115 protein-coding genes and 1 pseudogene (2 of these 116 only partly in view) are annotated in these 115343 nt (G+C 31.3%); 59 read left to right on the top strand and 57 right to left on the bottom strand.

Annotation, left to right across the window (positions count from 1 at the left end; genetic code table 11):
- From NHF47_RS11160 to NHF47_RS11085, 17 genes and pseudogenes are all read right to left on the bottom strand, one after another.
- Positions 1-419, bottom strand: the 5' end (the start) of a protein-coding gene (locus NHF47_RS11160; RefSeq protein WP_252764997.1) for a type III polyketide synthase. It extends 634 nt beyond the left edge of the window; the window shows 419 of its 1053 coding nt (coding positions 1-419); its start codon is at positions 417-419; its stop codon lies beyond the left edge, outside the window.
- Positions 420-465: 46 nt separating this feature from the next.
- Entirely contained in the window at positions 466-1131 is a 666-nt protein-coding gene (locus NHF47_RS11155; RefSeq protein WP_252766091.1) for a methyltransferase domain-containing protein, read from the bottom strand.
- 59 nt (positions 1132-1190) lie between these two features.
- Entirely contained in the window at positions 1191-2321 is a 1131-nt protein-coding gene (locus NHF47_RS11150) for an NAD(P)/FAD-dependent oxidoreductase (RefSeq protein WP_252764996.1), read from the bottom strand.
- Between the two features lie 100 nt (positions 2322-2421).
- On the bottom strand, positions 2422-2859 hold the full coding sequence (locus tag NHF47_RS11145) for a GNAT family N-acetyltransferase (protein WP_252764995.1): 438 nt from the start codon (positions 2857-2859) through the stop codon (positions 2422-2424).
- Positions 2859-3008, bottom strand: a pseudogene (locus NHF47_RS17310) (DUF2867 domain-containing protein); the annotation flags it as partial. The pseudogene NHF47_RS17310 and the gene NHF47_RS11145, both read right to left, overlap by 1 nt.
- A 29-nt stretch (positions 3009-3037) precedes the next feature.
- Positions 3038-3412 carry a DUF2867 domain-containing protein gene (locus tag NHF47_RS11140; RefSeq protein ID WP_252764994.1) on the bottom strand — a complete coding sequence of 125 codons (375 nt, stop codon included), beginning with the start codon at positions 3410-3412 and terminating at the stop codon, positions 3038-3040.
- A 116-nt stretch (positions 3413-3528) separates the two neighbouring features.
- Positions 3529-5436 (bottom strand): acetate--CoA ligase, encoded by a 1908-nt coding sequence (acs, locus tag NHF47_RS11135; RefSeq protein ID WP_252764993.1) that lies wholly within the window; start codon positions 5434-5436, stop codon positions 3529-3531.
- Between the two features lie 93 nt (positions 5437-5529).
- Positions 5530-5892: a response regulator transcription factor gene (locus NHF47_RS11130; protein ID WP_252764992.1), complete on the bottom strand. Its 363-nt coding sequence runs from the start codon at positions 5890-5892 to the stop codon at positions 5530-5532.
- Between the two features lie 22 nt (positions 5893-5914).
- Positions 5915-8596: an ATP-binding protein gene (locus NHF47_RS11125; RefSeq protein ID WP_252764991.1), complete on the bottom strand. Its 2682-nt coding sequence runs from the start codon at positions 8594-8596 to the stop codon at positions 5915-5917.
- Positions 8589-8783 (bottom strand): hypothetical protein, encoded by a 195-nt coding sequence (locus NHF47_RS11120; RefSeq protein ID WP_252764990.1) that lies wholly within the window; start codon positions 8781-8783, stop codon positions 8589-8591. The genes NHF47_RS11125 and NHF47_RS11120 overlap by 8 nt, the downstream gene beginning before the upstream one ends.
- Positions 8784-8878: 95 nt before the next feature.
- Positions 8879-10636 carry a sodium:solute symporter family protein gene (locus tag NHF47_RS11115; RefSeq protein ID WP_252764989.1) on the bottom strand — a complete coding sequence of 586 codons (1758 nt, stop codon included), beginning with the start codon at positions 10634-10636 and terminating at the stop codon, positions 8879-8881.
- 27 nt (positions 10637-10663) lie between these two features.
- Positions 10664-10924, bottom strand: coding sequence for a DUF4212 domain-containing protein (locus tag NHF47_RS11110; RefSeq protein WP_140996644.1), 261 nt, complete (start codon positions 10922-10924; stop codon positions 10664-10666).
- Between the two features lie 21 nt (positions 10925-10945).
- Positions 10946-12178 (bottom strand): hypothetical protein, encoded by a 1233-nt coding sequence (locus NHF47_RS11105; RefSeq protein WP_252764988.1) that lies wholly within the window; start codon positions 12176-12178, stop codon positions 10946-10948.
- A 96-nt stretch (positions 12179-12274) separates the two neighbouring features.
- A complete protein-coding gene (locus NHF47_RS11100; protein WP_252764987.1) occupies positions 12275-12694 on the bottom strand; it encodes a hypothetical protein in 420 nt (139 codons plus the stop codon).
- Positions 12695-12898: 204 nt separating this feature from the next.
- A complete protein-coding gene (locus NHF47_RS11095) occupies positions 12899-14809 on the bottom strand; it encodes a T9SS type A sorting domain-containing protein (protein ID WP_252764986.1) in 1911 nt (636 codons plus the stop codon).
- 172 nt (positions 14810-14981) lie between these two features.
- The gene (locus NHF47_RS11090; RefSeq protein WP_252764985.1) at positions 14982-17741 is read right to left on the bottom strand and encodes a CHAT domain-containing protein; all 2760 of its coding nucleotides are present in this window, start codon (positions 17739-17741) and stop codon (positions 14982-14984) included.
- A 90-nt stretch (positions 17742-17831) separates the two neighbouring features.
- Positions 17832-19145, bottom strand: coding sequence for a S8 family serine peptidase (locus tag NHF47_RS11085; protein WP_252764984.1), 1314 nt, complete (start codon positions 19143-19145; stop codon positions 17832-17834).
- A gap of 245 nt (positions 19146-19390) precedes the next feature.
- Between NHF47_RS11085 and NHF47_RS11080 the strand changes: the two genes are divergently transcribed.
- A complete protein-coding gene (locus NHF47_RS11080) occupies positions 19391-19948 on the top strand; it encodes an RNA polymerase sigma factor (RefSeq protein ID WP_252764983.1) in 558 nt (185 codons plus the stop codon).
- A gap of 1 nt (position 19949) precedes the next feature.
- Positions 19950-20750 (top strand): tol-pal system YbgF family protein, encoded by an 801-nt coding sequence (locus NHF47_RS11075; protein WP_252764982.1) that lies wholly within the window; start codon positions 19950-19952, stop codon positions 20748-20750.
- Between the two features lie 36 nt (positions 20751-20786).
- On the opposite strand, the gene NHF47_RS11070 is transcribed toward NHF47_RS11075, so the two are convergent.
- Entirely contained in the window at positions 20787-21758 is a 972-nt protein-coding gene (locus NHF47_RS11070) for a S9 family peptidase (protein WP_252764981.1), read from the bottom strand.
- A gap of 258 nt (positions 21759-22016) precedes the next feature.
- Here NHF47_RS11070 and NHF47_RS11065 point away from each other — a divergent pair, with 258 nt between their 5' ends.
- From NHF47_RS11065 to NHF47_RS11045, 5 genes are all read left to right on the top strand, one after another.
- Positions 22017-23597, top strand: coding sequence for an FMN-binding glutamate synthase family protein (locus NHF47_RS11065; protein WP_252764980.1), 1581 nt, complete (start codon positions 22017-22019; stop codon positions 23595-23597).
- 135 nt (positions 23598-23732) lie between these two features.
- The gene (locus NHF47_RS11060) at positions 23733-24632 is read left to right on the top strand and encodes a DnaJ C-terminal domain-containing protein (RefSeq protein WP_252764979.1); all 900 of its coding nucleotides are present in this window, start codon (positions 23733-23735) and stop codon (positions 24630-24632) included.
- A gap of 5 nt (positions 24633-24637) precedes the next feature.
- Complete coding sequence (locus NHF47_RS11055) at positions 24638-24928, top strand: chaperone modulator CbpM (protein ID WP_252764978.1); 291 nt, start codon at positions 24638-24640, stop codon at positions 24926-24928.
- Between the two features lie 144 nt (positions 24929-25072).
- Positions 25073-25399 (top strand): helix-turn-helix transcriptional regulator, encoded by a 327-nt coding sequence (locus tag NHF47_RS11050; protein ID WP_140996632.1) that lies wholly within the window; start codon positions 25073-25075, stop codon positions 25397-25399.
- Between the two features lie 5 nt (positions 25400-25404).
- On the top strand, positions 25405-25920 hold the full coding sequence (locus NHF47_RS11045) for an SRPBCC domain-containing protein (RefSeq protein WP_252764977.1): 516 nt from the start codon (positions 25405-25407) through the stop codon (positions 25918-25920).
- A gap of 75 nt (positions 25921-25995) precedes the next feature.
- Here the strand turns inward: NHF47_RS11045 and NHF47_RS11040 are convergent, their stop codons facing one another.
- The 4 genes from NHF47_RS11040 to NHF47_RS11025 form a co-directional block, all read right to left on the bottom strand.
- The gene (locus NHF47_RS11040; RefSeq protein WP_252764976.1) at positions 25996-26244 is read right to left on the bottom strand and encodes a helix-turn-helix domain-containing protein; all 249 of its coding nucleotides are present in this window, start codon (positions 26242-26244) and stop codon (positions 25996-25998) included.
- A gap of 197 nt (positions 26245-26441) precedes the next feature.
- Entirely contained in the window at positions 26442-26888 is a 447-nt protein-coding gene (locus tag NHF47_RS11035; RefSeq protein WP_308219274.1) for a DUF6266 family protein, read from the bottom strand.
- Positions 26889-26906: 18 nt separating this feature from the next.
- A complete protein-coding gene (locus NHF47_RS11030) occupies positions 26907-27083 on the bottom strand; it encodes a hypothetical protein (RefSeq protein WP_252764974.1) in 177 nt (58 codons plus the stop codon).
- 437 nt (positions 27084-27520) lie between these two features.
- Positions 27521-28393 (bottom strand): SDR family oxidoreductase, encoded by an 873-nt coding sequence (locus NHF47_RS11025; RefSeq protein WP_252764973.1) that lies wholly within the window; start codon positions 28391-28393, stop codon positions 27521-27523.
- A gap of 111 nt (positions 28394-28504) precedes the next feature.
- Here NHF47_RS11025 and NHF47_RS11020 point away from each other — a divergent pair, with 111 nt between their 5' ends.
- The 6 genes from NHF47_RS11020 to NHF47_RS10995 all read left to right on the top strand — a co-directional run bounded on the left by NHF47_RS11020 (position 28505) and on the right by NHF47_RS10995 (position 32280).
- Positions 28505-28843, top strand: coding sequence for a helix-turn-helix domain-containing protein (locus tag NHF47_RS11020; RefSeq protein ID WP_252764972.1), 339 nt, complete (start codon positions 28505-28507; stop codon positions 28841-28843).
- Positions 28844-29124: 281 nt separating this feature from the next.
- The gene (locus NHF47_RS11015) at positions 29125-29577 is read left to right on the top strand and encodes a hypothetical protein (protein ID WP_252764971.1); all 453 of its coding nucleotides are present in this window, start codon (positions 29125-29127) and stop codon (positions 29575-29577) included.
- A gap of 133 nt (positions 29578-29710) precedes the next feature.
- Positions 29711-30307 (top strand): hypothetical protein, encoded by a 597-nt coding sequence (locus NHF47_RS11010; RefSeq protein ID WP_252764970.1) that lies wholly within the window; start codon positions 29711-29713, stop codon positions 30305-30307.
- Between the two features lie 95 nt (positions 30308-30402).
- Positions 30403-30888 carry a phosphoribosylaminoimidazolesuccinocarboxamide synthase gene (locus NHF47_RS11005; RefSeq protein WP_252764969.1) on the top strand — a complete coding sequence of 162 codons (486 nt, stop codon included), beginning with the start codon at positions 30403-30405 and terminating at the stop codon, positions 30886-30888.
- A 16-nt stretch (positions 30889-30904) separates the two neighbouring features.
- Positions 30905-31822 (top strand): alpha/beta hydrolase, encoded by a 918-nt coding sequence (locus NHF47_RS11000; protein WP_252764968.1) that lies wholly within the window; start codon positions 30905-30907, stop codon positions 31820-31822.
- Positions 31823-31902: 80 nt separating this feature from the next.
- Positions 31903-32280: a VOC family protein gene (locus tag NHF47_RS10995; RefSeq protein WP_252764967.1), complete on the top strand. Its 378-nt coding sequence runs from the start codon at positions 31903-31905 to the stop codon at positions 32278-32280.
- Between the two features lie 171 nt (positions 32281-32451).
- Here NHF47_RS10995 and NHF47_RS10990 read toward each other — a convergent pair whose 3' ends face one another.
- On the bottom strand, positions 32452-32745 hold the full coding sequence (locus NHF47_RS10990) for a putative quinol monooxygenase (RefSeq protein WP_252764966.1): 294 nt from the start codon (positions 32743-32745) through the stop codon (positions 32452-32454).
- Between the two features lie 2 nt (positions 32746-32747).
- Positions 32748-33341, bottom strand: coding sequence for an NAD(P)H-dependent oxidoreductase (locus NHF47_RS10985; protein ID WP_252764965.1), 594 nt, complete (start codon positions 33339-33341; stop codon positions 32748-32750).
- 100 nt (positions 33342-33441) lie between these two features.
- On the opposite strand from NHF47_RS10985, the gene NHF47_RS10980 reads away from it, so the two are divergent.
- Positions 33442-34335 carry a LysR family transcriptional regulator gene (locus NHF47_RS10980; protein ID WP_252764964.1) on the top strand — a complete coding sequence of 298 codons (894 nt, stop codon included), beginning with the start codon at positions 33442-33444 and terminating at the stop codon, positions 34333-34335.
- Positions 34336-34342: 7 nt separating this feature from the next.
- On the opposite strand, the gene NHF47_RS10975 is transcribed toward NHF47_RS10980, so the two are convergent.
- Positions 34343-34744, bottom strand: a complete 402-nt coding sequence (locus NHF47_RS10975; protein WP_252764963.1) for a DM13 domain-containing protein — start codon at positions 34742-34744, stop codon at positions 34343-34345.
- 138 nt (positions 34745-34882) lie between these two features.
- Complete coding sequence (locus NHF47_RS10970) at positions 34883-35302, bottom strand: hypothetical protein (RefSeq protein WP_252764962.1); 420 nt, start codon at positions 35300-35302, stop codon at positions 34883-34885.
- 257 nt (positions 35303-35559) lie between these two features.
- On the opposite strand from NHF47_RS10970, the gene NHF47_RS10965 reads away from it, so the two are divergent.
- From NHF47_RS10965 to NHF47_RS10910, 12 genes are all read left to right on the top strand, one after another.
- Positions 35560-36165 (top strand): flavin reductase family protein, encoded by a 606-nt coding sequence (locus NHF47_RS10965; RefSeq protein WP_252764961.1) that lies wholly within the window; start codon positions 35560-35562, stop codon positions 36163-36165.
- Positions 36166-36219: 54 nt separating this feature from the next.
- Complete coding sequence (locus NHF47_RS10960) at positions 36220-38535, top strand: FAD-dependent monooxygenase (protein WP_252764960.1); 2316 nt, start codon at positions 36220-36222, stop codon at positions 38533-38535.
- On the top strand, positions 38532-39434 hold the full coding sequence (locus tag NHF47_RS10955; protein ID WP_252764959.1) for an alpha/beta fold hydrolase: 903 nt from the start codon (positions 38532-38534) through the stop codon (positions 39432-39434). Before NHF47_RS10960 ends, NHF47_RS10955 begins: the two co-directional genes overlap by 4 nt.
- A gap of 1 nt (position 39435) precedes the next feature.
- Positions 39436-41025 (top strand): AMP-binding protein, encoded by a 1590-nt coding sequence (locus tag NHF47_RS10950; protein WP_252764958.1) that lies wholly within the window; start codon positions 39436-39438, stop codon positions 41023-41025.
- A gap of 126 nt (positions 41026-41151) precedes the next feature.
- Positions 41152-41598, top strand: coding sequence for a hypothetical protein (locus NHF47_RS10945; protein WP_252764957.1), 447 nt, complete (start codon positions 41152-41154; stop codon positions 41596-41598).
- Positions 41591-42013 carry a thioesterase family protein gene (locus tag NHF47_RS10940; protein ID WP_252764956.1) on the top strand — a complete coding sequence of 141 codons (423 nt, stop codon included), beginning with the start codon at positions 41591-41593 and terminating at the stop codon, positions 42011-42013. Before NHF47_RS10945 ends, NHF47_RS10940 begins: the two co-directional genes overlap by 8 nt.
- The gene (locus NHF47_RS10935; RefSeq protein ID WP_252764955.1) at positions 42010-42660 is read left to right on the top strand and encodes a hypothetical protein; all 651 of its coding nucleotides are present in this window, start codon (positions 42010-42012) and stop codon (positions 42658-42660) included. Before NHF47_RS10940 ends, NHF47_RS10935 begins: the two co-directional genes overlap by 4 nt.
- Positions 42653-43630, top strand: coding sequence for a carbon-nitrogen hydrolase family protein (locus tag NHF47_RS10930; protein WP_252764954.1), 978 nt, complete (start codon positions 42653-42655; stop codon positions 43628-43630). Before NHF47_RS10935 ends, NHF47_RS10930 begins: the two co-directional genes overlap by 8 nt.
- Positions 43631-43674: 44 nt before the next feature.
- Positions 43675-44781: a cupin domain-containing protein gene (locus NHF47_RS10925; protein WP_252764953.1), complete on the top strand. Its 1107-nt coding sequence runs from the start codon at positions 43675-43677 to the stop codon at positions 44779-44781.
- Between the two features lie 66 nt (positions 44782-44847).
- Entirely contained in the window at positions 44848-45756 is a 909-nt protein-coding gene (locus NHF47_RS10920) for a fumarylacetoacetate hydrolase family protein (protein ID WP_252764952.1), read from the top strand.
- A 91-nt stretch (positions 45757-45847) separates the two neighbouring features.
- Positions 45848-46159: a GIY-YIG nuclease family protein gene (locus NHF47_RS10915; RefSeq protein WP_252764951.1), complete on the top strand. Its 312-nt coding sequence runs from the start codon at positions 45848-45850 to the stop codon at positions 46157-46159.
- A gap of 143 nt (positions 46160-46302) precedes the next feature.
- Positions 46303-47055 carry an Asp/Glu racemase gene (locus NHF47_RS10910; protein ID WP_308219266.1) on the top strand — a complete coding sequence of 251 codons (753 nt, stop codon included), beginning with the start codon at positions 46303-46305 and terminating at the stop codon, positions 47053-47055.
- Positions 47056-47081: 26 nt separating this feature from the next.
- On the opposite strand, the gene NHF47_RS10905 is transcribed toward NHF47_RS10910, so the two are convergent.
- Together NHF47_RS10905 and NHF47_RS10900 are read right to left on the bottom strand one after the other, a co-directional pair.
- A complete protein-coding gene (locus NHF47_RS10905; protein WP_252764950.1) occupies positions 47082-47708 on the bottom strand; it encodes a matrixin family metalloprotease in 627 nt (208 codons plus the stop codon).
- 3 nt (positions 47709-47711) lie between these two features.
- On the bottom strand, positions 47712-48680 hold the full coding sequence (locus tag NHF47_RS10900) for a GlxA family transcriptional regulator (RefSeq protein WP_252764949.1): 969 nt from the start codon (positions 48678-48680) through the stop codon (positions 47712-47714).
- Between the two features lie 125 nt (positions 48681-48805).
- On the opposite strand from NHF47_RS10900, the gene NHF47_RS10895 reads away from it, so the two are divergent.
- From NHF47_RS10895 to NHF47_RS10875, 5 genes are all read left to right on the top strand, one after another.
- On the top strand, positions 48806-49123 hold the full coding sequence (locus tag NHF47_RS10895; RefSeq protein WP_252764948.1) for a hypothetical protein: 318 nt from the start codon (positions 48806-48808) through the stop codon (positions 49121-49123).
- Positions 49124-49148: 25 nt separating this feature from the next.
- Positions 49149-49514, top strand: coding sequence for a DoxX family protein (locus NHF47_RS10890; protein WP_252764947.1), 366 nt, complete (start codon positions 49149-49151; stop codon positions 49512-49514).
- Positions 49511-50362, top strand: coding sequence for a VOC family protein (locus NHF47_RS10885; protein ID WP_252764946.1), 852 nt, complete (start codon positions 49511-49513; stop codon positions 50360-50362). Before NHF47_RS10890 ends, NHF47_RS10885 begins: the two co-directional genes overlap by 4 nt.
- 12 nt (positions 50363-50374) lie before the next feature.
- On the top strand, positions 50375-51217 hold the full coding sequence (locus NHF47_RS17285; protein ID WP_308219265.1) for an SRPBCC domain-containing protein: 843 nt from the start codon (positions 50375-50377) through the stop codon (positions 51215-51217).
- A 75-nt stretch (positions 51218-51292) separates the two neighbouring features.
- Positions 51293-51703 (top strand): VOC family protein, encoded by a 411-nt coding sequence (locus NHF47_RS10875; protein WP_252764945.1) that lies wholly within the window; start codon positions 51293-51295, stop codon positions 51701-51703.
- Between the two features lie 199 nt (positions 51704-51902).
- Here the strand turns inward: NHF47_RS10875 and NHF47_RS10870 are convergent, their stop codons facing one another.
- The 3 genes from NHF47_RS10870 to NHF47_RS10860 all read right to left on the bottom strand — a co-directional run bounded on the left by NHF47_RS10870 (position 51903) and on the right by NHF47_RS10860 (position 54679).
- Positions 51903-52628, bottom strand: a complete 726-nt coding sequence (locus tag NHF47_RS10870) for a hypothetical protein (RefSeq protein ID WP_252764944.1) — start codon at positions 52626-52628, stop codon at positions 51903-51905.
- A gap of 267 nt (positions 52629-52895) precedes the next feature.
- Positions 52896-53951 (bottom strand): hypothetical protein, encoded by a 1056-nt coding sequence (locus NHF47_RS10865; RefSeq protein WP_252764943.1) that lies wholly within the window; start codon positions 53949-53951, stop codon positions 52896-52898.
- A 155-nt stretch (positions 53952-54106) separates the two neighbouring features.
- Complete coding sequence (locus NHF47_RS10860; protein WP_252764942.1) at positions 54107-54679, bottom strand: hypothetical protein; 573 nt, start codon at positions 54677-54679, stop codon at positions 54107-54109.
- 451 nt (positions 54680-55130) lie between these two features.
- Here NHF47_RS10860 and NHF47_RS10855 point away from each other — a divergent pair, with 451 nt between their 5' ends.
- Both NHF47_RS10855 and NHF47_RS10850 read left to right on the top strand, forming a co-directional pair.
- Entirely contained in the window at positions 55131-58877 is a 3747-nt protein-coding gene (locus tag NHF47_RS10855; RefSeq protein ID WP_252764941.1) for a PAS domain S-box protein, read from the top strand.
- A 113-nt stretch (positions 58878-58990) separates the two neighbouring features.
- Positions 58991-60868, top strand: coding sequence for a U32 family peptidase (locus NHF47_RS10850; RefSeq protein ID WP_252764940.1), 1878 nt, complete (start codon positions 58991-58993; stop codon positions 60866-60868).
- A 78-nt stretch (positions 60869-60946) separates the two neighbouring features.
- Here NHF47_RS10850 and NHF47_RS10845 read toward each other — a convergent pair whose 3' ends face one another.
- From NHF47_RS10845 to NHF47_RS10830, 4 genes are all read right to left on the bottom strand, one after another.
- Entirely contained in the window at positions 60947-61939 is a 993-nt protein-coding gene (locus NHF47_RS10845) for a glycosyltransferase family protein (protein ID WP_252764939.1), read from the bottom strand.
- A 237-nt stretch (positions 61940-62176) separates the two neighbouring features.
- Complete coding sequence (locus NHF47_RS10840; protein ID WP_252764938.1) at positions 62177-62473, bottom strand: hypothetical protein; 297 nt, start codon at positions 62471-62473, stop codon at positions 62177-62179.
- Positions 62474-62599: 126 nt separating this feature from the next.
- Positions 62600-63856: a hypothetical protein gene (locus NHF47_RS10835; RefSeq protein WP_252764937.1), complete on the bottom strand. Its 1257-nt coding sequence runs from the start codon at positions 63854-63856 to the stop codon at positions 62600-62602.
- A gap of 16 nt (positions 63857-63872) precedes the next feature.
- Positions 63873-65144, bottom strand: coding sequence for a hypothetical protein (locus NHF47_RS10830; RefSeq protein ID WP_252764936.1), 1272 nt, complete (start codon positions 65142-65144; stop codon positions 63873-63875).
- Positions 65145-65367: 223 nt separating this feature from the next.
- Here NHF47_RS10830 and NHF47_RS10825 point away from each other — a divergent pair, with 223 nt between their 5' ends.
- From NHF47_RS10825 to NHF47_RS10815, 3 genes are all read left to right on the top strand, one after another.
- A complete protein-coding gene (locus NHF47_RS10825; protein WP_252764935.1) occupies positions 65368-65997 on the top strand; it encodes a response regulator transcription factor in 630 nt (209 codons plus the stop codon).
- Between the two features lie 4 nt (positions 65998-66001).
- Complete coding sequence (locus NHF47_RS10820) at positions 66002-66763, top strand: hypothetical protein (protein WP_252764934.1); 762 nt, start codon at positions 66002-66004, stop codon at positions 66761-66763.
- 589 nt (positions 66764-67352) lie between these two features.
- Complete coding sequence (locus NHF47_RS10815) at positions 67353-68147, top strand: sensor histidine kinase (RefSeq protein WP_252764933.1); 795 nt, start codon at positions 67353-67355, stop codon at positions 68145-68147.
- A gap of 15 nt (positions 68148-68162) precedes the next feature.
- Here the strand turns inward: NHF47_RS10815 and NHF47_RS10810 are convergent, their stop codons facing one another.
- From NHF47_RS10810 to NHF47_RS10800, 3 genes are read right to left on the bottom strand one after another with little or no spacing between them, the layout of a single operon-like run.
- On the bottom strand, positions 68163-68966 hold the full coding sequence (locus NHF47_RS10810) for a TatD family hydrolase (RefSeq protein WP_252764932.1): 804 nt from the start codon (positions 68964-68966) through the stop codon (positions 68163-68165).
- Positions 68967-68975: 9 nt separating this feature from the next.
- Entirely contained in the window at positions 68976-69605 is a 630-nt protein-coding gene (locus NHF47_RS10805; RefSeq protein ID WP_252764931.1) for a hypothetical protein, read from the bottom strand.
- A gap of 56 nt (positions 69606-69661) precedes the next feature.
- The gene (locus NHF47_RS10800; protein WP_252764930.1) at positions 69662-70345 is read right to left on the bottom strand and encodes a uracil-DNA glycosylase family protein; all 684 of its coding nucleotides are present in this window, start codon (positions 70343-70345) and stop codon (positions 69662-69664) included.
- A 253-nt stretch (positions 70346-70598) separates the two neighbouring features.
- On the opposite strand from NHF47_RS10800, the gene NHF47_RS10795 reads away from it, so the two are divergent.
- From NHF47_RS10795 to NHF47_RS10785, 3 genes are all read left to right on the top strand, one after another.
- A complete protein-coding gene (locus NHF47_RS10795; RefSeq protein WP_252764929.1) occupies positions 70599-71090 on the top strand; it encodes a hypothetical protein in 492 nt (163 codons plus the stop codon).
- A 417-nt stretch (positions 71091-71507) separates the two neighbouring features.
- Complete coding sequence (locus NHF47_RS10790; protein WP_252764928.1) at positions 71508-72119, top strand: hypothetical protein; 612 nt, start codon at positions 71508-71510, stop codon at positions 72117-72119.
- A gap of 76 nt (positions 72120-72195) precedes the next feature.
- On the top strand, positions 72196-73221 hold the full coding sequence (locus NHF47_RS10785) for a YafY family protein (protein ID WP_252764927.1): 1026 nt from the start codon (positions 72196-72198) through the stop codon (positions 73219-73221).
- Positions 73222-73276: 55 nt separating this feature from the next.
- Here the strand turns inward: NHF47_RS10785 and NHF47_RS10780 are convergent, their stop codons facing one another.
- On the bottom strand, positions 73277-74164 hold the full coding sequence (locus tag NHF47_RS10780) for a hypothetical protein (protein WP_252764926.1): 888 nt from the start codon (positions 74162-74164) through the stop codon (positions 73277-73279).
- A 136-nt stretch (positions 74165-74300) separates the two neighbouring features.
- Here NHF47_RS10780 and NHF47_RS10775 point away from each other — a divergent pair, with 136 nt between their 5' ends.
- A complete protein-coding gene (locus NHF47_RS10775; protein WP_252764925.1) occupies positions 74301-75332 on the top strand; it encodes a formimidoylglutamase in 1032 nt (343 codons plus the stop codon).
- An 85-nt stretch (positions 75333-75417) separates the two neighbouring features.
- On the top strand, positions 75418-76680 hold the full coding sequence (locus tag NHF47_RS10770) for a DEAD/DEAH box helicase (protein ID WP_252764924.1): 1263 nt from the start codon (positions 75418-75420) through the stop codon (positions 76678-76680).
- 12 nt (positions 76681-76692) lie between these two features.
- Here the strand turns inward: NHF47_RS10770 and NHF47_RS10765 are convergent, their stop codons facing one another.
- From NHF47_RS10765 to NHF47_RS10750, 4 genes are all read right to left on the bottom strand, one after another.
- Positions 76693-78909: an ATP-binding protein gene (locus tag NHF47_RS10765; RefSeq protein ID WP_252764923.1), complete on the bottom strand. Its 2217-nt coding sequence runs from the start codon at positions 78907-78909 to the stop codon at positions 76693-76695.
- Between the two features lie 234 nt (positions 78910-79143).
- Positions 79144-79347 (bottom strand): hypothetical protein, encoded by a 204-nt coding sequence (locus NHF47_RS10760; protein ID WP_252764922.1) that lies wholly within the window; start codon positions 79345-79347, stop codon positions 79144-79146.
- A 125-nt stretch (positions 79348-79472) separates the two neighbouring features.
- Positions 79473-81167 (bottom strand): energy-dependent translational throttle protein EttA, encoded by a 1695-nt coding sequence (gene ettA, locus NHF47_RS10755; protein WP_252764921.1) that lies wholly within the window; start codon positions 81165-81167, stop codon positions 79473-79475.
- A gap of 45 nt (positions 81168-81212) precedes the next feature.
- Positions 81213-81395, bottom strand: a complete 183-nt coding sequence (locus NHF47_RS10750; protein ID WP_008258152.1) for a CAL67264 family membrane protein — start codon at positions 81393-81395, stop codon at positions 81213-81215.
- Between the two features lie 600 nt (positions 81396-81995).
- Here NHF47_RS10750 and NHF47_RS10745 point away from each other — a divergent pair.
- Positions 81996-82652 (top strand): hypothetical protein, encoded by a 657-nt coding sequence (locus NHF47_RS10745; RefSeq protein ID WP_252764920.1) that lies wholly within the window; start codon positions 81996-81998, stop codon positions 82650-82652.
- Here NHF47_RS10745 and holA read toward each other — a convergent pair whose 3' ends face one another.
- Entirely contained in the window at positions 82653-83657 is a 1005-nt protein-coding gene (holA, locus tag NHF47_RS10740) for a DNA polymerase III subunit delta (protein WP_252764919.1), read from the bottom strand. It lies immediately after the preceding gene.
- Positions 83658-83714: 57 nt separating this feature from the next.
- Here holA and NHF47_RS10735 point away from each other — a divergent pair, with 57 nt between their 5' ends.
- The 5 genes from NHF47_RS10735 to NHF47_RS10715 all read left to right on the top strand — a co-directional run bounded on the left by NHF47_RS10735 (position 83715) and on the right by NHF47_RS10715 (position 87242).
- Positions 83715-84161, top strand: coding sequence for a type I restriction enzyme HsdR N-terminal domain-containing protein (locus tag NHF47_RS10735; RefSeq protein ID WP_252764918.1), 447 nt, complete (start codon positions 83715-83717; stop codon positions 84159-84161).
- Positions 84158-84574 (top strand): hypothetical protein, encoded by a 417-nt coding sequence (locus NHF47_RS10730; RefSeq protein WP_252764917.1) that lies wholly within the window; start codon positions 84158-84160, stop codon positions 84572-84574. The genes NHF47_RS10735 and NHF47_RS10730 overlap by 4 nt, the downstream gene beginning before the upstream one ends.
- A 9-nt stretch (positions 84575-84583) precedes the next feature.
- Complete coding sequence (locus NHF47_RS10725; protein ID WP_252764916.1) at positions 84584-85579, top strand: glycosyltransferase family 2 protein; 996 nt, start codon at positions 84584-84586, stop codon at positions 85577-85579.
- Between the two features lie 72 nt (positions 85580-85651).
- Positions 85652-86491: an OmpA family protein gene (locus tag NHF47_RS10720; protein WP_252764915.1), complete on the top strand. Its 840-nt coding sequence runs from the start codon at positions 85652-85654 to the stop codon at positions 86489-86491.
- Positions 86492-86666: 175 nt separating this feature from the next.
- A complete protein-coding gene (locus NHF47_RS10715) occupies positions 86667-87242 on the top strand; it encodes a chalcone isomerase family protein (protein WP_252764914.1) in 576 nt (191 codons plus the stop codon).
- Positions 87243-87281: 39 nt separating this feature from the next.
- Here the strand turns inward: NHF47_RS10715 and NHF47_RS10710 are convergent, their stop codons facing one another.
- The 4 genes from NHF47_RS10710 to NHF47_RS10695 form a co-directional block, all read right to left on the bottom strand.
- Positions 87282-88244 (bottom strand): carboxypeptidase-like regulatory domain-containing protein, encoded by a 963-nt coding sequence (locus tag NHF47_RS10710; protein WP_252764913.1) that lies wholly within the window; start codon positions 88242-88244, stop codon positions 87282-87284.
- A 62-nt stretch (positions 88245-88306) separates the two neighbouring features.
- Entirely contained in the window at positions 88307-88927 is a 621-nt protein-coding gene (locus NHF47_RS10705) for an L-threonylcarbamoyladenylate synthase (protein ID WP_252764912.1), read from the bottom strand.
- A gap of 9 nt (positions 88928-88936) precedes the next feature.
- Positions 88937-89284 (bottom strand): TfoX/Sxy family protein, encoded by a 348-nt coding sequence (locus NHF47_RS10700; protein WP_252764911.1) that lies wholly within the window; start codon positions 89282-89284, stop codon positions 88937-88939.
- A gap of 3 nt (positions 89285-89287) precedes the next feature.
- Positions 89288-91621, bottom strand: a complete 2334-nt coding sequence (locus NHF47_RS10695; RefSeq protein ID WP_252766088.1) for an ATP-dependent helicase — start codon at positions 91619-91621, stop codon at positions 89288-89290.
- 432 nt (positions 91622-92053) lie between these two features.
- Here NHF47_RS10695 and NHF47_RS10690 point away from each other — a divergent pair, with 432 nt between their 5' ends.
- Positions 92054-92575: a hypothetical protein gene (locus NHF47_RS10690; RefSeq protein WP_252764910.1), complete on the top strand. Its 522-nt coding sequence runs from the start codon at positions 92054-92056 to the stop codon at positions 92573-92575.
- Between the two features lie 59 nt (positions 92576-92634).
- Here NHF47_RS10690 and NHF47_RS10685 read toward each other — a convergent pair whose 3' ends face one another.
- The 8 genes from NHF47_RS10685 to NHF47_RS10650 form a co-directional block, all read right to left on the bottom strand.
- Positions 92635-94383, bottom strand: coding sequence for a hypothetical protein (locus NHF47_RS10685; protein ID WP_252764909.1), 1749 nt, complete (start codon positions 94381-94383; stop codon positions 92635-92637).
- A 75-nt stretch (positions 94384-94458) separates the two neighbouring features.
- On the bottom strand, positions 94459-95091 hold the full coding sequence (locus tag NHF47_RS10680) for a response regulator transcription factor (RefSeq protein ID WP_252764908.1): 633 nt from the start codon (positions 95089-95091) through the stop codon (positions 94459-94461).
- Entirely contained in the window at positions 95066-96424 is a 1359-nt protein-coding gene (locus NHF47_RS10675) for a sensor histidine kinase (RefSeq protein WP_252764907.1), read from the bottom strand. Before NHF47_RS10675 ends, NHF47_RS10680 begins: the two co-directional genes overlap by 26 nt.
- Before the next feature lie 73 nt (positions 96425-96497).
- A complete protein-coding gene (locus NHF47_RS10670; RefSeq protein ID WP_252764906.1) occupies positions 96498-97721 on the bottom strand; it encodes a hypothetical protein in 1224 nt (407 codons plus the stop codon).
- Between the two features lie 27 nt (positions 97722-97748).
- On the bottom strand, positions 97749-98531 hold the full coding sequence (locus NHF47_RS10665; RefSeq protein WP_252764905.1) for a hypothetical protein: 783 nt from the start codon (positions 98529-98531) through the stop codon (positions 97749-97751).
- 22 nt (positions 98532-98553) lie between these two features.
- A complete protein-coding gene (locus NHF47_RS10660) occupies positions 98554-100050 on the bottom strand; it encodes a GDSL-type esterase/lipase family protein (protein WP_252764904.1) in 1497 nt (498 codons plus the stop codon).
- Positions 100051-100172: 122 nt separating this feature from the next.
- Entirely contained in the window at positions 100173-101081 is a 909-nt protein-coding gene (locus tag NHF47_RS10655) for a patatin family protein (RefSeq protein ID WP_252764903.1), read from the bottom strand.
- A complete protein-coding gene (locus NHF47_RS10650) occupies positions 101082-103163 on the bottom strand; it encodes a M1 family metallopeptidase (RefSeq protein ID WP_252764902.1) in 2082 nt (693 codons plus the stop codon).
- A gap of 85 nt (positions 103164-103248) precedes the next feature.
- On the opposite strand from NHF47_RS10650, the gene NHF47_RS10645 reads away from it, so the two are divergent.
- The 4 genes from NHF47_RS10645 to NHF47_RS10630 all read left to right on the top strand — a co-directional run bounded on the left by NHF47_RS10645 (position 103249) and on the right by NHF47_RS10630 (position 105875).
- A complete protein-coding gene (locus NHF47_RS10645) occupies positions 103249-103971 on the top strand; it encodes a diphthine--ammonia ligase (protein WP_252764901.1) in 723 nt (240 codons plus the stop codon).
- Between the two features lie 6 nt (positions 103972-103977).
- Positions 103978-104472: a hypothetical protein gene (locus NHF47_RS10640; protein ID WP_252764900.1), complete on the top strand. Its 495-nt coding sequence runs from the start codon at positions 103978-103980 to the stop codon at positions 104470-104472.
- A 2-nt stretch (positions 104473-104474) separates the two neighbouring features.
- On the top strand, positions 104475-105176 hold the full coding sequence (locus NHF47_RS10635; protein WP_252764899.1) for an aspartyl/asparaginyl beta-hydroxylase domain-containing protein: 702 nt from the start codon (positions 104475-104477) through the stop codon (positions 105174-105176).
- A gap of 102 nt (positions 105177-105278) precedes the next feature.
- On the top strand, positions 105279-105875 hold the full coding sequence (locus NHF47_RS10630; protein WP_252764898.1) for a hypothetical protein: 597 nt from the start codon (positions 105279-105281) through the stop codon (positions 105873-105875).
- A 102-nt stretch (positions 105876-105977) separates the two neighbouring features.
- Here the strand turns inward: NHF47_RS10630 and NHF47_RS10625 are convergent, their stop codons facing one another.
- Positions 105978-106451, bottom strand: a complete 474-nt coding sequence (locus tag NHF47_RS10625; protein WP_252764897.1) for a hypothetical protein — start codon at positions 106449-106451, stop codon at positions 105978-105980.
- 239 nt (positions 106452-106690) lie between these two features.
- On the opposite strand from NHF47_RS10625, the gene NHF47_RS10620 reads away from it, so the two are divergent.
- From NHF47_RS10620 to NHF47_RS10590, 7 genes are all read left to right on the top strand, one after another.
- On the top strand, positions 106691-109228 hold the full coding sequence (locus tag NHF47_RS10620; protein WP_252764896.1) for a DUF559 domain-containing protein: 2538 nt from the start codon (positions 106691-106693) through the stop codon (positions 109226-109228).
- Positions 109229-109924: 696 nt separating this feature from the next.
- Positions 109925-110551: a toxin-antitoxin system YwqK family antitoxin gene (locus NHF47_RS10615; protein WP_252764895.1), complete on the top strand. Its 627-nt coding sequence runs from the start codon at positions 109925-109927 to the stop codon at positions 110549-110551.
- A 180-nt stretch (positions 110552-110731) separates the two neighbouring features.
- Positions 110732-111295: a hypothetical protein gene (locus NHF47_RS10610; protein WP_252764894.1), complete on the top strand. Its 564-nt coding sequence runs from the start codon at positions 110732-110734 to the stop codon at positions 111293-111295.
- Between the two features lie 271 nt (positions 111296-111566).
- Complete coding sequence (locus NHF47_RS10605; RefSeq protein WP_252764893.1) at positions 111567-113075, top strand: right-handed parallel beta-helix repeat-containing protein; 1509 nt, start codon at positions 111567-111569, stop codon at positions 113073-113075.
- A 439-nt stretch (positions 113076-113514) separates the two neighbouring features.
- Entirely contained in the window at positions 113515-114198 is a 684-nt protein-coding gene (locus tag NHF47_RS10600; RefSeq protein ID WP_140996542.1) for a hypothetical protein, read from the top strand.
- A 148-nt stretch (positions 114199-114346) separates the two neighbouring features.
- The gene (locus NHF47_RS10595; protein WP_252764892.1) at positions 114347-114736 is read left to right on the top strand and encodes a DUF1801 domain-containing protein; all 390 of its coding nucleotides are present in this window, start codon (positions 114347-114349) and stop codon (positions 114734-114736) included.
- A gap of 140 nt (positions 114737-114876) precedes the next feature.
- Positions 114877-115343 carry the 5' portion of a superoxide dismutase family protein gene (locus tag NHF47_RS10590; RefSeq protein ID WP_252764891.1) on the top strand. Its footprint extends 109 nt past the window's final position, so only the first 467 of its 576 coding nucleotides appear in the window; the start codon lies at positions 114877-114879; its stop codon lies off the right edge, out of view.

Raw genomic sequence — 115343 nt, 5'->3', positions numbered from 1 at the left:
CCCATTTCAGTTACTGGTAATCGAACAATATCTTGTTTGAGTCCTAATTTATTAATTAAATAAGCATCTAAAGAGGGAATCATGATACCGGTACAACTTACTGTAATAATAAAATCAAGACTTTCGGTTGACCAATTTGCTTTTTGTAAGGCTTTTTGAAGCACTTTTTCCCCTAAAACAATCATTTCTCTGGCATAGATAGCATTTCGTTGCTCAAACGATTGAAGCGAAAATACTTCTTCAGGACTCATAATAGAGTATCGTTTATCAACTTGAGCCCCTTCAAAAATTTTCTTCACTTTTCGTTTGAAACGATCCTCTTGGTTGGCAAGCCATATGTCCAAAAAAGGAAAAATTTCTGCTGTTTCCCTTGAAAATTGTGGGACTTGTGTTGTTACTGTTATTATTTTTACCGACATATTTTTACATGTATATAGAGAGTCGAAGTGGAATCTCTTTTCTATTTTATTTTTGAATAATCCATTGGTAACGAAAGGCCCATTTCCAATGAACGGAATAGTTTTTTAAATTATTTTTTTCAGAAAACTGAACTAATTCTTTCTTTTTAAAACCTCTCAAAATGGAAATTAACCCGTCTTCGCGAGACATTTTGTTGAGTTGGAAAACAAAACAAAGCAATTGAAATAAGCGATAAGCAATTCTATTTCTATGCAAATCATTTATCACAATTCCCAATTTTGCATTATTATTAAACAACTGCAATAAATAATCGATCTGATTGTTTTTAAAATGATGCAACGTCAAAGTGCATAATACGATGTCATATTTTAATTTGCGAAATGCTTCCTCAAAAATATCCCAGCATTCATATTGAATCATAGGATAACTAGATGACAATTGTTTTGCATATTCAATTGTAAAAGCATTGGCATCTATCCCTATAAGATGAAAGGTATACTTCTTTTTTTTACCAAAATCGGCTAATGCACGTAACATATCGCCATTTCCGCATCCGACATCTACTATTGTTATGTGTTTGTCCTTTGTAGCTGTTAGTAATTTTTGAATACCTTCTAAAGTCAATTTATTGCCACCTAACAATCGATTTATAACTGCAATTTTATCCAAAGCTTCTCGTAATTCTTCTCCTTTCAGAGAAAAATCATCCATAATCTCTTCTTCTTCCGTTCGATGTTTTGTGTTTATTTTTTTCAAATTTTGTTATTTTTTCAAATGTTATCTAGAACTTCTTTTCCATGTGTTTTTTTGATAATAAAAGGCAAAATGGATGGAAAAAAAGCAATCATTTTCATTACTATATTTGAGGCGAAATTATTCAACAGAATTGTAGATAATACCTTTCCAAATTGTATTCTTTTTTTAAAGTTTTGATCCCAAATAGTACTGTAGGAACGTTCTAGTTGGTCTCTATTTATCTCTTTTTTAAGAAATGAGATAACCAATTCGCTTGCTAATTTAGCACTATGAATAGCCATTGCCATGCCATTTCCGCAAAGTGGATGAATTAAACCCGCTGTATCACCAATCATTACTATATGATTTTCTATTTTAGGCTTATTTTCAAATGAAACCTGACTTATGGTTAATGGTTTTTCAAATAAAGGAGTTGCTTGTGAAAAAATTTTTTTTAGTTTTTGATTTTGATATAGAACGTTTTCTTGAAAAGCTTCAATATTTTTATATTTTTTAAAAACTTTATATTGTACTAAATAGCAAATATTGACCACTTTATTTTCTACTTGTGAAACGCCACAATAACCACCTTTAAAATTATACAAACCTACTAAAGTATTGGGATAATTTACAGAATAGTGCATTTTTACTGCCAACCAGGGAGATTTACGTTGAATAAATTTTCGCTTTAAAATAACATCCAAATTTGAACGTTTTCCATAAGCTCCTAAAACTTGAATAAAAGAAAAAGTTTTATTATTTTCTGTAGTAATTAAAAAGGCATCGTTAATGAAATCTACTTTGGAAACGGTATCTTTTATAATTCTTCCACTTAACGCCACTACTTTTTCAGCTAAATATGAATCAAATATATAACGACTTACACCAAAACCTCCCATTTCTAAAGAAGCAGAAATACTTTTCCCATCTCGATTAGAAATCATTGTTGTATTAATTTTTGAAGGATGTAAAGAGGTTATATCAATTCCTAATGAATTTAAATAGGAATATACTTCATTTGAAACAAACTCACCACAAACTTTATGTTTAGGATATGCATTTTTCTCAAAAATAGTTACAGAAAAACCTTGGTTAAGAAGATGTAATGCCGCTGTTAAGCCCGCTAAACCACCACCTATTATTCCAATTTCTGTTTGTTTGTTCATATAGCTAAGATAAGCTAAAAAGTGTGAAAAATCGTACTATTTAACCCTTGTTTAGCTTATATTATTTGTTTTAAAACGTTTTTTATAGTGCGTAATAGGGTTATTTGTTTAATTTTTTTTGAAAATGAAATCCCAAAATGTTATAGTTTTTTAAAAAATAAAACTTATGTGACCTTGAATTTTGAACATAGGTATTCAATTCAATGGTTTCACATTGATTTTCTTTTGCCCAATTTTCGATAAAATCTAATAAAATATTACCATATCCTTTTGATTGATGTTTATCATCTAAAATAACGTTATCTATTTCTATTTGTTTTCCACAATAAATACGGGTCATAATCCATGCGCAAGTTATTCCAATGAGTTTATGGTCTATATATAATCCAAAACAGATATAATTTGGATATTGAAACATTTCTGCTTGACGTTTTTTTATTATTTCAACTGCTATTGATGGATTGAGTTGTTGTAACAATTGGGTTACATTTTCAGATAGTGTATCTTCAACTATTTTAACGTGAACATTTGGATTCATTATGATAATTGTGTGCTATTTGATTTTAATTCTTTAATAATTCCTTTTAAAATGCTAGGTACAATTTGATGATGAAAAGGCTTTACAGGTAAAAAATATAATTTCCCAAAAATATTATTAAATTGTACTGTGGTTGTAATGATAATGTTTTTTAATTCATGATGTGATGAAGAGGAGTCTAAAAAAAGGGAACCCTAAAATTAAGATGTTTATCATCTTCACCCATTACAATTTCATTGGGTGAACTTTCGAAAATTTTAAATAGTCCAATTTGTTCATTTGGAACTCCCTTTAAGTTTGCGATTAGCTCTTCTTTATTTTTACTATTTTGGCTGGTTTTTAAACCGAGAACTTTCACGATTCTATTTCTTAATGAAAGCAAAGCACTTACCCATTTGGGACTGGTTTGAAAAAAAGCTTTCAATACTGCTAAGGGTGTTATGGTATTATTTGTATCGATGATACTTCCTTGAAAACTATCCACATAATGATACTTGTTAGCCTTCCCAAAAAGCAATGAATCTGAGGGAGAAGCTACTTTTATGATTTGCATTATTAAAGAAATTTAGGAGTATAAATGTACTATTTTTTAGGCAATAATGCCATTTTAAAAAAGAAAAAAGGCTGTCCAAATAGAACAACCTTTTTTAGTATTATTTATGATTTATTTTACAATTTACCATTTTTTATTTCCTCAACAATTTCGGGATTTAATAAAGTAGTGATATCGCCAAAATTACCTTCTTCACCTTCAGCAATTTTACGTAAAATTCGACGCATAATTTTTCCAGAACGTGTTTTTGGTAAGCCATTCACAAATTGAATTTTATCTAACTTAGATATGGGGCCAATTTTATCGGCAATTAGGTTGTTAATTTCGTTTCTTAAATTATCTTGGTTTCTACTTTCACCTGATTCTTTTAAAATTACAAAACCGTATAAAGCATTTCCTTTTACATCATGAGGGAAACCAACGATAGCACTTTCTGCAACAGCTGGATGCTCGTTAATAGTATCTTCAATAGGAGCCGTTCCTAAATTATGACCAGAAACGATAATGACATCGTCTACTCTACCCGTAATTCTATAATACCCTACTTCATCGCGAAGCGCACCATCACCAGTAAAATATTTTCCTGGATAAGCAGAAAAATAGGTTTGTTTATAACGTTCATGATCACCCCAAATTGTTCTTGCCATAGATGGCCATGGGAATTTAATACACAAGCTACCTGTTACTTGATTACCTTCAATTTCATTTCGCAATTCATCCATTAAGACGGGTTGAATTCCTGGTAAAGGTAAAGAAGCGTACGTAGGTTTTGTAGGCGTTACAAAGGGTATTGGAGAAATCATGATACCACCCGTTTCCGTTTGCCACCATGTATCCACTAACGGACATCTTTTACCACCTACATGATCGTTATACCAATGCCATGCTTCCTCATTAATAGGCTCACCTACTGAACCAATTACTTTTAGGCTACTTAAAGGAAACCCTTTTACATAATCAACGCTTTCTTTTGCTAAAGCACGAATAGCGGTTGGTGCCGTATAAAATTGAGTGACTTTATGTTTTTCAATTACTTGCCAAAAACGACTGAAATCAGGATAAGATGGTACACCTTCAAACATAACGGTAGTTGCCCCATTTAATAAGGGTCCATAAACAATATAAGAGTGGCCCGTTATCCAACCAATATCTGCAGTACACCAGTACACATCATTTTCTTCGTAATTGAAAACATTTTTAAAGGTATAAGCGGTGTAAACCATATATCCAGCAGTAGTATGAACCATTCCTTTTGGTTTGCCTGTAGAACCTGAAGTATATAAAATAAATAATGGATCTTCGGCGTCCATAATTTCTGCCACATGATTATCAATAGCTTCGTCTAAAAGAGGTTGTAACCATAAGTCTCTACCTTCTTTTATCGCTACATTTTCATTGGTTCTTTTAGCTACTAATACTTTTTCTACACTTGGGCAATCTTTTAAAGCTTCATCTACTATTGCTTTTAAATTAATAGTTTTATTACCTCTAAAACCACCATCAGATGTGATGACCATTTTACAAAGGCTATCATTAATTCGGCTTGATAATGCATTTGAAGAAAAACCAGCAAAAACTACAGAATGTATGGCTCCTATTCGAGCACATGCTAAAACTGCTACGGCTAATTCGGGAATCATTGGTAGATAAATACAAACTCGATCTCCTTTTTTAATACCTTGTGATTTAAGCACATTTGCCATTTTAGCCACTTTCACATATAATTCGTTATAAGTAATGTGTTGGGCTTCTTCCTCAGGATTATTGGGTTCAAAAATAATAGCAGTTTTATCTCCTCTTTTATTTAAGTGACGGTCAATACAATTTTTTACGATGTTTACTTTTGCATTGGTAAACCATTTAAATTGAGCTTCTTCTAAATCAAATTCGAAAACCTTGTCCCATCTTTGGTACCAACTAAAATTTTCGTCAGCAATTTTATCCCAAAATTTTCTAGGTTCACGAACCGATTTTTTGTACATTTTAAAATAATTCTCTAAGTCATTTATTTTATAATAGCTCATTTGTTTAAATTTTTTATTCGTTAGGTAAATATAATAATTCTATTAAGAAGATGTAAAGATAATTTTGCTAAATTGATATAGTTAAAATTTATACTATTCTAGTAATTCTTTTACTTGATCCACTAATTTTTTTAAAGAAAAAGGTTTCGTTAAATAAGCACTAGCGCCTAATTCTAATCCTTTTTGAATATCTGATTCTTTATTCTTTGCTGATAAAAAAATGACTTTACAATCTTGCAAAGCATGATTTTTTTTAATTTGTTCCAAGGTAGCATAGCCGTCTACATTTGGCATCATAATATCTAGAATGATAGCATCTGGAATTTGTGTTTTTAAAATTTCTAACGCTTCTTGACCATCACGAGCTATAAAAACTTCATAATTATTTTTTTTAAACGTATATTCTAAAGACATGATTATATTGGGTTCGTCATCAACTAGCAGTATTTTCTTCATTGAATTGTGTCTTTTATTTCTATTATTTTAAAAGTGTAAAAGTAAAACATGCGCCTGTATTATCATTGTTTTTTGCCCAAATTTTTCCTTTATGCAATTCGATAATTTGTTTGCAGATGGCAAGTCCTAAACCACTACCGTGTGGCTTTTTAATATTTTGATTGTCAGACTGATAAAATTTATCAAAAATCATATCCGCATCTTTTTCATCGATTCCTTTACCATTATCTATTACATTTATTTCATAAAATTGCTCTTTTTCAAGAATTTGAATGCCTATAACTCCATTTTCATCAGGACAAAATTTAATAGCATTTGATAGTAAATTAGTTACTACTTGAATGATTCGATCTTCGTCATACATAAGATGTATTGGCAAATCATTTTTAATTTGAACTGCAATATTTTTATTCTTAATTAATTGTTGTAAGGGTTCTATTGTTTTGAGCAAGGTTTGATGAAAATCATTTAGAGTTAGATTTAATTTTTGTTTACCCGTTTCTAATTTTTCTAAATCTAATATCTTATCGATTAGACGATTTAAACGATCAGATTCAGAAATAATATTGGTTAAAAATTGTTTTCTTATTGTTTCGGGAATATCATCATCATCTATTAAAATTTCACTGGCTGCACGAATAGCTGTTATAGGGGTTCGCAATTCATGGGTAACCGTATCTAAAAAATCATCTTTTTGCTTGTCTTTAACAACTAAATTTTCATTTGCTAGTTGTAATTGATTGGTAATTTTTTTCAGCTCATTTGAAGTTTCTGTCAATTTTTTATTGATTAAGATTGTTTCATTGGATTCTTCCAAAATTTTTAAAACTTCGGGTAACGTTATCTTTTCTTCTTTTACAACACTTGAGATTAAAATTTTTGCTGAAGCTGTTCCAATATGTCCTGTCAAGAGATTCTCTGCAAATTTAACCAAACGAGCATCGGCCATTTCTTGATTTTTATCTACATTGTATTTCGTATTAAAAATTGCCATCGCTCTTTGGGTACGATCTTCACCAAGAAATTTTAATAACACTTTTTCAATATCTCTTGTGTAAGCAGTTCCTCTCCAAACAAAAGCATTTTCATGATTGGTACTGTATTTATCAATATCAATATACATTTCTGCATAATTTCGTTCTCGATAGTTTCCCTTAAAACTGACAGAAACAGCAAAATACGTCATTGAATTAAATAAAAGACTCCAAAAAAAGGCGTGAGCAATTGGCGACAAATAATCTAGTCCAAATAAGGCTAATGGTTTTAGTAAATCTGTACCAAACAAACCCGAAGTAATAAAGGTATTTGTTGAGCTAGTTAATCCATAAGCATATGGAATCAATAAGGTGTATAAACAAACTAAAAAACCAATAATAATACCGCTTTTAGCCCCTAAACTAGATCCTCTTCTCCAAAATAATGCTCCAAAAAAGGAGGGTGCCAATTGGCCAATAATGACAAAAGAAACTAATCCAATCGAACCCAAACTATAATCTAAGGCAAAAAAACGGTAAATGAGATAGGCAATTATGATTAACAAAAAAATACCCACTTTTCTGATGTTTACAATTTTTTTATTATTAATCTCTTGTGTTTCATTCTTTAACTTTCCTAAAAAAGTATAAGGTATTAAAAGATTGTTACTTAGCATCGTAGATAAACTAATACTAGAGACTATTATCATTGATATAGCTGCTGAAAAACCACCTAAAAATACAAGTACTGTTAAAAAAGTATTATTATAAAATTGAGGAATTAACAATGAAAATGTATCCGCATTTTTCACTTCTCCAGAAAAAAGTACATTTCCACCCCAAGCAATAGGAAAAACAAAAAGATTAAAAATGAAAAGATATAATGGAAATAGCCATAAAGCGGTTTTAATGTGTCTTTCTCTATTATTTTCTACAACTGAAACATGAAATTGTCTTGGTAATAAAAATATTGCAAATAAGGATAACATACATAAAAAGAACCAATTCATTCCATTTTCTATACTTCCAATGGTATTTTTTTCATGAAAGTGTTCTAATAATGAGGCTTTTTGATAAATATCACCATACCCATCATAAACAACATACGTAACATACAAACCAATGAGTACGAAAAAAATTAATTTTAAAGTGCTTTCCATTGCCACAGCAGTTATAATTCCTTTTCTTTTTTCAGATGCATCTACATATTTTGTTCCATAATAGGAAGCAAATAGCGCTAAAGCGACCGCAACATAAGTGGTAGTATCTAATATGATTAAAGAATTCTCTGGAGTTTTAGTAACTACATGAAAGGTTTCTGAAATAGCTTTCAATTGTAAGGCTATATAAGGAAGAATAGCTGCTAAACAAATTAAAGTTACTAAAGCACCTAAGAACCGACTATTACCATATCGTAGCGAAATAAAATCGGCAATACTGGATACATTATTTAATCTGGAAATACGAATAATTTTCCTTAAAATGATAATCCATGCAGGAATGATTATTATGGGGCCAATGTAAATGGTTAAATAATTCAACCCAGAATTAGCAGCCACACCAATACTTCCATAATAGGTCCATGCCGTACAGTACACGGCTAATGAAAGGGAATAAACGTAGGGATTATTTGCCCACCTTAAATTTTCTTTCTTTTCAGCCCAATGCGCAATAAAAAAAAGAAAAGTTAAGTACAACAATAGAACTAAAATTAAAGCTATACTATTCATAATATCGATTCACTATAAAGAGAGAAACCAAAATAGAACAAGCCCAAATGGAAAAAATATAAATATAGAATATAGGAATACCAATAAAGGCTTCACTACTATCAAATAATAAAAGTAAAGGGATGTTTAAGGTTAGAAAAAGAAAAACTGTTAAAACGACTAGTTTTTGTTGATGTCTTTTTTTCATTTGTTTTTTTAATCTGTTTAAAAATACGATTTTATCTTTTAAACTAAAAAAAACGCTGTAATACTTTACAGCGTTTTTTAAATCCTTTACTTTTTTTAATGGCCAGTTGCCTCTCCTGCTCCAGATGGAATTCGTATATGCTCTACAATTTCTTGAACATCATGAGGAGGTTCTTTAGTAAAACTATTTACTACAAAAGCAACAATGAAATTTACAATCATTGCAATTGTACCAAAACCTTCTGGAGAAATTCCAAACCACCAACTATCTTTTAGTCCAGCCACAGCATCTTTACCGCCATCAAACAAACCAAATTTAAATTTAAGCATGTAGAAAAGCATTAGCAATAATCCTACAATCATCCCAGCAATTGCTCCTTCTTTATTCATTTTTTTATGGAAGATACCTAAAATAATTGCTGGAAAAAAGGAAGCAGCTGCCAAACCAAAAGCTAGAGCCACAACAGCTGCTACAAACCCTGGAGGATTAATTCCAAAATATCCTGCAATTACAACTGCTACAGTTGCAGCACCACGAGCGGCCCATAATTCTCCTTTTTCAGAAATATTAGGATTAACCATTTTTTTAATTAAATCATGAGAAACAGAAGAAGAAATAACTAATAAAAGTCCGGCTGCAGTGGATAATGCAGCTGCTAAAGCACCAGCAGCTACTAAAGCGATCACCCAATTTGGTAATTGTGCGATTTCTGGATTTGCTAGCACCATAATATCATTATCAATAGTTAATTCACTTCCTTTTAATCCTTTTGCTTCTTGAGCTGCTAGAAATGTCTCGTCTTTTGATTTATCATTATAGTATTGAATTTTTCCATCTCCATTTTTATCTTCATACTTTAATAAACCTGTTTTTTCCCAATTGGTAAACCATTTCGGCATATCTGCATAATTTTTATCACTAACCGTTTCAATCAAATTCGTTTTTGCAAATACGGCAACCGCTGGGGCTGTTGTGTATAAAATCGCAATTAATAACAAGGCCCATCCAGCAGATTTACGAGCATCTTTTACTTTTTTAACGGTAAAGAAACGAACAATTACATGAGGAAGACCGGCTGTACCTACCATTAAGGCTAAAGTTATGGCAAAAACGTCAATTAATGATTTAGAACCATTGGTATATTCTGCAAAGCCTAATTCTGTTGATAATCCATTTAATTTATCCAATAGATACATATTGTCTCCACCTGTTACAGTGCCACCCATACCTAATTGCGGAATTGGATTTCCTGTCATTTGAATGGAAATAAAGATGGCTGGAACCATAAAAGCAAAAATTAAGACACAATACTGTGCTACTTGAGTGTAAGTTATTCCTTTCATTCCTCCTAAAACCGCATAAAAAAGAACAATTACCATACCTATAATAACACCTGTTTCAATTTCAACTTCCAAAAATCTTGAAAAAACGACTCCAACGCCTCTCATTTGACCTGCAACATAGGTAAAAGAAACAATTAATGCACAAACTACAGCAACAGTACGAGCCGTGTTTGAATAATAGCGTTCCCCAATAAAATCAGGAACTGTAAACTTTCCAAATTTTCTCAAATAAGGTGCTAACAATAATGCTAATAACACATAACCTCCTGTCCACCCCATCAGATATACGGCACCATCATATCCTGCAAAGGAAATGATTCCAGCCATGGAAATAAATGAAGCTGCAGACATCCAATCGGCAGCAGTTGCCATCCCATTTGCTAAGGGAGAAACACCTCCACCAGCAACATAAAATTCTTTAGTTGATCCAGCTCTAGACCAAATTGCTATTCCTATATATAAAGCAAATGTAATCCCTACAATAATGTAAGTCCAAACTTGTACATTCATGATATTTTATTTTTAGATTACTAATTATTATTCGTCAAAACCGAATTTTTTATCGAGTTTGTTCATTAATCGAACGTATACAAAAATCAATATCACAAACACATAAATTGATCCTTGTTGGGCAAACCAAAATCCTAAAGGAAACCCACCAATTTTAACTTCATTTAAAGCATCTTTAAAGAGTATCCCCGCTCCATAAGAAACAGCGAACCAAATACTTAATAAAATAAGAAGGTATTTTAAGTTTTCCTTCCAATACGCAGTAGCGTGTTTTTGTTTTTCGCTCATAATATTTATTTTTTGGTTTATTTATAAGTAAATCATTGCCTGTAAAGTGATTGTATTGATGGCATCATTATCAGCATATTTTAAGGTTTGGTATTCCAAAGTAAGTTTGGAATTGTGACCACTTAAATAGAAATTAGTACCAATACCTAATTGCGAAGCATTATCATCAATTGCATCAATTTTTCTAGAATCATAAGATAAATAAGGTTGGATTTTTGCCTTCGTTTGAATGGGTAAAACATAGCCTAAATGTCCGTGTACTAGTGAACCTGTTTCATAGGTTGTTCCTAATCTGAAATCCTTACCATAATCAGCATTTTGGTACAAAGCATAAGCCGTAATCGCACCTCCTTTGCTACCAAGTGGTGCGTCATAGAAGGCATCTACTGCAAAAATACTAACATCTTCTCCACTTAAATTTCCAGTAGCATCAGCAACCACTGCGCCACTAGGATGTAAAAAGAAACCAGCGCCAATATTGAATACTTTTTTAGTACCTACATAAGATCCTACTTTATAGGGTAAAAAATTACTTTCTGAGTCAAAAAAGGCATAATCAAAATAACCAGCATATACTTTTCCTGCTTCTTTAGATCCTAATAAACGTCTTCCAGTATAAGAAGCAGGTCCGTCATTTACCGGTGTTGAAACATCTAGATTATTGGTTTCGGCTTCATTAATAGATACTCGGTATTGCAATTTTCCAAACGACCCTTTCATATATACTCCTAAATGTCTAGCGAATTGATCCGACAACCCTAAAGTTGCCCATGCTTGTCTTTGGTTATCCAATGTCATAATGTTTAACGTGCTTTGATTGTTCAAACGAGAAATACCATTCCAATAATGTAAACCACCACCAATTGCATGATTTTTTCCTAGACTATATTGTGCCCAAACATCATGAAAAAACAATTGTGAAGCATCACGAGTACCTGTCGGGCTCATATTTTCTGCATTTAAGCTATTCAATCCAAAATGCGTTAAGATTAAGAAATCTGGACTAATTTGAGCATACATTAAGATACGAGCTCTACGAATGCTAAAATTTAAGTCAGATTGCTCATTACCATTAGCGTCTAGAGGACGATCTGAATTATGTTGCGCCCAGAATTGTGCCCAAGATATGATTCTAAAGTATTTTGTACCTTCTTCATTAATTTTGACTTTAAGTCCGCCTTCATAATCAGGAGAACCTTGAGAAAATGTTAAAGCTGAAAAAAGTAATCCAATAATAAATAGTATTTTTTTCATAATTTAAAATTTGATTTTAGTTAATTTGTTCAATCAAATTTTGAAATTATTTTCTGTAGAATAAAAAAATATATATATAAGCGTAAAGTAGTATAGTTAATCTTTAAAGCGCTCCCATTTTATGAGCATGAACTTGTCTCCCAGCTCGGTAATAATCATGCCTGCTCCTGATAATTGTTCTTTTGTTTTTAAATATTCTACTAATTCATTATGCTTAAATATTTTATAACTAGGATGATAATTAGGATGTGGTGGCTTTTTTATTTTATATTCTTTCACCCAATTACTAATAGATACATGAGAAACTCCAATAATTCTTTCTATTTCTCTAAAACTTAAACCTTCTAAATACAACTGTAAGGCTTTGGTAACATAATAATCATCTATCTTTTTTCCTAACTTATTTACCGTGAAATAATAGGTACATGACTTGCATAAATAGCGCTGTCTGTCTTTAATTATACCACTTTTTACAAGAGTTGAACCGTTGCATTTAGGACACGTAATTACATCCATATATATAAATTTTGCATAAATATATTAAATTAGCAGAATTTATTTTATTGTATTCCTATTTTTTTTGCTAAAAAAATATTTAATATGAATTTAAAGAAGTTAATTTTTGTCAATATTAAAAAAATAAGAGTGTTGAAAATTTTAATAAGAAGGTTCGGTTGCTATATAATACAAACAACCGAACCTTTACTAATTTTATAAATATTATTCCTTAATTAATTTCTCTTTGTAAACTTGTTTATTGGTTTCAACTGTAATTAGATAAAAACCTTTTCTTACATCACTTAACGGAATTGACTTTTCATTAAAATCACCCGTAATTTTTTCAGTTTTTACAATCATTCCAGTGTTATCATAGATAGTGTAAGAAAGTATTTTTTCAGATTTATCAACTTGAATTACAGTATTTTCTGTGGTTGGATTTGGATATAAAATTAGTTGACTAGAAACTCCTGTTTTACCAAAAGATAAATCTCGAGGATCTTGTTCAGCATATAATTCTTTAACCTCAAAGTTAGTTAAACTTGATGTAGTTGCACTTCCATTTTCACAATTTGCCTTTACTTTAAAACTATAATTACCAGGAGCTAAATTAACTGTAACTGGTGGTGAACTAGTAGTTATAGTATGAATTAATACACCCGAAGCATTATAAATGTAAAGAACATAATTAGATACATTCATTTGACCATTCCAAGTAAAAATAGCAGGTCTAGTATTACTATTTATATTTAATCCGTTTGCTCTCACTGACATTCCGGTAATAGGATCAAGACCACAAACAATACATTCTTTTGAATTGTTACCATAACCTATAGAAGTATTGATGTCAATATTTCCGTCTCCATTATTATCAAATAAATTATTCCATGGTGACCAAAGCGTAACATGACTTGAAATTCCATTTCTTAAACCCGTATTCCCATAAGCTTGCACGCCATATCCTCCAGAAGAGGCACTAACCCATTTTGCATATTTTTCCATACAACACTCTGGATTAGAATCATTAAATGGTAATACCGCTGAAATATAGAAGTCACTCGTACGATTTACATGAGAACGATATTTTTTATTTCCTTTTGCAAAAACTCTGGTACTAGAAACCATTTGTACAGTTACAATATGATTAGGACTTAAAGTTATTCCACCATCGTAATTTACTGCAAAATTACCTTCAGCTGTTCCATTAGTATCATTTGAACCTAATTGAATTATGGTTGGTGTGTTTGCAGCAGCTGCTATTTGATCTGCTATATTTCCTAAAGGAGGTAATGGAGCTCCTCCAACGACCGACACAACTACACCTGTAACACTTGCTGCTAAATTAAGATAATTGGACCATGCTTGTGGATTCCATTGTTCATGTTGCCATCTTGAAACCAACATCGAACCCGCTTTTAAAACAGCTAAATCTGTGGTAGATTGATATTGATCTATTTTAACTAAAACAGACGCGTCATCAACTGAACCTCTAGAAAAACGATTGTTTAAGATTCCTCCTACTTCTGTATATACTGATCCATAACCATAATAACCCGATTTTACATATATGGTTTTGTCACAACCACAATCTTCAGGTAAAAGACTACCATTGGTACACAGATAGTTAAAAGACATTCTAGCATGAGCTGTAGTCGAACCCGATTGATTGTTAATAATATTCGAATATTCATAGTCGGTATTACCATCCATAGAATTAAGATACAATCTTTGCACTGAAGACGCTCCATTTATATTTGTTCTTGCCCAAGTGGTTAAACCTCCTTGATCTTCATAAGGGTAATAAACTCCACCAGAAGCGGGAGCCATTTCATACGAACTATTTACATTTAAAGTAATACATCCACAAGAAGTTTTTTTGGATCGACTACTTTCTCGTAGTTTATTTACAATAACTGATACGGTATCATTTGTAACGTAATAATTTTGTAAATATTGATCTAAAGGAACTCTTTGGTTTCTTCCTGCTTCTTGCCAAAGTTTTATTCTATCAAACATTTCTTTTGAAATTTCAATTGATTCGCTTTCCTCTCTGTTTTGAGAAAACACATTCATATTGATTAAAAAAAGACTACACAGTAGCAATAATAATTTTAGTTTTTTTCTAGATTCCATTTTGAATTTTTATAAGTTGGTCCCTACTCTATTTTATAGGTTTTTCGGGTTACACCTTTTGATCGATCTACTCATAAGTGTTCCCTATAAAAAAACATTACCCAAAAAAAATATAAAAAAAACCCAGTCTTTAAAAAGCTGGGGTTCAATTGTAGTAGTTATGGTGTTGAGACTACCTATTTTTTCTTTTTTTAAACCAAATAAATAGTCCAACAAGTAAAATAGCTATAAATAAACAAGCATAAACAACATAATTGGTTGTAACTAAATGAATTGGGTTTGTACTTCCAGTAAGTGTGAAAGATGCCCAATAATAAGGTAACGATTCATACGATTGATGTTTCTTTAAATACTTTATTTTAGCCAATTGTAATGCTTTTGATTTAGACTGACCTAATGCTAATTCGTTGTAAAAGTTTTCAATAATTTCATTCCCTGATTTTTCATTTACATTCCATAAGGATGCCAATACACTTTGGGAACCGTTATTAAAAAAAGCTCTCGATAAATTCATAATCCCTTCACCAGAAGCAAACAAGCCTTCATTAGTTTTACAAGCATCCAGTAGCACTAATTCTGCTTGATTTTCAATTCCATACAGTTCATATAAAGATACTTTTTCATTTTGAAAAGAAATCCAAGGTGTATGTGATAAAGAATCAACTCCAGCATGCGTGCTTAAATGTATTATTTCATAAGTCCCACTATTATTATAAAAATTTATCTTGGAAGCATTATTTTCAGTATAAATTGTTGTTGAATTATATCCCTTTAATTTTGCAATCATTTCATTTGAAAGTTGCAATGGTGCTAAACTCGCTTCCTTAAACTGTGAGGGAGCCATAAATAATATTTTTTTAGAAGGACTATTCTTTTTAACCTTTATTCTTTCAAAAACAGAAAAAGATTGTAAATAAGAAATTGCTGTTTTTTGAATTAAATAACTTTCTGATAATTTATCGTTAGCACTTACTACTAATGCTTCAAAAGGAAAGTTCAATAAAGTATCATCTGGAACAATAATAAGATTCTTAGTATTAATTTTTTCTACAGCATTTTTAAAAGGAAATAAAGCGTTAAACACTTCAAATGCAACTTTTCTATAATCTGCAATTACAGCTTTATTTAAAAGAGACTGTTTTTGGTAATCTTTTAAAGACTGTATTTTTTTTTGCAAATTAGAAACCTTATTTATTTTAAAAAAATATGTTTCTTGTTCGGAATAAAAAATGCCATACCCATCTTTATCATTTAAAATGTAAGTAATAAAAGAGGTATTAGAATGATTGTGTAAAGCTTTTATTTTTTCTAAAGATATCGTTTCCGTTTCTTTTTTTAATTGCACGTATTTTGGATAATTTCGTTGCATTTTATCCATAAATAGTTTGAATTCATTTGCTTTTGAAGTCAATTGTTTTTGAAGAGATATATCTGTTGTGTTTTGTTGAAACAGTTTATCTAAAACCATCCATTCATAATGCAATTTGTATTCTTTTTCTAATAGTTCTTTTGGAATTTCAAAAGCTAACTTGGCTTGTAAATTTTTGATATTTTCTTGAAGTAATAATGCTTTATTTTTCTCCATAAAATAAAATGCGTCATCGGGTTGGTTTAATAAGTAGCAAACTTCAACTGCTAACAAATAAGTATTGACTCCTTTTTCAATCCAAAATAATTTAGATTGTTCCGAATTGCTTTCATATCGTAAAAGAGAAACCAATTCATCAATTCGATACAGTGTTGCCTTTGCCAAATCCAAATATTCTGTTTTTTTACTCTCTTTAAAGGTAGCTACATAATGAAACGCTAAATCCACTAAAAAAATTAATGCTTCTTGCTCATAGTTAGAGTCTCTAATGGTTTGTAAGTTAGGAATTTGAAAATCCGATTCAGGTTTATCTAGTAGTACTTGTATTGCTTTTTGAAAGTAGGTCAATTTTTCTGATGCACTATTATTTTGTAAAAAATACCCCATATTATCATAGGCAGTAGCTTTTTGGACTTTATCAACTGATTGAGACAAAACTTTTTTATAACAGGTAGTTGCTTCCTTATGTTTTCCTTGTTTAGCATACAAATACCCCATGTTATTTAGAGCGCTTACTTGTTCCGAAAGTGCTTCTTCTTTTGCATAAAAAAGGGCCACTTTTTGGTACAACTCTAATGCTTCGCTATCATTATCAAAGGCTTCGTATACGTTTGCAATATTATTGTATGCTGCATATAAAAAAGAATAAGGCAAATTGCTACTTTCAAATTCTTTTTCAATTCGTTCCTGATGCTTTTTAATAATTTCTAAATCTGAAGATTTTTTGGAAAGAAAGGCATTTTCATACATTTTTCCATAGATACCCACAATTACCATTCGCAATTGCAACTCTTTATCGATATCATAGCCATTAAATTTTGTTAGTAATAGGTTTAACCTACTCAAACCTGAATAAAAATCACCTGTATTTGCTTCAATAACAGCACTATCAATTCCTGCATTAAAGGTGTATTTATCATTTCCTTTATCGGAAAGGATCTCCTGAAGCACCTCATAACGTTTTTTTTCAAGACCTTCGTAAGAATAAATCCATGCTAAATTATTTCTAGTTTTATTTAAAACTTCTAAAGAATGCTTTTTGTATTTTTTTTGGATATCTATTGCTTTCTTTAAGTATAAAATGGCTTTATTATTGGAATTTGTTTTATAATAATATTTTCCAATAGCTGCATAAAGTTGCCCCATTTCAGCTGTGACACTTCTTTTTTCTTGATGGGATAATAGTTCTAAAAGCTGTTCTAAAACGACTCCATTATTCATTTGCTTCACATTTTTATCTTGCTGTAGAATGGCATCAATTTGAAGCGCTAAATGTTCTTGAGAAAAAGCAGCTGAAACAGTAAACAATAGAATGCAACAAAAGCATTTTACAAAAAGAGACATGACATTTTTTGCCATGAAAATATAAAAAAACAAGCAAAAATTAGGATTCTACTTCATATTTTTTGCTTGTTTTTTTAAATGAGTTTAAATCTAAGGAAGAATAATTTTATTAAATTTCACTTTCTTAGCGGTATCAAAACTTGTCGGACAAACAATCCCTGAATTAATTACCTGAAATAATAATTCAGCTGTACTCAATCCTGGATGTTCATATTTATTTCTTGCAATTACTCCTGTTACAAATGGTGCCGCAAAGGATGTTCCGCTCATTCCATAACCTAGAAATGGAATATTTTCTCCTCTTGAAAAAACATCTACACTTTCTAATCCATAATTAGAAAAATTGGCAATATTAGATGTGCCAAAATAAATAGTTTCATTGGCATACTTATTCGCTGCTGCAACGGCAATAATATTATCATGGGTATAACCCGAAGGATAATGAGGTAAAATATCATTGTTATTTTGCTGATTTCCGGCTGAAGTAACAATTATTACTTCTGGATTTTCATTAATTAAAGATGAAATTATAGTATTTAAAAAATCACCAAATCCATCATCATACCAACCTAAACTCATTTGTAAAATGTCGGCATGCTCAAGACCAAAATTTGTAGCACATAGAAAATCAAAATAACTCGCTTTTCCATATTGATCACAAACTTTCAAAGGCATAATTTGATGTGGAATAGCAGAAGCGCTTTCATTTAAAATACTTGTAATTATAGAAGAAACTACAGTTCCATGACGCCCATTATTATCATCAAAAGTGTTGTGATCATGATTGACAAAATCCCATCCAGAAAGAATCGAAGGATTGCCATCTCCATCTGCATTATAAAGAAATGGTGTCGTAAAAACTGCATTATCAGCTCCACCAATTGTAGGTGCAATACCCGTATCTAAAACAGCAATAGTAACACCGTCGTTTACTGATTTAATATACGAATGATAATTATAATCATTAGCAGTGCCTAAATCAGGATTATTTAAATCGATACCAAAGGTAAACTCATAATCAACATCTACAATGGCTTCAACTCCACCACCGCTTCCTTGTTCAATAGCCGATTTTTTTGGTTCAATATTAATGCCATTCCCAAACATCCAAAGTTCAATCGTATCATCACTACAATGTTCACAGAGTTTAAAGTTGGTTACACCGTGAATGTCTCTTAAATCGGCTTTAATACTGTCTGCCACACCTGGCGCAAACCTTACAATAAGTTTATCATTAGAATACCTAGGTAAAGCAGTTCTTGACATCAGTCTATTTACATTATTTGTCTCATTACTCTTTAAATTTTCGTTAGAAAAATTTTGATCATAAGTAGCTTCATTGGTACAAGAAAATAAAACAAGGAGAAGCAGACATAAATAACTGGTCTTTTTAAATTTTTTCATGGTTTATTTTTTTAATTTTTAATATAGTATGTATTCTTACATTTTATTACCCAAATTTGTAAATTAAAAATAAGCATTTCAAAAATACTATGGATAGCTAATTTAGAAACAGAAACTACAATGTAAAAAAATATGTATTTTTACTCCCATTATTGAAATATCTATTTTAAAGTGCCCAATCCTTAAAATTACATATCATTTCAAAAGATTTTTACAAAAGATAACTCGTTTTAGACCAATCATAGATGGAAAACACTGAACGTTATATTCAGGCACTCATTCAAGGTGAAGACCAAATTATAAATGAGATTTATAAGAAAATATATCCTAAGGTCTTGGCTTTTATTTTATTTAATAAAGGTAATGAAGATGATGCATTAGATGTTTTTCACGATGCACTAATGTATATTATTGTAACTCAAAAAGAAAAAAGAAGTGTGATACTTTCTTTTGAAGCATACCTTTTTGTGATTTGCAAAAATATTTGGAAAAAAAACTTAAAAAACAAGGTAATACAAACAGATGTTTTGACACTAGAAGAAAAAGAAACGAATTTAAGTGCTTTTATTTTAGAACAACAATGTTTTGAATTTTACATTGCTAAATTTAGTCTTTTATCAGAAAATTGTAAAGACATCTTAAGCAGTTATTTTAATGGATTAAGCTATGAAGAAATTACGCTAGCAAATGCATATGCAACGGTGAACACGGTAAGACAAAGGGTTTTTAAATGTCGTTCTAAATTAATGGAATTGATAAAAAATGACAAAGAGTTTCAAAAAATAATCAAATGGGGAGCTTAATATGGATATAGATACACTAGATTTAATTGATCAATACCTTAGAGGTACTTTAAGTGAAACAGAAAAAAAAGCTTTTGAGAAAAGGATTGCTACCGAAGAAAACCTTCAAGAAGAAATCGTTATACATCAGCAACTCTTAGCAATACACGAACAAAAACAAGTTTCTTTAGCTAATTCTTCGTATCCAAAGGAATTGGCTCTAATGAAAAAGAAATTGCGTGAGGAAAATTATGTCAAATTATCTCAAAAAATAAGAGCTATTGGTAAAAATCAACAACCCCTTACAACTGTTCGTTTCAAAAGAAAGAAAACTGTAAATTGGCTCTATTCTGTAGCTGCTTCGCTTGTAGTGTTAATAGGCTTGTTTTTTATCTTTAATAAACCAAAAGACCTACCTAATTATTATGAAAATTATGTGAATTGGGAAGAATTGCCTTCTTTTACTGTAAAAGGGGATCCTGAAGAGCTATTTGAGAAAGGAGAAATCTTTTTTAAAAATAAAGAATATAAAAATGCAGTTGCTACGCTAGCTATAATTGAGCCTGAAGATAAATGGTATCCTTTTGCGCTACTCTATTTAGGGGCTTCTTATGACCAATTAAATGAAAATGAAAAAGCCATTGCAACCTTTCAAAAATTAGCCTCTTTAACAACTTCTGAGGAATATTCTAAAGGGTACTGGTACCAATTATTATTGTATTTAAAGACCAATCAAAAAGAGAAGGCTTTAGATATGAAAACAAAAATTTTAGCAAATCCGAATCATTATAAATATAAAGAAGCAACTGAATTAGACTTCTAAATAAAAAGGCTTTGAGTGAATCAAAGCCTTTTTATATTAATCTCCATGATAGTCCATGTTAGGTAAACTAGCATTGCCTTTTAAATATTTATCAAACCAATCTAAAACGGCATCGTTCACTTCTTCTCTAAACTCATTAATTCCATGATCTGCTCCTTCAAAGATAATGAGTCGATAAGGAATACGATATTCTGTAAAAGCTAATGCCATTCGTAAGGTTTGTTCCGGTTTTACACGCCAATCCGAATTTCCATGCAGCAATAAAATAGGCACTTTTTTTGAAAATTGATCGACCCATTGTATAGCCGAACGTTTTTTTATTTCTTCAGCTTCATTTCCTTTATAATTTGGAACTAATTCGGCAAGTAATTGGCTTTCCATTTCGGGTCTATCTTTAATAGCCTCTTCCATATCCGCTAAGGCACCACCTACAACAGCTGCTTTAATTTTATTGGTTTTGGTTAAAGCTATATATGTCATCATACCGCCTCTACTCCAACCATACATTCCTATTTTAGAAGTATCTGCAACCTTTTCTTCTGCCAAAACAGGAATTAATTGTAACACATCGTTTACATCTTTTCCTCCAAATTCTTCTTTTCCTTCTCCTCCTGCATTGCCTCGATACTGACTCGCAATAACCGCATATCCTTCATTGGCTATCTTTCCCAAATGCAAAGCTGCCATCATATTTAAGGCTCCATAATCTTGATTTCCTCCTCTATTAAAAATAATACACGGTACTTTGGATGTTGTTTTTGGAGTAATCAATAAACCGTTGACCTTCAATCCATCACTTAGGTATTGAATCGTATAAATTGTAATACTATCCAGATATTGATACTTCTTTTTCCAAACTGTTTTTCCATTTTCTTTTTCGGTTAATCTAGAATAAACAGGCAATTTTGAAAAATCTGTAAAGGCTTCTTTTTTAAGTAAAACTTGTTTGTCTTGCGCATAGCAACTTACAAATGCAAAGACTATCGCTATTATTTTAAAATACTTCATGATGTTTGATTTTTTGATTGATAATTGCTAGTTATAGGACATTAAAAAATTGATAATGTTACATTTTTCATTAACAATCAATAGTTTCTTATGATTTAGATGTCAAAAATAATCTCTTTCAATACATTAAAAATCACCATTTATAAGTATTTTAAAGTGAATTGTTTAACTCATTTTTAGTAAAAAAAATAACCTTTACATCTGCTAAAACAATCAAAAAAACTTACTTTTGAACCACTACTATAAAAGACCATACACATGAGAAAAGCTTTCCTTGTTATCAGTTTTACGGTTATAGCTATTACGGCTATCTTAATCTATATAGATTGGAAATTCAGTTTATTACTAGCAATTTTTATCCCTTTAATTCTTATGGGATTGTACGATATGTATCAGTCTAAGCATACCATAAAACGTAATTTTCCTTTGTTAGGTAGAATGCGTTATTTATTGGAAGATTTAGGTCCAGAAATGCGTCAATATTTTATTGAAACCGATACCGAAGGAAAACCTTTTAACCGTTTGCAACGCAGTATGGTGTATTCTAGAAGTAAAAAAGAAACAGATGCTAAACCTTTTGGAACCCAATTAAACACCTATTCTGAAGGGTATGAATGGATTAATCATAGTATCAATGCCATTCCTTTTGAACAGTTGAATCATAATCCGAGAGTAAAAATTGGTTCTTCACAGTGTAGCCAACCTTATTTTGCGAGTATTTTTAATATTAGTGCTATGAGTTATGGCAGTTTAAGTAAAAATGCCATAGTAGCTTTAAATCAGGGTGCTAAAGAAGGTGGTTTTTACCATAATACAGGTGAAGGAGGCCTTTCTCCTTATCATCTAGAAGGGGGTGATGTTGTTTGGAATATTGGTACCGGTTATTTTAGTTGTAGGAATAATGACGGTACTTTTAACGTGGATCAATTTGAAAAGAGAGCCACTTTGGAACAAGTAAAAATGATAGAAATAAAATTTTCACAAGGAGCCAAACCAGGTCATGGTGGTATTTTACCAAAGGAAAAAGTAACTGATGAAATTGCCTCCATTCGCTTGGTTGATAAGGGGCATGATATTATTTCACCACCTTCGCATTCGGCTTTTAAAACACCACTTCAATTAATGGATTTTGTGCAATTATTGAGAGAAAAATCAGGTGGAAAACCCATAGGAATGAAAATTTGTATTGGAAATAAATCGGAATTTATAGCGATTTGTAAAGCTATGGTGAGTACCAAAACCTATTTTGATTTCATTACCGTAGATGGTGGTGAAGGTGGTACTGGTGCTGCTCCTCCTGAATATTCGGATCATGTAGGAATGCCTCTTCGAGATGCATTAGCTTTTGTTTACGATTGCTTAAATGGTTTCGGTTTGAAACACGAAATTAAAATTATTGCGAGTGGTAAGGTTATTTCGGGATTTGATATTATTCGTAATTTGTCAATTGGTGCCGATTTATGCAATTCTGCTCGCGGAATGATGTTTGCTCTAGGGTGTATTCAGGCTTTAGAATGTCATGCAAATACGTGTCCCACAGGTGTAGCCACTCAAGATCCTAGATTGACCAAAGGTTTGGTTCCTGAAGAAAAGAGTGTTCGTGTAGCGCGCTATCAAAAAGAAACGGTAAAAAGTGCAGTAGATTTAATGGCTTCTGCAGGAATTGCGCATCCAGATGATGTAACTCGAGATTGTGTTACCACTCGAATAGATAGTAATAAAGTGGCTACTTTTTCTCAACTATATCCTGAAATTGTAAAAGGACGTCTTTTGGATGAAAATAATATTCCTGAGGAATTTGACTATTTTTGGAAAAAGGCAACGGTAGAGCATTTTTAATACGATTGTTAAAAAAATAGCTTCATGTTATAATTCTATAAAAATCCTGATAGATATCATAAAATCAATATTCCAATTATTTGTAAATTTACGTATCAAATAACATACATAAACTAACAAATTATATAGCATTTTATGGAATTTATCGATTACTACAAAATTCTAGAAATAGATAAAAATGCTTCTCTTGAAGATATTAAAAAAGCCTACCGCAAACTCGCTCGTAAATGGCATCCCGATGTAAATCCTAACGATGCCAATGCTAAAATTAAATTTCAACAAATTAATGAGGCCAATGAAGTGTTGAGTAATCCTGAAAAACGTAAAAAATACGACAAATACGGCAAGGATTGGGAACATGGAGAAGAATATGAAAAGTACCAGCAGCAGCAAAGACAACAACAACACTATTCCAATGACTCGGGTCATCGCACTACTGCAGATTTTGGAGGTGAAGATTTTTCAGATTTTTTTTCTTCTATGTTTGGAAGACAATCCAGTGGCTCAGGAAGAAGTAGCGCTCAATTTAGAGGACAAGATTTTAATGCTTCACTTCAACTCGATATAAAACAAGCCGCTACCACTCACAAACAAACTTTTAATGTAAATGGGAATAGTATTCGAATTACCATTCCTGCTGGTATTGAAGACGGTCAAACCATAAAAATAAAAGGCTATGGTGGCGAAGGCATAAATAAGGGGCCGAAAGGAGATTTGTATATTACTTTTTCCATTACCAATGATACACCGTTTAAAAGAGATGGAGCTGATTTGTATCTGAATCACAATCTCGATTTATACACGGCCGTTTTAGGTGGTGAAACTACCCTTACCGATTTCAATGGCACACAATTGAAATTAAAGGTTATACCAGGCACGCAAAACGGAACTAAAGTACGTTTAAAAGGAAAAGGGTTTCCAATTTACAAACAAGAAGGCAGTTTTGGTGATTTATATGTGACCTACGCTATTGCCATTCCTACTAGACTTTCGGATAAAGAAAGAGAATTATTTGAACAATTAGCAAAACAATAAACCTCATGGATACACAAGACTTAATTATTATAGACCTATTTTGTGAAGAATGCCAAATTGAAACTCATTTCATAGAGGAATTAGAAGATTTTGGATTGATACATACGGTTGTTTACAACGATACAAAATACTTTCATCGAGAAGAATTGGTACGCGTAGAAAAAATTATTCGTATGCATAATGATTTAAATATCAATAAAGAAGGTATAGCAGTTATTTTAGATTTATTGCATAAGATGAACCAACTCACCTCTGAAGTAAAACTATTAAAGACACGCTTAAATCTTTATGAATAAAATTTGTTTTTTATAGAACCTTTTTAGTATTGGGGCATCCCAACTCCTTTTTAAAAATTAAAAAAAATAGTAAAAAACTTGTGAAACCAATTAGTTGCACTTATATTTGCAACTAATTAGTTTCACTATTAAACAATGCCTTTTATGAGACGTGATGTTTTTCAAGCGATTGCCGATCCCACGCGTAGAGCTATTATATCCTTAATTGCGGTGAATGCCATGACTCCTAATGCTATTGCCGATCATTTTGAAGCTACGCGTCAAGCGGTTTCAAAGCATTTGCGTATTTTGAGCGAATGTGATTTGGTTACCCAAGAACAAAAAGGGAGAGAAATCTATTATTCTTTACAAATTGAAAAAATGAAAGAAATTGACCAATGGTTAGCCCAATATCGAAAAATTTGGGAAACACGTTTTAACCAATTGGATCAGGTTTTAGAGCAATTAAAAAAGACCAATCCACAAAAATAACAATTATGAAAACGCATTTAGTATTTGATTTTACAATCAACAAAGAAAATCATACGGTACTAGTAAAAAGAGAGTTTAATGCCAGTCTTTCTCATACTTGGAATGCTTGGACAAAACCTGAAATTTTAGACCAATGGTGGGCACCAAAACCGTATCAAACCATCACAAAATCGATGGATTTTAGAGAAGGTGGTACTTGGTTGTATGCTATGAAAAGCCCTGAAAATGAATATCATTGGTGTAAAAATGACTATTTGAAAATTGAACCTTTACATAGTTATACTGGTTTAGATGCTTTTTGTGACGAAGAAGGCACTACTTCTGCCGAAATGCCTCGCACCAAATGGACCAATACTTTTACAGAAAACACCGATAATAATACCACTCTAGTAAGTGTCGTAGCGCAATATGAAAGTTTGGAAGATTTAGAAAAAATAATCGCAATGGGCTTTAAAGAAGGCTTTACAATGGCACTTTCTAATTTAGATGACTATTTTGAAAATCTAGAAATGCATCAATAATAGACTTCTTGAGTTTATAAATAAAAATGATAAAAGGGATTGCAAAATTTTAGTTTTGTAATCCCTTTTTAAAATTTAGGCTTCTATTTTCTTCATTAAATACTGATTGAAAAAGCTCTTAGGATAATGGTACCTGCCTCCTATTTTAGTGTGTGGAATGGCATTGTTTTTTCGCAATCGGTATAATTTACTTTCGCTAAAATTAAACCGTTGCTTAATATCTGCGCTGTCTAACCATTCTTCTTCTTTTGTGGGTAAGAGCTCTAAAATTAAAGTTTTAAGATAAGAAACTTCTTTCTTTAAGTGATCAATTTGTTTTTTCATTTTTGTTTGTTTATTGAACTAGAATTACATCCAAAATCATTCCATAATTCAGTAAAAACATGTTAAAAATATGATAATTTACAGCTTTTACTAATTTAAAATTGAAATTAATTTTGTATAAGTCCTACTGTTATGAAAAAAGTGCAATACCTTGATATTGCACTTTTAAACTATTCTTTTTTTAGTTTATAAATAAATTAACTTACAAGTACGTTTCCTAAATAGGTACTTGTGGCGTACTTTTTTTCATCTACCGAAGCAAACAAAACCCACACTTCTACTGTCGTACCGCTGAATGTGGGTGGCAATACTAAAGTACCTGTAGTGGTATTTCTATTCGCTATGGATAAAGAATACACCCATTGTTTGCTTAAAGGTTCATAAACCGCTACGACTAATGCATCAGTAGCTTGAGCTTCCCCTTGACCTGAATTGTCAGTCCAACTAAAAGTAAGTGTATTGGCAATAGACGAAGCAACCGAACCGCCTTCTATGCCTGGCAAATAGCCTTTAGATACTTGTACCTTATTGTAAGCAAAAGTATACTCTGGATCAGCATACTGCACTACTTCTTTCATATGATAAGACATGGCCCGATTAATCCTTGATTTTTCTCCTTGATTATTGCCATAATAACGACTAATAATAGGATGAATTGGGTTTTAAAAAGAGATAACAGCCGTAAATTTCATACGGTGCAACGCTTGTTCTGGTGTTGCTATTCTGTTACTCTTTTTAGGTAAACTACGTAAAATTTCTTTACCTCTACAGCTTGCGCCTACCACTGGACCTACTTTTCCTGAGAAGGCACCAATAATGCCTTTGTTGTATGTTCCCATAATTTTAATTTTTTAAATTTTTCTAATTGTTTTTTTGTTTCTAAAGTGGACTACAATCAGCAACTTAATGGTATGATTCTAATCGTAGTACGCTTTATATTTTCCTTAGCTAAGTATAAGAATAGGTTCAACAACTTTGCCAAAAGCATTAAAAAATGAGGCTATGACTGGTTTTGATTTGTTTTGACGGGTTTTGACCTATTTTGATGTATACTGACGTGTTTAAAGGGCCTTTTTAAGGGTTTTGTTCGGATGTTGTTCGGAAAAGCTTCGGTAAAGTAGCATAAAACCTATACTTTTTCGCTACAAACACCTTACAAAACGCGTTTGAAACCTATAAAAAACAATATTTTGGAAGTAAGGTTTTTATAAAAAAAAAACCAAGCATGGGTACCCCCATACTTAGTTCAAATAGTATAAAAAGGATTAAATTAAAATTAAGAAACGTATGTTTTTTCTAGAAAGCTTCGAACCGATACAGGTTTTCTTTGTAGTATATTTTCTAAATCGGTACTTACTTTTTCAAGTTCTCCTTCTGCCTGACCTACCGCAAAGCTTGTGAATACTCCAACGGCTTCATCAGGTAGACCCAATCCTTTTAAAGTGGTTTGATATTCTGCTGCAGATGGTGAAACATAAGCAATACTTTTACCCGAAGTTTCAGAAATAATTTTTGCGATTTCGTTATAGGACAATGCTTCAGTATTGGTAAAATCATATTCTTTATTTTCATGTCCTTTCGTAGTCAAAATAATGGCTACTGCTTCCGCCATTTCACTGCGTAACACTGCACTAATGGTACCATTTTCAGCGGGAACATAAATGGTCTTGTTTTCTAAAACGTGTTCGCCAATAAATCCGGGCAAGAAATCCATATACAAATTGTTTTTTAATATGGTGTACGTAAGACCACTTTCTTTTAATGCCTTTTCTGTTTCTAGGTGCGAATGCGCTACCATCCAAAGCGGTGAAGAGGGCGTTTCATTTTTACGTTGAAAACTAGTATACACTATATGTTTTACACCCACTTCTTTTGCTGCATTAATTACATTTACATGTTGTTGCAGACGGTTTTCAATATCATTACCCGATACAAGCAAGAGTTGGTCTACACCTCTAAATGCTTTCATAAGTGAGGTATAATCATCATAACTACCTATTGCAATACCGATACCTCTTTCTAGTAAGGCAGTAGCCGATGCTTCATTACGTACTAAGGCTTTAATTTTATTGGGTTGAATCCCTTTCTCTACTAAAAAATTAAGGGTTGCGCTTCCAAAATTACCCGTTGCTCCTGTTATTAAAATCATTTTTTTTGTATTTATAAATTATTACTTTACTTTTGTTACACAAAGTAACTAATAAAAGTTTTAAAAAGTAACCAGTTACCTCTTGGTAACTGTAAAAATAGTGGTAACGTAATGGTAACTAAAGAAGAAAAAGCAACCCAAAATCAATGTCCGGTAAGTGCGATGGTAGCCTTAATTGGCGGAAAATGGAAACCCATTATATTATATTGTTTGCGTTCGGATACGAGACGATTTGGTGAAATTGCAACCCGAATACCTACTATTTCCAGAAAAGTTCTTACAGATCAGCTTAAAGAGTTGGAACAAGATCAATTAATTATTAGAGAACAATTTAATGAGACTCCACCACGCGTTGAATATTCGCTATCTGAATTAGGGAAAAGTATGGCACCTGTGCTTGCCGCTATGGAAAAATGGGGCACAGAAAATATTTTAAATAAGCAACTATAAAAGCTAGACCTTAAGTTTCTGTTTTTTAAACTCTAATTAAAAAAAACAGTTAAAAGGTGTTAAATATCAGTTCAAAAGAGCTATAAAGGTAAAATCTCTTTTTATTTGCCTATTTTTAATTGTTTATTCCATTTTTTTGTGAAAAATCAGTATATAAATGTTAAAATTTTAACATTTGTTGCGTAATACAATTTTTGAAATTAAATTAATATCTAAATTCATGCAAAAATGTACCTATGTTAATTTTGTATGAAAGATAATTTTCAAAAAAAAGAAGTATTATGACAAAAAAAATCATTTTATCTCTCTCTGCCTTTTTTTTGGGAATAGTGGCGGCTTTTCTTGTAGAGCGTTATTTAAGAAATAGTATTCAAACCATATTTGTTTGGTCTACGGCTCATAAAATTCATTTTGTGGGTAAAGATTTTTATTTTTATTTGAATGAGTTGTATTATATCTCTTTCGGGTTTGTATTTGTGGTTCTCGTTCTTGAAAACTACTCCATCAAATTGAAACAAGCCTTTCTAAATATTAGTGTTACTCTCCTACTCTTTGGACTTCTTCTCATTGCTGTTTCGGCATTAGATGCGCATTTAAAAATTGCAGAATGTACTGCCTGCAAGCACGGTATTCGAAATTTGCATTGGAACGATATCAATTATGGCATCATTATAAGCACTTGTCTTTTAATCGCTATAATTCCTAACGGTGTGGTGTTAGTAAGAAAAAATTAATTTTTAAAAGTATATTGTTTCATTTTACTAAATATGTTTTATTTTGGTACTATAATTCCAAATTTAAAACGCTACTCTACGCAACCTTTCTTCATTAACCTTAATCTCTAAATAAACTTTTTGTATTCTAATCATGAAAAATTATTTTTTACTCCTTTTCTTAGTGCTAACTTTTTCTTCAGTAAAAGCACAAAATGTAACTGCAAATACATATTATGCCTCATCTGAAGTAAATCTTGGAAACTATTTTGGACTCGATTGGACGTTAAATTATGTTATCCAAAATACATATTCCTTAAAAGTGGGTTATACTAGAAATATAAGAGATCCAAAATCCAAACCAGACGATTACAGTAAAGGATTAGGTTTTTTATCGTTTTCTTATCCTTTTGATTATCTTTCCACTTACAGAGTAGAATTGGGTAAAATTTATAATTTAAATCAAAAAGGAACGATTAGAGCTAACGTAGCTTTAGGAATAGGATATACTGTAATTGAGGAACCCGAAAACTGGCAGTACATACCCAATAATGCTACAGTTAATTTAGATGAAAATTACACCTATGATTATTATAAATATAATACAATAAGTCTAATAATAAGCCCAAAAATTGAGTTCCCTGTTTCTAAATATTTTGGTCTTTCGGTTTCACCTATGGCACAAATTAACAAAGACAGAAGCTATTATGGCGTTGGTTTAGGAATTATGTTAGGTAAAATAAGAGAATAAGAAAAAAATAAAATCTTTTTTAATTCTTTGGTATTACTTTTACATAAATATATATTGATAGTAAAATTGTAACAATCATACCTACTATTTAAAGAATGGAACAAGGAAAAAAATTCAAAACTAAGACTGGTTTTTGCTATATTTTATCAGATAGAATTGTACTTACTAAAGACGCTCGTATTAGCAATTTGCAAACAAGTCCTGGGAACCATATAGGGAAAATATTATTTATTTATACAATTATTGCTTTTGCAAATTTTTATCTTGCATACAAAGGATACAAACTAGATAACACCTTACAAATGGTGGTTTCAGCTCTATTAGGAATTATACTTATTTATGGTATTGTGACGAGTATAAACAATTCTACAACTTCTGTCATTGAAAGAGATAAAATTAAAGAAGTTCGTTTAAAAAAAGCGGTTAATGGAATAACACGTTCTCGATTTGAAGTATTTTTTGAAGATGAAAAAGGCAATATTAAAAAAAGATTAATTATGCTTCCAGGATCTTTTAAAAATGGTCCTATTGAAACTGATTATGCCATAAAAATAATGACTGAAGAAAAATTATTATCTTAAACTACTTTATTCATACATGAAGAAAAAGAGAAAAATATTTCGTTTAAGTCTAATTTCAGTAGTGCTTATAGGGCTTCTTTTTTTGCATTTTTACGTTCCAAGGTTTATTACAGAAATTAAAAATCCACTCATTGAAAGTTTTAAAAGCAAACAACCTCCGCAAACTACAGAAAGTTTTAAAGATAGTTCTTTAAATGGAACTGCATTGCAAATAACTTCTTTTGATGGTATTGCTTTATCGTGTTATATTACCTATTCCAATACTACTGTTACCAAAGGAACTGTAATTTTACTACACGGTATACGTTCAAGAAAAGAACATTTTGTAGCATTATGTGAACGCTTGGCGAATGCTGGTTATCATGCTGTTGCAGTGGATCTAAGGGCACACGGCAAAAGTGGTGGCACGCATTGTACTTTTGGTGTAAAAGAAAAAAAAGACATTTCAAAAATAATTGATTATCTCATAACTGAAGAAAAAATTACAACTCCTATAGGCGTTTGGGGACAATCATTAGGTGGTGCCATTGGTTTACAAGCTATGGGTACCGATAAAAGAATAGCTTTTGGAATTATTGAAAGTACGTTCACCGATTTTGAAACCATTACCCATGATTATTTCCAATTTCATTTGGGCTTTAATTGGAAACCACTCACCCATTATTTAGTACATCGTGCTGGAAAAATAGCAGACTTTAACCCTGAAGAGGCAAAACCGATTGCCTATTGCGAAAAAATAACGCAACCTATTCTATTGGTTCACGGGAACCAAGACCAAAGAATTTCTATTACTTATGCTAAAGAAAATTATGCTGCCATTTCTAGTTTACAAAAAGAATTCTTAGAAATAGATCAGGCCAACCACTTAAATGTTTGGAAAGTGGGTGGCGTTGCTTATTTTGAAAAGGTTATTGGTTTTATGGATAGGAATTAAAATTATGAAATAATAAGGTAAAATGTTGTAATACGTTGGCCTTTAAATTTTAACTATCTTAGTACAAATTTAGAATTAACATGAAAAACAACATTCTAGGACTTCGCACAGTCATCTATAAAATAAGTCCCGCTAGACTACAAGAAGCCAAAGAGTGGTATAGCAAAGTATTTCAAACCCAACCCTATTTTGACGAACCGTATTATATTGGTTTCAATATTGGAGGTTACGAATTAGGTTTACAACCGGAAGAGCTTATGTCTTCAAAAGTTCCCAATGTAAGCTGTTTTTGGGGTGTTGAAAATATAGAAGAATCCTATCATTTCTTTATTACAAATGGTGCTACTGCCGATGAAGCTCCACAAAATGTAGGTGGTGATATTATGGTGGCCACTGTAAAAGATCCATGGGATAATCTTATCGGACTGATTTATAATCCAGAATTTCGTTTACCTTAATACAATAAATATGAAAAAATTAATCGCCTTTTTTGTAGCGCTTTTTGCTGCTAAGAAAACTAAATTAGGATGCTTTGGAAGTATTATCGTCTTTATTATAGTGTATTATTTAGTAAAAAAAGTACTTTAAATTAAAAAGGAGCTCAACGATATTTTGAGCTCCTTTTTAATTTATACTATAGGTTGCGTAAATATAATTTCCGCTTCTTTTTCTAGTAAACTTGGAGCTAATGCAAAAAAAGCTTTTACATATTCCTGATTGTTGTGCTTTTCAAAAATAGCTTCATTTTCCCATATTTCGTGCAATACAAATACGTTTGATTTTTCAGTACTTTGATGCAAATCATATTGCAAGCAACCTGTTTCTTTTCTTGAAGGTGCCACTAAGTTTAATAACTGATTTTTCAATTCTTCAGTTGTGCTTTCTTTTGCCGTTAGAATAACAGTAATATTAATTTTTTTCATACTTAATTTAAAAATAATTTAGTTAAATGCGCTTTATATAACGCGATATCTCTTGGAACGTTAGCATTTTTTTCCACATCATGAAAATGCATACTTTCAAGCGATGTCATACCAGTAAAAGCATTCATTTTATGGAAACCAAACAATGGACCATCATCTACACTGGTTTCATTAAAAAACTCTCCTGGTAAAGTAAATGCTTCTTTAGGAGCATTCCATGAAGTAGTAAGCATATATTTTTTACCGTGTAACATACCTCCAGTTCCGTAATTTCTTGTTGGATTAGCAGAAGAACGGCCATCGCTTAAATAAATTCCTTTGGCATGACCTTCTGTAAAAACTTCATCAATATATTTTTTAAAACCAAAAGGAAGCTGAAACCACCAAATAGGTGTATGATAAATAACAACATCTGCCCAAACGTATTTAGCGACTTCTTCAGCTAGATTATAACTCTCGTTAATATCGGTAGTTTGTACTTCAAAATTAGCGTTGTTTTGAAAAAAGGCAACTGTCTCATGAGCAATAGTTGCATTGAATTTACCTCCAGAATGACCAAACTTTTGGCCTCCATTAATAATAAATATTTTTGTCATTTTGTGTTCCTTTAATATTACAGTACAAATTTACTTCAGCTTTTACTATTATAAAAATAAGATAATTAATACCTTTGTATTATAATTATAATAGTTAAAAATGATAAATTTAGAATGGTATCGCACTTTTAAAGCCGTTTACAAAACGGGAACATTAACAGGAGCAGCGGAGGTTTTATTTATTTCCCAACCTGGTGTAAGTTTGCATTTAAGTTCTCTAGAAAACTATGTGGGTTATAAGCTTTTTGATCGAACAGGTCGAAAAATGGTACCCACAGAAAAAGGGAAAGTGTTGTATAATTTTATTTTGGATGCCTTATCAAAATTAGAAGAAGCAGAGCAAATTTTTCAAAGGAGTACAGAAAAGCATACCCCTACCATTAGTATAGGTATGTGTTTTGAAACTTTTCAAACTACTTTAGAACCGTATATTTCTAGTTTACCTTTTAACGTAATCATTCAATTTGGTGAATACCCAGAAATGATAGAAAATCTAGAAAAGGGCATATTAGATTTGATTATTACACCACAAATGGTAGCAAAAAACACACTTGATTACGAAGCTTTTTCTTCTGAAACCATAATACTTGTTGGCGGAAATGAGATAGATACGAATGATTTTAAAGCTATTTTAGCAAAAAAGGATATGTTATTAACTGAAAATTGGTTAAAACAACAAAAATGGTATGGTACAACTGGCGACATGGAACATTTGAGACGTTTTTGGCAATTAAATTTTGGAAAGACAGCCGATTTTCGTCCCAATTATATTGTACCTAATTTAAATTCTATTGTCCGATGTCTTAATAGCGGAAAAGGATTAGCAGTAGTTCCTGATTTCTTGTGCAAAAAAGAAATAGATAAGCAACAAATTCAACTTGTTTGGCAAGGAAAAACACCTTTAGAAAATATTTTACATTTTGCTACAAGAAAGAAAACGATGTATGTTGATGAAATTAATTTAATTAAAAAAATCTTTAAAGAAATTATGTGATTTTATATTACTCTTCTAATAATGCAATAGCATATAAATGATTATAGGTTTCACAATGTATTAAAACATAAGTATATACATTTAAATCTATGTTTTCTGGTATAGTATAAATGGTAGCTGATGTTAAATCTCCTAGATTAATAAAGGTTTCAGGAGTATTTGAAGTAGAAAGATATACTTTTAAATCAGGACCCTCTGAAATACTAAAATCATCAAGAGAAACATATCTTTGTGCCATATTTTTATAAATAGAAGCATTTCCTGAAACTTCAATAGCAGGGGTTGGTTCAAAAATACCTTTGTATAAAAGGATTGGATTCTCTATTTTAGAATCATGGGTCATTTCGTCTTTTTGGCATGAAAATAAAAAGCTCAAAAGAAATACTAAAATTATTTTTTGAAATTGCATCTTTTTTTATTCGAAAGTACTTCTAAATTCCAATACAGCAAGTTAGCTAGCTAACATATATAGCATTTGATAAAAAAAAGGAAACTAATTAATATTAGTTTCCTTTTCGCATTGTATGAATTAAAATTGGTAATTCAATTATTCAGACCAGTAGTGTAGAGTTGCATAAATCCATCCTTCTGGTTCTTCATTTTCTGGAGTAACCTCTACAATAGCTGATGAAGCACCATCCCAATAACCATCACGAGCAATAAAACGATACGTTCCTATTGGTAAACTTTCAAATAAACCTGGCTCATAAGGTGAATCATAATAAAAATCACCTGTCTCTAAATTTGTTGCTCCATAACCTGGTAAGGTACTAGCAGGAATTTCTTGCCCTGATTGTGTCACTAATTTAATGTAAACATCAAAACGTACTTCCGTTGTTCTTGCTGTAGCATCTTTTGTCTCTACTCGTTTTGAATCAACCGTATTGGTATCCTTTATTTCTTCTTTATCACAGGAAACAAATACCACTAAAGCTAATGCTAAAACAGCTTTTTTTAAATTTTTCATGTTATTAATATGTTTGTTTGTATTGTTTCAAATTTACAAAAATATCCGAGTAACCTAAAAAGAATAATATTAATAAATGGTTATTTAAAATTGAAAACGGTTCTTTAAAGTCATTTTCAAAACTTACTTTTAAAAGGATTACTTTATTAAGCAATGCTGTTGAGTAGCTAACATTTGTACTATTTTTTAGTAATTATTTGTTTATTCTTAAAAAAAATAGCATAAATTTTATTTAATTTGTAAAAACAACAACACGAATGCAATACAATACCCAAGAAACAGATCCTTCGGTTCTTTATAAACTTTTAACGGGTACGATTATACCTAGACCTATCGGATGGATTTCAACTATTGATGCTAATGGTATTAATAATTTGGCTCCTTTTTCTTATTTTAATATGGTAAGCAGTGATCCCCCTTGTCTTTTATTTTCTACCCGAAGAGAAAATGATACTAATAAAGATACACTTAATAATGTGCTCCAAAACGGACAATTTGTAGTCAATATGGTTACTGAAAATGTAGTAGAACAAATGAATCTTACTTCAGAAAGTGTAAGCGCTGAAATTGATGAATTTCAATTGGCAAACCTCACTCCTATTGATTCTGTATCTGTCTTACCCAAAAGAGTGAAAGAAAGTTTAGTACATTTTGAATGCGAAATGATACACCATTATTTTATTGATAATGCTACTAAAGGCGGTGCTTGTGTGGTTATTGGTAAAATCATTACAATGCATATCGATGATTCGATTCTTATGGAGAATAATAGAATCAATTTAGAAACCTATACGCCTATTGCTAGATTAGCAGGTTCTAATTATGGAAAACTAGGAGAAATTTTTTCTATAAAAAGAAAATAACAAATACACATATTTATAAATCATATCATTTTAGAAGCAACTTTTACTCAATAAATGGCTAAAAAATTAAAAATAACAGTTGTAGGTGGTGGTCCTGGAGGCTTATATTTTTCCATATTAACCAAAAAGGCAATGCCAGATTGTGAAATTGATGTTTATGAACGAAATAAACCCGATGACAGTTTTGGCTTTGGAGTTGTTTTTTCAGATGAAACCTTAGGTGAATTTTTAAAAAGAGATATGCCTTCCTATGAGTTAATCCGAAGTAAATTTGCATATTGGGATGATATTATCATTGCAAGAGACGGACAACAAGTGAGCAGTGCAGGTAACGGGTTTTGTGGTTGTTCCAGAAAGACTTTATTGCAATTATTACACTTACGCTGTGAACAAGAAGGCGTTCGTTTGCATTTCGAAACCACTGTTGATACCCTTGAAGCATTTAAAGATGCTGATGTTATTGTAGCATGTGATGGAATTAGTAGCACTATTAGAAACCAGTTTGAGGATTCATTTGGTACCCAAATTCAATTAAAGAAAAACAAATTTGTTTGGATGGGATCTACCAAACCTTTAGATGCTTTTACTTATTTTTTCAAAAAAACTCCTATGGGTACAGTTGCAGCCCATACCTATCAGTACGAAGAAGGAAAAAGTACTTGGATTTTTGAATGTGCTCCTGAAACTTGGGAAAAATTAGGGTTTGACACGTATGATGAAAAAGATACAACTGAGAAACTGGAAAACTTATTCAAAGAGGAATTAGAGGGTCATGCTTTGATTACCAATAAATCGCATTGGAGACAATTTCCACATGTTACCAATGCGCGTTGGTACAAAGATAATGTAGTGCTTTTAGGTGATGCCAAAGCTACAGCGCACTATTCTATTGGCTCAGGAACCAAATTGGCTATGGAATGTGCGATTGCATTATCGGATGCTATTGTAGCGCATCCCGAAGCGATTACTACAGCTTTTGAAACCTATGAAAAAACAAGAAGGAATACAGTTGAAATGATTCAATATGCAGCTACTATTTCCCTAGATTGGTTTGAAAATATGGACCGTCATATGCAACACCCTTTTTATCAATTTGCTTTTGGATGCATGACGCGTTCCAAAAAAGTGACATATGAAAACCTTCGTATTCGTGATAAAACATTTACAAATAAAGTCTTACAAGAATTCAATATCAAAAATCAAACTGTCGCATCAAACGGAGTCGAAATACCTGCTGCCTTTACACCTTTTAAATTGCGCGATGTAGTTTTACAAAACCGTATTGCTATGAGTGCCATGGGACAATATTCCGCTCAGGATGGTGTAGTTAACGATTGGCATTTCCAACATTACACGTCTCGGGCGTTAGGTGGTTTAGGGTTAATTCTTACCGAAATGACAGCTATTTCAGAAACTGGAAGAATTACTTTAGGTTGTGCAGGTATTTATACTAAAAATCAAGTACTTGAATGGAAGAGGATAACTAGTTTTATTCATCAATATACAGCTTGTAAGATAGGTATTCAATTAGGACACTCTGGAAGGAAAGGGGCTACTAAAAAGCCTTGGGAAACTGAAGAATTAAAAGAAAAATGGAATTTGATATCCGCTTCGGCTATTCCGTTTAACGAAACCGCACCTATACCAAAAGAAATGGATAGTAATGATATGGAAGCAATAACTCATCAATTTATTCAAGCGACTAAAAATGCTAATGAGGCTGGTTTTGACATGATAGAGTTACAAGCACATCATGGTTTCTTATTGGCTTCTTTTTTATCACCTTTAACCAATAAAAGAAACGATGCATATGGAGGTAGTATTGTAAATCGTGTACGATTTCCTCTTCATGTTTTTAATAGTATTCGTGCCGCTTTCCCAGAAGAAAAACCAATTTCTGTTCGTATTTCTGCAACTGATTGGGCAGAAAATGGAATTAGTGAAGCGGATGTACGCTACATTGCGCAAGCTTTTAAAGATGCTGGAGCCGATATTATTAACGTTTCCACAGGAAATACAGTTAGTAATCAAAAACCACAAACGGGAAGAATGTGGCAAACCCCATTTTCAGATACCATTCGAAATACGGTACACATCCCAACTATCACTGCTGGATACATTCAAGACATCGATCAGATTAATACAATTTTATTAAATGGTAGAGCTGATATAGTGGCTTTAGGCAGACCTTTATTATTAGACCCTTATTTTGTTAGAAAGGCACAAGCTTATGAAGGGTTTCAAACAAACGATATCCCTAAGTCGTATCAAATGGGAATTTCACACTTATATCCTTTAAAAGGAAGTGAAAGAAAAAAACTAGAAGCGATGAAAAAGGCTTTAAAACCAAAGAGTAATAAAAAATCATGATGAAACAACGTCTCCTTTATGTATTCTTTTTCCCTTCTTTGATTTTTTCGCAAACTAGTGATCGTATTCAAAGCAACGACTCTAATTTATATTATCAAATCTTTGGTTCGGGTAAGCCCATATTGATAATTAATGGTGGTCCTGGCATGAATTCAGAAGGATTTGGCTATTTAGCAAAGGAATTAGCCAATAGAAACTATCAATGTATTCTATATGACCAAAGAGGAACTGGAAAATCAACCCTTAAAGAAGTAAATACTAAAACTATTACCATGGATGCAATGGTGAAAGATATTGAAAATTTGAGAAAACATCTTAAAATTGAAAAGTGGACCATCTTAGGTCACTCTTTTGGAGGCATTTTAGCCACCTATTACAGTACCAAACATCCTGAAACTATTGACAAGCTCATTTTCTCTTCATCAGGTGGTGTTAGTATGAACTTTACGACCACAATTCAAGAACGATTAGAAAATAATTTGATTAAGAATCAATTGGATAGTCTTACGTATTATCGAAGAAAAATAGCCAATGGTGACACTTCCGTTGAAACAGCAACTCAAAGAGCTAAATATTTGGCTTTTGCTTATGTTTACGACAAATCTAAAGCGCCAATTATAGCAGAAAGATTAACACAAGTAAAAATGAATATCAATGCTTTAGTTTTTAATGACTTAGTTGCGATAAAATATGACTGCACTGATTCTTTTACCAATTTTAAACAACCTGTTCTTATTTTACAAGGCAAAAATGATATTATTTCTGTAGAAACAGCTTTAGAAATTGAAACCGCTTTTCCAAATTCTAAATTAGTGCTTATGGAAAATTGTGGTCATTATGGATGGCTTGATGCTTACGAACTCTATTTTAATTCCATTGTTAACTTTTTAAATTCTTAAAATGAAAAGGTATACAGATAATTTTGCACACGATAATTTACCTTCAGAAGAATTACTGCCGCAGTATTCTTTTTTAGATTTGCCTCAATTTAAAAGGCCCGAAAGTTTAAATTGTGTGGAAGATTTATTGGATATACATATTAAAAATGGAAATGGGAATGCCGTTTGTTTACGTACGTTTAACGAAACTTGGACGTATCAAGATTTATATGACAAAGCCAATCAAATTGCACATGTTTTAGTCGATGATTTAGGATTAGTTACTGGAAATCGTGTTTTATTACGTTCTGCCAATAATCCTATGATGGTGGCTTGCTGGTTTGCGATTATTAAGGCAGGTGGTATAGTTGTAGCAACCATGCCGTTACTTCGTGCTAAAGAATTAACTACGATTATTGATTGTGCCGAAATTAGTATCGCAATTGCTGATAGTGATTTGGCCGATGAACTCGAACTTGTAACTTCTCCCTCTTTAAAACAAAAATGTTACTATAGAAATGGTGATTTAGAACCATTCATGCAATCTAAACCCAAGGTTTTCAACAATTATTCATCTAAAGCAGATGATGTTTGTATCATTGGCTTTACCTCTGGTACCACTGGTTTACCCAAAATGACTGCCCATTTTCATCGAGACATTTTGAATATTTGTGAAGCTTTTCCAAATTATTCGTTACAACCTACGAAAGAAGATATTTTTACGGGTAGTCCACCTTTAGGCTTTACCTTTGGATTGGGTGGTTTGGTTTTATTTCCGATGTATTTTGGAGCCTCAACATTTTTAATTGAAAAACCAAGTCCGGATGTGTTATTGCAAGCCATTGAACGCTATAAAATCACCATTTGTTTTACAGCACCTACCGCTTGGCGTATCTTAACTACAAAATTAACGGAATATGATGTTTCCAGTTTAAGAAGATGTGTTTCCGCTGGTGAAACCCTACCTATTCAAGTTTGGGAAGATTGGTATAAAGCAACAGGATTAAAAATAATTGATGGCATTGGTGCAACAGAAATGCTTCATATTTTTATTTCATCCAATGAAGAAAATAGAATTCCTGGAGCAACGGGTTTACCGATTTTAGGATACGAAGCCAAAATAATCGATGCTAATGGAAAGGAATTGGTCGCAAATCAACCGGGAAGATTAGCGGTTAGAGGCATTACGGGTTGTAAATATCTAAATAGAGAAGAAAAACAAAAAGCCTATGTTGAAGCGGGTTGGAATATAACGGGTGATATTTTCAAAAAAGATGAGAAAGGGTATTATTGGTTTGTAGCTCGAGGCGATGACATGATAATTTCTTCTGGTTATAATATCGCTGCAATTGAAGTAGAATCCGTACTTTTAACACATGAAGCCGTCTTAGAATGTGCGGTTGTTGGATTACCTGATACCGAAAGAGGCATGCTTGTATGTGCACATATTGTGTTGAAAGATACTTTTAAAGCATCAGATGAATTGGCTAAATCTATACAATTGTGGTTCAAAGATGTAGCTGCTCCTTATAAATACCCTAGAGTAATTCATTTTAGGGAATGTTTGCCTAAAACCGAAACGGGAAAAATACAACGATTTAAGTTAAAGTAAATTATGAAAAAGATTTTTTTAATACTCGCGCTGTTTCAATTATTCACTTGCATAAGTCAAAATGAAAATATAAAACTAATTAATTGCATTTTCAAACAAACAAAAAAAATTGAAATTTATGCATTCTTGGATTTAACTAAATGGGAAGGTGAAAAAAGATATATGATTTATAACAAAGGAAAAGTAGTTGCAATCTCATTTCCTGAAAAATATTTACGAAATAAAATTATTTTAAACAAAAAACAAATTAAAAAACTAAAGAATAGTTTAGTTTCTACAGATGATTATATTGATGAAAGAGCCGATTGCTACTTTCCAAGACACACTATCGTCTTTTATAATAAGGAAGATAAAATACTGGGATATATTGAGCTATGTTTTGGTTGTTTTAATTCTTATGCGACTAAAAATTTAAAGTTTTTAGAAGATAGTATGTTATTCCAACAAAAACTTTTCGAGGAATTCGGAATTACCTATTTAACTGATACAAAAGAAGAAGAAGAAAATTATTCGAAATTAGCAGAAAAGAGAAGTTTGGAATTAAAATCAAAATTCAATAATAAAAATGAATAAGCCTTTTATAAAACAAGAAAAAATACGTTTTAAACATATTGATTACGCAGGAATTGTATTCTATCCTCGCTTTTTAGAAATGTTAAACGATATAGTAGAAGATTGGTTTGAAGAAGCTTTAGAAAGGCCTTTTTCAAAAATGCATGATACCAATGGGATACCTACCGTAGATTTAAAAGTACAGTTTAAAAATGCAGCTCGTTTAGGAGAAGTATTAACGAAATCGCTTTGGGTAAAGGAACTAAAATCATCTGCAGTGATTTGCGGTTTTCAATTTGTAAATGAAAACCAACAAATAGTTTTAGATGGAGAAGTCACTTTGGTAAACGTCACCATAGCTGAAGACAGAAATAGCATAAAATCAGAACCTTTTAATGAAGAAATTAAGTCAAAAATAACCCAGTATATTGTATGAGTCATTTAAAAACATTTATGAGCATAACCGATGTATCAATTGCAAATGATATTATTAAAATTTTAAATGAAAATAATATCGTTTTCAAAGTTAAAGACACAGCTAAAGATTTTGATCCCAGTTTATCAAATGATACTTCAAAAGATTCTATTTTAATAATGGCTAAGGAAGAAGAGTTTACCAAAATATCTCAATTGTTAGAAGATAAAATGCCATTTAATATTAATGATTTTGATCCGCAACATCCTCTTTTTAGTTTTTCAATTAGTGAATTAAAAGATGTAGTTAAAAATTATGATGAATGGCATCCAATAGATGTTAAACTAGCTAAATATCTTTTAAAACAACAAAACATTACTGTTGAAAATGAAGAAATAATTAGCAATCAAACTTTAAAAAAAGAGCAAGCCGATAAACCTGAAAAATCTGATTTTGTAACAATTGCAATAGGATATGCATTTGCAATTATAAGCGGTTTCGTTGGTATTGGTATTGCATTTTTTTTATTAACAAGTAAAAAAAGGCTTTCAAATGGTGAGAAAATTTATATGTATTCTAAAACTACCCGATTACATGGCATTTTTATCCTTCTATTAGGTATTTTCTTTATTGTATATTTTATTTTTATTCGAAAGTCTCATGTTTAAAAAATTCAAAGCAGCAACCGTACAAACCGCTCCTGTTTTTTTAGATGTCGAAAAAACAATTGCAAAAGCCATTATTTTCATTAAAGAAGCTAGTAATAATGGGGCGCAATTAATTGCATTTCCAGAAGTCTTTATTGCGGGTTATCCGTATTGGAACTGGATTATGACACCCGTTCAAGGCAGTCAGTGGTATGAAAAATTATATAAAGCTGCTGTAAAAATGGAAGATGAAGTGATGCAACCTTTGTTTCAAGCAGCTAAAGACTATAATATTCACATCGTTATTGGATTAAATGAAAGAGGGGATTCTTTTGGCGAAATATACAATACCAACATTATAATTGACAACCAAGGGAAACTCATTGGTAAACACCGAAAATTAGTACCTACTTGGGCAGAAAAATTAACATGGACTTCTGGTGATGGTTCCTCTTTAAAAGTATATGATACGGAAGTTGGTCCTCTGGGAACTTTGGCTTGTGGAGAAAACACCAATACATTAGCACGTTTTACATTATTAGCTCAAGGCGAATTGGTGCACATTGCCAATTATATTTCTTTACCTGTGGCTCCACCCGATTACAATATGGCAGAAGCCATTAAAATTAGAGCAGCAGCCCATTCTTTTGAAGGGAAATTATTTACTATCGTATCTTGTTCCACTATATCTGAAGAAATTAAAGAGGCTTTACGTGAAGATGTACCCAATGTTGACGAAGTTTTAACACGAAAAAATTCAGCTTTCTCTGGTTTTATTGGTCCGAATGGTGCTGTAATTGGAGAGCCTTTAATTGATGAGGAAGGTATTATTTATGCAGACATTGATTTGTCTAAATGCATCCAACCGAAACAAATGCATGATATTTTAGGACATTACAATCGATTTGATATTTTTGATTTGCGGGTAAATACTGCTCCAACAAGAAAGATTACATTTATTAACGATCACGACGAATTTAATAAAAAATAGTTGCTCTTTGACTCCGCTCAGGGTAACACAAAAAAGAAAATAAAATGCAAGAAAATCATTCAGACGATCAATATGGTCGTGCAAGAGTACAAGACTCACCCGAATTAATGGCTTATTACAAAAAGCTTGAAAATCTTGGAGCTGGTGCTTTATGGACCGTTGCCAATGACATTGAACCTTGGGAACCCAAATCCAATTCGGTTCCTATGCTTTGGAAATATGATGATTTACGCGAACTAGTGTTACAATCTTCCGAATTAGTTACTCCAGAACAAGCTGGAAGACGCGTGGTGTATTTGGTTAACGATAAAAGAAAAGACGTTTCGGCTGCTGTAGGATGGTTGTACACCGGAATTCAAGTTACGAAACCTGGTGAGTTTACGTCTGCTCATAAACACAAAGCTTCTGCCCTACGTTTTATTATGGAAGGTGAAGGCGGTTACACGGTTGTAGACGGCAATAAAATTACATTTGAAGTGAATGATTTTGTCATTACTCCTAATTCCACTTGGCACGAACATGGTGTAAATGCTAATGGAAAGACTTGTATTTGGCAAGACGGTTTAGACATTCCCTTAGTGAATGCTTTAGAAGCCAATGATTATGCCGTTTTTGATGGCAAACAACCTTTGGATGTACCATTAAATTATTCCCCTATAAATTATGGTACAGCAGGTATCATTCCAGCTGACAAAGTTTGGGACAAACCCTACTCTCCTTTATTCAAATTTTCTTGGTCTAAAGTCTATCCTGCTTTGGTTGAAGCTTCAAAAAGTAATACGATTAATCCCTTTGATGGTATTTTTATGCAATATTCTAATCCTTTAACAGGAGGACATGTCATGCAAACTATGGGCGCTGCCATGCAATTATTACCTGCAGGTTTTAAAGGAAAAGCACACAAACATACTGGGTCTTTTGTGTACCAATGTGCCAAAGGAAAAGGATATACCCTAATCGATGGAAAACGCTTCGATTGGAAAGAAAGAGATATATTCTGTGTTCCAAGTTGGTCGTGGCATGAACATCATAACCTATCCGAAACCGAAGATGCTTGTTTGTTCAATTTTAATGATTTGCCAGTTATTGAAAAACTAGGTTTATATCAAGGCAAGGAATATTTAGAAAATAACGGACATCAACAATTGTAATAGAAAATCAATTTAAATAAATAACATTGTCATCCCGAGCACAGTCGAGGGAAAAAATTAATAAAAATGAAACTACTTACCTACCAAACCAAAGATTCAGAACCAAGATTAGGTTTTTTATATGATAATTTAGTGGTTGATATGGAAGATTTTGGAAATATTTCCAATTTTCCACTACCCGATAATATGCTCGATTTAATTGATTTAGGTTTTGAAGTTATTTCCGAAATTACGGATTTAATTGCTGAAACAAGAGCTGTTGATTTTGAAGAAATTAGTATTCCTATCGAAGAAGCAACTTTTTTAGCGCCTATTCCAAAACCACGTAAAAATATCATTGGTATTGGGTTAAATTATACAGAACACGTAGCGGAAAGTGCTAGATCATTAGATACTTCAAAAGAATTGCCACAGCAACCCGTAATTTTTTCCAAACCACCCACTACAGTTACTGCAACAAATACAAACGTACTATTAAATAGAAAACTAACCAATCAATTAGACTGGGAAGTAGAATTAGCCGTTGTAATTGGAAAGAAAGGAAAGTATGTACCTAAATCAGATGCTTTAGATTATGTTTTTGGATATACTATAATTAACGATATTTCTGCCAGAGATTGTCGTCGTTCTGGGCAATGGATTGTTTCCAAAGGGCAAGATACTTTTGCGCCTATGGGACCTATTTTGGTTACTAAAGATGAAATTGAAAATCCTCATAATTTAAATCTTTCTTTGACCGTTAATGGCATTGAAAAACAAAGCTCTAATACTAAATTCATGCTATTCAATATCAATGATTTAATCGAAGATTTAAGTACGGTTTTCACATTGGAACCTGGTGATATTATTGCAACGGGTACACCTGCAGGTGTTGGTGCAGGAAGAACACCTCAAGAATGGTTACAAGATGGCGATGTGGTGAAATGTACTGTTGAAAAAATTGGATCTATAGAAAATACAGTGAAAGAAATATAATTTAAATGCCCTTCGACTGCGCTCAGGGTGACAAACAAAATTAGGATACCATTGTCTTCCCGAGCGCAGTCGAGGGACATACAAGAGAAATATGAAATTTTATTATGTATATATTTTAAGATGTTCCGACAATTCTTTGTATACAGGAATTACAAATGATCTTGAAAGAAGAGTAAATGAACATAATGACGGAAAATTATCAAATGCATATACTTTTAAAAAAAGACCTGTAAAATTAGTTTGGTATCAAGAATTTACAGAACCGAATCAAGCGATTTATTTTGAGAAAAAACTAAAAAAATGGTCAAAAGTTAAAAAAGAAGCATTAATTATAGGCAATTTTGATTTAATCCAAACATTAGCTGAATGCAGAAATGCTACAAATTCAAATTATAACCTTTAAATGCCCTTCGACTGCGCTCAGGGTGACAAACGAAATTAGTATACCATTGTCTTCCCGAGCGCAGTCGAGGGATAAAATAATAAAAAAAGCGTACTATTTATAGTAAATAATTTTTGCTGTTTAGTAGCACTAAATTTTAGAATATGACTAAAAAATACAAAATAGGACAAATTGTTCCTTCCTCCAATATTACAATGGAAACGGAAATACCAGCTATCTTTCGTGCCAGAGAGACCATTTTACCAGAACGTTTTACGTTTCATAGCAGTAGAATGCGCATGAAAAAAGTTACCAAAGAAGAACTGGAAGCTATGGATAAAATGAGTTTAAAATGTGCTCAAGAATTATCCGATGCGCATGTAGATGTAATGGGCTATGCTTGCTTAGTAGCGATTATGAGTATGGGCAGAGGCTATCATTGTGTTTCTGAAGTAAATTTACATCAAGAAACGGTAGCAAATGACTTCCCTACTCCTATTGTAACCTCTGCTGGTGCATTAATTAATGGTTTAAAGGTTTTAGGCGCGAAACAAATTTCCATTATTACGCCTTACATGCGTCCTTTAACTGATAAAGTTGTCGATTATATTGAACATCAAGGCATTAAAGTGAAAGAAAGCATTGCATTAGAAATTCCTGATAATTTAGAAGTAGCCGCACAAGATCCAATGAATTTATTGCAAATTTACAAGCAATTGGATTTAACAGATGTAGATGTATTAGTCGCTTCGGCTTGCGTACAAATGCCATCTCTAGAAGCAATTGATTTAATTCAAGCGGAATCTGGCATTCCTGTGACTTCTGCTGCGGTCTGTACCACCTATGAAATGATGAAAAAAATAGGCATCGTAGCAAAGTCCACTATTGGTGGCGAGCTTTTAAATGGAAAATATTAAAAGTTTATAAAAAATCGGGATTAGCTTTAATTTGAAATTTTTCTTTTACAATTAGAACATAAAGCTAATTCCGCATTATCTATAGTAGCGATACTTTCTACTGCATCAGTCATCACACATTTTTTATTCGGACAATGTGGTAATCCTAAATTATGCCCTAGTTCATGTATAACTATTTTCTTTACACGTAGCATATGAACCTTAGGATTTTTATGTTTCAAACGAAAAGTAGAAACAATTCCGCTAGTACCAGGACAATAGGCTAATCCCATCACTCCCCAATCTTCATATTTATAAAGAGGCTTTTTTATATTTCCATTACCATCTCTTTTAGTTGTAGAAATATCCTTATGTGTAAGACCTAAAATATAATTTAGAGTATCTAAATTTTTTTTTTGAAAACGGATTAAACTGTCTGCTCTATACCGAGGTGATTTTTGATTAATAAATGTTTTTTGAGGCAATTTTTGAATTGGTAAAACAACTACTTTTAGATTATAAATTGTACTAATAGCTTGAATGATGCTATCTGTCATTTTTACAGAGAAATTCTCATAAGGCTGAATACCAAGAGTTCTATTTTCAATTGACTGAAAACCATTACATGAAAATAAAATTATAAAAATACTACTCAAAAAATAATTTGCTCTCATGTGTTAATTCAAATTGTATTTCTTTTTATAATCAATAGGCGACATGGAAGTATGTTTCTTAAAAATATCTCTAAACGACTTACTATCGGTATAACCTACTTCATACATCACTTCGTTAATTGTTTTTAAACCCTTTTCTAATTCTTTTTTTGCGGCTTCAATTTTAACACGTTGTAGGTATTCAATAATCGTGTTATTGGTCGCTTTTTTAAAACGTCTTTCTAATGTTCTGCGGCTTAAATTACTATAAGATGCCAGTTCTTCAATACTTATTTTCTTATCAAATTCCGATTCAATATAATCCTGAATTTTTAAAATATCGGTATCATTATGCGAACGTTGTCCTTTAAAAATAGTAAACGCATTCTGACTTCTTCTATTAATATCTAAAAGGAAAAATTTTGAAATTAAAACTGCCGTTTCTTTATCGGTATATTTTTCTACTAAATGCAATAATAAATTCCAATAGGAAGTTGCTCCACCACTAGTATACAAGCCTTTCTCTTCAGTAATGATTAAATCATTAACCACATGTACTTCTGGAAAAAATTGTTGTAAAGTCTCTACGTACATCCAATGCGTAGAACACGATTTATCATTCAATAATCCTGTTTTAGCCAACAGAAAAGCACCAATACACAAACTCGCTATTTCTGCTCCTTTTTGATATTCTTGCACTAACCAAGGAATGAGTGGTTCATTTTGCGCTAAAGCATCTGCCACATTCTGACCAATTGGTGGTACAATAATTAAATCGGATTGTGGTTGTTCTCCTAAAACAAAATCGGTATGTATCGCTACAGTGCCTTGATTTAAAAGTACGGTCTTGGTTTCTCCTACCAATTGTATTTTAAAAGGAATTTCTTTTCCATCATTTGCATAAAATTGGTTCACCGACGCAAAAATATATTGAGAATCAACAATTGCAGCAGTTACAGCCGTTTTAGGCACTAGAATACTTATGGTTTTCATAGTTTATTTCATTGGTAAACAAATATAAAAAACTATTGTCGCAATTTACCAATGGTATTGTCATAATTGCACCTTTTTTAACGTTGTATATCTTACTAATTTTGAACTATCGAAATTCAATCAAAATGGAATATTTTAATTTGCAAACAGACAGTACCGTTTTTTGTGTCACAGCGACCTCTTTTCCAGATGGTGTTTTAAAAGCGCACCAAGACTTGTATTCCTTTGTAACATATGATTCTAATAGAATGTATTTTGGTGTTTCTTATAGGAACCAAAATGGAATAATAACCTATAAGGCGGTTGCAACCAAATTATTTCCAAATGAAGCTAATACTCCTAAAATGGAGAATGTTACCCTTAAAAAAGGGAAGTATTATTGTAAACGAATAAATAATTTTAAAATTCTCTTTTTAGACCAATCTCAATTGCTATTTGTATAAAAATTAACACCTAAATACATCTATTATGAAAAAACAAAAAATACTATTTTGGACGGCAACGCTCTTAATTGCTTTATTTGAAGGTCTTATGCCTGCTTTAACTTCTCAAACAGAATTAGCCAAAGAAGGAATTAGACACTTAGGGTATCCTCAATACTTTGGAAATGCACTAGTAATATTTAAAATCTTAGGAGTTATTATTCTAGTTGTGCCTAAAATACCCTCTCGATTGAAAGAATGGGCTTATGCAGGTTTTACTTTTAATTTTATTTTTGCCATGATCAGTCATGCCGCTGTCGATGGATGGAATTTGCAAACGTTTTTTCCTCTATTCATCCTTTTTATTTTAGGTGTTTCGTATTTTTATTATCACAAATTAAAACAAGGATGAAAACACAAAAAATAACTCCATTTTTATGGTTTGATAATCAAGCAAATCAAGCGGCAAGCTTTTACACTTCTGTGTTCCCAAATTCTAAAATTCAAAGTAACAATCCATTAGTTACCACATTTCAGTTAAATAATTTAGAATGTAATGCTCTTAATGGTGGTCCGCTTTTTACGTTTACCAATGCGATTTCCTTTTTTATAAAATCAAATGATACAGACGAAATAGATACACTATGGAATACATTAAAGGAAAATGGAACCATTCTCATGGATTTAGGTGACTATCCTTGGAGCAAAAAATACGGTTGGGTCAACGATAAATATGGTTTGTCTTGGCAATTATTTCTAGATGGTGATCCTTTGCAAATTGTTCCCACATTCCTTTTTGTAGATAAAAAATTCGGATTTGCAGAAGAAGCAATTACTTTTTATACTTCTTTATTTCCAAATTCTGAAATACTATTCATGAGTAAATTTGATACCAGTAACCCAAATAGTGCAGGAAAAATTGAATTTGCAGAATTTACATTGGCCAACCAAAAATTCATCGCTATGGAAAGTCCGATGGAACATCATTTTGATTTTAATGAAGCGTTCTCTTTTGTTGTGAACTGTACCAATCAAGAAGAAGTAGATTATTATTGGAATGCATTTCTTCAAAACGGAGGTCAGGAAAGTCAATGTGGCTGGTTGAAAGATAAATTCGGTATTTCTTGGCAAATTATACCTGAAATGTTACCCCAATTCATGAATGATAAAAATCCGGAAAAAGTAGCACAGGTTACGCAAGCCATGTTACAAATGAAGAAAATTGATTGCAAAAAAATACAACAAGCGTATAACAAATAAAAAAATAAAAACATGATAGCACAAAAATTTGAAGTAACCATTAACGCAAAAGCAGATAAAGTGTGGGACGTTTTATGGAATGATTTAACGTACATGCAATGGACAAGTGTGTTTTGCCACGGTTCTTATGCGGTATCCGATTGGAAAGAAGGAAGTCGCATACACTTTTATTCTCCTGGAGGAAAAGGAATGTATAGTACTATTATTGCTTTAAAACCCAATGTAGAAATGACGTTTAATCATTTAGGGGAAATTGATGATTACAAAGAACTCCCAAATAACGAAAAGGCATCGGAATGGAGTAATTCAAAAGAACAATATTTACTTACGGAAACAAATGGTAGTACGCATGTAGTAGTTAACTTAAATTCTGTTGAAGAATATGCTACCTATTTTGAGGATGTGTTTCCCAAAGCTTTAGCTATAGTAAAAGAGCTATCAGAACGAAATTGCATTACCATAACCACAAAAATAAAAGCACCCATTGAAAAAGTATGGAACTATTGGAATCAACCCGAGCATATTACCAAATGGTGTGCTGCTTCGGATGATTGGCATACACCAAAAGCAGCAAACAATTGTGTAACAGGTGGACAGTTTACCAATACGATGGCTGCAAAAGATGGTAGTTTTAGCTTTGATTTTTCAGGCACGTATACAGCGGTAAAACCCAATGAATTGTTAGCGTATACATTAGAAGATGGTCGTATTGTGAGAATAATTTTTGTACCCGTTAAAGATCAAATACAAATTATCGAAACCTTTGAAGCGGAAACACAGAATCCTATGGAAATGCAACAAACAGGGTGGCAAAATATTTTAGATAATTTCAAAAAATACGTTGAAAATAACTAATTTAGAAGGCAAACCAAAAGGAAACTGCTCCATAGAGATACGAATTCTATTGAAAACATAAAAAATAAACAAAATATGAAACCAAAAATCTTTATCAATTTACCTGTAAGCAATTTATCAAAATCAATGGATTTTTATTCGGCTATCGGATTTACAAATAACAAACATTTTACGGATGAAACCGCTGCTTGCATGGTTTTTAGTGAAGAAATTTATGTCATGCTATTAACACATTCCAAATTTAGTGAATTTACCTCAAAAGAAATTGCCACTACATCTAAAACTGCTGCTGCCATTTTATCCTTGGAACTAAAAAACAATCAAGCGGTTAATGAAATGGCAGAAAAAGCCCTTCAAGCGGGTGGAAAAGAACCAAACGAACCGAAAGACTATGGTTTTATGTACTTAAGAGGTTTTGAAGACCTTGACGGACATAATTGGGAAATCTTCTATATGGATATGAGTCAAATGCCTAGTAATGGCTAATTAAAAAAGTGCCCTCTTTTGGAGGGCACCTTAGGTATTTTGGTTGGAAAATTGTAAACGAATTTGTAAGTGTTGTTATACAAAGATAGTGATTTTTTTTAAATCTTTATTTTTTTAACCACAATAGTGTCACCCTGTAAAGGTCTCATTAGAAAATAGCAACCTATCAAAGATGCTAAAACAAGTTCAGCACTACAAGTTACTCCACCTCAAGCACTACCACAATTTTACTAGCATCCTCTTCTAAAGGCATAAAAGTATCATTTGTATGCTCAAAAAAAGCTATTTCTAGTAACGTAAAAAGGGTTCCACTACCCGCTTGGGATTGGTCTGGTAAGGAAACCGTCACGATTTCAGGCAAGGTGGCTTTTTGAAAATAGGCAATCGAACTACTGTACAACCAGCTTTCATTAGTTATAAAATCAAAAAAAAGAAAATGGGTTGTTACCCCTATACTATTAGAATGTACTGGAAAAAACAAAGCTGGCGTTGTAAAACTCAAACTTGTATCGTTTAGCGTAACTTCTTCTAAACCCAAAGGGCTCATAGGATTAAAAGGATAATATTGCAAAGCTGTTTTAGCTGAAGGGTTTTGTAGGGCTTGTGCCAATTGGCGTTTTCCTTTTTCAGAAATGGTATCGAAAAGAAGTAAACTTCGCATCTTTTTAGTAAAAGCATTCACTATTGCTAAATTGTTACTTTTAGGCAAAATTCCCTTTAATGCCATTCGAATGGCTTTGCATTGCGAAGACAATTTTCCAAACTCATGTGCGTTTTGCCTGCATTTTTCGTATTTTTTATTGTGGTATAAGTCGGTACTACTAAAACCGCTTATACTTCTAATAATCATTTGTCCGTTTAATTCATAAATTACATAATTCCCTATTCTTCTAGAAAAGGTGCCTTCTACTTCTATTTTAGCCATAGTGCTGTTTGTTTGTATGGTTGCGCTTTTGTTCGGGTTTTGTTCAGGCTTTGTTCGGTGTTGTGGTACCCCTTTTGCAAGTAAACAAAACTAAAAGGGGTTACAAACAGGATATCTTTCGAAAAAAACGAGAATAAAAACAAAAAGAAACCATAAAAATCGTGCCGTTTTTTTAATAACTTCATACTATTTGAAAAGAAGAAAGGAAATAAAAAAAAGGTCGCCTTATGACGACCTTTCCCATTTAAAAAACTAAACTTAAGAACGTTAATTAATTCCTATGTAAGGATTTAGCGTATAGGTCATACTGAAATTCCCAAAATTTTTAAAATAGTTATTCACGAGTTGGGCTGGATTAGTAGCCAATTCACCTGCTCCAGGAGCATCGTCTTTATCATCCCAATTCCAAGGTGTATTGGCATTACCCGAACCTTGTGTAGAAGGAAATGATTTGGCATTGTTTAAAAAAGCGGTATTAAAACGTCTTTCCCAAAAACCATTGGCTTCAAAAATGTTAACCAACTTGTATTTTACATTGCGATCGTCATTATTAGAAGGTACTTCAGCAGTGGTTAAACTGGGGTAATATTTAATACCATCGCCAATGATTTTATAAGCTGGCCAAGCTTTTAAACCATGTCCTTTTGATTCTTGAGCTGTCACAGGATGCAATTCATTATTATAATTTTCATAGGACACACTTCCATCAATGCTTTCTTGATTGGCTTGTAAGGGACTTCCAGAAGGAATGAAAGAATAAAAATCGGAATGTGCGACAGTTACCATACCTTGAAATTCACCGTAACCATTATTTGCAGTCGATTTTTTAATAATAGACAATTGTCCTTCTAAATCGTTCTCATGGTAGTCAATTCCAAAGAAACAGATGTTAGTCCAGTCTCTAGGATGGAAAAATGCGTATATAATGAAGAAATGTGTATGGGTTTCAACCACCGAATAATAACAATGCGCTGTAGGTTGGTATCCTCTATTGGGTTCAATATTGTTCCAGTTATTGGATGAATTCCAATCGTTATCAAAATTAATTTTGGTAATATAATCTCCTCTTCCATTCATAGAACCACAACCTGCGTTGTCTACATCTTGGTGATGCACTGGTGCCCAACGTAAAACTAAATTGTCATAAAAGGCAGCCGACTCTCGAGCTGCTTCATTTACAGATTCTTTTTTTTGAACCGCTTGTACTTCTTCATCTATTTCTGATGTGCTACAACTTGTGAGGGTTACTAAACCTAAAATATTTAGCAGTACCATTTGTAAACCTTTGATAATAAAGGAACTGTTTTTTTTCATGTCTTTCATTTGTTTGTTATTTACAAAGAAACTAAAGACAGATTAACTCATTATTTCTAACTCATAAAGGAATCGTTATGGTTTAAGGATTGGTGTTAACAAAAAATAAAGAGCCTCTTTCCATACAAAAAAGAGGCTCAAATAAAAGCATAACAAATTAAGATTTACAATGTCACCGTTCCGTTAAATGTACCTTCATTGCAGCTATCTAGATTGAGTACAGCATGCAATTGATGTCCGGGTTGTAAAGAAAGACTTCCTTGATGCAACGCAATTGCATAACCATTCATAGCTACTGAAATAATGGTATTTGCCGTACAATGCGGGTTTCTAGTAAAGTGATAATTATAATCGTTAGGATTATTAGTGCGAATAATAATTTCAATGGTTTCTCTAGTATTCGTAAAATAGGTTAAACGTTCTAAACCGTTTCCTAAATTTTCCAATGAAGCATCTACAATAAGCCAATCAAAACTATTGTATCTACCATTTTGATTGCGAATGCTTCCTAAAGCATAAACCACTTCTTCACAATGGTGTTTTTTAGGTTTTTGTGCTTTTGGTTTTTTGTGTGGTTTAGGAGTATAAACCGGTCTAGGCTCTTCTTTTACAATAATCACTTTAGGAGTGGGTAAATTAATACTAATGTCTACACTACCGCCTATTCTAACTTGTGCGTGCGCATAACTAAAAAAACTTACTGCTATAAGGACTACTATTGGTTTTAAATTTTTCATAAGGCTTTATTTGTTTTAGTTGTTTTTCTATTAGACGTTAACCAAAGTTTATGCCAATATTTAAAATGAAAAGCAATGAATTTGTAAAAACTTAACAATCAATATTTTAATAACCAACATATTTTCTTTTCTTGTTTGTGTTTAAAAGAATAGATTTCAATTAAAGTGATTTCTTACAATCTTTTTGCAAATGAAAGTTAGATATTTTCAAATTTTTATTTTTTCAATTTTAGCAACTACCAAGTAAAATGGTATTATTTTTGCATTAGAGAAATTACTAATTTTATACTATTATCAACAGTATTTAGAATTCTTACTAATTTTATGTTATAAAACAGACGAAGAATACAAAAAATTAGTATTTTTAAAAGATTATCATTATTAATAAACTTTATTATAATGTTATAAATTTGTCGTTTACTTGAGTACCAGATAGAAATTTTAAAATTGCATGAAAGACATTGAAAGAGCCTATGAAGCGCTACTGAAGAAGACGAATGCTCAAGAGGCAGAAATTGAAAGCCTACGCAAACAGTTAGCGCAGGAAAATTCGATTGAAAAAAGTGAAGATACCTATAAGAATCTATATCATGCTTTATTAGATAACAATGATAGTATTGTTATTTTAATGGATGAAAACCTAAATACGCTATATAGAAGTAAATCGTCTGCCTTAATAACAGGTTGGACAGATGAATCGCATCTTAATACACCACTCTTATATTATATCCATCCAGATTATGTGAGTTATGTACACGAAATGATTCAACAATCTTTAGATCAACCTCGAACACCTTTAAGCATTACACTACAAGTTAAACATGAAAATGGGAATTATATTTGGTTAGAAGGGGTTATTAACAATCGGATGGATGACGTTAATATCAAAGGGATTATCGTTATATTAAGGGATATAACCGAACGAAAAAAAATATTTGAACTCATTACAGATGAAAAAGAAAAGTTTGCTAAAATAGCCGCTACTTCTCCTGGTTTAATTTACTCGATGAGGCAAAATAAAGACGGTTCCTTAACCTATCCTTATGCGAGTGAAGCAGTAGGCGAAATTTACGGTTTTACACATGATGAAATTAGAGACAATCCCAATAAGATTTTTGAATTAATTCATCCTGAAGATATACAGTTTGTAATTGATAGTGTTACGAATACAAAAACCAATTTAGTTCCTTTACAATGTACCTATCGTTACTATCATCCTAAAAAAGGATTAGTATGGCATGAAGTCAATTCTTTACCTGTAGTAGAAGCCGAAGGGACGGTTATTTGCCACGGTATTGCCACAGATATAACCGAACGTATATCAACCAAACAAAAAATTGTAAAAGCCAATCGATTGTACCAATTTATTAGTCAAATGAACCAAATGATTGTGCGTACAACCGATGAAGATACCATTTTCCAAGAAGCCTGTTCTATTGCAGTAAATGTGGGTAAGTTTAAAATGGTATGGATTGGTGTTAAAGAAGAAATTTCAGATAAAGTCATCCCTAGAGTTATTGCAGGAGAAGACAATGGTTATGTTGAGATGATACAAAACACCTTGTTGGATAATCAAGAAACTATTATTTCCTCTCGATGTGAAGCTATCAAAAAAGATCCCTACATTGTAATTAATGATATTTCACAAGACTATATTATGAGTTCGTGGAAAGAAGAAGCCTTGCAAAGAGGATACCAATCTTTAATGATTTTACCTATTCGAAAATTTGAAGAGACAGTGGGTATTTTTTGCTTTTATGCAGCAGAAAAAAACTTTTTTGATGCGGAAGAAATAGCTTTATTAGAAGAAGCCACTTCCGATGTTTCCTTTGCTTTAGAAGTGTTTGAGAATGAGAGAATTCGAAAAAAGGCTTTACAGGAAATGACCGAAAGTGAAAATCGTTATCATATTCTTACAGAAATTTCACCTGTAGGTATTTTTAGAACAGATGCTTCAGGTTACACCACATATGTAAATCCAAGATGGTCAGAAATAACGGGTTTACCCTATGAGAAAGCATTGGGTAATGGCTGGTTAGAAGCAGTTCATGAAGAAGACCGCATTTCTTTACAAAAAGGCTGGGAAAGCGCAACGGAACACCAAGATTTATCTTTATCTGAATACCGTTTTATAAAACCGGATGGTTCTATTGTTTGGGTAATGGGACAAGCCATACCTGAAAGAAATGCAGAAGGTGAAGTGGTTGGGTATGTAGGCACTACAACTAATATTACAGAACGTAAAAAAGTAGAAGAAGAGTTCAAAAAATCGTATGAAAAATTAGAAGCAATTATTGATGCGATTCCTGATTTATTGATTGAAATTGATTTAGAAGGAAGAATTTATAACTATCATTCACATAAAGAAGATTTATTGTCTCATTCAACTACTGCAATTATAGGGAAATCCTTTTCAGAAGTATTACCCAAAGCAGCAACAGCCTGCTTCTCTTTAGCATTAAAAGAAGTAGCTACCAAAGGATTTTCAACTGGGAAGCAATATGATTTAGAATTAGCCAATGGAACACATTGGTTTGAATTATCCATAGCTCCTATGGAAGAATCAGAAACCAATGAACCGCATTATATTTGTCTTTCACGAGATATTACTATTGCCAAACAATCGGAAATTGAATTACAAAAAAGTAGAGAACGTTATCGCGATATTTTAAATAATTTAGATGCCGGTATTGTAGTTCAAGCAACCAATGGAACCATTCTTTTAAACAATGTTAAAGCAGCAGAATTGCTCGATATTAAAATTAATGCGACCGAAATACCCAATTGGATTTTTCTCCATGAAGATGGTTCTATGATGGCTAAAGATCAGTATCCTGTTCAACAAATCCTAAATGGTGGTTTGCCTATTAAAAATTTAATTCTAGGTGTAGCCAAATCTACTTCTGAAAAAACAACTTGGCTACTCTATAACGCTTTTGCAGTAACTAATTCCGAAGGAGCAATTATTGAAATTGTTTCGAGTTTTATTGATATTACAGAACGTAAATTAATGGAAATAGAAATTCTAAAAGGAAAAGAACAAGCAGAAGCAGCTAATAAAGCTAAAACAGATTTCTTGGCTAATATGAGTCACGAAATTAGAACCCCTCTAAATGGAATTATTGGTTTTAGTCATTTATTAATGGAGTCGAATTTAGAAAAAACACATTATCAGTACATGTCGACCATTAATGAATCGGCATCTTCCCTATTAAAAATTGTAAATGATATTCTCGATTTTTCAAAAATTGAATCGGGTAAATTTGAATTGAATATTGAAGAAGTTGATTTGTATGAATTAACCCAACAAGTTGTGGATTTATTTCAGTACCAAGCCAATCAAAAGAAATTGAATTTAGTACTCCATAAAGGCAAAAATGTTCCCCAATATATTTTAGCAGACGTAGTTCGATTGAAGCAAATCTTAATGAATTTGTTAAGTAATGCTATAAAATTCACAGAGTTTGGCGAAATTCAATTGAATATTACTGCATTAAAGCATACATCGGAGGAAGCTGAACTTCAATTTTCAGTTAATGATACTGGTATTGGTATTCGTATCGATAATAATGAAAAGATTTTTGATTCTTTTGTACAAGAAGACACCTCTACAAGTAGAAAGTTTGGAGGAACTGGTTTAGGCTTAGCCATTTCAAACCAACTCCTTGCCCTTATGGGAAGTAAATTAGAACTGGAAAGTAAGTATGGAGAAGGTAGTAAATTCTTCTTTACCATTACCGTTAAGAAAGTAAACTACAGAAATGAAAATCGCTTTACTGTTAAAAAGAATGTTCGTGACATTCCTACTTTTGATACAGAAATAATAAAAAGACACCGTATACTAATTGTTGAAGACAATAAGGTTAACATGTTACTAACCAAAACTTTAATTCAAAAAATAAACAACAATATAGAATTATTCGAAGCCACAGATGGTTTAGAAGCTATTTCTCTTTTTCAAAAAGAAGCAATTGATTTGGTTTTAATGGATGTACAAATGCCTAACATGAATGGCTATGATGCCACTAAAGAAATCAGAGCGATTGATAAAGGAAATGACATTCCTATTATTGCTATTACCGCTGGTATTTTAGCCCATGAAAGGGAAAGGTGTTTTGAAGCAGGCATGGACGATTATCTTTCTAAACCCATTATTAAAGACGATTTAGAAACCATTCTAACCAAATGGCTGGTTTAAAAGTCTAAATATTGCAAGCTATTGCAACTAAAATGAAATATTCTTCCTATTATTTCTGAACTATTTTATAATTTTGCACTTTCCAATACTTTTTGGAAAGTAAGTATTTAAATATGAAACAGAAGGTTGAGATTTTGGCTCCAGCCAAAAATTTAGTGCAAGGAATTGCTGCAATTAATGCAGGTGCTGATGCCGTTTATATGGGAGCTCCTTTATATGGAGCACGTACTAATGCTACTAATTCGGTAGAAGATATTGCGGAAATGGTGGCCTACGCCCATTTGTTTAAAGCACAAGTTTTTGTAGTTTTAAATACCATTTTATATGAAAAAGAATTAGAACCTTGTGAAAAATTAATTCATGAATTATACGCCATAGGTGTAGATGCGCTTATCATTCAAGATATGGCAATTTTAGAAATGAACTTGCCTCCTATTGTACTTCATGCCAGTACACAAGCGAATAATAGAGATCCTAAACACGTTAAGTTTCTAAAAGATGCTGGAATACAACGTGTAGTTTTAGCCAGAGAATTGAACTTAGACCAAATTAGAGAGATTCATGAAGCTAGCGATGTAGAACTAGAATTCTTTGTTTCTGGAGCCTTATGTGTATCCTTTAGTGGAAATTGCTACATGAGTATTGCAGGTGGAGAAAGAAGCGCTAATAGAGGTTCGTGTGCCCAAAATTGTCGTTTACCTTATAACCTTACAGATGGAACAGGAAAGACTTTAATTTCGAATAGTCATTTGTTATCCATAAAAGACTTGGATTTAAGCGATCAATTACCCAATTTAATTGAAGCCGGTATTACTTCTTTCAAAATTGAAGGTCGTTTAAAAGATGTGGTGTATGTAAAGAATAACACTTCCTTTTTACGTAAAAAATTAGATGCCTTTTTAGAAAATAACGACCAATTTCAAAAGGCTTCATCAGGAAAAACTTTTTATAATTTTGAACCAGAAATGGACCGTAGCTTCAATAGAGGTTATACCGATTATTTTGTAAACCAAAGAAAAGCAAAGATTGGAAGTTGGAAAAGTCCAAAGTCACAAGGACAATACATTGGAAAATTAATTGAAATTAAAGCCAATGGCTATGTCATTGAGAATTCAGATAAACTAAACAATGGTGACGGTTTGTATTTTATTAATGAAGCAGGTGAAGCGGATGGTGCACAAATCAACATTATTGTGAATAATATAGTCGTTCCCAATACGTTTAAAACGATTCCTATTGGTACAGAAATCTATAGAAATTCGGATGCAGAATTCAATAGAATAGTCGAAAAAGAGAACAGTGCGGTTCGAAAAATAAGTGTCGATTTAGTCTTTACAGAAACGCAAGATGGCTTTATGTTAGTAGCCACAGACGAAGATGGTCACACGAGTATTGCGACTTTAGAAATAGAAAAAGAAGTGGCTAAAAATGGTAATGATACCGTTCCGAATATAAAAGCGAATCTTGTTAAAACGGGAAACACCCCATTTATGGTTGAGAATGTTGCTGTAGAATTTTCAAACAATTGGTTTTTACCGATTTCTAAAGTAAATGAAATTAGAAGAACCGTTTTAGAACAGTTAATTGACATTCGTATTAACGAATATCATAGAGAAGAATTTCAAATACAACCAACCAATCATCCTTATCCAGTTCAGGAATTGGATTTTACTTATAATGTTTCCAATAGTTTGGCTAGACAATTCTATAAACGTCATGGTGTTACTGAAATAGAAAAAGCATTTGAATTACAATGGGATCCTGGTAAATCTAGAGTAATGGTAACCAAATATTGCGTCAAATATGAATTGGGCAAATGTGCTCGTTTTCAACGCGATACCATGGGAGAAAAAGTTGTTGAGCCTTTAACCTTAACCCATGGTGAAAACGCCTACAAATTGAAATTCAATTGTAAGCCCTGTGAGATGGAAATTTGGGAAAAAGATGCCGAACTAGAGTTTATCGATGAAGATGAACAATTTTTATTATAATTTGATTATTGGATTGTTGTATTATTGGAAATAAAAAATCACTAATTCCTAATTTATAATTCATAATTTTTCTAATTCCTAATTACGTTTATACGTATCAAACAAATACGCTAAGGTTTCAGGAATATTATTCGCTTTAATTTTTGGATATACTATTTTGCTATTCAACCAATTTTCGATAACTTGGTTAAAATCATCTTGTACCTCATATTCTACAGGAACACCCATTGCTTTCAACGCAGCAGCATTGCATTCTTGCTCATAATGCGACTTAATTGGTATCGAAAGTAATTTCTTTTCTAAAAACAAAGCTTCAGAAGGGGCTTCAAAACCTCCACCTGTAATAATTCCTTCACAATGAATTAAACTTTGATTGAAGTCTTTTTGGTTTACCGGAAAATAAGTGATGTTTTGTACCGTATGTTTTTCTTTAACCGTGTCTAAAAACCAATGAAAATGGATCTGAGGTAATGATTGAAAGGCCCTTTCTAAACAATCTTTATCAAAAGAAGGCAAATAAACCGTAATATGATTTAAGTTGGTTGGTGTAGCTTGTACAATTTCATCTTTAATAATTGGGGGATGAATAAAAGAATCATAGGGTTGAAAATGCAACCCTAAATTTTGAGGTGCAGGAGCATAATTTTTGAAGATAAACTCCCCTACTGTACTCCTGCTTTCAGGTCTTGGCGTATGTTCAGATAAAAAACTGGCTTGGTGTCCAAACTGCACCGAATGCACTTTTTGTAATTTACACGCTAAAGCGGTCACCGAATCAAAGTCATTAATAATAACATCATATTCCTTTAAAGGCAAGTCACTCGCATCTTTATACATTTGATACGGTTTGAACTTTTTAACGATGTTCCAATAATCCAATCCACCGCATTTACTATAAAACAAGCTGCAACCTTTGCTTCTATACTTTACTGGAATAGTTGCTGAAAGTGTGGCATTACTACCACTTAAAAAAAAATCTACTTCGCCGTATTTTTGGAGATAAGGAAACAATTGTGTGGCGCGACTAATATGTCCGTTTCCTGTGGCTTGAACCGCATAAAATATTTTCATAAACCAAAGTTACACAGCAGAAAAAAGTAAACCAACTACATTTACGCTACTGTATTTCAAACAAATGTAGGAATTCAAAGCATTGAAAATCAGCAATAAAAAAAGCTTAATTATTTTTTAAAAGTACAATGAATTATTTTTATGAATCTTTAAATTATAGTTAGGAAAAGATGTCTTTTTCTTTCTAAAAATGTTTTTGGTACAAAAACTTTACATTTTAAAACAAAAAAAGCACGGTTAGTCATTGAGAATTTCAATAACCTTTCCGTACACTTGTTTGGTCCATCCATTAATGTGACCGTGATTGTTACCAATAAGCAAACCGCGTTTGTCGTTTTTGCCTTTGACTAAATGCGTGTAGACATTTCCTCGTACTTTGCAATACACGATGTCTCCTACCTCACATTCTTCCCAAGTAATGGGAGCCAATCGAACGGCTTGTCTGGATTTTAAAATAGGCAACATACTGTTACCTGCTTCTCGAGAAATAATCGTTTCTCCTGCTATTAGTTTTTGAATTTTAATTGTATTCATTTTTAAGTATTTATTATTTTGATAATTAATTTAAGTTGATTATCAAAACATAAAAAGCTTACTATTAGCAAGGACAAAATAAAAAAACTCCTGCGTAATTATTTTACGCAGGAGTTTTTATAACTATTATTCTATTCCCTTTTCTAGACTAATCTTTTTCACTTTAGACAAATTATATGCTATACCAAAAAAGTGTCCAAATTTAAACTCACTTTGTATAGGTATGGTTCCAGAATCTCCAAGATTGTATGAACCTCCAACTTGATATGAATCGGCAATTCGATCCACTTTTCCCATACTTATACCCGCTGTAAGAATTACACGTTCTTGTTTGCCTAATATTAATCCACCTCCAAAAAGAATTTGCAATTTTTCATTTTGTGTTAAAGCTGCACCAAAATTTAAGGTAGGCACAGCCCAAGAATTCATTCGAATATACGTATTAATCATTGAGCCAAATGCTATATCGTATTCTCCTTTATTTTTTTGAGTTATAATCTTATTTCCAGAAATATTCAAATCATCTCTTTTATCAAATTCAAAATCATATAATGATGATAAGAATAATCCTGCACTAACATCTATTTTTAAACCACCTCTAATCCAAATTTTATAAGGTTTAGATGTGAAACTCAAATCTTCTTTTTTGGTTTCTTTGTCAAAGCGTTGTAATTTAAACTCTATTACGTCAATATTTTGCCCTTGAACATCAATAGGTAATGTATAAATCTCTAAATCAACGTCATATAATTTATGAATAATGTTATCTAAGCATTTATCAATTTTCTCTTGAGTTGCTAGAAGTTTTTTCTCAACCCCTTCATATATAGTGTCATTTTTGTACTCTTTTAAACTTTCAAGATTAAGGAGTGCATAGTTTGATAATTCTTTTGCACTTTCAAGAAAAATTGCTCTTTCCTTTTCTAAATCTTCAACATTTAAGGAACTTTTTTTTATTACTATTTTATACAGACTTTCAACTTCAATATTTAAATAATTAACATTTTGATTTAGATTATAATCGGTTTCTACAATTTCATCAATTGTCATTTTTTGGTCTAATTCTTGAATTGTATCTGGAAGAATATTTTTATTATTATTCTCTTTAATCTTTTCTATTTCTTCTTTAATTTTTTCTTCATCAGAGAAAAACGAAATACTTTTTGTATCAATTTTATAATCATATTTAAAAGGATTACCGTTAATTAATTGAATAGAAATCATATCTTTTGATTTAGCAGAAAGCCATTTGTGATTGCTTGAATTAGAAACATTTTTCCCATTTGGAGCACTTACATCAATTTTAATTACTGTATTACTTTGTTGGCTGTAACTTATTATTGTAAAAAATAAAAAGCTAGCTATTAATTTAACTGTTTTCATAATTTCTTTGTTTGCATTATTTTTTCCATTCCACTATGACATCATCTGTTACTGGATTAATGTTTAATTTGAAGAAAGCATTTGGTATTGAAGGAGTTAAAATTATTTCTTTATTATCATAGGTATTAACCTTAACATAACTTAGATTTGGTCTTTTATTATCGATTGGGTCTGGCAAATCAAATAAAACAGGATTTATAAATGAAATTTCTTTATTTGGTGTTTGATCTTTTTTAATTTTATATATAATATCAAATTCTTTGTAAGAGAATGTTAAACTAGAACTTCCACCACCACCATAAGGTCTTGGATCAGATGAACATGTTATAACACCTTTGATTTGTTGTTCTGTAGTGTGATCAAAGCTGTAACCACCTCCATAACGTTTGTGCCAATCAGTAACAACAATTGTAGTTGGATCAAAAATGCGCCCACCTGATGGATTAAAATTAAAAGAAGTGCTACTATTACGTCTATCTCCTCTCCAATTACTAGCTCCAGTTCTACAATCACAACTATATAAAATAGGATTGGTGTATCTTCGTTCTGGAACTTCTTGTTCATAAAAAACGGTAGCATTCCCAATATTAAAAGGTACAATTGGTATTATAAAAGGTTCTGTTTTACTTTTCCTAATTCTGAATAAACCTTTGCGCCATTTAAAATGAATACTGGCTTGTAAATAATGTAAGTCGTTACCCGTTTTTATTTGGCTAGAATCTATTTTAAAAACTAATTCTACATGATTAGATTGAATAGGTTTGTATATTTTACCATCCACATTTATTTCAATTGCATCAGAACGATCAAAATTTGCTCCATTAATTTTTATAAAATATTGTTTCGTGTAGTTTGTTACAAATGGAGGTGTATTATATCGAAGTGTATTGGGTTCTTTCTTCTTGACTAGAAAATCATTTGCTGCCATTGCAATTTTTGTTGCAACTATATCAATTTGATCTATTCTTTCCTTAATAACTTTATCAAACTCTGCTGACAGACTTAAAATTTCATTGAATAAGTTTTGTTGGCTCTCCCTTAATATTTTATCTGTATTTCCAATTGTACCATCAATCTCTTTTTTTAATCGTGATGTCATTGACAAAATCATATTTCCCGAGTTTCCAATAGCATTTGTAGCTACATTATCAATCGAATTTATTTGATTTGATACTTTGGCATCAATTTCTTCTAATGCAACTAACGCAGCAGCTGCAGATGTTTGTGCTTGTACATTGTATATTGTGAATATCACAAATATTACCAATTTAAATACTGTTTTTTTCATGATTTTATTGTATTAGTTATTGGTTCAAAGGTATTTAGAGTATACTATATCAAACCATTACCCTTTTGGGTGATATTCATTATCCTATTTTTAAAATTATTTTTTGTAAGTTTTTTTTTAAATAAGATTTGTATCTTTAGAGAGGTTTAAGAGAAATATCACCCAAAAGGGTAATTGCTCAATAAATAGCTTTTTTTCAATTTTGCTATGAAAATAATATCCTATGAAAGTTAATGTAGCCATAGTTGAAGACGATAAAAATTACAATCAAGCTTTAAAGAAAATTATTGATTTTCAAGAAGACATGATTTGCGTGGCACAATTCTTTAATGGTACTTCTGCATTAAAAGAATTAGAAAAATTGGATCCTGATGTTGTGCTTATGGACATACAGCTTCCAGATGCATCTGGAATTAATTTGGTTTTTAAATTAACGGAAACCATGTCGCAAACTACCTTTATCATGTGTACCAGTTTTGAAGACGATGATAAAATATTTGCTGCTTTACGTGCAGGTGCAAGTGGTTATTTAGTCAAGGGAGAACCCATGGAAAAAATCATTCAATCCATACAAGAAGCACATAAAGGTGGAGCACCAATGAGTTTTGCAATTGCTAAAAGAGTTTTGCATCATTTTCATGAATCGAAAGTACAAGTACACGATTTAGCTTCTTTAACACCTACTGAAAAAGAAGTATTGGAATTATTATCTGAAGGCTTACTTTATAAAGAAATAGCCGATAAAAAATGTGTTACCATCGATACTATAAAAAAACATATTGGTAATATTTACAGGAAATTACAAGTAAACAACAAAATTGAAGCAATTAATAAGTTAAACCAAAATAAATAACAACATGAAACACAACAAACAATTAAACGAAATTGTATATCTTATTGAAAGATATTATATTGAAGAGAAAATTAGTCCAAAGGATTTAGAGACCATTCAAACTTTTTGTGCTTCATTAACAAATGAAAGTCTGGAAAAAAGTAAGTTTCAATTACATTATGAATTTTTAAAATCAATAGGTTTTTTTGATGCTCCAATAAAAAATCCGGAAAAATATTGGCATAAATTTAATTGCTATTTTAGAGATAGTGAACTAAGCAAAATTTTTGCGATAAAATCAACACTTTTAAGTGAGTCTATTAATAATAAAAAAGATGTTATATTAAAATTTGTAGAAATCGAGGGTAGTTTTGATTTAATATATATTCTTGATGATACAGCTTATTTAATTAATGATCGTGAAGAACTTGAAGAACTAAAAAACAATCAATATTATGTAGATGCTTTTGACAGAGGATTAGGTACAAAATTAGATAAAAATTATGATTTACTTACGGGTAGACAAAATCAAAAAAATACTAGAAAAGTAACCATTACTTATAGTACAAATTTTGAAGATTTTACCCCTGATAACGATTCCTATATAATTATTATGCCAGGTATTGTAGATGATGATAAAGTTCCAAATCATGATAGATTTACCTTAATGATGCGTTTTGGAAAAAAAATAAATGGTACTATCAATAGGAATACAAATTTTGAGTTGACACATTTCGATACATTCCAACTTTGCCCTCCATATCCAGATGGTCAAAATCATTGTTAAATATGCTAACAATCATTTATTTTACACTACTACTACTTTGCCTTGTCGCTTCGTTTATAAATCAAGTCTCAAGGCAAAATTTGTTATACCTATATTTTTGCATGGTTCTTATATTTGAATTGGGTTTTATTTCTAAACTCATTCCAAATGCAGTATATCATTCTTCTCCATTATTTTATATTCCTTTTTTTAGTTATTTTTTTCAGAGCCAAATTAGTATGAATAAGAAATTAGTGGCAAATTTTGGAATTATTTTTTTAATTTCAAGTTTTGTTTTTTTTTCGTTAGAAGGTTTTGATAAGTATTCTGTTCTCGCTGGTACATCAATGAGTATTGCATATATTGTTTATTGTCTTTTATGGTTTTTATCACAAGTTATTAACCCTGACCAATATTCCCTTTTAAAAAAACAAACATTTTGGATTAGTTGTTCTCTTATAATTTGGTCGGTTTTTTTTATTTTTAGATCCATTCCTATGTATTGGTTAAACATACATGATTATGCATTTTTAATTCAAATTAATATTGGTTTTCAAATAATTACCATTTTTTCTTATCTATTATTTTTAAAAGGACTTTTTTGTAAAATATGAATGAATTAGATCCATCCATTAAGCATTTATTTATAGTTGCTATTGTAGTGATGCTTCTTTTTGTAGGATTTATTATCTTGGTTGTATTTATCTATAATAAAAAACAAGTAATACAGCAACAAGAAGCGCAGCTTAAAGAAAGTGAATTTCAAAATCAATTATTGCTAAAAGAATTAGAACGTCAGAAAGCCATTCAATTAGAAAGAGAAAGAATTTCTCAAGATATGCATGATGATTTGGGAGCAGGAATATCTGCTATTAAGCTTCAAGCCGAATTTCTTAAATATAAAATTTCAAAAGAGGCTTACAAAGAAGATATTCAAGCAATCATTACTACTTCTGAAGACATGAATTTAGCCATGAGAGAAATTTTATGGAGTTTGAATTCGAAAAATGATACTATTGGTAATTTTATCAATTATACATCCACTTATGTAGAACGTTTTTTAGACAAAACTCCTATCCAAACTCTAATAACATCTGAAATTACAGTCGAGCAGACCAACTTAGCTGTAACCGCTCGAAGAAATCTTTTTTTAGTTGTAAAAGAAGCCGTTCATAATGTGTATAAACATAGTCAAGCTAAAACTATTCAAGTACATTTCAAACAAGTAGAGACTGAATTTATCATTCAAATTATAGATGACGGTATCGGCCTTTCTAATGCAATTAAAACTGGAAATGGATTAACCAATATGGCTTTACGAATGAAAAACATAGAAGGAAAATTTAAAATACTCCCAGCTTCCAAAGGTACTCACATTGAAATTAAATATCGATTGACTGTTTAAGAGTATTTCAATTTATTATTTTGGAAGATCAAAAAATGTTTGTGTAGTAGTTATAGTTTCTAAAGCTACTCTTTCTACACTTATGTTTTTAATTAAAGCTATGTATTGAGCTACATAAGGTAAATAAGTAGGTTCATTCCTATGTTGATGTTTCGGATTAAGATTTGCTTTCAAAATATTTTTTGGCAACATAAAAGGCGCATCGGTTTCAATCATAATTCGATCTAAAGGTACATATTGAATGACTTGTTCTAAATGAGAAAAACGTTTTTTATCTGTAATAGCTCCTGTAAAACCCAAATAAAACCCTTGATCTAAATAGTATTTTGCTTCTTCTAAAGTACCTGTAAAACAATGCACGACAGCTTTAGGTAGTTGTGGTAAAAAATTTTGTGTAATAGGTAAAAATCGATTGAATGCTGCTCTTTCGTGAAGAAAAAGGGGTTTTTGAATGCTACAAGCTAAATCCAATTGGGCTTCATAACAACTTTCTTGTTGGTTTCTAGGTGAAAAATCACGATCAAAATCGAGGCCGCACTCTCCTACCGCAACAACTTCATCCTGTTCCAATAATTTTTTTAAATTGGCTATGCTTTTGGCATCCATACTTTTGGCATCATGGGGATGAATACCAGCAGTACTAAACAAAACATTTGGATATTTTTTTGCTATTTCTAATGCTTGTTCGCTCTTGGTTACACTTGTTCCTGTGAGTAACATTTTAAAAACACCTGCATGTAAGGCATTTTGTATAACTACTTGTTGGTCATTTTGGAATTGTTTGTTTGTAAGGTTAATTCCAATGTCTATGTATTTCATTATAATTATTTATGTTAGTCTTTTCATCAAACGGGATCCTTGTTCCCTGATTTTTTGTTCAATATTATCTAAAGAAACATTTTGATAATAACCTGTACTTCCTATTTCAAAAAGTTCATTCCAGGCATAATGAAGTAAATATAAATCGTCACAAAATTCGTAGTCATTAAATGCAACAATTTTTGATAGATTATATTTTACATCTATACCTTTATTAATTAAATTGAGATGATATATATTAAAACTGTTTCTGGCCAATTTTTCTTCATATTCGACTAAACGTAAATCTCTAAATACTTTATTTAAATAAGGCAAAATATCGTAGTAATCAATGGGTTGACAAAATGATGCCAACATATAAATACTTTCCTCTTTATAACCTTGATGTAGTAATTCAAAAGACCACTTTTCAATTAAATAATTGTCAAATATTTCAAGATTTTTAAAAGAAAGTATATAATCTGTTAGTATTTTCAAGTCACTCAACGGATCTATCCATTTCGCTCCTTCCAAAACTTGATGTTTATGATTCCACCAGTTACCATCTTTTTTACTTTCACTAAAATTTGACCATATTCTTTCTTTAGTCTCTTTTACCCAATATAAAAATGCTTCAAAATCATTTGGTATTGCTTTCATACTATTAAATTTGAAGCAAAGTTGAAATTAAAATACGCAATTATTTTACGTACTACCTATTTGAAATATTCTGCATATTGTAAAAGCCTGAAATCAAAGGTGTTAAATGTAGGGTATTTGCTTTTGAAATATTGATAGGTAGGATTTTTACTAATAGAGATATTCGCAGCACCAGAAACAGAAGTTAAGGAAACGGTTTGTATTTTTCTTTTGCTACTATTTTTAAAACCCTTTAAAGAAGGAAGAACAAACTCATGAATTCTTGGAATTTCGTCTGAAATAGTTTTTAAGGAAATTCCATATTCTTTCAATTGTTTTCTAAAAAAATATTCGGGTCCATTTTTACTATTTCCGCCAGTAAAAAGAAGGGTTTTTATATTGGTATATTCGTTCAAATAATCAATCAAATTACGCAACACAACATTTTGCATTCCTAAATCAGAAGCATCAATTTTGGTACGTTCACAACTTTCCACAATGTCACACACTCCTATTTTTCGCTCGATTAAAAACGATTTGCGTTGGGCAACCGCTTCGGGTGAATTATCATAACGTAATTTTAATTTATGAATCTTATCGATGTATAACCATAACGAATTATAATAACTTCCATAACAAAAATCGACATCCTTTTCCAATAGTTGTCCAGTTGAAAATCGTGGTGGTGGTAAAGTACCTACAATTAATTTTTCAGTATCCTCTTGAATAAAAGGTGCGTAAGGGTGTTTGTGTAGAAACAAAATATTATTTTAATTTATTACAAAGTTAATTTTCTAAAAATTAAAAAAAATAGTGATTTTTAATATTTTTTAAATTTATTTTTTACAGCCTCCTCTATGCATACTTACTCTACTTTCTTTGCGTTATAAAACTTATTTTAATAATAGTTTAACTAATCTGTTTTGTTTACATATTAATTATGTATTTTAAATTAAATACTGAGAAACTAAAACTTATTTTTATATTTGACCAAATAATATTAAATAAATAAAAATGAAAAAAACAGTAATTCATTATCTTTTTGTACTTCTTTTAATTTCTTGTAATTCAGAAGAAAATTCATTGCAAAATTTAGAAAATTCTAACCAGAAAATGAAGTCATTTTTTGAGACCATTGTTGCTAAAACTGATGGTGATAAAATTTCATTAATTGTTAGTCAAGAAGAGCTTCTAGAAAGTGCAAAACAATCTTTAAAAGAAACAGACCTAGAATTAGAACCACTTTCTTATGAAATATTTAAAGATAATAATAAGAATTACCTTAGAATTTTTAGTAAAAATAAATATGTAACGACAATTGAATTAGTAAAAGTTTCTAATAGTACATATGCTACTGGTAAAACTTCATGTACTTCTATTGCATGTGCATCAGGTGGTGGATGTGTACCAAATGGTAATTATTGTACAGAATGTAAATCTCCAGATCCTTCAACTGTTGGAGATTGTAAAAGAACAACTACAAATGAATTTGAGCATGCTCGTTAATTCTTAATAAAACAGTCATTTATAATTTAGTAATATAAATGACTGTTTTATTTATAATGAATGAATTTAATCTACTTTAGAAAATTATTTTCTTATATATATTAATTCACTTTTAAAAAAAATATCAACATTAGTGTTCTCTAACGAGATAAGATTTGTTTCCATTTATCATGTTAGATTTTTAAAAAACTTAGAAGTCACAATATTATATCATATTTTTTTAAAATACACTGATAATCATTTTACATCTTTATTTATTCATAAAATAAAGGATCTATTTATAATCTGGTACTTTACTATAAAACTATTGCACAACATTTTTGCATTTTAAAAGATATTGGATATCTAAAGCTTTATCGACTAAATATCCGCAATTATTTTACGTAGTCATAAAAAATTGTATTTTTACTAAAAAACATGTTTTTGCAACCCCATTTTGATGATTTATTGATACGAATAGGATTTGATAAACCTACAACTAACATGCAGTGGGAAATAGTAGAAAAAGCTTATTCCGCTAAAAGTAGGAAATATCATAATTTGATTCATTTGGAAAATATGATGGCTCTTTATATATTAAATCAAGAAGAGTTAACACATTGCAATGAAATACAATATGCCATTTTCTATCATGATATTATTTACAAAGTAACACGAAAAGACAATGAATTGGAAAGCGCAAAATTGGCCATAAAGTTGCTTCCTGAATATGCTAAAATTGATAAAGAGTTGGTCTTTGAAATGATTTGTGCGACACAAATGCATGAACATCGAGAAAATGAAGCTATCAACTGGTTACTTGATTTTGATTTACAAATATTAGCTTCTCCATGGGAAGATTACCAAGTTTATTCTAAACAAATTCGGCAAGAATATAAAATTTACCCCAATATTCTCTATAATCCTGGACGCAAAAAGGCATTGCAGCATTTTTTAGAAAGGGATTTTATTTTTCAGACCCCTACCTTTAGAGTTAAATACGAAGCAAAAGCAAGAGAAAATATTAAAAATGAAATACATTTATTGTAACCCATATTTGCGATACGATTTCAATTGTTTTTCTGTTTATTTAAACACAATTAAACTAACTCAACACTCCTAGAATATGGCACAAAATAAAAACGCACTCATTCGATACAAAACCATAGATAAATGTCTTCAAAACAAATACCGACAATGGACTTTAGAAGATTTGATTGATGCATGCAGTCAGGCATTGTATGAATACGAAGGAAAAGAAACACCGGTTAGCAAGCGTACCATTCAATTGGACTTACAGATGATGCGTAGTGAAAAGCTGGGTTATAACGCTCCTATTGAAGTGTATGATAAAAAATATTATCATTATGCAGAAGAAGATTTCTCTATTACTGATATTCCGTTAACCGAAACCGACATTAATGTATTGACCGAAACGGTTTCCATGTTAAAACAGTTTAAAGATTTTTCTTTGTTTCATGATGTTTCTGATATTTTACAGCGTTTAGAAGATAAAATTTACGCTGAAAAATCGCATACACAGCCCGTGATTCATTTGGATAAAAATGAAAACTTAAAAGGTTTACACTTTTTAGATGAAATTTACCAAGCCATCGTTAAAAAAGTAGTTTTGGTAATTTCCTATAAATCTTTTAAATCTAAAGAGGCACAAGAGCTTACTTTTCATCCATTTTTATTGAAAGAATTTAACAATCGATGGTTCTTAGTAGGGAGAACCAAAGCCAGTCAACCCATAACCAATTTAGCTCTAGATCGCATTGAAAAAATTGATTATGATTTTAATTTGCCATTTTTAGAAGAAGAATTCAATGCAGAAAATTATTATAAGAATATTGTTGGCGTTACCGTTAATCAAGGCTTGTATCCAGTGATAATCGAACTTTGGATTGACCAAATGAATGCGCCCTATGTCATTACAAAACCATTACATCAGAGTCAAAAAATCATTGAAACTTATGAAGATGGTAGTATTTTAGTTCATTTGTTTTTAATTCCAAATTATGAACTAGAACGATTACTACTTGGCTTTGGAAGTGGTTTAGAAGTAATTAAGCCTAAGAATTTAAGAAGACGAATGCTTCGCATTATTGAAAAAACGTATGAAAGATACCAATCAAAAGAAGAGGAATAAAAAAAACGGAACTTGTATAAGTTCCGTTTTTTATTTGTTAAAAGTAACAGGTTAATTATTTTAAAACAAAGCTTGTTTTAGAAACATTTTCACCTTTTTCGCTAAATACATTTACAAAATAAGTACCTGCTTCAAAGTTGTCTCCTGCTAATTCTTCAGTAACTTGCACCGATTTATTTTCATACTTAACAGTAGTAATAAAACTATACGTTAAAGTTTGATCTTCTCCCATTGGGATTGTTTTCTTTTCTCCTAAGATATTACCTTTAGTATCCATTACTTGAACATAATATTTTCTATCTCCAGAAGATGCAATTTGATTTTCAGCAATAACGAAACTAATTTTTAATTTATCAGCTCTACTTGCTTTAGTTGTTTCAACTTGTTTACCAGAACTTCTCTCTTTAACAGCTAAAACATTTAAGTTTAAAACTGCTAATTTAGAAGCTTTTTCAATGGTTTTAGTCATATTGTTGTTTTGAACTAAAAGCGTATCTGTAAACTTTCTATTTTCTTCTAAAGCTGTTGTTGTAGTTACTAATGAATCCGTTAAAGTAACATTTTGTTCTTTTAATAATTTATTTTCAGCTACTAAATTATCCATTTCTCTTTTTAAACGGAAATACTCATTTTTATAACGCGCCATAGCTTGAACATCGCCTTTAGATTTTTCTAGTTCTTCTAAAAGTTTTGTCATTTCTTCTTTTTGAGCATCAATATCGCCTTTTAATGCCGTATTTTCTCCTGACATTGCTTCTAGTTCAGCGATTCTAGCTTTAATATCATCTTCTAAAGCTGCTTTTTCTGTACTTAATTCTGTTACTTGTTTTTTGTTATCAGCGGTTAATTTGTAGATATAACCAATACTACCTAACAACAATAATGCTAATACAACTATTGCTGCTTTTAATCCTGAATTACTTTTTGTGTTTGTGTTTTCCATAAATTTTGGGTGATTACTTAATTTTTGGGTGATTACTTAATTTTTAAACAAATTTACAATTTATAAAGTATTTATTCAATCTAAGAACGAAAGTTATATTAAAATAGTATTTTTGGAATGAAATTTTTTTTACAAAATGGAAAATATACAACTATTAACAGTAAAAGATTTAGCTAAAATCACCCACCACAGAAGTGGTGAGATTAAATTTGGAGAAAAAGCATTGACCGTTCCTTCTGGTGAAAATATTTGGGAATATATTAGCAACTGCGAAGCTCCATTTGTACTTTTTGGTATTCCAGAAGATATAGGTGTGAAAGCCAATTTAGGTAGAATTGGTACTGCATCGGCTTATGAGAGTGCTTTAAAAAGCTTGGTTAATACACAACATAATAAATTTTGTAAAGGAAATCATGTATTGCTTTTAGGTCATTTGAATGTTACCAATGAGTTGCAAGAAGCAAATGAGTTAAAAGCATCTAACAAAGAGCATAAAAAGAAACTTTTTAAATTAGTAGAAAAAATTGACAAAGAAGTTTCCCATATTATTCATCAAATTATAAAATGTGGAAAAGTTCCTATTATAATTGGAGGTGGTCATAATAATGCTTATGGAAATATTAAAGGATTGGCTTTAGCCAAAGGCAAACCCGTAAATGCCATAAATTTTGATGCCCATACCGATTTTAGAATTTTAGAAGGAAGACATTCTGGAAATGGTTTTAGTTATGCCTTTGAAGAAGGTTTTTTAAAAAAATACTTTGTTTTTGGATTACATGAAAATTTTGTTTCCAAAAGTGTTTTTAATTCCATGAAAGAACAAGAAGCCCGATTGCGATATGTTTCCTATGAAGAAGTTGAAGTACGCAAACAAAAAACCTTTGCTTCTCAATTAGAAGAAGGCTTATCCTTTATCAAACAAGATCCTTTTGGAGTTGAATTGGATTTAGATGCTATTCCAAATATACCTTCAAGTGCTATGACTTTGAGCGGATTTAGTGTGCAACAAGCAAGAGAGTATGTACATTATTTTGGTAAACATAAAAATGCATCTTATTTACATATTTGTGAAGGCGCTCCAGATTTAGACAACACTACCAATAATCACTTAACAGGTAAATTAATCGCTTATTTAATTACCGATTTCATTAAAAGTAAGACCTTATAACTTTAATTTACCTTAGAATAATCCAAAAAAAATGGTTTAAAATCAATTCTATTTTGTTTTGCTTACCTTTGGAGAAATTTTTAACATGACATTTAAAGAACTTCACTTAATTAATAATATTCAACAAGCTTTAGAAGAAGAAGGGTATAAAAACCCAACTCCTATTCAAGAGCAAGCTATTCCAGAAATTTTAGCAGAAAAAGATTTAGTAGCTTGTGCACAAACTGGTACTGGTAAAACGGCTGCTTTTGCTATTCCTATTATTCAGTTAATTCATCAAATTGTAGGTTCGGCAAAAAAAACGAAGAGAATACGCACCCTTGTTATTACACCTACTCGAGAATTAGCCATACAAATTGGTGAAAGTTTTGATACCTATGGAAAATATACCAATATTAAGACCTTAGTGATTTTTGGAGGGGTGAATCAAGTGCCTCAAGTAGATCAATTAAAAAAAGGAATAGATGTTTTAGTGGCTACACCTGGACGTTTATTGGATTTATACAAACAAGGTTTTATTGATTTAAATCACATGCACCAATTGGTTTTAGACGAGGCCGATCAAATGTTAGATATGGGGTTTATTAATGATGTAAAAAAGATTATAAAATTAACTCCAGATAATAGACAAACCTTATTGTTTTCAGCTACAATGCCTTTAGCCATTCGTGAATTAGCAGATACCTTTTTAAATCAACCTAAATATGTTACTGTTGCTCCTATTTCGAGTACTGCAGAAACGGTGAGTCAAAAAGTATATTTTGTGGATAAATCGGATAAAAGAAATTTATTATATCATTTAATTCGCAATGACAATTTGAATAATGTTTTGGTTTTTACACGTACCAAACATGGTGCAGATAATGTGGTAAAAGCCTTAAAAAAACATGGTGTTGAAGCGGGTGCTATTCATGGTGACAAATCACAAAGTGCTAGGCAACGCGTTTTAGAAAGTTTTAAAAATCAAGAAATCCCAGTTTTAGTAGCTACTGATATTGCTGCTCGAGGAATTGATATTGAAAGTTTACCTTATGTAATCAACTTCGACATTCCAAATATTTCTGAAACCTATGTTCACCGAATTGGTAGAACGGGTAGAGCTGGGAATTCTGGTTTAGCCATTTCTTTTTGTGGAAAAGATGAAAAAAATTATTGGACCGATATCGAAAAATTAATTCGTATGAAAGTTAAGGTTGTTGATAATCATCCGTATCCGTGGAAAGAAGAAGAAAAAAATGAAGGTGCAAAGCCTGATTTAAGAAATAAAAACAAAAACAATTCGGGGCAAAAAAATAACAAATCGAGAAAATCTGACGGTTCAAAAAAGAATAAAAAAAGATGGTATTAATAGCAATACCATCTAAACTTGTTCTTTTTCTTTTAAATTAATATGAAAACGAATCATTTGAAATAATTTTCGTGTATCAAAGGGTTTTGCAATTATATCATCAATACCTGAAAGTTTTGCTCTTTCTTGTACTTCTTCTTTTTCAAAAGCCGTTACCGCTATAATTGGAATGGTATACCCTTTATTACGAATTAACTTCGTAGTTTCAAAACCATTTATTTTTGGCATATTAATATCCATTAAAATAGCGTCAAATTGATATTTTTCCAATAATTCTAAAGCATAAAACCCATCATCAGCAATCTCACATTGAAATTTATGGTTCTCCAATAATTTTTTAGTAACAATCTGATTGATTTTATTATCTTCTACAATTAATATTTTATAGGTCTTTGGTAAAGATAAATCCACTTCAATATTGTTTACAAACTCATTGACTTTGTTTTCGCCCGATTCAAAAGGAATGGTAAAAGTAACTGTTGTACCTTTATTAATTTCACTTTCCAATTGAATATCACCTTTGAATAATTCTATTAATTTTTTAACAATAGTTAAACCTAAGCCTGTTCCTTGATAGTCATCCTCTTTTCGATCTATTTGAACAAATTTATCAAATACTTTGTCTTGATATTCTTTTGGAATTCCTGCTCCTGTATCTTTTACTTTAAATTTAATATAAACCGCTTCATGAACTGTTTTCTCTAAATCTGCTGAAATAGTTACCTTTCCATCATGTGTGAATTTTAAAGAATTACTAACTAAATTTAAAATAATTTGAGACAGTCGTATACTATCTCCAATAATGTATTCAGGAATACTTTTATCTACTTTAATTAATATATCGTTATTATATTTTAAAGCTATATTATCTAAAGAGTCCTTTATGGTCTCTAATTTATCTTCTAAGTTAAATAAATTATTTTCTAAAACTACTTTGTTCTCTTCAAACTTATACACTTTCAAAATGTCATTTACAAGTGAAAGTAAATAATTAGCTGAAAATTTTAGCGCTTTTAAGTGTGGACTATTCTCCAATTCTTGGTGTTCCACTTCAATAATATCGGTAATTCCGATTACGCCATACAAAGGGGTTCTCAATTCATGACTAATAGTGGATACAAATTGAGATTTTACAATAGAGGCTTCTTCGGCCTTCTCTTTTGCAATTTTGAGTTTTTCGTTGGCCTCTTTTAGTTCTTCATTCGATTTTCTTCTTATTTTATTCAATTTTAATTGAGAATATAAAATGATTAAAGTGGTTAAAAAAATAACGCCAATTAAAATAATCAATATTTTACTATTCAAAAGCCTTTGATCTTGCACTCTTTTGTCAGCTTCCATTCGAATCAAATCTTTTGTTACCTCTTCATTTTCAATTTGTTTAATTAATCCTTTTACTTTTTCATTTCTTTGATTTTCATAATCTAGTTTTCTCAAAGAATCGGTTGCTAACAAATATTTATAGGCTTTATCAAACTGTTTTCTTCGGTAATAAAATGAGGATAAGCTTTCATTCATTCCTATTTCATGTAGCGGATTGAAATTTTTATGTTTTGCTTGACAAATGCTTAATGCTTTTAATAAGTTATGTTCAGCAATTGCTAAATTTCCTTTGTATTCTTCATAATCACCACTTAATGAATAATAAAAAAATTGTGCTTCGTGTTCATTTTTTAAAGAATCAATATGAGGTCTAACTTCGTTTAAGTGTATTTTTCCTTCTTCAAATTTTTTATCTTCAAAATAAGTGTTAACAAGATTTAACTTATTATAGGCAAATTCAATGATATCTACTTTTTTAGCAAATTCTAAAGACTGTAAATAATATTTAATACCAGTTTCATCATCATCTTTATTGTAGGAATACACATTCCCTAGATTATTATACAACCAACTTTTAATTGTATCATTATTTGTATTTTCAGCATGAATAAGAGCTTTATTATAATAATCTATTGCTTTATCATAATCATAAATTTCAACAAAATTTAAACCAATAAAATTATAAGCTTTAGCAATAGAAGCTTCGTCATTGCTTTTTATGGCTAATGACAATGCTTTTTTAGCATTTTGAAGCGACAGTTCAGGTCGATCAGAATGCAAATATTTTCCCGACTCAAAAAGGTATTTTTGTATTGCTTTTGCGTTAGTATCTTGTTTTTGTGCATTACTAACTTGACAAAAAGCGAAACTTAAAATAACAATAAGTGTCTGAAATAAATGATTCATTGAAAGCGATTTGGACAAATTATAAGATTTTGTGACATGTTAAAAATACTATTTTTAAATAAATAAAACTATTAAAAAATAGATTTGTTCTTATCTTTATTAAGAAAGTACTGCAATTTTTTAAATAAGAATCTGATTTATTTTGAAAATCAACAAGCAACTATGGTAAAATTTTGGTAAAAAAAAACCTACTTCAATTTGAAATAGGTTCTCTTATTTAATTATTAAAGCTTCTTAGTAAATTTGCCAAGTTCCATTTCTATCGACACAATTACTTTTACATTCTGCTTCACTAACAGTTGCACCAATTGATCCACAAAACACACGTCCTCCTACAATACATCTATAATTGTAATTTTGTTGTTTCGCTGATCCAATAATGTTTTTTTGTTCGTTCTTCGATAAGATACAATCTTTAAATAATGCCTTGTTTTTCATGTTTACTATGTTTTAAAATTATTGTAAAAATAATTGCATTATCTAACATATCGCTCACACAAAAAGGGTGATTTTACGTATAAAAAAAGCTGTTCAATAGACAGCTTTTTTATAATTTTATAGAATTAATTTCTAATTAACTTTTTATATTTAATTCTGGTTGGAGTTACCTCTTTTCCTAGACGTTTTTTCTTATTTTCTTCATATTCGGAGAAACTACCTTCAAAAAAATATACTTGAGAATCGCCTTCAAAAGCTAAAATATGAGTACATACTCTATCTAAGAACCATCTGTCGTGAGAGATAATTACAGCACAACCTGCAAAATTCTCCAACCCTTCTTCTAAGGCTCTTAATGTATTGATATCTAAGTCATTTGTTGGCTCATCCAATAATAAAACATTACCTTCTTCTTTAAGAGTCATTGCTAAATGCAACCTATTTCTTTCACCTCCTGAAAGTGTAGCAACTTTTTTATTTTGATCGCTACCACCAAAATTGAATCGAGAAAGATACGCTCTTGAGTTCACTTGTCTTCCGCCCATCATCATTAATTCTTGACCATCACAGAAATTCTCATAAATTGATTTTTCTGGATCTATATCACTATGCGATTGATCCACATAAGCTATCTTTACAGTATCGCCAATTTGAAATGTTCCATTATCAGATTGTTCTTCACCCATAATCATTCTAAAAATAGTTGATTTTCCTGCACCATTAGGTCCAATTATACCAACAATTCCTGCTTGAGGTAAAGTGAAATTTAAGTCATCATATAATAATTTGTCACCATAAGCTTTGGCAACATTTTTAGCTTCAATTACATTGGTACCTAATCGAGGACCATTAGGAATATAAATTTCTAATTTTTCTTCTAAAACCTTTTGATCTTCATTTAATAAACGATCATAATTTTGCAAACGTGCTTTTTGTTTGGTTTGCCTTCCTTTTGCTCCTTGTCTTACCCAATCTAACTCTCTTTCAAGTGTTTTTCTTCTTTTAGAAGCTACTTTTTCTTCTTGTTCCATGCGTTTGGATTTTTGATCTAACCAAGAAGAATAGTTTCCTTTCCAAGGAATACCTTCTCCTCTATCTAATTCTAAAATCCATCCGGCTACATTATCTAAGAAATAACGATCGTGAGTTACAGCAATAACAGTTCCAGCATATTGTTGTAAATGTTGCTCTAACCACAATACAGATTCTGCATCCAAGTGATTGGTAGGCTCATCTAATAATAATACATCTGGTTGTTGTAATAACAAACGACAAAGTGCTACACGTCTTCTTTCTCCTCCAGATAAATGCTTAATAAGTGTATCTGCTTCAGGTGTGCGAAGGGCATCCATAGCAACTTCTAATTTATTATCTATTTCCCAAGCTCCTGCTGCATCAATTTTGTCTTGTAGTTCTGCCTGACGATCCATAAGTTTTTGCATTTTATCCGCATCTTCATAAACTTCAGGTAATCCAAAACTGTCGTTAATTTTATTAAATTCGTCAAGTAATGCATAAATTTCTGCTGCTCCTTCTCGTACGATTTCAATAACAGTTTTAGTATCGTCTAATTGGGGTTCTTGCTCTAAATAACCCACTGTATATCCTGGTGCAAAAACAAGGTCTCCTTGAAAGTTTTTATCTAAACCTGCAATAATTTTTAATAAAGAAGATTTTCCAGAACCATTAAGACCTAAAATTCCTATTTTCGCTCCGTAAAAGAAGCTTAAGTAAATGTCTTTTAAGACTTGCTTATTTGTACTAGAGTAAATCTTATTTACTTTAGACATTGAAAAAATTACTTTTTTATCGTCTGACATATATATTTATTCAATTAATTTTATTCTTGATATTTAAAACAGCACTTATACTCTACCTTTTAAAGCATTAAAAACCCATGCAATAGCAAAAAAACCAACACCAACAGCAGAAAAACCCCAGCCTGCCACATCCGCATATCTATAAATACCGAGACCTATTAATAGTAATCCCATAAGTATCATAATAAAAGTAGCCCAAGCTAATACTGTATTTTTATTCATTCCCATTTTGTATCGTTTTAAAAATTTGAGGACTGCAAATATACAAAATCTAAAATTATTTTTATATAGCATACTTGTAGAATAAAAATTACAAAGCATACGTTATCTTAAACTTATATTCACATAAATTTAACTTTTATAGACACAAAAATGCAACATATTAACTTTTTTTTTGTAAATTTACAATACAACTATAAAAACAAACACCTAAATAACTATCTATAAGCTATTTTAGAAATCAGATAGAATTTTATCTATTATTTTCTAAAAGAGTTAAAGTAATTATTGTTTTTCATTATGTAATTGGAAAACATATTAACTTATTATAGATAATTATGAAAATAGTATTATTATCTGTTTTAAATTCTCAATTAATACTAACGAAATTTTCGTTTAGTAAGATAAGTAATAGCTTTATATCCTTAGCTATACATACTTGTAATTGTATGTATTTACGCTCTCTTTTTTTACAAAAATGTCTAATCCAATATTCTATTATTTATCCTCAACTAGAAGTACCCTAGTTGAGGAACCGTATCTTTTTCTTGATTTAAAAAGAGTATAGTTTACTATTAACCGTAAAATATCAATTTAATCTTACTAACTATGAGAAATTTTAGACTTTTATTTACGGTACTCCTTTTGAATTTATTTTCAGTTCATTCACAAGTGGGTATTAATTTAACTTACCCCCAAGCTACTTTACATGTTGATGGAGATGTAATAGTAGAAACTGTGCCAAAATTAACAACTCCATTAACAAAAACGCTAACCCTAAATGCGACCGACAATAGAATAGAATATACAGATGCTGCCAAATCCTTTGTTAAAGGTGTAGGTGGTACGGGATTTACTGTTTTAGGTGCTACTTTAATAAGTGGTTGGAATCAGATTTCATTTCCTACGATTAGCTTTGATGAAAATTCTGATTATAATACAACTAGTAAATATTTTGTTGCTCCATTGGACGGAATTTATAATATTAGCGTGTATGTAAAAATGACATCCATTGTTAGTGTTTCAGATTTAGGTGTAGGAATTTTCAAATTTTCAGGTGGAACTACAACCTTAATTGCTGATGAATCTTACGAATCACTATCTGTTACTATTTTAGGAATTGGTGTTACTTCTCCACCTGTAAGAAGTACGCAAACTTTAGTGAAATTAGTTGCAGGTGAACGCATTTATTTTGGAATTAAGTCCAATAACCTACTTGTTTTTAATAATGCTGAAGCTCAATTTTCTATTTTTCAAGTAAAATAGTTAATTAAAGATATGAATCAGCATTTCTTTTAATAAATCATTCTGAGAAAGTGAGTTTGCCCCAACTCCTTTACTCTTTACATCTACCTCTCGTAAAGCAGAAACAATAGCACTTACCTTCTTCATGGGATAATTTCGAATGGCCACATCGTAATCTGAAACGAAATAAGGGTTAATTTTTAAGACTTTTGCCACATTTGCTTTAGATTTATCTTTTAGACCATGATATTGCAATAATTGGGAAAAAAAACCAAATACCAATCCAGTAGTAACCACAATAGGATTATCTTTTGGATTTTGAGAAAAATAAGTAATAATTTGATAGGCTTTTAGTTGATTTTTCTCCCCTATCGCTTTTCTAAGCTCAAAATTATTATAATCTTTACTGATTCCTATATTATCTTCTATATCCTTTGCTGTAATGGTATGTCCTTGTGGAAGTATAATTTTAAGTTTATCCAATTCATTACTAATTTTAGATAAATCGGTTCCTAAAAACTCTACCAACATTGCTGCTGCTTTAGGTTCGATAGTATACTTTTGTCCAGATAAAACTCTTTTTATCCAATCTCCAACTTGGTTCTCATATAGTTTTTTACTTTCAAAAACAACACCTGTTTTACTTAATAGTTTGGTTATTTTTTTTCTTTTGTCTAACGTTTTGTATTTGTAAGCAAAAACTAAAACAGTTGTAGGCTGAGGGTTTTCAGCATAGGCTTCTAATTTATCAATATTTCGAGATAATTCTTGTGCTTCTTTTACAATAACCACTTGTCTTTCTGCCATCATTGGGTAACGTTTTGCATTAGAAACAATATCTTCTATCGAGGTATCTCTTCCATATAAAACAACCTGATTAAATCCTTTTTCGTCTTCTGTAAGTACATTATCTTCGATATATTCTGTCAATTTATCAACATAATAAGGTTCTTCACCCATAAAAAAATAAATTGGTTTGTAATTTTCCGATTTAATTTCTTTAATAATTTGTAAGACTTCATCCATAATATTCAATAAAGCAAGTATTGTTGGCTGTTTAGTTTATTTCTTTAATTTTGCGAAATGATTCCATTGCAATTTCCAATCTTTTCCTTTCGGTTCAAAAATAGTGAAAATAAAACCTTTATTTTTGATGAAATTAGAAAAAAATTTGTGGTACTGACACCAGAAGAATGGGTACGTCAAAATACGTTACACTATTTAATTCATGAAAAAAAGTATTCTAAATCGTACATTAACGTTGAAAAATTAGTAAAAGTAAATGGAATTAATAAGCGTTATGATATCGTTGTTTTTAATTCGGATGGAAGTATCTTTCTACTTATTGAATGCAAAGCACCAGAAGTTGTTATTTCCCAACATACCTTTGATCAAATCGCTCGCTATAATTTAGTTTTAAAAGCAAGTTATTTAATGGTTACCAATGGCCTAAATCATTATTTTTGCCAAATGGATTTTGAAAATGAGAAATATGTATTTTTAAAAGATTTACCAAATTATAATACTTGAGAAATTTGAACGAAATTGACAACATAACTGGAAATACAAAAGAACCAATTGCTACGCAAAAGACTCCTTACATTGAGTTTTTTTTTGATGAGCATGATAAAAGCCTCTGCATGGATGCCAACCTAGAAGGGTTAGAGGTTTTTAAGAATGAGATCTCATCCATAATTGATTCTAAAGGATTACACAGAGAATCACATTTTTTTGAAATGGAAAAATCCAAAGCCATAACATTTGGTGATTTTTTTTTGGAAAGTATTGAAATAGTAGATAAACTTCCTCCTAAAAAAGTAAATGAAGAAAATAAAAAATCAAGTATTGAATTGGAAGTAATTGGTTGTTTACTTGTTGTAGCCTTGATTGGAATAATTTTTATAGTAGGGTTTATCACATCAATAAAATATTTAATTTTTTAATTTTTATAAATGAAAAAAATAGCCGTAGTTATATTAAATTGGAATGGAGTTGAATTATTAAGACAATTTTTACCTAGTGTACTTCAATTTTCCACAGAAGCTACTATTTATGTTATTGACAACGCTTCCACTGATGTTTCTGTTTCCGTTTTAAAATCTGAATTTCCAACTGTTCAAATAATTGAAAACGAAGGTAATTTTGGTTTTGCCAAGGGATATAATGAAGGATTAAAAACTATAAAAGAGCCCTATCTTGCTTTGGTTAATAGCGATATTGAAGTTACAAAAAATTGGTTACAACCTATTTTAAATCAATTTGAAAAAGATACTTTAACTGCTATAATTCAGTCTAAAATTTTAGATTTTAAAAACAAATCGTATTTTGAATATGCTGGAGCGGCTGGTGGTTTTATAGATAAATATGGGTATCCGTATTGTAGAGGGCGAATTTTTGATAAAATTGAAGAAGATAAAGGACAATATGATTCTTCTATAAATATCTTTTGGGCTTCTGGAGCCTGTTTCTTCATTCGCAACCAAGTATTTCAAGAGTTACAAGGTTTTGATGAAGGTTTTTTTGCCCATCAAGAAGAAATTGATTTATGTTGGAGAGCACATCATATGGGTTATGAAATAAAATTCTGTTACCAATCGGTGGTCTATCATGTAGGTGGTGCCACTTTAAATAATGAGAGTCCTCGAAAAACCTATTTGAATTTTAGGAATTCGTTATATATGTTAACTAAAAATTTACCAAAGAATACATTAGTTCCTATTCTATTTTCGAGATTACTTTTAGATGGAATAGCAGCCTTTCGTTTTTTAACACAGGGAAAATTTAAACACCTGATAGCTATCTTACGTGCTCATTTTCATTTTTATAGCAATTTTAAGGATTATTATAGTAAGAGAAATTCACAAAATATTAAGAAATACTATACAATATCTTCGATTGTAAATCGTTTTTTTATACAAAAACAACAAACTTATACAAAATTATTTTAACAATAGTTTAGCTATTATAATTTTAAAGTTAGACATAAATGTTATTACTTTTGTATCAAAATAAATTGAATTATGAAGAAAATAACCGTAGTTGTAGCTGCATTAATGTTGACTTTTACGTCATGCGTTTCTAAAAAGAAATATGCGGAACTAGAAAACAAAAACAAAGAAATTCAGGATTTATTAAATTCTGCGACAGTTAAATTGAATAACTGTTTGACTGAAAAATCTGCCATGAGCGATCAGTTAGATTATTTAAAAAAGAATAATTCTGATTTGATTAACAGTTCTAAAGAATTGACTGTTTTAACCACTAAAGGAGCAGAAAATCTTGAAAAATCATTAGAAAGTTTAAAAGAAAAGGATTTAAAAATATCAAGACTTCAAGATGCCTTATCTAAAAAGGATAGTGTTACTCTAGCTTTAGTAACTAGTTTGAAAAAAGAAGTTGGCTTAAACGACCCAGATATCAATGTAAACGTTGAAAAAGGAGTTGTATTTATTTCTATTGCTGATAATTTATTATTCAAATCGGGTAGTTATGAAGTAAGTCCAGGTGCAAAAACCGTTTTAGGTAAAGTTGCAAAAGTGATTAACAGCAAACCAGATTTCGAATGTATGGTTGAAGGACATACTGATAATGTGCCAATCAAAAACACGGTTTTATTAGACAACTGGGATTTATCTGTTAAAAGAGCTACTTCAATTGTACGTGTTTTACAAAATGATTTAGGTGTAGATCCAAAACAACTTATACCCGCTGGTAGAAGTTATTTCATTCCTTTAGTAGCGAATGATACTCCTGAAAATCGTGCTAAAAACAGAAGAACAAAAATTATCATTTTACCTAAAATCGATCAATTTTATGATATGATTGAAAAAGAAATGAAAAGTTTGAGTGAAGAAAAATAATTATCAATAAGACTTTTTAAAATAGTATAAAAGCATGATTTTTAAATCATGCTTTTATTTTTGGCATTACTTTTGTAATAATAATTTTTAATATTAATAAAAATTATTTTTTTTATTAAAAAAATGTTATCTTTATTATTAATTAATTAGTTTTGTAAACCCAAATTTGAAATTTATGAAAAAAATTATTTTGTTATTAGCTTTTCTGTTGAGCGTATCAGCATTTTCTCAAGATGATTTAGATGTTGATGGAATTAAAATTAAGAAACACATCAAGGTTCGAGATTCTGGTGGAAAAACCAAGTTAGTCCTTAACGGATATGGAATTCGAGATAAAATGTGGATTAACTTATATGTTCAAGCATTATATTTAACTGAAAAAACCGACGATCCTAAAAAGATTTTAGATTCTGATGAAACAATAGCTACTAGATTGTATGTAACTTCTTCTTTGGTTACTAGAGAGAAATTAATCAAAGCAATTGAAGAAGGTATTGAAAAATCATATCAAAGTGAATTAGAACCTTTAAGAGAGCGAATGAATAAATTTATGTCTTTCTTTGAATCCGTAACTGAAAAAGGGTATGTTGAATTTGTATATTCTAAAGAAGACGTTAAAACCTATGTATTTATAAATGATAAATTAACAGGTGAAATTGAAGGTTTAGATTTTAGAAAAGCTCTTTTTGGTATTTGGTTAGAAGATCGTTGTGTTGACCGAACATTAAAGAAAAGATTATTAGGAAAATAATTTAAATATATAAATGCTCTTCAAATGAAGAGCATTTTTTTATAATCCATAATTTGAAGGTAACAAATCTCCTATTTTTCTTGCAGTAATATCACCTGAAAAATATATTTTATCATAATCAGAAAATAAACCAAAACGATCTACATAAAACGTATTCGTATAAAAACTTATTTTTGATTGTTCTTTCTTATTATATAAAATATTAAATTCTGCTATGAAATTCGTATTTGAACGTTTCTTCTGTTTTGTGACAGTAATTGTATATAATTCGGTTTTCTCGTTTTTATCAATTTTAAAATGTTCCATTGGAGACGTCATAAAACTTCCTTCAAACAATAAAAAGTCATCCTTACCCCATTGATTTGCAATTAAATTTCGAAAAAATTGTAAAGAAGAACCTTCATAGGACTTTTTCCTTCTTTTGATATATTTCGTATCCTTTGAAATTTCAGTAAAAAATGAAGTTCCTGCATATAGAGAATTAATAACATCGGTACTCTTGATACTTAATTTATAAAAAACACATTCAAAATCCACGAGTTGAAATTGAATTTGATAATTTAGATATGCATTTTTTATTTGTAGGGGTTTGTCTGAATAAGCTTTAAAAACCAATTTTTCTTTATCGTAATCAAAATAAAGTTCGTCTTCATTTTCAATAATACACTGGCTTCCTGCTTTATTGATTCCTAAAAATTGTTCTTTAAATAGTTTAAGCATTTCTGCTCTAGTAAATTGATTCCTTTGGACTACAACTTCTTTTAGCTCTTTAATATCTTCTGATAAAAGAATCTGCAGAGGTTGAGTTGTTGAGATACTTTGATACGAGGTCCTATAACCAAAATAACTGACTACTAAAACTGAATTAATTGCAGCAGGAAGTGTTAATTTAAAATATCCTTTTTCGTCGGTTGCCGTTCCTAAAGTAGTACCATCAATATAAACTGATGCTCCAAATAAAGGTTCTCTGTTGTTATTGGTTACCCTACCTTCGATATTCATTTGAGAAAAAACAAAGCAACTGTTAAAAAAAAGAAATAGAAAAATACAATTTACTTTCATCATTATAAAATATCCAAGCTACCCTTTCCTTCACGAATGACTTCTGGTTCGTAGCCTGACAAGTCTATAATAGTTGAAGCTACATTATCACCGTAACCTCCATCAATAACTAAATCGACTTTATTTTGCCATTTTTCAAAAATAAGCTCTGGATCAGTAGAATATTCTAAAACTTCATCTTCATCACGGATCGAAGTAGAAACAATTGGGTTCCCTAATTTACTTACAATTTGAAGTGCAATATTATTATTAGGAACACGAATACCAACCGTTTTCTTTTTACGAAATTCTTTTGGTAGTTCATTATTTCCAGGTAGAATAAAGGTATACGGTCCAGGTAAAGCTCTTTTTAAAATTTTAAAAGTGGCCGTATCTATTTGTTTGATATAGTCAGAAATATTACTTAAATCACTGCATACAAAAGAAAAGTTTGCTTTTTCGAGTTTTATCCCCTTAAGTCTTGCTATTCGTTCCAAAGCTCTTGAATTAGTAATATCACAGCCTAATCCATAAACGGTGTCTGTTGGATAAATGACTAAGCCTCCGTCACGTAATACATTTACCACTTTTTGTATTGCCGCTTCGCTGGGTTTGTCCTCGTATATTCTTATGAATTCGGCCATTTGTGTTTGTTATTTATTTTTTTTACTTTTTAAAACTCCTTTTATAGAAAATTCAATTCCATAGTCTAGTATTTCAGATAACGCCAAATCACTTACAAAAGCTTCTTGATCTATTAAAAGAAAGCCTTTCATTATTTTTCCTGTGAAATCCATTGTATGAAAATGATTTTTATGTAATAATGCTTCGTAATTTTCGTCTAAAACTCTTAGCATAATTTGCTCTTTCATAACACCAAAACACATCTTATCATTTAGCATAAAAGCGATACCTCCAAACATTTTTTTATCTACAAATTCTATTCCCTTTAGAATAAGCAACTTCTTAATTCGCAAATATGTATTTTCATCAAAAGGCATGAGTTATCCTATTACCTGAAGTTTGGCAAATTTTAGTAGTAATTTTTTCAAACCACCCACATCAAATTTTATTTCAGCTTTTTTATCTGCACCTACTCCTTCTATGCTCATAATTTGTCCTTTACCAAATCGTTCGTGCATCACTATATTGCCAACCACTAAATTCGAATCAAATAAATTAGTATTACTTTGTGTTTTAATACCCGAAACAGGTTTCAATTTACGAATATTTGACTTATTATTCGCTTCAGTATTCAAATAAGCTGGTGGTGCACTTGAAACAGGTTTAGACAATCGTAGTTTAGATTTATCTATATCTCCAAAAATATCAATATCCATTTGTGGTTTGTAACGATATCCGCCATGGTCTACAGGGTTCAAATATTCTAAATAGGAATCATTAATTTCTTCTATAAAACGAGAAGGCTCGCTATCCACAAGTTTTCCCCATCTATAACGAGATTGAGCATATGTTAAATAAGCTTGATGTTCGGCTCTGGTTAAAGCCACATAGAACAAACGTCTTTCTTCTTCTAGTTCGCTTCTTGTATTTAAACTCATCGCACTTGGGAACAGGTCTTCTTCTAAACCTACAATAAAGACATGTGGAAACTCGAGACCTTTTGCTAAGTGAATGGTCATTAAAGCGACACGATCATCATCTCCAGTATCCTTATCTAAATCGGTTGCCAAAGCGACATCTTCTAAAAATTCCGCCAAAGCACCTCTTGCCCCATCAACTTCTTTTTGACCTTCCGTAAAATCTTTAATACCGTTTAAAAGCTCTTCAATATTTTCTATACGTGTAATTCCTTCTGGAGTTCCATCTTTTTTTAATTCTTGAACTAAACCTGTCTTTTTAGTAATATGTTCCGTTAAATAAAAGGCATCCTGATTTTCGTTAATGACTTGAAAACTCTTAATCATGGTTACAAAATCTTGCAGCTTTGTTTTTGTTCCCGAATTTAGTCTTAAATCAATTTTATCGATATGCTCCATGACTTCAAAAATAGAACGCTTAAAATGATTTGCCGCTACCGTTAGTTTTTCAACTGTTGAATTTCCAATACCACGAGCAGGATAATTAATTACACGTACTAAAGCTTCTTCGTCTTTAGGATTGATAACTAAACGTAAGTAAGCCAAAACGTCTTTAATTTCTTTCCTTTGGTAGAATGATAAACCCCCATATATTCGATACGGAATATCTCTTTTTCGTAAGGCATCTTCAATGGAACGCGATTGCGCATTGGTACGATATAAAACTGCAAAACTACTGTTGGACAATTGATTTTGCATCTTTTGTTCAAAAATAGTAGAAGCGACAAATCGACCTTCTTCACTATCTGTTACACTGCGATGTACTTTAATTTTTGGACCATCTTCATTAGCTGTCCAAACTACTTTATCTAATTTCGTTTTGTTTTTATCAATCACATTATTCGCTGCTTCCACTATATTTTTAGAAGAACGGTAATTTTGTTCCAAACGATACATACGCACATTGTCATAATCTTTTTGGAAGTTCAGAATGTTATTAATATTAGCTCCGCGGAATGCATAAATACTTTGGGCATCATCACCTACAACACATATATTTTGAAAACGATCGGATAAAGCTCTTACAATTAAATATTGAGAATGGTTCGTATCTTGATACTCGTCAACTAAAATATAGCGAAAACGATCTTGGTATTTCGCTAATACATCAGGAAAGCGATTTAACAATTCATTCGTTTTCAACAATAAATCGTCAAAATCCATGGCTCCTGATTTGAAACAACGCTCCACATATTGCTGATAAATTTCACCCATTCTTGGCTTTTTGCTCATTGCATCCGCTTCTTGCAAATCGGAATTATTAAAATAGGCTTTAACCGTTATTAAAGAATTTTTATAGGATGAGATTCTACCTAAAATTTGTTTCGGTTTATAAATATCTTTATCCAATTGCATTTCTTTGATAATTGCACCAATTAAGCGTACCGAATCTTGCGTATCATAAATGGTAAAGTTAGAAGGATATCCTAATTTTTCAGATTCAATTCTTAAAATTTTTGCAAAAACAGAGTGGAAAGTTCCCATCCAAAGGTTTTTTGCTTCATTGTTTCCCACAATATCAGCAATACGCTTTTTCATTTCTCTCGCTGCTTTATTCGTAAAAGTTAACGCTAAAATATTGAAAGCATCCACCCCTTGACTCATCAAATTAGCTATCCGAACTGTTAGTACTCTCGTTTTTCCTGATCCTGCACCTGCAATTACAATCATAGGGCCATCCTTTTGTAAAACAGGAGCTTGTTGCGCTTCGTTTAATTGAGAAATTATATTTTGTATCACGATAATTTTATAGTTTTTACTAATCTACAAAAATAGGGTTTTCCAATGCAATAATCAACTTGAAATTCAAAAATTGAAATTTAAATAATTTAGTAATAACCAAATAGTTGCATTTATTTCAGCCCTTTTTTAGTGAGTATCATTTATTTTTAAAATAGTATTTACATGATGTGTATGGATTCGAAACAAGTGTATTTTAGCCCCGATAAAAGTGACATCCTTTTTTATTTTTATACATTTTTATTTTTTTACCTTATAGATCAAAAAATAAAAAAGATAGAACGGATAGCGGGACAATTCTTCTTAAAAACTAATTTTGAGTGCTCCTATTTCTCAAAAACAGTTTAAAAAACATTTCAAATATTAATAGCCCTCTCATTTGCTTTTTGATTTTTTTAATATTTTCTTTGTGATTGAAAATTTATAATTATGGATAGTACAAAACTTATTGAATTAGCTTTTTACACGCTACCAGCCTTAATTACAGGTGGTGTGGCTTATTTTTTATTTTATTCTTTTTTTAAAAGTGAAGAAAGCAGAAGACGTTTTGAATTATTAAAAGAAAACCAGAAACAAGCTTTGCCTATTCGCTTACAAGCCTATGAACGTTTGGTTTTGTTGTTAGAACGAATTAACCCTGCACAATTATTATTACGAGTTAGTCCACCAAATACAGATAAGAATGACTATGCTACCCTATTGATTCATACCATTCAAACTGAATTTGAACATAATTTGACACAACAAATTTATATTACGGCAACTACTTGGGATGTAATTAATAAAGCCAAAAACTCAACGATTCAAATGATACGTCAGAAATCGATTTCTGAAGAAGTAGCTAATGCTGAAAAATTGCGTGAAGCCATCTTAATAGAATTGACAGAAAGTGAAGCACCAAGTAATGTTGCCATCAGTTATATTAAAGAAGAATTAAAGACTGTTTTTTAAATACAAAATCCCGAATTACTTCGGGATTTTTATTTTCTTTTTCATGTGTTTATAAACTATTAGTTATCTCTAATAACATGTATTACACCAGTTATGGAATGCGTTGTGTTTGTTGTAGCATCTTCATAAGTCCCACTAAAAGTCATATCAATATATTCTCCAACGGCTCCAAAATTACTTAAATTAAAAGAAACAGTATTGGTGGTTTGTTGGCCAATATAATTAAAGTCGCCACCTTCCAATTGATACGTACTCGTAGTATAAATTCCAGGTACATTATTATTTCCCCACAAGTAGAACCCATTCGTAGTCGTTCCATTTCCTTGTACACTAATTGATAATCCATTTGGCGAATAGCCTGCTTGGATAGGACCAATTAAGTATTGCACAGGGTTGTTATCAATTTGGTATGTAACATACTCATTTACTGCTGTACAAGCAATTAAGTTACCAATATTTGTTACCGGTGTAGTAAACGTATATGCTATTTCTCCTGAAGTTTGTAGATTTGTATAATCGTAAGCTTCAAGCGTAAAAGAATCGTTACTACTACAAACTAAAGTATTAAATTCAAAATCGCCATTGGTAACATCAGCTACTAAAGTTTGATTTCCGTAATGCAATAAAACATAACCATCCGTTACAACAGCATTATTACATTGTACCAAAGTACCTACTACAGTAGTTTGTTGTACCATTCCGGCTGTTAAAACAATATTTGGTAAAACCGTATTTACGGCAAAAGGTCCTATTTGAGACGTACTTATTAGATTACCACAATTGTCGAATATATTCATGGTTAACGTTTGGTTTGCTGGAACTAAACCACAAATTTCACCATTACTATTACTAATTCCTGTTCGAGGATACGTTTGATTGTTTGGAACCAATTGTACTTCTACATTTGCGATAGGTTGATTATTAGGATTCACAATAGTTAAACATAAATTAACCGTTGGAAACTGTGCATCGCAATTCCACCAAGAAAAGTGAGTAACATTTCCCACATATTTATTTCCAAGCTTAGTTGCTGAACCTGATTCAACCCAATATCCTGCTTCTTCATCAAAATGCCATAACGGAATAATACTAGGTGCATTTGCAGCTTGGGCAGGATCGATTGGCATTTCAATGGATGCTGTTCCTGATAATTGCAATTTTTCACCAGCAGAACCTTGTAATTCGACGTTTACCATTCCAAAGGTTTCCAATACTTTTGCGTCTCCATTTGCATTAGAAGCTAATAATGATCCTGGCATTTTTGCATCTATATCTTCATCTGAAGGATCTAAATGATGCATGACAACATTCACATTTCCGTTGTAAGCTGTTCCGTCTTCATGCTTAAAATTACCGTCAAAATTAACTTTAGCTCCATTGGGTAGTGCTACGTTTCCTGTAGTACCAGAATTTACTGAACCTACAACAGTTGCACTTAATAACATGATTTTTACATGATTTACTCCTGAAGTAGGAATCACTGTTCTTGAACCTGTTAAATATCCTGTTTTAGTTGCTTTGATATAGGCAAAATTGGATTTTACGGATGCATTTTTTATGATAAAAATTCCATTGGCATCTGTTAAAGCTTGAGAGGAACCAATTTTTACAGTTGCATTAAAAATAGGATTTTTGTCTTCGTCCATAATTTGTCCCATAAAATCTTTGGAAACGGTCGTTCCAAAATCATAATTTATGGTTGTCTCCTCATTTTCTTCTGGAACATAAGCATCATCATTGGTTTCACAACTCATCAATAGAAGTGAAAAAACAAAGAATAAACCTAATCTAGTTTTTAAATTTTTCATGATATCTGTTTTTTTAAAGTTTTATATATACAGATACATTACCAAACAAAATTGTTACCCCTAACCCTATTTTTTTTAAACCAATCCTTTTTCTATGGCAATTTTAACTAATCCTGCGGTATTTCTAACGTTGAGTTTTTGTATCAAGTTACTTCGATGTGCTTCAATAGCTTTATGAGTCACAAAAAGTTTTTCTGCAATTTCATCCGTTGTAAATTCTTGAACAATTAATTCTAAAACTTCTTTTTCTCTACGGGTAATTTTAGGTAAAAAATCTTGTTTTTTATCTATTCCAATAGTTTCGCTTAAAATTTGATTTTTCAATTCTTTGGGCAAAAAAATTTCATCCTCCATAACCATATTAATGGCTTTTATGATTTCTTCAGAAGACGTGTTTTTTAATAAGTAACCTTTGGCACCATTTCGAAGCATCAACCGAACTAAGTTAATATCTTCAAAACTAGTTAAAGCAATAATTTTTAGTTTAGGAACTAATTTTAAAATCTCTTTACACGCTACTGTTCCATTTCCATCTTTTAGATTAATATCTAACAATAATATATCTGGATTATCTAGATAAATATGCTGTAACGTTTCTTCAATAGAAGTATATGAAGCGGTTATATTATAGTGTTGGTCTTGTTGAAACATGGCTTTTAAACCTTCAATAATCATGGCATGATCATCTGTTATGGCTATTGAAATCATAATTGTTTGTTTTTAATGGTATACTAATTAAAATAGTGGTTCCTTGATTTGAACTTTCAATCTCCATTTTAGCGTTAAGATAATTTACTCTTTTTTCTATGTTAATAAGCCCAATTCCTTTGCTTTGTTTATTTTCGTCAAAACCAATTCCGTCATCTTCAATGGTAATATTTAAGAATTCCTCTAAATTATTACAATAGACCAAAATTTCTTTCGCTTTTGCATGTTTAATAGCATTTTGTACCAATTCTTGAACAATTCGATACAAACTGGTTTCCATATTTTTTGGTAAGACCAATTCATCTCCAAACCATTGATAATCGATTAATAAAGCAGAATGATTCATTTTATTACAAAATTGTTCCAATGCAACAGATAATCCATATTGTGAAATGGTATATGGAGTAAGATTATGTGAAATAGTTCTTACTTGCTCACAAGTAGTATCTATCATAGCGATACTTTTATCTAAATTTTCTTTACCAACATCATTTGCCAACTTATTTTTAAATGCCATCAGTTGAAATTTAATCGCTGATAAATCGCCATTAATGCCATCATGTAAATCTTGAGCAATTCGATTTCTTTCCTTTTCTTCTCCCTCAATAAGTGCGTTTAATTTTGTGATTTCAAGTTGGTGACTGGTTTTTAATTGTTCGTTCTTTTGTTTGACACTTTCATCATTTATCAACTTTATTTTGTAGGCTAACCCTAAACTAAAACAAAAAGTTTCAATAATAATTCCAATGATAAAATACTGCAAGGGTTGGTAATCATGCAATTGATGATAACTTAAGATAAAAGCAATTAATGCAAAAACAATATAAGCGATTATACCTGTTAATAAAAAATATTTATGTTTATCGGAATGTTTCAAGGCTAATGGAAAAAAATAGAAAAAAAGTAACAAGACAATTGGTAAATACAAATAGGTAAAAAGTGAAAAAAACAAAGAATATAGATGATAATGTATCGATACGATTGCAAATACTAAGAATAAACCAATTACGGCAAATAAAAATAGGCGCACCTTTTTAAAAACCTTCGGCAAAAATTTTTGAAAATCTAAAAAGTATAAGGCAAAAATAAAGTAGAAACTATAGAATACTACTTGTATTAACCAATTATAATGTAAGAGAATATCTGAATCAATTATTTTTGATAAAGGAATATAAATTCGTTCGTCTTTAGTACTTAAGTAGGCTAACAAAAAAGTACTATAAAAAACATAATATTTAAAGCTCTTTTCTTTAGTATACCAATAGATGCATCCGCTGATAATTGTAAATAATATCAGATAAGACAATGCAGCATACCATAAAAAGAAAAGCATAAATTGATTTTAAGTAAAAATAAATAAAATATCATTGTGCTCAAGTGAAAATAGCACAATGATATTTATACAATTAATCCAAGAACCAAATACCATTATTTGGTCGTTCTGAATCAGATGCAAACAGTTTCAATCCTCCAATAACCCAAATTTTATCTTTAAAAGCAGTTGCTGTATGATCTGATCTATCGTTAAAGTTAGCACTTTCTACATTTCTAGTCCAATTAATCCCGTCTTTTGAAAACCAAACATCGTTTCGATCAATAGTTGCAAAACCTCCTATTAACCAAATTTTATTATCATAAACCACGAGTTGATGACGAGAACGATTACCAAAATTAGTTTCAGTTGTTTCTAATTGCCAAGTGGCTCCATTTGTTGAGCTTCTAACTTCATTTCCGTTAACCATGTACATTTTATTATTAAAAACTACTGTTGTATGCTCTTGTTTAAAGGCAATATTAGCATTATTCGTAGCAGGTAACCAAGTAATTCCATCTGTTGAAAACCAAACATCATGTATAGATTGTGACGGATTTAGATGTCCTCCAATTACCCACATTTTATTATCAAAAACAACAGAGGAATGGCCTTGACGAATGGAAAATGCTGCTGCTGCAGTTGCTTGTGTCCAAGTAACTCCATCCGTAGAAAACCATACATCATTCTTACTATTAGTAGTGTTTGTTTTCCCACCAATGATCCACATTTTATTATCAAATACTACGGATGAATGATTTTTTCTACTACCAAAAGGCGGACTAGCATTAATTACTGTCCAGTTCACACCATCAGAAGAATTGCGAACGCCATTATCTTCTCCTCCTAATATCCAAAGTTTATCTTGAAAAACTAGAGTCGTGTGTTCATTTAAAAGTGTAAAACCATTTAAACCTAAAGTGCCATTTGTCAAGTTTCTTGTTGTAAAATTAAAGACACTACTAGCTTGTGTTTCTGCTCCTAAATTATCTTTGGCTTTAATACTCCAAAATAAATTTTCCGATAAAGGCAACCTTTCTGAAGTGGTAAAAGTGGTTCCGTTAATATTGGTAACTATTGGTTGCAAGTCATTTATTGATGTTCCCATAAGCAAATCATAAGTTACATTAAAACCTTCTGGATCAATTGCAGGTTCCCAAATAAAAGTAGGATTTAAAGTCACATTTGTTGCTCCATCAGCTATAGCAACTAAATCAAAAACATCTGGATTTAGATTGGATACATCGTTAGAATCATCTTTACTACAACTTAAAAAGATTGAAAGAATACTTAAAAATAGAAAGAGATTATTTTTCATGATATTTGATTTAAATTTGAACATCTTTTATTGTACTTTTAATAATAAAGTTTTAGCTCCATTTTGACTGGTAATCAGCATCTTTCCATTTTCTACGTAGTATTTGCCCACATCAACGGTTTGAGTTTGTCCATTTTGTGTTACCGTAATGAATAAATGTTTGTTTTTTGTGGACCAACTTACACCTGGTGCTTTATTGCCATAACCTGAAGAGGAACTTCCGGAATAATCACTTCCACTCATAGTAGCTTGACTTCCTCCATCTGCTATTCCGCCATCAGTGTAGAAAACTACTTTTTGCGTAAAACTACCTCCAAAAAAACCATCTCCAGAACCTGAATTATACAATTGTTCTTGTTTCCAAACTCCCACAACATTTAAATCTCTTTCCGTATTAGAACTCTTTTGTGTTGTTGCTGTTTTTGGATTAGATACTACTGTAGCATTTTGACTTCCATTTTTGGTAAAAACTACATTTTGAGTTTGTGCTAAACCCACATTACTAAAATCAAAACTCATATCAATTTGATTATTTTGCAAGCAACCCGAAACAATAATATTGATTTGAAGATTGTTCTCTACTGCATTTCCTTTTAAGCAATTCCCTTCTTTTTGGGCTGTTATAACATACGTTTGTTGCTCATCTTGCATGGTTCCTACATACATATCTTTACTTTGCTTTTGTAAAGACAGCGTAATGATAGCTCCATTTATTTCTCCTGTGTAATTCCCTTCCATTTGTGCTTGTGTTGCATTTTGACAAGACATGAATATTGATATAATACCAATATATATTATTGATGCTCTCATTTTTAAGGATTTTAAAATTATTTTATTCTAAAGAAACTTTCTTTAATGGTTTTATTTTATCTGAAAAATTGGATTGATTATTAATCAAAGTCAGTTCTTTTTTCTTATTATTTTGCAATTTTATTCTTGCTTTGGCAGCTTCCTTCGCTTTCTTAATTGCTAACATTTTTCTGTCTTTAAAAATGGCATCTACATTTGCATCTAATTTTTTATATATAGCTTCTTTATAAATTACTTTGAATCCCCTTACATTTGGATGAAAAGTCCCTCTTTCATCACCTTGTCTCATTATGGATTGGCCAAGTGTATTAAAATATCCTTCACAATTACAAACTCCAAAACCGTTTGCTTTTTTAGAGACATCTACTAAATCCCAACCATGAAGGGTTGCCGCTTCCGCTACTCTATCATTTAATTTTTTAAATATATTATTGTTTATAAATTCCCAATCTTCATTGGCAATTTGATTTTCTAGGATTCCCCAGCATGCACTCGGATGTTGATAACATAGTCTATCTCCTTCACCAATTAAAGGATTGGGATAATTCATCCAAACAATTTTTGAAGGAGTTATTTCTGCATTCAAAAAATTCATGAATGATTCATAAACATCTGGTAAATTATCGAGCGCTGTATTTAATTCTTGGTTAAGAGCTTTGTCGGTTCTTAACTCTCTAAAAAAAGATAATAAGCCGCTACCAACAAGGTTTCCAAAACCAATATCATTACCGCCACCATCAGCAAGTAAAATATCTAAACCGTCATATTTTTTTCTTGATAACCAACTTTTAACAATATCCAATTGCTTATCTTGTTTGGTTGCATTTTTGCTAGGATCAACAGGTTGTGCTACTAAAAAAAAGTCAATTACTCTTGCTCCACTACAAGTTGTATTCACATAATCAAAGGCTACATCTTTTCTTTCAGCAATTAGTTTTTTTATTGCTAAAACACCTCCACTATTATTGGAACGATGACAAGCGTCATTTTCCCATGGCTCATCCCCTTTACCACCTTCACCAGAAGCATAAGAATCTCCCATATAAGCTATTGTTAAAGGTCTTGGCATTACAAAACTACTCACTGGACTATTAATGGTAAGTTCTTCTGTTGCTCCATTTGGAATATGAGTTCTTGCCCATGAAAAATAGACTTTAGTTCCATATGCAAAAATCTTTTCTCTTGGTTTTGGTTCTAAACCTGAATGAGGAAATATGACAGTAGCTTCAACAGTTCCATTTTTTAAATCTTTAAGACTGGCTTTGGTCTCAAAATATTTAGAAGGATTCTTTTTATTAAGTATAAAAGCATTTTTTACTTCTAAAGAATCGGTTCCATAAACGACTGAAACAGAAACATTATTTAAAGGAATACCTAATAATTTTACAATAGACGATGCTTTTCTTTCCCCTGGTTCATCAGGTGTACTTTTAACTTGGATGTTTTGGGCAATCCCAAATTGAAATGATAATAAAATTATCAATACAAGTTGTGTTTTGAATAAAATTTGTGTTCTCATAAGGAATAGTATTTTTTTTACTATTGCAAGTTGAGAAAACTAATAAAGCCATGGAATAGGATTAAACCTAGATTTTAAAATCTAGGGTTTTCCCTAAGTTGTGAAATAGAATGGAAAATGATTTATTCTTCATCAGGAATTTCCTGACGGTCAATTTCTTTGGTTTTGGCATATTCGTAACCAATTTTCCACCATTCCAACATTTGTTTTTTATTGAAAACCAATGAATTTGTAGTTAATAATGTGGGTGTAAAATAAAAATTGATGGTCGCGTTATTTAATTTCGCCTCGTATTTACCAATTTTAATGTTTTGATATTCAATGCGATCCATCATAAAAGCAAAAAGATTACTTAATAACCCAAAAGGACCACGAGCCGGCATTCGATTGTATAAATTGGTTTCACTTTGTAAAATAATAGCATCTACATGGGTTGCACCTCTTTTAATGGCTTCTTCAATAGGAATCATTGAAGCAAAACCACCATCCGCATATTCAAAACTATTCTTTCTAACCAAAGACATAAAAGGTATATAATTACAGGAAATCCAAATCCAATCACAAAAATCATCATAACTAAAATCATTTATAGATTTGTATTCCACAATATTTAAAGACAAATTGGAAACCGTAACAATAATTTCTTTTGGACCTCCTTTTAATTCTTCAAACTCCTCTTCTGTAAATACTTTACGAATTAATTTTTTTAAGTTTTTACTTTCACCAAACGTTTTAGATCCTTTCATAAAATTTCGAAAAACGTTAAAATGATTAATTGCAATAGTATCTTCACCGTATCTTTTTTTAATAATAAACGGACAATTACTGAAAATACTATTTTGGTTTACCGAAGTATATATTTCTTTAATTTTTTCTACTTTTTGCAACGCTAAATGAGAAACTAATAAACTACCTGTAGACGTTCCAAGATACAAATCATAATCTTTGTGTAAATCTTCAATTAAATATTGTGCTACGCCTCCAGCAAAGGCTCCTTTGCTTCCTCCTCCTGATATAACTAGTGCTCTCATTTATGCTGTTTCCTTTAAAAAATAATCGATTCGTTCTCTTTGTGTTGGATTCAATTTATCCTTTAAAAGTATAAATTTTTCTCTAAACTCGTCATTAGATATTAAAACTCTAATGTTATCCTTAGCAAATTTTACAAATTGCCATTTATGGTGTAATGAAGCATCAATCAATTGTTCTAAAACTACATCCGATATTTTACCCAGTTTGATTAACGTTTCTAATGCGGGTTCGCGAACAGAAGCTTCATAAGGCAGTTGCGTATAGGTTTCTAATTCTTGAACCGCTTTTTCTCGCGCTGCTGCATCATCATTGGAGCCCACAATGGCTAATGTTAAATGTGCTAATTTCAAATTGTAATTCAAACCTGTCCAATCTTTAGACATCGCAACTAAACGATCTCGATCATCTTCAAAATTAGTCCACAATCGAAATAAAGCAATCTCTTTAGTGATATAAGAGGCGTCATTTAATAAGGTTTCAAAGTCATTTTTAAAAGATAAAGGTATGCGAGATAATACTTCTGCAACGGCTTGTCTAACTTTAATATCATTTGTTTCTAAAGCTAATTTTAAGATTTCCAATTGCTGTGCTTCTGTTAAGTTTTGCGTTTCATACACGATTTCTTGTTTCACTGTATAACACACCTTGGATTGAATCATGGTTTTAAATTTATCAAACAAAGCTTCATTCGATAAATGTTTATTGGTTTTACCAAATTCAACCAATTGATTGACCGATTCGTTTTGTATCAAATAACCAATCGCTTTTTCTAAATTAAATGTGGGATTTTCTAGCCAATTCTTTTTAAAAGAAGCCACATCATAACGAGATACTTTCTGTATTTCTGCTAAAAAATCATCAGTAGTTACATTTTGAAATGCATACTTTTTCAAATAATTTTGAACGGCTTTCTGAAAGTTTTTTGCTCCAACATTCATTCTTAAAACATGCAAAGCCCAAGCACCTTTTTTGTAAAAGGTTAACGAACTCGCCTTTTCATTTAAAATAGGAATGCTATCATAGGTATTGGCTTGCTTTAATTCCAATGCAGATTGGTACAACTGATTGTAAAAATAATCGTCTCCAAAAACATCTTTTTCAGCTAACAAAGCATAATACGTAGCAAAGCCTTCTTGCAACCAATGATGTTTACTTTCCTTTGCGGTAATTAAATCCCCAAACCATTGATGTGCCAACTCGTGTGCATTAACATTTAAATAGTTTTTATCATTGAAACCGATGGAATCTACTACAAAATCCTGTGAAAAAATCGTGGAAGTGGTATTTTCCATTCCTGCGTATAGAAAATCTCTCACTGGAACTTGTCGGTATACTTCCCAAGGGTACTTCACTCCTATTTCTTTTTCTAAAAACTCAAACATTTGTTTAGAATAACGAAAGGTTGGTTCAAATTTCGCAACATCCTTTTTATACAAATAAAATTCTAAAGTGGAACCTGATTTTGTCCTTGTGGTTTGTTTTTCAAAGTTACCAATGGCAAGCATTACTAAATAGGAAGACATGGGTTTTTGCATTTTGTATTCCCAAAGCTTATTACTTGAAGACAAAGGAGGATATTCTACTATTGAATGAAGCATTCCATTTGATAAAACTTCAAAATCCTTATCAAATTCAATTGCTATATTAAAAATCACTTTTTCATTTACATCATCAAAACTAGGTAACCAATGACTCGTATTTTTACCTTGACCTTGTGTCCAAATTTGTAAATCTTCTCCTGCTCCAGTAAAATATAAGGTTTGTTTAGGTTTTGCTTCATAGCTAAACGAAACAGTATTTTTTCCTTTGGTAAAACCTTCAAAAAGTAACAATTCTTTACCAGAATTTTTATAGGCAACTTCTTTATTATTAATTATAACATCTTTAAAATCAATACGAATAGCATCCATTCTAATTGTATCTATCGCACTTAAAACCTCAAAGGTATAAGTTACTTTTCCTTTTATTGTTTTTTCTGAAAAATCTGGTTGAACCAAAGCATCACATTGTATAAAATCAACTTTTTTGGTTTGTTGGGCTACCAACGAAAAAGTAAAAAATAAGATATAGAAGTATTTCATGATTCAGATTAATTGTTTCAAATTTACAAAGCTTAGTGCAATAATGTATCGATTTTTGTAAGTTTACACTATAATTATACCAAAATTGAAAAAGAAAGCTATTTTTAACTGGAGCAGTGGCAAAGATTCGGCCTTAACTTTATATAAAATCCTTCAAGAAAACGAATACGAAGTAATAACATTACTTACGAGTGTGAATTCGCAATACCAACGCATTTCCATGCATGGTGTGCGTATTGAACTACTGGAAAAGCAAGCTGAGCTTATTGGTTTACCCTTAACCAAAATGATGATTCCAGAAATGCCAACCATGGAAATCTATGATGATGTCATGCGTAAGACTTTGCTAGAATTTAAAGAAAAAGGAATTGATTACTCTATTTTTGGAGACATTTTCTTAGAAGATTTACGAAAATACAGAGAAGATAAATTGGCTTTGGCCAACTTTACAGGAGTATTTCCTTTATGGAAAAAAGATACGAAAGCTCTAATTGAGGAATTTCTTGAACTGGGTTTTAAAACGATTATTGTTTGTGTCAACGAAAAATATTTAGGTAAAGAATTTGTTGGTCGCGTTATCGATGAAAATTTCATCAATGATTTACCTCCTAATGTAGATCCTTGTGGTGAAAACGGAGAATTTCATACCTTTACATTTGACGGTCCTATCTTCTCAAAACCCGTTCCCTTTGAATTAGGTGAAATTGTGTATCGAAAATATGAACCTACTAACTCTTCTTCAAACGATGTTTGTAAAACGGAAGATTCACCTTATACATATGGATTTTGGTATTGTGATTTAATATAAACAATTATGGAAGCTACTCTTGAAAAAATTACTTCTTTTTTGTCCGAAATAGGCATCTCTCTTTTGGAAAAAGAACTTACAAATGATACTTTTTTACCAGGATTAGCGCTCTCTAATAAAGGAATTGAAATTGATTACAACAAACTATTATATCCTGGTGATATTTTACATGAAGCCGGACATTTAGCGGTTACCACTGCTGAAGATCGAGAAAAAATTGGCACCCCAAATATGCCTCAAGAATGGCCAACACAAGGAGATGAAATTGGCGCAATGCTTTGGTCGTATGCTGCAGCCATTCATTTAGAAATACCACTAGATATTGTTTTTCATTCCAATGGTTATAAAGGAAGTTCAGAATGGTTGATTCAATCCTACAAAGAAAATAATTTCATTGGTTTACCCTTATTAGAATGGTTTGGTTTAACCTATGGACCAGAAAAAGCGGTAGAAAATAATGTACAACCATTCCCTCACATGATAGAATGGATTAGAAAGTAATCATGGAAAATCTGGTCAAACATATCCGATTCCCTTTTACTTTTGATGTTGAGAAATTACAACAAGAAGTACAAACCATTCTTACTCAAAAATGGATCAATCATTACAATGCCAATGATTATGATGGCGATTGGTCTTCTATTGCGTTGCTTTCTCAAGGTGGAAAATCTGAGAATATCAACGCGATACACATTGGTAACGAAAAAGTGAGCTACACTGAAATAACAACTTCTTGTACGTATCTTAAAGATGTCATAGATTCGTTTTTATTTGAAAAAACAACAGCACGTCTCTTACGTTTAGCAGCAGGTGCCTACATTAAACCGCATACCGATAATTGTTTGGGTTATGAAGATGGGGTTTTCAGAATTCACATTCCCGTGATTACTAATCCAAATGTTGAATTTATTTTGGATAATGAGCGTTTGATCATGAAAGAAGGAGAATGTTGGTATATCGATGCCAATTTTACGCATGCTGTAGCCAATAAAGGAACACATGATCGTATTCATTTAGTGATAGATGGCATTCGAAATGAATGGACTGACCAGTTGTTTTTTAAAGAAGCCAATCCGGAACAATTTGTAAAACCAGAACCCCAACTTACCCTAGCTGAAAAAAAACTGCTTCTAGCACAGCTAAAAACCATGAATACCCCTATTGCGGAAGAGCTAATTCAAAAAATTAGTAAAGAAATAGAATAAATTTGAGGAAAAACCTCATGTAAATACCTGTTTTTTCCTTATCTTTTTCAAATAATTCTGTACGACCTTTGTACAATCTATACAACTATAAAAACAAGTATTATGTTTGAAAATTTAGACGTTCTAAAAATTCTTGGCTACGGTATGAGTGGCTTTAGCTTTCTACTGGTATTGCTTACCTTTTTTCTCTTAAGAGCAGAACAAAAAAGAGAACAGGAACCCAGACCTTTAATCATTAAAATGATTTGGCGTTTTATGCTAATGACCATTTTCATGGTCCTTGTAAACGGTTTCATTTCCTTACCACTTTTCAATCAAAATGCAAAATTACATGAAAGTGTTACCCAGCTTTCGAATAATAGTAATGAAGAAATTACAAATGAAATTGCTCAAAATGCAGCTGAAATAGAAGATTTAATTTCAACTCCTAAAACGAACGAAGACTCCATTCAAAATGCCATGCAGGAAATTATAGACAAACAAAACAAGGCTTTAGACAGCATAAAAGCTACTTTAACCATTGCAAATTCTACTGAAGAAAGAATTACAGAAATTGATAATTTAAAACAAGAAATGGCGGTTAATTATAAAGTATTGCTAAATCCAAATGTAGACAAAAGCACAAAAATGGAAGCCAATCAAAACTTAAAAGTTTTAAATACAGACTTAAAAAGGATTGCAATCACTCCTAGTAAATAAAATAAATCCAGATTTTCAATACGAAAATCTGGATATGCTATCATTTAGTTGGCAAAAAACTATCTATAATTTCTAAATGATATTTCTCAAAAAAAGTTAGTTTTAATTTTTATACGACAAATTCTGTTTTATAAAATTAGGGTAAGGCGTCTTAAAGTTATTCCATAAAGACCCAATCAACACAAAAGACATTCCAAATAAGGTTATCCACTCTGGTAAATTAAAAACCAATTTACTTGGAATCATAATACAAAAACCTATAATACTCATAAGAAAAGGGCCATATCCTCTTGTGGGTATTTTTCGAAACAACAATCCGAGATGTATGGCTAAGAAAATAATAAAAACAGGTAATAACCATTGCATGTAAGGCATTTCAGTAATACCTATACTCCCTAGCATACTCATGTAAATCGCCCAACAAACAGGGCATTTAGGAAAGAAAGCAATCAGAATACTTACTATAAAGCTTGGAATAGCTCGCCATGCTTTTCTAAAAATATGCCATTGTAACTTCTTTTGATTCGGACAAGAAGAAGAATTACAAGTACAGGTTGTATTTTTACTAGTTTCCATAATGCCTTATTTGTCTGTTAGAGCATGAAAATTTACTGGTATAAAAATAGAACATCTAAAAAAATCACATATAGGTATTTTTACCTGTTTTTAAAGTATGAATATAAATGTTACATTTTATTATTCTTAAATTATGCTTTATCTTCGCTTTTGATTATAGAAATCAGAAATTTAAATCTTAATCTCTTTTCTGAAGTTTAAATTGAATTTGATTTTTGATATTGACATTGCCAGTAAACATGAATTTATTAGAAACACCTATTGAATACTTAAAAGGAGTGGGTCCTAATCGAGGCGATTTACTTCGAAAGGAACTCAATATTCATAAATATGGTGATTTAATTCATTTGTTCCCAAATCGATACATCGACCGAACGCGCTATTTTAAAATCAATCAATTACAAAATAACAACTCTGAAGTTCAAATTATTGGAAAAATCATCCATATTAAAACAGTAGAACAAAAAAGAGGCAAACGCTTAGTGGCTACCTTTATTGATGATACCGGTGAAATGGAATTGGTTTGGTTTCAAGGGCATAAATGGATCAGAGAAAGTTTAAAACTAAATGAAGTTTATGTCATTTTTGGAAAAGTGACTCAGTTTGGAAGTACGTTTAATATGGCACATCCTGAAATGGAGCTTCTAGCTGAACATAAAGCAAGTTTGCGATCGGCTATGCAACCCGTTTACCCAAGTACAGAAAAATTAGCCAACAAAGGGATTTCAAATCGAGTGATTAACAAACTCATGCAACAGCTCTTTATTGAAACGCATGTGCTTTTTTCTGAAACCTTACCGAATTATTTACTTGACGAATTAAAATTACTTTCTAAAAAAGAAGCCTTATTTAATATTCACTTTCCGAAAAACCAGGATTTATTATCCAAAGCACAATTTCGATTGAAATTTGAAGAATTATTTTTCATTCAATTGCAATTGATAACCAAAAACCTCATTCGCAAGCATAAAATTAAAGGCCTGCCTTTTAAAACTATTGGAGAAAACTTTACCAATTTTTACAACAATCATTTGCCTTTCGAACTAACCAATGCTCAAAAAAGAGTTATTAAAGAAATACGTAACGACCTTGGTAGTAATGCACAAATGAATCGTTTGCTACAAGGTGATGTAGGTTCGGGAAAAACGATTGTGGCCTTACTTTGTATGCTTATGGCAAAAGATAACGGCTTTCAAAGTTGTTTGATGGCTCCTACTGAAATTTTAGCTACCCAACATTACATTGGTTTAACCGAATTAGCGAAAAACTTAAATATCAATATCCAAATTTTAACAGGATCAACCAAAACAAAAGAACGTAAAGTAATTCATGAAGCACTTGAAAACGGTTCTTTAGACATCCTCATTGGTACACATGCGTTACTAGAAGATAAAGTAGTTTTTAAGAACCTTGGTTTAGCCATTATAGACGAACAACATCGTTTTGGAGTGGAACAACGTAGCAAATTATGGAAAAAAGGGAGCCTACCTCAATCCTTCCAAAGGAAGGAAGTAGAAAAAGTGCTACAAAAGTACCAAACTGCTAGACCCTCAGCTTATGCATTATTAAAAGAAAGAAAAATTAACAATAAAAAGAAAGCTACACAAGCTGAATCTATACTTTGGGAATTTTTGAGAAATAAAAAATTGAATTATAAATTTAGACGACAACATATTATAGATATTTTTATTGTTGACTTCGTCAATCTTGAAAAGAATTTGATTATAGAAGTTGATGGTGGTTATCATCAATTACAAGAGCAAAAAGAAGCTGATGAATTAAGAACAGAAATATTAAATGAATTAGGATTCAAAGTAATTAGATTTACTAATGAAGAAGTAATTGGAAATACTACAGCTGTTTTAAATAGAATTGAACACGTATTGCAAAGCCTCCCTTCTGGGGAGGTTGGTGGAGCCACTATTCCACCGCATATTTTAGTCATGACCGCTACACCTATTCCACGCACACTTGCCATGAGTTTGTATGGGGATTTAGATATTTCGGTTATTGATGAATTACCTGCTGGTCGAAAACCCATTCAAACCGTACATCGGTATGATAGTAATCGCTTGAAAGTTTGGCGTTTTTTAAAAGATGAAATAGCCAAAGGCAGACAAGTCTATATCGTTTATCCATTAATTCAAGAATCAGAAAAAATGGACTATAAAGATTTAATGGACGGTTATGAAAGCATTTCAAGAGATTTTCCTTTGCCGCACTATTCCATTTCTATTGTTCACGGCCAAATGAAACCAGCCGATAAAGAAGAAGAAATGCGTCGTTTTGCAGCGGGTAAAACCAATATCATGGTAGCTACAACGGTGATTGAAGTGGGTGTTAATGTACCCAATGCATCGGTTATGGTGATTGAAAGTGCAGAACGTTTCGGATTGTCTCAGTTGCATCAGTTGCGGGGTCGCGTGGGTCGTGGTGCCGAACAAAGTTATTGTATTTTAATGACGGGTTTTAAACTAAGTGAAGACAGTAAAATTAGAATGGAAACGATGGTGCGTACCAATGACGGATTTGAGATTTCAGAAGTGGATTTGAAATTACGTGGTCCCGGTGATATCATGGGAAAACAGCAAAGTGGTGTCTTAAATTTACAAATTGCAGACATTGTAAAAGACAAAGAAATTCTACAATTGGCCCGACATAAAGCAATCCAACTTCTCAAAGAGGATGCTACGATGGAAAAACCAGTTCATGAAGCCCTCCGAAAAGCCTTTATAGAAGTAAGCAAAAAGAAAAACATTTGGAATTATATCAGTTAATGTTGTGTATTAAAATAAAAACAAGCCTATCTACCTGTTGTAAATGTAAAACTGAATAAAAACGAGTGCATAACAACGGTTTTAAAAAACTGGAGTTTGTGTGTTTAATGGAACGGTCCTTATACAAACTTTCTTCTTCGAAGTCAGGTTTTTTTCTTTCAGACTTTTCGTTATATTTGTCAACATAAGTAACAAAAATCCATCACTTCTTATTTTTTGTATTTAAAACCCAACATGATAAAACAAATATTATTCTCACTTCTATTTTTCATAATTCTTGTCTCATGTTCTGAAAATATTAACGACAACAAATACAGAAATTCCAATTATCTTTTTTATGAAGAAGATGGATGAAAAGGTTATTGGCAGAAAATAACCCCAAATTCAAGCTTTGAATACAAAAAGGGGAAGCTCACATATTTTTACGATAATAGCAATAAGTTTAGTGAAATTGAAGTTATTGATTCGTTTCCTAATAGAACAATAAAATATTATGACAAAAAAGAAAAACTCATAAAAACGCATTGGATAAAAAAAGACTCACTAGTAAAAGAGCATTTAGAAAATGGTTATTATAAACATTATTACTCTCCAAATGGACCAATTATTCAAGAAGGATTAGTTAAAAATAATTTAAGACAAGGTATTTGGAGATTCTATAGAAATGAAGACGGTACTATAATCAGAATAACTGAAATGAAAGACAATTTCGCTCATGGTAAAAGTGAGAATTATTGGAAAAATGGGAATAGAAGAAATGTTGCATATTGGGACATGGGAAAAGAATCTGGTCAAGGAATAATTTACTACAAAAATGGTAAAATTGAAGAAAAGCATTTTATTAAAGAGGGAAAAGTTCATGGAAGAATTGAACAATTTTATCCTAATGGCTCTAAAAAGGCTTGGGCTAATACATGGTATGGTATAGTAAAAGACACTTCAATCAACTTTTATGAAAATGGAACTTTAGAAAAAATGACTCTTGTAGAATTAGATACTCTTACAAAAATTTCAATAGGTAAAGAGTTTACATATTATCCAAACGGCAAACTCAAAACAGAAAGTGACGTTAAAAATGATAATTACTTTGGCATTACTATTACATATTATGAAAACGGAAATAAGAAAGAATGGTTGCAGTTAAAGAACAACAAACTTGATGGTAAATTCATAGAGTATTACGAAACTGGAGAAAAAAAACAAGAAATAAAAGCAAAAGATAAATACTTAACTGATAATATTTATATTTTTGATAAAAAAGGAAGAATAATTAAAACATTATTAACTGAAAATGGAAAGGTAGTTGATTCTATTATGAAATGAAACAACACAAAACAATGTTTAATAGTAATTACAACCGATTCTACTATCCTAAGAATTAGCTAAGTACAAACTAGAATTCGCTCAAAATTGTTAACGTCAATACATAACTGAAAATCATTAACTTTAAACCCGTGACTAACGGTTATATGAGACCGTTGGAGGTAAGCTTAAATTCACTCTATGAAATACAGTATTATATTAACGCTATTATGCGTATTTATTTCTTCAGCACAGACTGATACAACAAGAGTTGTTGCAATTGAAAGAAAAATTGATACAATAACGGTTTCCGAATACGTTGATTTTGAAAATAGTTATACAATTCAGAAGCAGAATTGGTTAAAAGTTAATTCGCAATTACCTTTAAATATGTATGGCGGAACAATGCCAAAAGTAAATGGAATCGAGAATGCAGTAATGATAACAGCTTTTAAAAAAAATAAATTTAAAGACTTCAATGAATTTGAACATATATATATAACTGGAAACACTTTTGGAAAGCCTGCTTTGTTTAGTAATCAACATACTTGGTATGGTAGAAATGAAAGAGATTTCAAAAAGATAAAACATGGAGTTAGTTCAAGAGTTTTCTACATATTTAAAAATAAAGTCTACCACAATCAGTTTGTATTATTAGAAACTTCAACTGCCTATTTATTTATTCATTTTTGTTCGACTCCTGAAACTTATACAGAGAATATTGAGAAGTTTAATATATTTTTAAATGGCTTAAGTATTCAATAAAAAACCCGCTAGCGCGGTTTTACTTGGCCAATTCGGCTAAAGCCTCGGGTGCAATCCGTGCCCAAAACCCTTATAATGCACTTACTTTATCAACTCAGCTAATTACGCACTATTAGCGTAAAAAACATCTGGAATTACAGCAGTTAAAAATTCTCTTTCTAATATTTTCTTTTCCACTTTACCTTCAAAAACAGGTATTTCTACCTATAGCCTACTTCTCAAAATGTACTAGTTTTGCTACAAAGCTTTTTGACCAACAAAAATTTGAACTATGCTATTAGAACGCTCGCACCATGTGGTGAAAGAACTCTTCTCTCATGATATTTTTACTTCTATCGATAAAGAAGCCTTATTTAAAAAATACAATGTTGCTCCAGCGATTTACGAACTCAATCATAAGGTGCAACCCCATCTAGAGGCTTGGCAACAAGAAACCTTTGAAATTAAAAGCATTCCTGCAGCAGGTATTCTTATTAATAAACAAGGTCATTATACGTTTTCAAATGATATTACTTGGGAAGCTTTGCCTAACACGGCTGCTATTACAATTCAATGTTCTAATGTCATCTTAGATTTAAACGGATTTTCATTAAAAGTCGACAATAAAGACATTACCAACAATTGTATGGGAATTTCGGTTCTAAATCCGAATACGGTGTTTTTAAATCCGAGCAAACATAAAAAAGTAAATCAAACCGAAATCGTAAATGGAACCCTTTCAGGAACAAGTTTGTATGGCATTTGTGCCCAAAATGTCTCCGATTTACTAATTGAAAACATAACTATTGAAAAAATAAAATACGAAAACCTTACAGAAGCCAATGTGAGTCCGGGCGGTTTTCATATCAACACCGCAGAAAACATTACCCTAACCAATTGTAAGGTTAATGATCTGAAAGTAACCTCTTCTTCCTGTGCGGGTATTCAGTTAATAGAAACCGAAAATGCAACGTTAACCAACTGCACTATGAGTGATTTTACCAATTACGACGGTTCCACTCAAGGGTACAGTTATATTGGTTCCAAAAATTGTAGCAGTATTGGTTGTAAAGCCTTGCATTTTGCATCCCATTATCAAGGAAAAACGACAACCTTAGGACATACCGTTATCGGATTTTGCCCGTGGTTTTCTTCCCATTTAGAATTCAATGATTGCGAATCGGTAGGTATGACGGGCTGTTGTGATGATTGCCATGGGATGTCTATCTTCCTTAATTATAATGTAGTCGTAAACCGCTTTCATGCGGAAGCTATTATTGACGGTTGGGGAACCAATACCGGTGCCAAAGCCACAGGATTAGAAGTATACGGATTAAAAGTAAGCATAAATGACTGCACAGTAGAAAATATTAAAGCTATTCAACCACAAGATCTACAAAGTGCCGGCTACAGTGCTTGGGGCATGGCTATTACTTTTACTAATTGCCTAGCAAAAGATGTAAAAGTTTTAGCCCCTAACCAAGAGCCTAATACACAATACGGTTTTGGAACTGGATTTGGTTGGGCACCCGATCCAAGAGAAGAATTCCGTATCATTCCAGCCATAGATGTTACATATACGAATTGCAATGCGATTGATTGCCAAGTAGGTTTCGACACTTGGTTCCATATCAATTCCACTTGGGAAGACAGCTGCAGTCAGGAAAATTGCGACATTCCTTTATTGGTACAAATTAATGGTTTTAGAACCCTTTCTGGCAATAAATGTTCGGAATGCCCAAAACCCTTTAGCGTAACATTAACCAATGTAGCGAAAGGGAATACGTATCCAGAGATGTAGTTTTTAATTTTTTCAAATATAATCAGGTTAAACCAAACAGATAGTATTTTTAAAAATTAAAACCACAGTATTCTACTTAAAAACAAGTGCAAATAAGCCTACTCCTACAGTATTTTTAAAATTTACAAGTGTAAATAAGCATACTCCTACAGTATTTTTGAAATTTGCAAGTGTAAATAAGCATACTCCTACAGCATTTTTGAAATTTACAAGTGCAACAGAGCATACTCCTATAGGAAATGGTTCAAAGACACTTGTATTTTTTAATATATCTATCGGTCAATAGTAGCTGTAACTTCACTTTTAGCGCCATCTTTTAGTTATTTTTTTGAATTTTTCATTTATAAAAAAAAAGCAATTTTTATACTATTAAGACTACAAAATTGGCACGTCGTTTGATAGTTGTACTATAAAATGTATCACATTAAATTTTACAATTATGACACAAACAACAGCAAACATGGAAAATGTAAAATCGGTTAAAAAACGCAATGTACCTGCAACCGATATCAATTTTGGTAACGTAATTACTACGGTAAGTAGCAAATGGTTGGCTAACGATTGGTTGACTTTAAAATGGCATGATGCCGCACAATTTCAAACCAATGCTACTAGCTTTAACAACATCTTACAATCGCGCTTACAAAAAAGAGCAACCAGACCCCAAATTACGCAGTCTTTAAAAACCTTAGATAAAAGTATAGACACCGCCTTGTCTTATGTAAAAGGGTATATTATAGACAAATACAAAAAAGAAAATGCAACCAGTTACTACGCTGCTTTTGGTATTGAGCACAAAGGCAATAAATATATGCTTCCGCAAGATCAAAATAGAAGGATTGCTGCTTTACATTTAATGATAGATGCCTTAACGGTGCATGATTTTGCTACCAAAGACTATGGTGTTGCCTACTGGACACCTTTAAGAGACCAATACATCGCTTTAGTAAACGAAGCTACTACTATGGATGGTAGTGTTGCAGTGCAAGTAGGTGATAAAAACACTTTAAAAAGTGACCTACAAAAAGCGTTAAACGCGATTATTAATGCTTTAAAAGCAAATTATCCCGATACCTTCAAACAAGAAATGAGAGATTGGGGTTTCCAAAAAGAAAAATATTAATACGAGCCCATTAGTTTATGTTTTTATTTGTTTATGACTATCCTATTCCGTAAAAAGAATAGGATTTTTTTTATGAATACCAATGAATAATAAAAAAGAAAAACAGTAACTTAGCTATACTTAAAAACGGTTTACCAAAACTATAGTAATGAAACCAGAAATTCAACACTACAACGATTCGTTATCGGAAACTGATAAAGCCATTTGTGATACTTTAGCCGCTACAATTTGCGTGGAATTAAGTGATGCGACATCTAAGATTTGGCACGCGCACCCTGTTTGGTTTCTAAACGAAAATCCAATTGTGGGTTATAGCAAACAAAAAAAAGGCATCCGACTGATGTTTTGGAGCGGAGCCGATTTTGAAGAGAAGGAATTGAACGTTTTAGGAGAAAAATTCAAAGATGCTTCTATCTTTTATAAGGATGTTTCAGAAATTAAAACAGAGACCATTGCACGTTGGTTACAAAAAGCGCGACACATCCAATGGGATTACCAAAACATTGTAAAAAGAAAAGGCCGTTTGGAACGCTTATAATTCAATTTTCACTACTCTTTTTGGTGTTACAGAATTTTACTTTCCTTGTATATGGGGATTATGTAACGTAGGTTCTATTTGAATATAGTAATTTAGCCTCAAGAAATTAAAACGTATACAAACATTAAAAGAGACATAACATGAAAAATTACCTCAGTATCGGGTTACTTTGCTTGGCATTAGTAAGCTGTAAAGATTCAAAAAAAGTAGAAGAAAATAATACCGATATGGTAACGGTTACAGATACCATTGCTAAATCAGTAACGGCTACAGCAACCATTTCTGCCAAAAGCAACAGTTCAGTTTCTGGTAGAGTAACCTTTGTAGAAAACGATGGAATGGTATTTATGGAAGCCGAATTAACAGGTCTAACCCCAGGAATGCATGCGATTCATATTCATGAAACTGGCGATTGTAGTGCTGAAGATGGTTCTTCCGCTGGAGGTCATTGGAACCCTACACATTCCGATCATGGTGCTTGGGGACACGATGGTTTCCATTTAGGTGACATTGGTAACTTAGAAGCAGACGAAAATGGAATTGCACGCATTACTAAAGAAACGGATTTATGGTGTATTGGTTGTGAGGATGCCAATAAAAATATCAT

Source organism: Flavobacterium sp. NRK F7 (assembly GCF_024054195.1).
Classification (GTDB): domain Bacteria; phylum Bacteroidota; class Bacteroidia; order Flavobacteriales; family Flavobacteriaceae; genus Flavobacterium.
Note: the sequence above shows the minus strand (reverse complement) of the source record. Positions and strands in the feature narration are given on the sequence as shown.

Excerpts from the sequence above, each read along its gene's own strand:
- NHF47_RS11155 (WP_252766091.1), bottom strand. The coding sequence starts at position 1,131 with ATGGATGATTTTTCTCTGAAAGGAGAAGAATTACGAGAAGCTTTGGAT.
- NHF47_RS11150 (WP_252764996.1), bottom strand. The coding sequence starts at position 2,321 with ATGAACAAACAAACAGAAATTGGAATAATAGGTGGTGGTTTAGCGGGC.
- NHF47_RS11145 (WP_252764995.1), bottom strand. The coding sequence starts at position 2,859 with ATGAATCCAAATGTTCACGTTAAAATAGTTGAAGATACACTATCTGAA.
- NHF47_RS11140 (WP_252764994.1), bottom strand. The coding sequence starts at position 3,412 with ATGCAAATCATAAAAGTAGCTTCTCCCTCAGATTCATTGCTTTTTGGG.
- acs (WP_252764993.1), bottom strand. The coding sequence starts at position 5,436 with ATGAGCTATTATAAAATAAATGACTTAGAGAATTATTTTAAAATGTAC.
- NHF47_RS11130 (WP_252764992.1), bottom strand. The coding sequence starts at position 5,892 with ATGAAGAAAATACTGCTAGTTGATGACGAACCCAATATAATCATGTCT.
- NHF47_RS11125 (WP_252764991.1), bottom strand. The coding sequence starts at position 8,596 with ATGAATAGTATAGCTTTAATTTTAGTTCTATTGTTGTACTTAACTTTT.
- NHF47_RS11120 (WP_252764990.1), bottom strand. The coding sequence starts at position 8,783 with ATGAAAAAAAGACATCAACAAAAACTAGTCGTTTTAACAGTTTTTCTT.
- NHF47_RS11115 (WP_252764989.1), bottom strand. The coding sequence starts at position 10,636 with ATGAATGTACAAGTTTGGACTTACATTATTGTAGGGATTACATTTGCT.
- NHF47_RS11110 (WP_140996644.1), bottom strand. The coding sequence starts at position 10,924 with ATGAGCGAAAAACAAAAACACGCTACTGCGTATTGGAAGGAAAACTTA.
- NHF47_RS11105 (WP_252764988.1), bottom strand. The coding sequence starts at position 12,178 with ATGAAAAAAATACTATTTATTATTGGATTACTTTTTTCAGCTTTAACA.
- NHF47_RS11100 (WP_252764987.1), bottom strand. The coding sequence starts at position 12,694 with ATGGATGTAATTACGTGTCCTAAATGCAACGGTTCAACTCTTGTAAAA.
- NHF47_RS11095 (WP_252764986.1), bottom strand. The coding sequence starts at position 14,809 with ATGGAATCTAGAAAAAAACTAAAATTATTATTGCTACTGTGTAGTCTT.
- NHF47_RS11090 (WP_252764985.1), bottom strand. The coding sequence starts at position 17,741 with ATGTCTCTTTTTGTAAAATGCTTTTGTTGCATTCTATTGTTTACTGTT.
- NHF47_RS11085 (WP_252764984.1), bottom strand. The coding sequence starts at position 19,145 with ATGAAAAAATTTAAAAAGACCAGTTATTTATGTCTGCTTCTCCTTGTT.
- NHF47_RS11080 (WP_252764983.1), top strand. The coding sequence starts at position 19,391 with ATGGAAAACACTGAACGTTATATTCAGGCACTCATTCAAGGTGAAGAC.
- NHF47_RS11075 (WP_252764982.1), top strand. The coding sequence starts at position 19,950 with ATGGATATAGATACACTAGATTTAATTGATCAATACCTTAGAGGTACT.
- NHF47_RS11070 (WP_252764981.1), bottom strand. The coding sequence starts at position 21,758 with ATGAAGTATTTTAAAATAATAGCGATAGTCTTTGCATTTGTAAGTTGC.
- NHF47_RS11065 (WP_252764980.1), top strand. The coding sequence starts at position 22,017 with ATGAGAAAAGCTTTCCTTGTTATCAGTTTTACGGTTATAGCTATTACG.
- NHF47_RS11060 (WP_252764979.1), top strand. The coding sequence starts at position 23,733 with ATGGAATTTATCGATTACTACAAAATTCTAGAAATAGATAAAAATGCT.
- NHF47_RS11055 (WP_252764978.1), top strand. The coding sequence starts at position 24,638 with ATGGATACACAAGACTTAATTATTATAGACCTATTTTGTGAAGAATGC.
- NHF47_RS11050 (WP_140996632.1), top strand. The coding sequence starts at position 25,073 with ATGAGACGTGATGTTTTTCAAGCGATTGCCGATCCCACGCGTAGAGCT.
- NHF47_RS11045 (WP_252764977.1), top strand. The coding sequence starts at position 25,405 with ATGAAAACGCATTTAGTATTTGATTTTACAATCAACAAAGAAAATCAT.
- NHF47_RS11040 (WP_252764976.1), bottom strand. The coding sequence starts at position 26,244 with ATGAAAAAACAAATTGATCACTTAAAGAAAGAAGTTTCTTATCTTAAA.
- NHF47_RS11030 (WP_252764974.1), bottom strand. The coding sequence starts at position 27,083 with ATGGGAACATACAACAAAGGCATTATTGGTGCCTTCTCAGGAAAAGTA.
- NHF47_RS11025 (WP_252764973.1), bottom strand. The coding sequence starts at position 28,393 with ATGATTTTAATAACAGGAGCAACGGGTAATTTTGGAAGCGCAACCCTT.
- NHF47_RS11020 (WP_252764972.1), top strand. The coding sequence starts at position 28,505 with ATGGTAACTAAAGAAGAAAAAGCAACCCAAAATCAATGTCCGGTAAGT.
- NHF47_RS11015 (WP_252764971.1), top strand. The coding sequence starts at position 29,125 with ATGACAAAAAAAATCATTTTATCTCTCTCTGCCTTTTTTTTGGGAATA.
- NHF47_RS11010 (WP_252764970.1), top strand. The coding sequence starts at position 29,711 with ATGAAAAATTATTTTTTACTCCTTTTCTTAGTGCTAACTTTTTCTTCA.
- NHF47_RS11005 (WP_252764969.1), top strand. The coding sequence starts at position 30,403 with ATGGAACAAGGAAAAAAATTCAAAACTAAGACTGGTTTTTGCTATATT.
- NHF47_RS11000 (WP_252764968.1), top strand. The coding sequence starts at position 30,905 with ATGAAGAAAAAGAGAAAAATATTTCGTTTAAGTCTAATTTCAGTAGTG.
- NHF47_RS10995 (WP_252764967.1), top strand. The coding sequence starts at position 31,903 with ATGAAAAACAACATTCTAGGACTTCGCACAGTCATCTATAAAATAAGT.
- NHF47_RS10990 (WP_252764966.1), bottom strand. The coding sequence starts at position 32,745 with ATGAAAAAAATTAATATTACTGTTATTCTAACGGCAAAAGAAAGCACA.
- NHF47_RS10985 (WP_252764965.1), bottom strand. The coding sequence starts at position 33,341 with ATGACAAAAATATTTATTATTAATGGAGGCCAAAAGTTTGGTCATTCT.
- NHF47_RS10980 (WP_252764964.1), top strand. The coding sequence starts at position 33,442 with ATGATAAATTTAGAATGGTATCGCACTTTTAAAGCCGTTTACAAAACG.
- NHF47_RS10975 (WP_252764963.1), bottom strand. The coding sequence starts at position 34,744 with ATGCAATTTCAAAAAATAATTTTAGTATTTCTTTTGAGCTTTTTATTT.
- NHF47_RS10970 (WP_252764962.1), bottom strand. The coding sequence starts at position 35,302 with ATGAAAAATTTAAAAAAAGCTGTTTTAGCATTAGCTTTAGTGGTATTT.
- NHF47_RS10965 (WP_252764961.1), top strand. The coding sequence starts at position 35,560 with ATGCAATACAATACCCAAGAAACAGATCCTTCGGTTCTTTATAAACTT.
- NHF47_RS10960 (WP_252764960.1), top strand. The coding sequence starts at position 36,220 with ATGGCTAAAAAATTAAAAATAACAGTTGTAGGTGGTGGTCCTGGAGGC.
- NHF47_RS10955 (WP_252764959.1), top strand. The coding sequence starts at position 38,532 with ATGATGAAACAACGTCTCCTTTATGTATTCTTTTTCCCTTCTTTGATT.
- NHF47_RS10950 (WP_252764958.1), top strand. The coding sequence starts at position 39,436 with ATGAAAAGGTATACAGATAATTTTGCACACGATAATTTACCTTCAGAA.
- NHF47_RS10940 (WP_252764956.1), top strand. The coding sequence starts at position 41,591 with ATGAATAAGCCTTTTATAAAACAAGAAAAAATACGTTTTAAACATATT.
- NHF47_RS10935 (WP_252764955.1), top strand. The coding sequence starts at position 42,010 with ATGAGTCATTTAAAAACATTTATGAGCATAACCGATGTATCAATTGCA.
- NHF47_RS10930 (WP_252764954.1), top strand. The coding sequence starts at position 42,653 with ATGTTTAAAAAATTCAAAGCAGCAACCGTACAAACCGCTCCTGTTTTT.
- NHF47_RS10925 (WP_252764953.1), top strand. The coding sequence starts at position 43,675 with ATGCAAGAAAATCATTCAGACGATCAATATGGTCGTGCAAGAGTACAA.
- NHF47_RS10920 (WP_252764952.1), top strand. The coding sequence starts at position 44,848 with ATGAAACTACTTACCTACCAAACCAAAGATTCAGAACCAAGATTAGGT.
- NHF47_RS10915 (WP_252764951.1), top strand. The coding sequence starts at position 45,848 with ATGAAATTTTATTATGTATATATTTTAAGATGTTCCGACAATTCTTTG.
- NHF47_RS10910 (WP_308219266.1), top strand. The coding sequence starts at position 46,303 with ATGACTAAAAAATACAAAATAGGACAAATTGTTCCTTCCTCCAATATT.
- NHF47_RS10905 (WP_252764950.1), bottom strand. The coding sequence starts at position 47,708 with ATGAGAGCAAATTATTTTTTGAGTAGTATTTTTATAATTTTATTTTCA.
- NHF47_RS10900 (WP_252764949.1), bottom strand. The coding sequence starts at position 48,680 with ATGAAAACCATAAGTATTCTAGTGCCTAAAACGGCTGTAACTGCTGCA.
- NHF47_RS10895 (WP_252764948.1), top strand. The coding sequence starts at position 48,806 with ATGGAATATTTTAATTTGCAAACAGACAGTACCGTTTTTTGTGTCACA.
- NHF47_RS10890 (WP_252764947.1), top strand. The coding sequence starts at position 49,149 with ATGAAAAAACAAAAAATACTATTTTGGACGGCAACGCTCTTAATTGCT.
- NHF47_RS10885 (WP_252764946.1), top strand. The coding sequence starts at position 49,511 with ATGAAAACACAAAAAATAACTCCATTTTTATGGTTTGATAATCAAGCA.
- NHF47_RS17285 (WP_308219265.1), top strand. The coding sequence starts at position 50,375 with ATGATAGCACAAAAATTTGAAGTAACCATTAACGCAAAAGCAGATAAA.
- NHF47_RS10875 (WP_252764945.1), top strand. The coding sequence starts at position 51,293 with ATGAAACCAAAAATCTTTATCAATTTACCTGTAAGCAATTTATCAAAA.
- NHF47_RS10870 (WP_252764944.1), bottom strand. The coding sequence starts at position 52,628 with ATGGCTAAAATAGAAGTAGAAGGCACCTTTTCTAGAAGAATAGGGAAT.
- NHF47_RS10865 (WP_252764943.1), bottom strand. The coding sequence starts at position 53,951 with ATGAAAGACATGAAAAAAAACAGTTCCTTTATTATCAAAGGTTTACAA.
- NHF47_RS10860 (WP_252764942.1), bottom strand. The coding sequence starts at position 54,679 with ATGAAAAATTTAAAACCAATAGTAGTCCTTATAGCAGTAAGTTTTTTT.
- NHF47_RS10855 (WP_252764941.1), top strand. The coding sequence starts at position 55,131 with ATGAAAGACATTGAAAGAGCCTATGAAGCGCTACTGAAGAAGACGAAT.
- NHF47_RS10850 (WP_252764940.1), top strand. The coding sequence starts at position 58,991 with ATGAAACAGAAGGTTGAGATTTTGGCTCCAGCCAAAAATTTAGTGCAA.
- NHF47_RS10845 (WP_252764939.1), bottom strand. The coding sequence starts at position 61,939 with ATGAAAATATTTTATGCGGTTCAAGCCACAGGAAACGGACATATTAGT.
- NHF47_RS10840 (WP_252764938.1), bottom strand. The coding sequence starts at position 62,473 with ATGAATACAATTAAAATTCAAAAACTAATAGCAGGAGAAACGATTATT.
- NHF47_RS10835 (WP_252764937.1), bottom strand. The coding sequence starts at position 63,856 with ATGAAAACAGTTAAATTAATAGCTAGCTTTTTATTTTTTACAATAATA.
- NHF47_RS10830 (WP_252764936.1), bottom strand. The coding sequence starts at position 65,144 with ATGAAAAAAACAGTATTTAAATTGGTAATATTTGTGATATTCACAATA.
- NHF47_RS10825 (WP_252764935.1), top strand. The coding sequence starts at position 65,368 with ATGAAAGTTAATGTAGCCATAGTTGAAGACGATAAAAATTACAATCAA.
- NHF47_RS10820 (WP_252764934.1), top strand. The coding sequence starts at position 66,002 with ATGAAACACAACAAACAATTAAACGAAATTGTATATCTTATTGAAAGA.
- NHF47_RS10815 (WP_252764933.1), top strand. The coding sequence starts at position 67,353 with ATGAATGAATTAGATCCATCCATTAAGCATTTATTTATAGTTGCTATT.
- NHF47_RS10810 (WP_252764932.1), bottom strand. The coding sequence starts at position 68,966 with ATGAAATACATAGACATTGGAATTAACCTTACAAACAAACAATTCCAA.
- NHF47_RS10805 (WP_252764931.1), bottom strand. The coding sequence starts at position 69,605 with ATGAAAGCAATACCAAATGATTTTGAAGCATTTTTATATTGGGTAAAA.
- NHF47_RS10795 (WP_252764929.1), top strand. The coding sequence starts at position 70,599 with ATGAAAAAAACAGTAATTCATTATCTTTTTGTACTTCTTTTAATTTCT.
- NHF47_RS10790 (WP_252764928.1), top strand. The coding sequence starts at position 71,508 with ATGTTTTTGCAACCCCATTTTGATGATTTATTGATACGAATAGGATTT.
- NHF47_RS10785 (WP_252764927.1), top strand. The coding sequence starts at position 72,196 with ATGGCACAAAATAAAAACGCACTCATTCGATACAAAACCATAGATAAA.
- NHF47_RS10780 (WP_252764926.1), bottom strand. The coding sequence starts at position 74,164 with ATGGAAAACACAAACACAAAAAGTAATTCAGGATTAAAAGCAGCAATA.
- NHF47_RS10775 (WP_252764925.1), top strand. The coding sequence starts at position 74,301 with ATGGAAAATATACAACTATTAACAGTAAAAGATTTAGCTAAAATCACC.
- NHF47_RS10770 (WP_252764924.1), top strand. The coding sequence starts at position 75,418 with ATGACATTTAAAGAACTTCACTTAATTAATAATATTCAACAAGCTTTA.
- NHF47_RS10765 (WP_252764923.1), bottom strand. The coding sequence starts at position 78,909 with ATGAATCATTTATTTCAGACACTTATTGTTATTTTAAGTTTCGCTTTT.
- NHF47_RS10760 (WP_252764922.1), bottom strand. The coding sequence starts at position 79,347 with ATGAAAAACAAGGCATTATTTAAAGATTGTATCTTATCGAAGAACGAA.
- ettA (WP_252764921.1), bottom strand. The coding sequence starts at position 81,167 with ATGTCAGACGATAAAAAAGTAATTTTTTCAATGTCTAAAGTAAATAAG.
- NHF47_RS10750 (WP_008258152.1), bottom strand. The coding sequence starts at position 81,395 with ATGGGAATGAATAAAAATACAGTATTAGCTTGGGCTACTTTTATTATG.
- NHF47_RS10745 (WP_252764920.1), top strand. The coding sequence starts at position 81,996 with ATGAGAAATTTTAGACTTTTATTTACGGTACTCCTTTTGAATTTATTT.
- holA (WP_252764919.1), bottom strand. The coding sequence starts at position 83,657 with ATGGATGAAGTCTTACAAATTATTAAAGAAATTAAATCGGAAAATTAC.
- NHF47_RS10735 (WP_252764918.1), top strand. The coding sequence starts at position 83,715 with ATGATTCCATTGCAATTTCCAATCTTTTCCTTTCGGTTCAAAAATAGT.
- NHF47_RS10725 (WP_252764916.1), top strand. The coding sequence starts at position 84,584 with ATGAAAAAAATAGCCGTAGTTATATTAAATTGGAATGGAGTTGAATTA.
- NHF47_RS10720 (WP_252764915.1), top strand. The coding sequence starts at position 85,652 with ATGAAGAAAATAACCGTAGTTGTAGCTGCATTAATGTTGACTTTTACG.
- NHF47_RS10715 (WP_252764914.1), top strand. The coding sequence starts at position 86,667 with ATGAAAAAAATTATTTTGTTATTAGCTTTTCTGTTGAGCGTATCAGCA.
- NHF47_RS10710 (WP_252764913.1), bottom strand. The coding sequence starts at position 88,244 with ATGAATATCGAAGGTAGGGTAACCAATAACAACAGAGAACCTTTATTT.
- NHF47_RS10705 (WP_252764912.1), bottom strand. The coding sequence starts at position 88,927 with ATGGCCGAATTCATAAGAATATACGAGGACAAACCCAGCGAAGCGGCA.
- NHF47_RS10700 (WP_252764911.1), bottom strand. The coding sequence starts at position 89,284 with ATGCCTTTTGATGAAAATACATATTTGCGAATTAAGAAGTTGCTTATT.
- NHF47_RS10690 (WP_252764910.1), top strand. The coding sequence starts at position 92,054 with ATGGATAGTACAAAACTTATTGAATTAGCTTTTTACACGCTACCAGCC.
- NHF47_RS10685 (WP_252764909.1), bottom strand. The coding sequence starts at position 94,383 with ATGAAAAATTTAAAAACTAGATTAGGTTTATTCTTTGTTTTTTCACTT.
- NHF47_RS10680 (WP_252764908.1), bottom strand. The coding sequence starts at position 95,091 with ATGATTTCAATAGCCATAACAGATGATCATGCCATGATTATTGAAGGT.
- NHF47_RS10675 (WP_252764907.1), bottom strand. The coding sequence starts at position 96,424 with ATGCTTTTCTTTTTATGGTATGCTGCATTGTCTTATCTGATATTATTT.
- NHF47_RS10670 (WP_252764906.1), bottom strand. The coding sequence starts at position 97,721 with ATGAAAAATAATCTCTTTCTATTTTTAAGTATTCTTTCAATCTTTTTA.
- NHF47_RS10665 (WP_252764905.1), bottom strand. The coding sequence starts at position 98,531 with ATGAGAGCATCAATAATATATATTGGTATTATATCAATATTCATGTCT.
- NHF47_RS10660 (WP_252764904.1), bottom strand. The coding sequence starts at position 100,050 with ATGAGAACACAAATTTTATTCAAAACACAACTTGTATTGATAATTTTA.
- NHF47_RS10655 (WP_252764903.1), bottom strand. The coding sequence starts at position 101,081 with ATGAGAGCACTAGTTATATCAGGAGGAGGAAGCAAAGGAGCCTTTGCT.
- NHF47_RS10650 (WP_252764902.1), bottom strand. The coding sequence starts at position 103,163 with ATGAAATACTTCTATATCTTATTTTTTACTTTTTCGTTGGTAGCCCAA.
- NHF47_RS10640 (WP_252764900.1), top strand. The coding sequence starts at position 103,978 with ATGGAAGCTACTCTTGAAAAAATTACTTCTTTTTTGTCCGAAATAGGC.
- NHF47_RS10635 (WP_252764899.1), top strand. The coding sequence starts at position 104,475 with ATGGAAAATCTGGTCAAACATATCCGATTCCCTTTTACTTTTGATGTT.
- NHF47_RS10630 (WP_252764898.1), top strand. The coding sequence starts at position 105,279 with ATGTTTGAAAATTTAGACGTTCTAAAAATTCTTGGCTACGGTATGAGT.
- NHF47_RS10625 (WP_252764897.1), bottom strand. The coding sequence starts at position 106,451 with ATGGAAACTAGTAAAAATACAACCTGTACTTGTAATTCTTCTTCTTGT.
- NHF47_RS10620 (WP_252764896.1), top strand. The coding sequence starts at position 106,691 with ATGAATTTATTAGAAACACCTATTGAATACTTAAAAGGAGTGGGTCCT.
- NHF47_RS10615 (WP_252764895.1), top strand. The coding sequence starts at position 109,925 with ATGAAAGACAATTTCGCTCATGGTAAAAGTGAGAATTATTGGAAAAAT.
- NHF47_RS10610 (WP_252764894.1), top strand. The coding sequence starts at position 110,732 with ATGAAATACAGTATTATATTAACGCTATTATGCGTATTTATTTCTTCA.
- NHF47_RS10605 (WP_252764893.1), top strand. The coding sequence starts at position 111,567 with ATGCTATTAGAACGCTCGCACCATGTGGTGAAAGAACTCTTCTCTCAT.
- NHF47_RS10600 (WP_140996542.1), top strand. The coding sequence starts at position 113,515 with ATGACACAAACAACAGCAAACATGGAAAATGTAAAATCGGTTAAAAAA.
- NHF47_RS10595 (WP_252764892.1), top strand. The coding sequence starts at position 114,347 with ATGAAACCAGAAATTCAACACTACAACGATTCGTTATCGGAAACTGAT.